This is a genomic window from Vibrio gazogenes (assembly GCF_023920225.1).
Lineage (GTDB): Bacteria > Pseudomonadota > Gammaproteobacteria > Enterobacterales > Vibrionaceae > Vibrio > Vibrio gazogenes.
Window position 1 is genome coordinate 1038085 of sequence record NZ_CP092588.1, and the last position, 115343, is coordinate 1153427.

Here is a 115343-nt window from a genome sequence, read left to right on the forward strand (position 1 = left end):
TATCCATTTCAACCACACATCTGTTTTTGCACCGTCTACATTACGAACAGGCATTCCTGATTCAGTGACGTTTCTCAGTTTGACTTGTAAATCATAAACCTGTTTTTGTAACTGCTCTACTGGTAAGTTTCGATCCATATTATTCAGGCTCTGTCTCACAGCCTCAGTATAATTTGGATGGCTACCAGTATGCCTTGGAAGACCACTTACTATGCCTTCCGGTTTAGCTTTGGTTGCCGGTAAAAACAAACCATTAGAAGCATCATCTAAATCGATACCCACTTTCTTTAATATCGGATGACTTTTTAACTCCGAAGGAATTAGATGTTGAGCCTGATAACCCGCCCATGAATCAGAGCGATTCCGACCCATAGCCTCATTGAGGTTTTTCCCTAGCTTTGTCGAACTACCGCCAGTTACTTGTCCAGGTGTTCCAGAAAGCAACCGCTCAGTGTTTGGAACAACACTTCCACCCTGCGTCGTACCCTCAGCCAGCACCGTCCCCGCACCAGCTTCCGCCGAGGCTGAAGAGCCCGTACTCGCCAAACTACCATGATTATCACCAACTGTCTTCTCAATCACCCCCTGCGCACTTGACTGCCCGGCAAACTCACCCTCAACAACCGCTGACCCATTGCCTCCGGTATATTTCGGTAATGACGTATTATCAACAACCGGAAGCGCACCCTTGACTGTCTTCGTAACCTTGCCAATCGCTTCAAGGGCTTTGGTCGCGGCCGCTTCTCCGCCCAGACCTAACGCGATATTGGTCAGCATCTCACCAACATGCTTCGCTCCCACCTGCTGAGCTTCTTCATTTTTGCCCATCATCCGCAGGGCCAGCATCTCACCCGTATCCCGCTGGTTATCCGTCAGCATCTGCGTATATGCTTTTGCCATCGCTTTGCCAAATAATACCGGGTGTGAAGCCGCAAACTCTGCAACTTCCGGTAACTGTTTCACGGCATCAACCATGTCATCGAGGCTTTGGGTCGCGCCCGCTTTCATCGCGGATAACTGCTCTGCCGTCAGCTTGCCCTGATAGGTATCTGCCACCGCAACTTCAAGGTTCTTCTTGTAGAAGTTCAGATATTCTGGGTTGCGAGCCACCGGTCCGGCAGCTTCACTCTGCGGATAACCACTCGGATGATTGACCTCAACCCCACTGGTCAGGTTTTCACTGAGCAGACTGGTATCCTTGTACACATCCGACTCAGGGTCTTCGCTGAACCAGTTCGCCACCACATCATCATCTTTGAGCAGCTCTTTACCCTGCGCTTCAGCAAACCCATCCAACAGCTCGTTTGCCACCGCAACATCATCGGCAATACTGGCATCATCCAGTTTATAGACTTCAGACCATTTCTCATCCACCCGGCCTGCGGCAACTTGTGCTAAAAGTTTTTCAGCCTTGTCACTCGACATCCCGGTCTTCTGCGCCAGTTGGTCTGACAGCGACTCAACCGCTTTCATCTCCTGCGGATGTAACTGACGATACATGACCGGCGCATCACTGACCCGATTGGCAAACTGAGTCCCTTGTGCGGCTGCATGACTATTTTGCAGACTGTCGGCAAAATCCGCAGAGTAGTCCGAATAACTGCCACTGGTGTCCAGTTGTCCCAGACGCCGGGCATACTGTTCACCCATCGCTTCGTTTATCGAAGTCCGCTCCGTCTCAGACCCTGCCGTCCCCGTTTGTAAATCTTTCTGCCGTCCCAGCTCCTGACCAATTGTCGTATTAATCGACTCTTTCGTTACCTGACCGCTGACATCAACAACCGATTCCCCTTTCAGGTCGCCATCAGTAACCGTGGCTCCCTGAACATCTCTGGTGATATTGTCCTGCAACGACGCTGTCGTCGTTTCTGAACTGTTGTAGAAATGGACTTCATTCGGTTTTAAACCAAACTCCTGCTGAGCGATATTGAGCGCTTCCTGCTCTGCTACTGCAAAGGTATCACCATCGCTGCTGTTGAGCCGTTCAACCAAATCCTGATATTTAGGATTCCGCTCCAGCTCATTTTTAAATGAAGTCAGTTTCTTGTTGTTCCCGTAAACCTCAAGAAGATTACCCAGCCCAGTACCTTCTTTACTCAGGACTGTTCCGGCAGCATGAAGCGCATCTTCCCCTCGCTCGTTAACATCCGTAATATCCTCAGCAATCTCATTCTGACCCGTCTCACTCAGCAACCGATGGTCAACCGTGACATCAACGTTGCCCTGCTGACGATCCACTGAGTACAGGTCTTTGGTCGTGTTGGTGATATCCCGGTTCAGACGCTCGGTATCATCACTGTTGTGTGTGTCCTCGATACGCAGCACGCCCTGTCCGACCGTCGCCAGCGTTTTGCTCTTGTGATAACCGCTTTGATTGGTGTACTGATATCTCGATGAATTACGGGACGCGTCTATTTGAGTCGAACCGGTCTTATCCTTGCCGATACCGACACTCATGCTCACCCCGGCATTGAGGCTACTGGTATAACGGGTATTGCTCAGGTCGGTATAGCTCAGCGTACCTGTTTTCAGATGGAGCTTTCCTGCGTCGCTGCCGTCTTCATTCACCGTCGCAATCGTCGCGCCCTTGATATCGGTATTGCCACCCACGCTAATATTGGCATCACCACCGGCGGTGATGCTGGTTTGCACGGTCTCTCGGCTGTGTGAACGCCCGTTGGAGAGGTTCACGCCGCCATTCACGCCCTGTAAGCTCCCAGCATGATCAAAGCCGCTCACAGCACCACCTTTACCGACATCCCCGCCGGAGAGACTCAACCCACCGCTGACAGATCCACCGTGATTGGTGCTGCTATAGCGGTTCTGTACCGACGCCACATTCAGGTCACCGCCCACCGATATATCCAGTTGCTCATTGGCCGCAACGCTGGCACCGTTCACATCGGTATTACCGTCCGAGGTAATTTGGATATGATCGGCACTCAGCACACTGTTGGTGTGGGTCTGACTGTTAGATACAGTCTCATTGCGGCTATAGCTGGCATCAAGGTTAATCCCGCTGTTCGCCCCGAATAGCGTGACAGAAGCACCGACATGCGCCGACTCGCTGCCATTTGAGTTGCTGTTTTGCTCATCTGACGCCAGCAGATTCACCTGATTGCCACTGACAGCCAGTGTGTCTTCAGCCTGTACCACAGAGCCCTGTACCGTCGCTGATTGTCCGGCTTGGTGACCCGCCTCAATCGTGACATTCTGCCCCGACAATTGAGAGCCGACCGACGTCACCTGAAGGGACTGGCTGTTTTGTTTGTTGGCATCAATATCCAGATGCAGCCCGGCGTCAAAACCAAACGCACCGGAAGCCATGCTTTTTATCGCAGCATCACCCTGTTTGTACCAGAGTGTGATCTTTGAGGTCAGGTTCTCCGCAGCCAGCGCGACACCGGTGGCGTACCATGCTTCATCGCCTTTAAGGTCAGAGACTAAATCCTGAAGCTCTTCAATATCCTCAAAAGTAACGCCCGGTTTTTTCGCTGCATAGTCTGCTTGCAGCGTCGCCAGCGTGCCTTGCAGTGACGCCAGTTGTTTCTTGTACTGTTGATAATCCTGTTTCGCCTGTTTCAGGGCTTTAGTTGCTTCCTGAACGCCTTTGACCGCCTTCGCCACTTCAACAGACTGATGCTGAACCACGAGACTGGCTCCAGCTTTACCGTGAATTTCTTTACTCTGGGTCTGCTCGGTCTCTTTGGCTTCCTGTATCAGGATATTGTCTGCTGCCAGACTCAAATCACCGGCACCACTGCCATCTTGGTCTGCCGCGATCCGGCTGCCCGTCACCGTCAGGTCGTTGGCTGCACCGAGTGATACATCATTGTTGGCAAGAACATTCGAGCCCGTCTGCGTCGTGGCTGTTGTCTGGTTATCCACCTGATCATAGGTCGCTTTACCAATTTGCAGCCGGATTTGACCATCGGTAATTTGCAGTGCCGATTCGGGGTGACTCAGCATCTCAAAAATCGGTATATCCACACTGATTTTCTTATGCTGTGAGGTCTGGCGAATACTATTTTGTGCCGAACGAATATCCAGATCACCGGTATCGGCTTTGAGCACAGTGTTTTCACCAGCCACCACATCGGAGCCGACCAGTGCGACACTGCCGCCCTGAATGTTAACGTTGCCGTGTGAGGCGATCTGGCTGCCCTGAGCGGTACTGCTTTGCATCCCTTCGCGGTCTGAGGACATCTCCATCAGATGCCCGCCACTGAGGAAGCTGCTCTTTTCATCCCACTGCTGGGTTTGGCGCAGAATGTTATCTGCGGTCACCAGCACTTCATCCAGCGCCTGCATGTTGACATCACCACCGGCACTGACGGTACTGGCGATCACCCCGATATCGTTACCGGAGTTGATATTGATATGGCTGGCCGCGATGGTGTTGGCACCTTCGAGCAGCGTCGCATCGTCCAGATTACCGCGGTTACTGCCACTCAGGCCGCCGAAGCCTTTTTTGATGGTCTGGTTGTATTCGTATTCACGGTACTGCTGCGCAGCCAAAATCACATCGCCGTCGGCACTGAGGTTGATAGTATCCCCGGCATTGAGGTTCGAGCCGACCACCTGAATATCACTGTCGCCACCGGCCAGCTTGGCTTTGGTATATTTTTGTGCCTTGATAGTGATATCACCACCGGCGGCAATCGAGCTACCGCGGACGGTCTCATTGAGGCTTTCATGAATAGTGGTTTTCGAACGGCCGAACGATTTTTTGTGGGTTGATTTGCTGTATTCATAGCGGCTGTCATTGGCGGCCAGAATATTGACATCGCCTTTGGCATTCAGGGCAACATTACCGGATGCCTGAATACCGGAACTGACCAGCGTGGTGTCATTGCCGGATTGCAGCAATACATCATTGCCCGAGAGGTTGCTGCCTTGGTTGGTGGTGGTTCTCAGTTTATGCGTATGACCACCACCATCACTGTAACGATAGGCAGTATCGACTGCGGTATCCAACGTAATATCATGACCTGCGGTCAATATCAGATTACCCTGTGCCGAAAGATCTGCATTCGTGGCATGAAGGTTGTTGCCAGCCTGAATCGTTAAATCCCCGCCTGAGCTCACCGTTGAGCCTAAATGGACAATATCTTGAATAACCCGGCGAGTGCCCCCATCCAGAAATGATTTTTGTGTTTCACGCGCAATCGCACCAAAAGTGACATTCCCACCGGCGAGCAGAACGGTACCTTCACCCGCCCGAATAGCTGCCCCTTGGCTGACGATGTCTTGACCAGCAGAAACGCCTAACGTGGTTCGGGATTGAATCAAACTTTCCGGGCCAATGTCTGTGTTAACAAACCCATTGCCATAATCCGTTTTATTGGCGAGCGTCTCGTTGACCACGCTGCCGGAAGTCGTTTGGAGCTGAACACGACCGCCGTCAATCACCCCACTTTGGTTGACAATATCGCCGGTGGCGATCAACGCCAGATCATCATTGGCGCTGAGTGTACCGCGGGTATTACTGATGCCTCCGCGGCTGGCAATCTTCAAATCTTCACGGGCATTGACTGACCCACTGTTGGCGAAGTCCCCCGTGCCGATATCAATGTTACGTCCGGCCAGTAATGCACCGTTCGAAATATTGTTTTGCGAGGCTGAAGAGAGGTACAGTTTCGGTGCCATCACCATCTGACCATTCACTTCAATCGGCTCATACCAGATAATATCGTGGCTCAAACGGGCAATTTGCTCATCGGTCAACGCGACGCCATTTTTCAGGTTTAAGCTATTTTTTTGCTGTGCTGCCGAGTCAATCAACTGCTTCATCTGCGCCAGATCGCTGCCAATATCATCACTCAGATATCGTTTGCCGGTCTGCTCAAAAATTTCCTGCGTGATCGTTCTGGTGTCGTAATAGGCATCGCCGAGAAACTTCTCTTTCTGCTCCGGATCGTAATTTAACTGGTCTTTGAAATAGTCCGAGCCGAGGAAATTATTCAGATTGGTGACCGCAGGGTTGGTTGCGATCAGATAATCACTCTGTGGCCCGTCAGAAAAGACAAATAAACCATGCGGGCTGGTCGGCAGCCGATAGTCGGGAAATGGAATACTGTTCTGATTGGGTAAGTTCAACGTCGGTGCGGTGACAGCACTGCTATTACTGAGCGTCACTGTTGTCGCTGATTTACCGCCTTGAGGCACAGGACGGGTCATCGATGCCATATTCGGTGTGGATTGTGCTGCCAGACCGGAATCCGATTGAGCCTGTCCTGACTGAAGTGCCGTCCCCGAATCATCGGCCAGCGGCGTCAGTTGCATACTGTGTGTTGTTGCTGACTGTGATTGAACGGTGCCCGATGTATCTGACGGCCCCTGAGTCACCTGTATACTATGAGCGGTTCCTGTGCCTTGAGCGGTTTGGAGTGATGGCATGGTGCCTGATGTATCTGACGGCCCCTGAGTCACCTGGACACTCTGAGCAGTTCCCGCACCTTGTGCGGTTTGCAGTGATGGAGTGGTGCCTGATGTATCTGACGGCCCCTGAGTCACCTGTATGCCCTGAGCTGTTCCTGCACCTTGTGCGGTTTGCAGTGATGGTATGGTGCCTGATGTATCTGACGGCCCCTGAGTCACCGGTACGCTCTGAGCCGCTCCTGCGCCTTGTGCGGTTTGGAGTGATGGAGTGGTGCCGGATGCATCTGACGGCCCCTGAGTCACCTGTATGCCCTGAACTGTTCCTGAACCTTGTGCGGTTTGAAATGATGGTGTGGTGCCTGATGTATCTGATGACCCCTGAGTCACCGGTACGCTCTGAGCCGTTCCTGCGCCTTGTGCGGTTTGGAGTGATGGAGTGGTGCCGGATGCATCTGACGGCCCCTGAGTCACCTGTATGCCCTGAACTGTTCCTGAACCTTGTGCAGTTTGGAATGATGGTGTGGTGCCGGATGTATCTGATGACCCCGGAGTCACCTGGACACTCTGAGCCGTTCCTGCACCTTGTGCGGTTTGAAGTGACTGTGCGGAATCTGATATAGCTTGCGTTGACGCCACCCCCTGACCTGAGTTCGGGGTATGTTGCATGGTCTGTACGTCGGCTTGTGTCCCTGACGGCCCTTGCGTGGCACGGGTTGTATACGCTGATTTCGTCGGCTGCGTGCCTGCAGCATTAATCCCAATCACTGAATTATTGGTGCGGTTTTGGACTTTTAAATTCAGGGTGTTCGTGGCAGTAATCGTGGACAGCAAAATACTTGTGGTACCTGCTTCAACTTTACGGGTGTTAACCAGATTATAGTGAAAAGTGAAACCACTCTTACATCTATTACTCAGATGACAATATGTTGTCTTTGGAGTCTCATCATCAGGGAGAGCATAATCAAAATATACTTCTGTTGTATTGAATTTGTAACCTACATTACTTAAGGATTGGGAAAATATAGATATATTTCTTCCCAACAAAGAGCTGGATAAATTTTGAACATCATTCGCATTAATAATTAGACCATTAGTAGCTTTAATAATTGATGCTTGGCTTGAATCTTTTAAAACCAATCCTTCCTGATACGCTTTAAAAGATATAGTTTTTCCACTACCAAATGCTCTGATAACTAATTTAACACCGTCCGCAGGTGAAACAATCCATACACTAATTACAGGTGAGTATGGTTCAGATTCAAGAGTTGCTTTAAACCACAAATGGTCCCACAAGTAATTTATTCTTCTTGTAAAAGATGAGCTTCCTCCTCCAGGGATGCTCCCCCTCAAATCCTGAGTCTGGCTAGTAACATCCAACACCGTCCGCTTATTCAGCACACTATCTGCGTAAATACCGATATTCCCGCCCAGTGATTCAATGCTTCCTGAACTATTCGTCAGGTTACGGCTGCGGGTTTTATTGCTATCTCTGGCAATGAGCAGATCATTACCCACCACAATATCGCTGTAGTTGGTCAAGGTATCAGAGAACAGGTTTCCGTTTCGCCCGGCATAGAACAAACTGTGGTTATCGATATGACCCGTTGCATGAACCGTCATATCATTCAGGGCAACCAATGAACCGGTGTTAGTCAAAGTTCCGGTGGTCAGATGCAAATCATTGAGTCCTTGCAACTGCCCCTGATTGGTGGTTGTTCCGGCACGCAGCACAGTGTTCTGACCGGAAATAATCCCGGCGGTATAATTGGTGAGTGTTCCGTCAACGCCGATATTAGTTGTACCCTGTGAAGATAGTTCACCATCATTGGTCAGCGCGGCTGCCACAAGAGTCAGATCTTTTCCGGCAGAAATATGCTGACCGGCACCAACGGTGAAATCGCCCTGCGTCGCAATCGAAATATTGCCGTATTTGGCATCAATCTGGCCACTGTTGATCAGTGAGCTGCTTCGGGTTTGCGCGCTGTCTTTGGCGATCAGCACACTATTTCCGGCATAAACTTTATTCTGGTTATTCACCTGATCGGCCAGCAAGCTGGCATTATTGCCGGCCGAAATATTGCCCTGACTGGTCAGTGTGTGAATGATATTGAAAACTGCATTGCGTCCGGCAACCAGCGCCCCTGTGTTTGCCAACGTATCTGCGTTCAGTCCCAAATCCGTGAGTGCCTGAAGTTGGCCGTTATTAGTGACGAACTGTGTCGCCACAGTAGTGCTCTGACCGGAGATTAAACCGTGGTTGGTCAGGGCATAATTCAGTATCAGCGCCGTATTCCCTTGTGCAGACACTTCTCCGTTATTCGTCAGGCTGTTGGCTTGTAGGGTCAAGTCCTGTCCGGCGATCCAATGCTGCCCGGCACTGACCAGCACATTCGCATGTGTCGCAACGGTGAGATGCCCTGCTTTGGCATTGAGGCTGCCGTCGGTATTATCAAATGTCGTGTTACGAGTTTGGTTACTATCTTTGGCAATCAACAGGTTATTGCCAGCAAATACACGCCCCTTGTTAGTCAGATTATCAGTCAACAGACTGGCATTGTGGTTAGCTGATATCGCACCGCTGTTGCTGAGCCAGTTTGCCACATTCAGGGTCATGTCATTGAGCGCGGCCAGCGTGCCGCTGTTATCCAGTGCATCCGTCGTCAAACCGAGATCACTCAAGGACTGAAGCTGCCCGCTATTGGTCACAGACTGAGTCGTCACGGTGGTGCTCTGACCGGAGACCAAACCGTGGTTGGTCAGGTTATTGTCCAGCGCCAGTGCCGTATTACTTTGCGCAGACACTTCCCCGTCATTGGTCAGACTATTGGCTTGTAAGGTCACATCCTGTCCGGCCACCCAATGCTGTCCGGCACTGACACTCACATCATCATGTGTCGCAATAGTGAGATACCCAGCTTTCGCCGTCAGGCTGCCGTCGGTATTGTCGAAGGTGCTATTGCGGGTTTGGTCGCTATCTCTGGCAATCAGCAGATCATGACCGGCAAATACGCGGCCATGATTGCTCAGGTTATCGGTCAACAGACTGGCATTGTGGTTGGCTGATATCACGCCGCTGTTGCTGAGCTGATTTGCCACATTCAGGGTTATGTCATTGAGAGCAGCCAGTGTGCCGCTGTTTGTCAGTGCATTGACCGTTAAACCGAGGTCACTCAAAGACTGAAGCTGACCGGTATTCGTCACCGACTGCGATGTAATTGTCGCCTTCTGACCGGAGACCAAACCGTGGTTGGTCAAGACATGATTCAGTGTCAGCGAAGTATTGCCTTGCGCAGACACTTCCCCATCATTGGTCAGACTGTTGGCTTGTAAGGTTAAATTCTGCCCGGCAACCCAATGTTGCCCGATACTGACACTCACATCATCATACGTCGCAACGGTGAGATGCCCGGCTTTCGCCGTCAGGCTGCCGTTGGTATTGTCGAAGATGGTATTACGGGTTTGATTGCTATCTTTGGCAATCAGCAGATTATTGTCAGCAAATACACGCCCCTTGTTGGTCAGATTGTCAGTCAACAAACTGGCATTATGACTGGCTGATATCGCACCACTGTTGCTGAGCCGGTTTGCCACATTCAGGGTTATGTCACTGAGGGCAGCCAGTGTGCCGCTGTTGGTCAGTGCATCTGTCGTTAAACCGAGGTTACTTAAAGACTGAAGCTGGCCGGTATTGGTCACCGACTGGGCTTTCACCACCGTGGCCTGACCGGAAACTAAGCCGTGGTTAATCAAGGCATTATCCAGTGTCAGCGAGGTTTCATCTTGTGCGGAGACTTCTCCATCATTGGTCAGACTATTGGCTTGTAAGGTCACATCCTGTCCGGCCATCCAATGCTGTCCGGCACTGACCATGACATCACCATGTGTCGCAATGGTGAGATGCCCGGCTTTCGCCGTCAGGCTACCGTCGGTATTGTCGAAAGTGGTATTACGAGTTTGGTTACTATCTTTGGCAACCAACAGGTTATTGCCAGCAAACACACGCCCCTTGTTGGTCAGATTATCAGTCAACAAGCTGGCATTGTGATTGGTTGATATCGCACCGCTGTTGCTGAGCTGATTTGCCACATTCAGCGTCATATCACTAAGGGCGGCCAGTGTGCCGCTGTTATCCAGTGCATCCGCTGTTAAACCGAGAGAACTCAAAGACTGAAGTTGACCGGCATTCGTCACCGACTGGGCTTTCACCGTGGTGGCCTGACCGGAAATCAAACCCCCGATTTGATTGGTCAAATCCGTGTTGATCGTCAGTTGATTATTGCCCTGTGCCAGCAGCTCACCGCTGTTGGTCAAGGTATCGGCCGTTACAATCAGATCAGACTCTATTTGTTCAGCCGTTCGCTGTTCAGGTGTCATAATGGCCCCATCACCTGCCGACACCCGCCCTTGGTTATCAATCTGCGCTGCACTCAGCTTAATATTTTCCCCGGCAAGAACAGTCCCGCTCCCGAGGTTCAACAACCTATCTGTGACCGTCAGATCAACATCATTGAATGCGACGAGTGTGCCGCTGTTATCCAGTGCATACGCGGTTAAACCGAGGTCACTCAAAGACTGAAGCTGCCCGCTATTGGTCACAGACTGAGTCGTCACGGTGGTGCTCTGACCGGAAACTAAACCGTGGTTGGTCAAGGCATGATCCAGTGTCAGCGCCGTATTCCCTTGGGCTGATACTTCCCCGTCATTGGTCAGACTGTTGGCATGTACGGTTAAGTCCTGTCCGGCCACCCAATGCTGTCCGGCACTGACACTCACATCACCATGTGTCGCAACGGTGAGATGCCCGGCTTTCGCCATCAGGCTGCCGTCGGTATTGTCGAAGGTCGTATTGCGGGTTTGATTGGTATCTCTGGCAATCAGCAGATCATGAGCGGCAAATACGCGGCCATGATTGCTCAGGTTATCGGTCAACAGACTGGCATTGTGGTTGGCTGATATCACACCGCTGTTGCTGAGCTGATTTGCTACATTCAGGGTTATGTCATTGAGCGCGGCCAGTGTGCCGCTGTTATCCAGTGCATCTGCGGTTAAACCGAGATCACTCAAGGACTGAAGCTGACCGCTATTGGTCACAGACTGAGCCGTCACAGCGGTACTCTGACCGGAGACTAAACCGTGGTTAGTGAAGGCATTATTCAGTGTCAGCGAAGTATTGACTTGCGCAGACACTTCTCCGTCATTGGTCAGGCTGTTGGCTTGTAAGGTTAAATTCTGCCCGGCAACCCAATGTTGCCCGGTACTGACACTCACATCATCATGGGTCGCAATGGTAAGATGCCCTGCTTTCGCCGTCAGGCTGCCGTCGGTATTGTCGAAGGTGGTATTACGGGTTTGATTGGTATATTTGGCAATCAGCAGATCATTGCCGGCAAATACGCGACCATGATTGCTCAGGTTATCAGTCAACAGACTGGCATCGTGATCCGCTGATACGGTGCCACTGTTGCTGAGCTGATTTACCACATTCAGGGTTATATCGTTGAGCGCGGCCAGTGTACCGCTGTTATCCAGTGCATCTGCGGTTAAACCAAGGTCACTCAAGGACTGAAGCTGTCCGCTATTCGTCACGGACTGAGCCGTCACAGTGGTACTCTGACCGGAGACTAAACCGTGGTTAGTCAGTTCATTGTCCAGCGCCAGTAATGTGTTGTCTTGTGCGGAGACTTCCCCATCATTGGTCAGACTATTGGCTTGTAAGGTCACATCCTGCCCAGCCATCCAATGCTGTCCGGCACTGACCATGACATCACCATGGGTCGCAATCGTAAGATGCCCGGCTTTCGCCGTCAGGCTACCGTCGGTATTGTCGAAGGTGGTATTACGAGTTTGGTTACTATCTTTGGCAACCAACAGGTTATTGCCAGCAAACACACGCCCCTTGTTGGTCAGATTATCAGTCAACAAGCTGGCATTGTGATTGGTTGATATCGCACCGCTGTTGCTGAGCTGATTTGCCACATTCAGCGTCATATCACTAAGGGCGGCCAGTGTGCCGCTGTTATCCAGTGCATCCGCTGTTAAACCGAGAGCACTCAAAGACTGAAGTTGACCGGCATTCGTCACCGACTGGGCTTTCACCGTGGTGGCCTGACCGGAAATTAAACCCCCGGTCTGATTGGTCAAATCCGTGTTGATCGTCAGTTGATTATGACCCTGTGCCAACAGCTCACCACTGTTGGTCAAGGTATCGGCCGTTACATCTAGGTTAGCATCTGCCTGCCTATCGGCCCGCTGTTCAGGTGTCATAATGGCCCCATCACCAGCCGACAGCCGTCCTCGGTTATCAATCTGCGCTGCACTCAGCTTAATATTTTCCCCTGCAAGAACAGTCCCGCTCCCGAGATTCAGCAACCTATCTGTGACCGTCAGATCGATATTATTGAATGCGACGAGTGTCCCGCTGTTATTCAGTGCATCCGTCGTCAAACCGAGATCACTCAAGGACTGAAGCTGCCCGCTATTGGTCATAGACTGAGCCGTCACAGAGGTACTCTGACCGGAGACTAAACCGTGGTTGGTCAAGGCATTATCCAGTGTCAGCGAGGTTTCATCTTGTGCGGAGACTTCCCCATCATTAGTCAGACTGTTGGCATGTAAGGTCATATCCTGTCCGGCCATCCAATGCTGTCCGGCACTGACCATCACATCACCATGAGTCGCAACAGTGAGATGCCCGGCTTTCGCCGTCAGGCTGCCGTCGGTATTGTCAAAGGTGGTATTGCGGGTTTGATCGCTATCTTTGGCGATCAACAGATCATGACCGGCAAGCACAGTTCCATGATTGGTCAGATTATCAGTCAACAGGCTGGCATTGTGGTTGGCTGATACCACACCGCTGTTGCTGAGCTGATTTGCTACATTCAGGGTTATGTCATTGAGAGCAGCCAGTGTGCCGCTGTTATCCAGTGCATCTGCGGTTAAACCGAGATCACTCAAGGACTGAAGCTGACCGCTATTCGTCACGGACTGAGCCGTCACAGTGGTACTCTGACCAGAGACTAAACCGTGGTTAGTCAGGTCATTGTCCAGCGCCAGTGATGTGTTGTCTTGTGCAGAGACTTCTCCGTCATTATGCAATGCTGCCGCTGTCACTGTCAGATCGGTTCCGGCGGAAATATGTTGACCATGACTGACTTGGAGAGTGTCCTGTGTGGCAATGATAAGATGCCCGACTTTCGCCGTCAGGCTGCCGTCGGTATTGTCGAAGGTGGTATTACGGGTTTGATTGATATCTTTGGCAATCAGCAGATTATTGTCGGCAAATACACGCCCCTTGTTGGTCAGATTGTCAGTCAACAAACTAGCATCGTGATTGGCTGATATCGCACCGCTGTTGCTGAGCCGGTTTGCCACATTCAGGGTTATGTCATTGAGAGCAGCCAGTGTGCCGCTGTTATCCAGTGCATCCGCCGTTAAACCGAGATCGTTCAAGGACTGAAGTTGGCCGGTATTGATGACGGACTGAGATTTGACCGTGGTATTCTGACCGGAGACTAAACCGTGGTTAGTCAAGGCATTATCCAGTGTCAGCGAGGTCTCATCTTGTGCGGAGACTTCCCCATCATTGGTCAGACTATTGGCATATACGGTCACATCTTGTCCGGCCATCCAATGCTGTCCGGCACTGACCATGACATCACCATGTGTCGCAATCGTAAGATGTCCCGCTTTGGCATTCAGGCTACCGTCGGTATTGTCGAAGGTGCGATTACGGGTTTGATCGCTATCTTTGGCAATCAGCAGATTATCGCCGGCAAACACGCCGCCATGATTGCTTAGGTTATCAGTCAACAAACTAACATTATGATTGGCTGATATCGCACCGCTGTTGCTGAGCTGATTTGCCACATTCAGCGTCATATCACTAAGAGCAGCCAGTGTGCCGCTGTTTGTCAGTGCATCTGCCGTTAAACCGAGAGCACTCAAAGACTGAAGCTGACCGGCATTCGTCACCGATTGGGCTTTCACCGTGGTGGCCTGACCGGAAATTAAACCCCCGGTTTGATTGGTCAAATCCGTGTTGATCGTCAGTTGATTATGACCCTGTGCCAACAGCTCACCACTGTTGGTCAAGGTATCGGCCGTTACATCTAGGTTAGCATCTGCCTGCCTATCGGCCCGCTGCTCAGGTGTCATAATGGCCCCATCACCTGCCGACACCCGCCCTCGGTTATCAATCTGCGCTGCACTCAGCTTAATATTTTCCCCTGCAAGAACAGTCCCGCTCCCGAGGTTCAACAACCTATCTGTGACCGTCAGATCGGCATCATTGAATGCGACGAGTGTCCCGCCGTTATCCAGTGCATCCGTCGTCAAACCGAGATCACTCAAGGACTGAAGCTGCCCGCTATTGGTCATAGACTGAGCCGTCACAGAGGTACTCTGACCGGAGACTAAACCGTGGTTGGTCAAGGCATTATCCAGTGTCAGCGAGGTCTCATCTTGTGCGGAGACTTCCCCGTCATTGGTCAGACTGTTGGCATGTACGGTCACATCCTGTCCGGCCATCCAATGCTGTCCGGCACTGACCATCACATCACCATGTGTTGCAACGGTGAGATGCCCGGCTTTCGCCGTCAGGCTACCGTCGGTATTGTCGAAGGTGGTATTACGGGTTTGATTGGTATCTTTGGCAATCAGCAGATCATGACCGGCAAGCACAGTTCCATGATTGGTCAGATTGTCAGTCAACAGGCTGGTATTGTGGTTGGCTGATATCGCACCACTGTTGCTAAGCTGATTTACCACATTCAGAGTTATGTCATTGAGAGCAGCCAGTGTGCCGCTGTTATCCAGTGCATCTGCGGTTAAACCAAGATCACTCAAAGACTGAAGCTGACCGCTATTCGTCACGGACTGAGCCGTCACAATGGTACTCTGACCAGAGACTAAACCGTGGTTGGTCAGGTCATTGTCCAGCGCCAGTGATGTGTTGTCTTGTGCAGAGACTTCCCCGTCATTAGTCAGACTGTTGGCATGTACGGTCACATCCTGTCCGGCAACCCAATGTTGCCCGGTACTGACACTCACATCACCATGTGTCGCAATCGTAAGATGTCCCGCTTTGGCATTCAGGCTACCGTCAGTATTGTCGAAGGTGGTATTGCGGGTTTGATTGGTATCTTTGGCAATCAGCAGATTATCGCCGGCAAACACGCCGCCATGATTGCTCAGGTTATCAGTCAACAGACTGGCATTGTGACTGGCTGATATCGCACCGCTGTTGCTGAGCTGATTTGCTACATTCAGCGCCATATCACTAAGGGCGGCCAGTGTGCCGCTGTTATCCAGAGCATCCGCCGTTAAACCAAGAGCACTCAGAGACTGAAGTTGGCCGGTATTGGATACCGACTGAGATTTGACCGTTGTATTCTGACCGGAAACTAAACCGTGGTTAATCAAAGCATTATCCAGCGTCAGCGAGGTTTCATCTTGTGCGGAGACTTCCCCATCATTGGTCAGACTGTTGGCATGTACGGTCACATCCTGTCCGGCCATCCAATGCTGTCCGGCGCTGACCATGACATCACCATGTGTCGCAATGGTCAGATGCCCGGCTTTCGCCGTCAGGCTGCCGCCGGTATTGTCGAAGGTGCTATTGCGGGTTTGGTTACTATCTTTGGCAACCAACAGATTATCGCCGGCAAACACGCCGCCATGATTGCTCAGGTTATCAGTCAACAAACTGGCATTGTGATTGGCTGATATCGCACCGCTATTGCTAAGCTGATTTGCTACATTCAGCGTCATATCACTAAGGGCGGCCAGTGTACCGCTGTTATCCAGCGCATCCGCCGTTAAACCGAGAGCACTCAAAGACTGAAGCTGACCGGCATTCGTCACCGACTGGGCTTTCACCGTGGTGGCCTGACCGGAAATCAAACCCTCGGTCTGATTGGTCAAATCCGTGTTGATCGTCAGTTGATTATGACCCTGTGCCAACAGCTCACCGCTGTTGGTCAATGTATCGGCCGTTACAATCAGATCAGACTCTGTTTGTTCAGCCGTTCGCTGTTCAGGTGTCATTATGGCCCCATCACCTGCCGACACCCGCCCTTGGTTATCAATCTGCGCTGCACTCAGCTTAATATTTTCCCCTGCAAGAACAGTCCCGCTCCCACGATTTAGCAACCTATCTGTGACCGTCAGATCAACATCATTGAATGCGACGAGTGTCCCGCTGTTATCCAGTGCATCCGCTGTTAAACCGAGGTCACTCAAAGACTGAAGTTGACTAGTATTCGTCACAGACTGAGTCGTCACGGTGGTGCTCTGACCGGAGACCAAACCGTGGTTGGTCAAGGCATGATCCAGTATCAGCGAGGTTTCGTCTTGTGCGGAGACTTCCCCATCATTGGTCAGACTATTGGCATGTAAGATTAAGTCCTGTCCGGCCATCCAACGTTTTCCTGCACTGACCATCACATCACCATGCGTCGCAACGGTGAGATGCCCGGCTTTCGCCATCAGGCTACCATCGGTATTGTCGAAGGTGCGATTGCGGGTTTGATCGCTATCTTTGGCAATCAACAGGTTATTGCCAGCAAATACACGCCCATTGTTGGTCAGATTGTCAGTCAGCAGACTGGCATTGTGATTCGCTGATACGGTGCCGCTGTTACTGAGCCGGTTTACCACATTCAGCGTCATATCACTAAGGGCAGCCAGTGTGCCGCTGTTATCCAGTGCATCCGCTGTTAAACCGAGAGCACTCAAAGACTGAAGCTGCCCGAGGTTGATTACCGAAAGAGCTTTCACAGTGGTGAGCTGGCCGGAAATCAAACCCTCGGTCTGATTGGTCAAATTCGTGTTGAGCGTCAGTTGATTATTGCCCTGTGCAAACAGCTCACCGCTGTTGGTCAAGGTATCGGCCGTTACAATCAGATCAGACTCGGTTTGTTCAGCCGTTTGCTGTTCAGGTGTCATTATGGCTCCATCACCTGCCGACACCCGCCCTCGGTTATCAATCAGCGCTGCACTCAGCTTAACATTTTCCCCTGCAAGAACAGTCCCACTCCCGAGGTTCAGCAACCTATCTGTGACCGTCAGATCGACATCATTGAATGCGACGAGTGTCCCGCTGTTATTCAGTGCATCCGTCGTCAAACCGAAATCGGTCAGCGACTGCATCTGCCCGGTATTGGTGACTGACTGCGCTGCGAGCGTCGTCTTCTGACCGGAGACTAAACCATGGTTGGTCAAAGCATTATCCAGCGTCAGTGCCGTATTGTTTTGCGCAGACACCTTTCCGTCGTTAGTCAGACTGTTGGCATGTACGGTCAGATCCTGCCCGGCAACCCAATGCTGCCCGGCGCTGACCATCACATCACCATGTGTCGCAATGGTGAGATGACCACCTTTGGCATCGAGACGACCATCCGTATTATCGAAGGTGCGATTACGGGTTTGATCGCTATCTTTGGCGATCAGCAGGTCATTGCCGGCAAACACGCGGCCATGATTGCTCAGGTTATCGGTCAACAGACTGGCATCGTGATCCGCTGATACGGTGCCACTGTTGCTGAGCCGATCTGCCACATTCAGCGTCATATCACTGAGGGCAGCCAGTGTGCCGCTGTTATCTAGTGCATCCGCTGTTAAACCGAGGTCACTCAAAGACTGAAACTGACCGGCATTCGTCACCGACTGGGCTTTCACGATCGTAGCCTGACCGGAAATCAAACCACCGGTTTGATTGGTCAAATCTGCGTTGATCGTCAGTTGATTGTTGCCTTGTGCCAGCAATTGACCGCTGTTGGTCAACGTATCGGCTGTCACGGTCAAATCGGCATCGAATCCGGTTGCCGATTGCTTCGCTGTCATAATCGCCTGATCGCCTGCCGAAACTCGCCCTTGGTTATCAATACGCCCTGCATTCAATACAATATGGTTGCCGGCAAGAATCGCATTGCGATTAGTCAGGTCGTGCGTGATATGCAGCGTGACATGATCGAATGCAGCCAAGACACCACTGTTCTCGAACGATTCAGCCGTTAACCCCAAATCACTTAAAGACTGCAACTGTCCCTGATTGTCCACAGTGTGAGCATTGAGGGTCGTTGCCTGACCGGAAATCAAACCTGTGTCCCGGTTCAACACATGTTGATCCAGCGTGAGGTCGGTTCGATGGGTCGCAGCCAGCTCTCCGCCATTATCCAGTTGATTGCCGTCCAGCCGGAGATCATGCCCCGCAATGATATGACCGCTGTCTTGTTGGATGACGGTGTCTGCGGCGATGTCAATATCACCATTGCGAGCTTCAAACCGACCCGCATTGTTCAGGCTGTCACTACGGTTTTGCTGTTGATCGGCAGCGACCAACAGATGCTCACCGGCATAGACGGTGCCCTGATTATCCACCTGACTCGCCAGCAGGCTGGTATCACGAACAGCCGATATCATTCCTGTATTGGATAGCTGATCGTTGACGCTCAACGTGGTGTTCAGCGCGGTTAACGTCCCGCTGTTTTCCAGCGATGAGACGCTCAACCCTAAATTCCCCAGCGCCTGAAGTTGCCCGTAATTGTTCACAGATTGGGTGTCAATGCTGGTGGTCTGACCGGAAATCAGTGCATCCGTTTGGTTCGTCAGTCCGGCATGTGCGGTTGTGACACCGTCGAGTATCAGACGGGTATTGTCTTGAGCGGTAATTTCCCCGCGATTGTTTAGTGTTGCCGCAGTGACCGTGAGATTTTTACCGGCAAAGAGATGTTGACCGGCGCTGACTTGGAGATCCCCATGGGTTGCAATGGTGAGATTGCCTGACTCAGCATTGAGGCTACCGTCGGTATTGTCGAACGTGGTATTGCGGGTTTGATTGATATCTTTAGCAATCAGCAGGTTATCGCTGGCAACAACGTGGCCGCTATTGGTCAAGTTGTCCGTGAGTAAACGGACATCATGTGCTGCCGAAACTATGCCGCGATTGGTTAAATGATTGGTAACGTTCAGCGTTGCATCATGACGTGCCGCGAGTGTCCCGCTATTACTGAGTGCATCCGCGGTCATCCCTAAATCGGTCAGCGCCTGTAACTGCCCGGCATTATTCACCGAACCTGCCTGTACGGTGGTCACCTGTCCGGAAATCAGACCGTTGGCCTGATTATCCAGTTGACCGGCCACAGTCACGTTTGTGTCCTGCTGCGCCGACAGCTCACCGCTGTTGGTCACCGCTCCGCCATCAATAACGAGCTGCTGACCGGATGTCAACGTGCCACGGTTGGTGAGCTGAGTTTGTGCCGTCAAATGAGTATTGCCGACAGACGATACATGCCCCTCGTTATTGAGCGTGTGTCCCGTTAACGTAACATCCTGACCGGACTGCATCTTGCCACGCTGAGTCAACGTCCCGACCGTCGCCTGTAATGAGCCTTGCGTGACCAACTGACTTTGCTCACGGGTCTGCATGTCGTTAACAACGGTCAGGCCGGTATCACCGCCTGACTGGAGTGTGCCGTTCAGGGTCAATTGATCAGCATGAATCCCGACACTCGTATTCGCAGCACTGTCCCCTGACAAGGTGACTGACCCACCAGTGATATCCAGTGCCTGTCCTGCCTGTAACGTGCCACTTTCCTGTGTCAGCCGTTGGGCCTTCACGTGTAGATTTTGCGCTGCAACGTGACCTTTTAAGGTCGCATCCGTCGCATCGATGTTCATGTCACCGCCCGTCGTCAACTTGCCTTGCTGGTTAAGCGTGCCCGCCGTCACAGTCAGTTGCTCTGCTGCACTCACCTCACTGTGCTCACCAGTGGTCAGCGCCTGATCGGCCTGCACCGCCAGCGTTTGGGCGGTGAGATGCGTATCCAATGCCAGACGATCACTATCCATTGTGATAGCGGAGGCCGTCATATGACCATCACCGACCAGACTCGCGTCTGTTCCCTTCACGCTCAGTTGATGCGTGGCAGCAACCGTACCGCGGTTATCGAGTTTGCGAAGCTGATTCAGCGTCATATCCTGACCATACATCAGGCTGTCTTGGTCTACGGTGGCATGACGCACCGCCGTTGTCAGTTGCTGATTGGCGATCAGGTTGCTCGCGTTGATGTTCAAATCATTACTCTGCACATCAACCATGCCGCCCGTCAGCCGGTTACCGTCAGCATCAACACCGGCTTCAACCAAACTCTGATTGAGTGTCACCGCATCGGCGGCAGTCACCGAGATGCTTTGACCGGCGGCTAATGTGTCACTCTCGGCATGCACGGTCTGTCCTGCGACTGTAACCGTCTGCCCGGCATACTGACTCCCTTTCAATGTCACATCAGACTGACTGCTGACTGTCAGGTCGGTGTGGGCACTGGATTTGCCAAGCGTAATCTGTCCGTCTGCGCTAATCTGGATCTCGCCCTGACTTGCCGACAGGTTGCCGACATTCACCCCGACTCCGGCATCGGTTGCTACCAGTGCAATCCGCCCGGCATACATACCTCCCAGATTGGAAGAATCGATAGCTAACTCAGGCGCAGTGTCTTTATCTTCAGGTGTGGTGGCCGTGACTTGATTACTCTGATAACTGACCCGGTTCTTCCCGGTAACGACACTCAGGTCATTGGCATGGATTTCTGCATTGAGCTCTGCCGTGCGGCTGATAATGTCAAAATAGCTTTGATGGGTGGCATCAAGCCCGAGCCCTTCAATGCTGACACTACCCTGAGACACATCAAACCCGGTGACATTACCATTGTCGATCAACGGGTTACCGGTCGATAAGGTCACCCGAGGCGTATTGATAAAACCACAACCATTACAGGTGATCCCGTACGGGTTGGTTAAAATGACATTGGCACTCTGACCGAACACTTCGGTATAGCCCTGTAACTGACTGCGGCTCGCCCCCGTGACTTCGTTAAGGATTACCGTTGCGGCCTGACCATGCAGATTGGGGTTATTTTGCAGATAACCACCCAGCTGTGACTGCGCCACTTGTTGGGTTGAGTTGTTAAGAATCAAACCCGACGGATCCACATTAAACTGCTGGTACTGGTTGTGTGATAAACCGTTGGCATTGGGCGTGGCGATATTCACCACTTCAACCCCATTACCAGTATGATTCACCGAGGTATTGTGCTGACTATTGTCCACAATCACATTGGCCAACAACGGCTGAATATTGAATGTCCAGCAGATAAAGTAGACCAGCGAGCGCTGCCAGAAAGTGACGGGTTTTATCATGTTTTTTGACCTTAACCTAGCTTTATACCTGAGCGGCTTAAATTGCGATATTCAAACGGTAATTAACGATATAGTGATCCGCATCCAGCGCACCGGGAGCATCCAGTGGCATGCCGATAGCAAGACTGCTACTGACCCGGCGGCTACGGGTCTGAATCCCGAGACTGCTACCCATCAGCGAGCCGCGCTCCAGCGCATCATTTTTATCCCGGACAATTGAACCGGTATCGACCGCCCACAGCGCACTGACCTGACCGATATACGGGAGTGTGCCCAGCGGATAACTGAGATCATTGCGCCAGTAATATCCTTCATCTCCGCTGATCGAGACATCTTTAAACCCACGCACCGAATACTCCCCCCCGATGCTCAACCGCTGGCTGCTATAAAGTGTGTCATTGCTCCACTGGGCAAACAGGGTACTGGTGAACACCGGTCCGGACTGAAACGGCTGGGTATAACTGGCGGTGAGTGTCCCTTTACGAAACTGAGCCTTGGGGAAACCCGGTTGATTGCGCTCACCGCCAAACAGATCAGAGCCCATGGTCAGTCGCGGTGAAACGGTTAGAAATCCTGAGCCAAGCCGGGTACTGTAATCGAGGCCCACATAAGCCGATGACAGGTTGCGTGAGCTGGAAACAATCAGGCTGTCCATCAAATAGTTCTTTTCCCGGCGGTGGTTCAGGCCCATCGTGACAAACGATTTACTCTGTGCATCGCGCGTAATCAGTCGCTTGAGGGTTACATCATGGCTGTTGGTTTTTCCTGAGGTGCCAAACACAAAGTCATTGCTGACAAAGCCGCTTTCGTAACTGCTGTAGGCGGTGCGATAGTTGGCGTTCCAGCGCCCGTAGGGAATATCCAAACTCAGGCTGAGACTTTCCGAGGCATGGCCGGTCGGCGGATCGAGACTCCGGCTACCGGATAATGACCACTGATCGAGTGCATCAATGATATTTTCGGCATTCAGGGCATAACGAAACTGGGTTTCTCCGGTAGACTTCTGACCGGAGTTTTCCACACCGAACGATGTATTTCCCCAAAATCGTGTTTCACTCCGAATATCAACAATACTGTATCCCTGTTTACTGCCCGGTCTGATTTTAATTTGGGCATTATAACGGGACAAACGGTTGATTTGATCAAGGCCTTGCTCGATCTCACGCAGGTTAAATATATGATCAATTAATCCCGGGAAAGCATTATTCAGAAATCCTTCCGTCCGACCATTAAATTTCAGTGCTTCCAGTTTACCTTCCAGAATCACAATTTTTAATTCACCGCTGGTTAAATCCTGAGGCACTAAATAAGCCCGCGAAGTGACATACCCGGCACTGATATATTGGTTGGTAATCGTCCGCAGGTATTCATTAATTTGAGGTAATCCCAGACAACCCGGTTTGAAATCAATCCAGGCCAGAATTTGTTGGTGAGAAAATAGCGTATTACCAGAAAAAACAATCTGTTGTATAGGAAAACATTGCTGAGTCCGCGTCGTCTCCGAAGGTGGCAGGGTCGGCAATTCACTTAGCTGTTGAACGGACTGTTTCGCTTGTTCTATCTCTTGCAGACGCTGTCGCTGCTCCTGCTCAATACTCGCCTGAGTCGCAGGAGAAATCGGTGCCATACCATTATGGCTATAGGCATAAAAAGAAATGAAATAACTACAGCCAGCAAGAAATAAATATTTAGACAGCGCCAAGCGCTGAAAATAACGTCTTCGCATTCAGGGAACAACCTAGCATTAAATATGATCCCAATAAGGGGATCTATTGTTTTTTTTATTGGCACGGATATTAGGTTACAAAAACATCAATAGCAATATTATTCTCAAATTTGATACATTATTTTTATTAAAAAATATTGATTATTTATCCGTAGTCAAAATTCAAAACACAATAAAGGCAATTAATTTCATATTTAAATCAAATCAATATTTGATGATTTATAATGAAATGTCATAAGCCAGATTTCAGGATATTAATGCCAATTCTTAAAGGATGACCGGATTGAGAGCGGCTCCGCGACCTGCTGACAGGTCGCGGAATAGGGTTGATAAAGAGGGAATGTTCAGATGTGGATCATAAAGAGCTAAGACGCAGAGGATGATGGAGATTGCCCAGACAACAGCCCTTCGGCAATCTCCATCGCTTCCTCGTGCGATGAAGCCGGAATCAACGGGTAACCCCAGAACTTGGCGAAAAGCACTGCAAACGCCTTGATGCCGAGGCGTTTGGCTTGACTGGGTTCGACCATAATCATGGCCTGAACCAGCGTGCGCAACTCAGCCTTGTGTTCTCTCATCCAGAATGCAGTCCGTCTCTTCTCTTCCGGTGAATGAGCATGGTCTTCAGCAGGTGGCGTATCGGTCAATAGCACAAAAGGTTCACCGCGCTTCAGATTGGCCTCGAATGCTGCGAAGTCTTTTTCGTGATCATGCCCCGGCTCATGCGAAAAACTCATCCAGACGAAGGGAAAGTTTGAGCTATTCATCGACATCATGTGCTCCTTTACTCTTGAGGTGACACCAGGTCGCCACAATGGCGAACACGCCCGGCACAGTGATAAAGAAAACCGCGGAGAAGGCAACGTACCAGCCATCACGCATCCCGTCGGAAATCCCGCCGAGGGTATTGAGGGCAACCATCAGAGTCCCGAGGATCAGCGCAACCCACTGAGACTTCCGGGTGCCGATCAGTGCGAGCAACACCGTGATGATCCAACACCCATAAAATGTCGGAAACACCCACAGAACATCGGGCTCAAACGTTATCGTCGGCGTTGCGCCCTGTGCTCTCACAAAACCGTTGACGTAAAAGAACAGCTGGAAGGTGACAAAAAGTACAGCGCCGACACCGCTAGTCAGCCAGAACAGGGCAACCCGGTTTTGTTGATGGATGGTCGCAGGGCGACGCTGGTAGAGATTTGGTTGGGATGACATAATTTTCTCTCTTATCAGGTTAGGTATGCAAAAGAACAAATGTGTTATAGGAGGACACTCACATCTTGTAGTTCAGCGTGAACATGACATTGCGCGGTGCACCATAGCTCACCGTGTCGAAGTCCCCCTTCTGTAGCGCGTACTTCTTGTCGAACACGTTGTTCAGGTTGACGGCCAGATTGATCGCCTTCGTGATGTCGTACCGTCCCATTAGGGATACCAAAGCATAGGAACCCTGTTCCCCGCCCGATGTACTCGTCCCAGTATTGGCTGCTTGGTAGAAACGGCTTTGCCACTGAATACCGCCGCCGAGCGTCAACTGGTGCCAGTCTCCGGACAACTGGTAGGTATTGAAAAGCTGGGCCGTGGTGCGCGGTAGCTTCGAATTCAGACGCACGCCATCACCATCTTCCGCCGTGAAGTGAGCGATGCCGGCATAGATGTTCCAACCCGGTATCAGCTCGCCCTGCAAGTCCAGCTCGATGCCGCGTGATTTCGTGCCATCAGCGCCCTGATAAGCTTGGGATCCACTCGGTGTATAAGTCCCTGCAATCATTTGTGCCGCGTTGTCCAGTTTGGTCTCGAACAAATCCACCGACGCATTCAGACGCCCGTCCATGTAAGCCCCTTTGAGGCCGATTTCCTTGGTTTTTCCTTTTGACGGTGTGAGCACGTTGCCGCGACTGTCCCGATAGTCGGTTTGCGGATTGAATATGTCTGTGTAGCTGACGTAAGTCGAATACGTGTTGTTGATGTCGTAGACCAAACCGGCATACGGCGTGAATTCACCGCTCTTTTTATAATGCAATGAGGTGCCATTGACGTTGTCATCAATTTCGTAGTTGCTGAAGCGGCCACCGATAATGAGTTTTAGCGGATCGGCCAGTGAAAACCGGACTGCGCTATAGATGCCGCTTTGCTTGACTCGGGTGTGGGTTGGTACCGAAGACTTGGCATCGAAGTCAGGGCGGGGATAGGCAGGCCCCAAGTCATAGACATTGACCGGTACAAGACCGGCATAGAACGGTGCAATATCCTCTTGGCTCGATGTGCGGCGCGAACTCGTCGCCCCCACCACTAAATCGTGTTGACGACCCTGCAGTTCAAAAGGACCGCTTGCCATCACATCGAAGGTATTTTGACGGCTGCGACCTCCGGACGCCAGCGCGACCGGATAAGCCCCGGAAGGATAAAAACCTAGGCCGGTCTCACGATCAGGACGCCCGACCAAACCGAGCAATTCAGCATCATATTCCGTGCGGTACTGGTTAGCCGTGGCTTTGATATTCCAGCCATTGTCGAAGAAGTGCTCGATCTCGGCAAACGCGGTCTTGAGCGTATTATCCCAGTGGCTCCAGTCCTGCGCGTAGTTCTTACCACGAGAATACTCCGCCTGTGTACCGTCGCTGAACCATAGCGGCAAACCACCCCAGGTCGCCCCCTTCGGCGTGATGTCCTGATAGTCATAACCCAGACTCAACGTCGTGCTCTCGGTCAGATCCGCCTCGATGATGCCGTAGAACCCTTTCCGCTCCGGCTTATAGCCGTCGAGGTACGAATGGCCGTCTTGATACGTCCCCACGATACGGGCACGAATACGACCGTCTTCGGTCAACGGCGTCGAGATGTCAGCCATCCCCCGGTGAGTATCCCAGCTCCCCGCACCGATTGAAGCGGCTGCCGAGAAGTCACGGGTTGGCCGTTTGCGCACAAGGTTAATGGCAGCCGAAGGATTACCGGTGCCCGTCAGCAAGCCGGAGCCACCGCGTACGACTTCGACCCGCTCATAGAACGCGGTATCGAGAGAACCGATGCCACTGCCATTGACGACGTCGCCGACAACAGTGGGAATACCGTCGTACTGAACGTTATTGATCAAAAAGCCACGCGAATAGAAACTCGTTCGCTCGCTGTCAGACTGGTACGATGCAATGCCAGTGGTGTTGTCCAGCACACCCTGTACCGAATTCAGTTGCTGATCATCGATGCGCTGACGCGAGATCACCGTGACCGCCTGTGGTGTTTCCTGCAGTGACAGCGGCAGACGTGTCGCCGCTGCGGTCTGATCGATGGTATAAGCGTCAGTCCCTTCGCCCATAACCGTCATGGCCGGCAAGTTCACCGTTTCCTGAGCTGTTTTCTCCCCATCTTTGTTTTGAAGCGGCTCTGACTCGGCGGCGAATGCGCTCTGGGCGCTGATGAGAACAACCGCCGCAACAGCAGAACCAAGCACGGTGCGAGGTGTGCTTCTGATAACCCCTTTGTATGGCCCATCGGGCAGAGAGTAGACCGTCGGCTCTGTGCGCCCATCAATTGACCCACGCAACTTCCCTGTAGTTTTGATATAAACCATTAAATGATACTCATTTGCAATTAGGTGTTTTATTTAATAATAAAATTGCATGCGTGTAATGGCGAAATTAGGCCGGATTGTTATTCACTTCGGCCAAATACGTTTGCCTCATTCTTTTTGGCTGGATTGCAAAATGAATTGACTTGATTGCGCAATATGGAATCCCCTTCACACAGAGCGCTGTATAGAAATGACTGTCACAACGACTCCAGCGTAAGAACGATTCTGGTACGAAACCAAATCAGGTTAAACCATGCTCGGAAAGTATGATGGCTGGCACAGCCGTCGTCTTTCCGTCGGTCATTCGTTCCGAGATGTATCGCGCTGGGGGCTTGCCGACTGCCTTGCGGAACATGGTCACGAAACCACTGGCATTTTCGTAACCCAATTCCAACGCCACTGTCTGCACGCTTTCGCCTTTGGTCAGGCGCTGGAGTGCAAGGATCACATGCAGTTGCCGACGCCAGCGTCCGAAACTCATACCGATTTCGTTCAGCAACAGTCGACTCATATTGCGCTCACTCATGCCGATGCGGGTAGCCCAATCCCCCTTCAATGTTTTGTCTGTGGGATCGGCCAACAGCATCTCCGCGAGATGACGCAATCGCGGATCGTGCGGCATCGGCAGATGAAGGTTTTCTACCGGAGCTGCCGCCAGCTCATCCAGTAAAGTGGCGATCAACCGATCTTCCCGACTCCCGAGTTCATACAATTTGGGAAAGCCAGCCACCTTAAGCAGCAATTCACGTAGCAGCGGCGATACTGAAATCGTGCAGCAGGTTTTTGGCAGATCCGGCGCGGCATCAGGCTCGACGAACAGGCAATAACATTCCGTTTCACCCGCTCCCCGAGATGAGTGGGGCAAGTTTCCCGGTATCCATACCGCGCACTGCGGCGGCACGATCCAGACACCGTCTTCGACTTCGCAGTTGAGAATACCGCGAACGGAGTAAATCAGTTGCGCCTTGTGATGCTGATGACGGGCCTGTTCCCAGTCCTTTGTGACCGATGTAGCACTCAGAGCAACCACAGGCCGGGGGACGTTATCAACGTTTCGGGCAGTGCTCAGGTCGGTGATTGTAATGTTAGACATAGTCAGTTCTGAACCTCGGTTCGACGATGAGAAGGTGAAATATTTTGGCCGAATTGAAAAATATTATGGCGAAATGATGCAATGACGTCCAGCTATCCTACAGGTATCTTAGGCTCAACGATGCTGCCCGTTCTGCTCGCTCGGAGCTGACCACCAGCAATTTCTTGTGATGTTCTGAAGGAGTATTGGTATGCAGATTGATACCTCGCAGTTTCCTCTGGTCTGGACGCGATTCAACGCGCCGGGCACCGATCCCGACGCCTCGCCTTTTGCCGAGTTCGAGGCATTGCTCGCCCGTAAGACTGTCTTTGTTTTGCTCAACGACGAGGGACTTGATAAAGGCGATCACGAACATTCGCCGGACGAAATGAAACAAACGTCGCGTTGGATGAAACGTCATAAAAGCGAGTTGAAAGCCTTCGTGAAAGCAGCGATCTACATCGAGCCGAATATCGCCAAGCGAATGGCAACGAAAGCGTTCTCCTCGGTATATGAGAAGTTCTGGGGTTATCCCATGCTCATGGTTGCGACCAAAGACGAAGCACTGGCTCTGGCGCAGAAGTTCTTATCAGACGAGACCTGAAAGTCCTTCCGGGGATTTTTACCCTGAGTCAAATAGGCTTTCGCCCTTTTCTCTGCAAAAAAAGCCATGAAATCCGAATCATTAGGGAGAAAACCTCAGGACGAGGTTTTCAGGACAATGTTTTCAGGATTTTCCGGATAGGGACATCCGTAAAATTCGGGACCGAACAGCACATCACTTAGCTACACAACAAAGATTTTCTGGTGACGCTTGCATCTTACTCAAAGCTCATTCCTCCAGTAAGAGAAAATGCCATAAAGTCAGTATTTTGTAGAAGCATAATTACAATCTTGCTGAGTAAATTATTTCAACTCCAAATATTCTGTTTTGATCACCGTCTGTCTCCATACATATAACGCTTAGACCGGTGGCAAAAAATATATGGCACTACATTTTGAGTACCAAAATCCGTGCCATATATTTTTATCAATTGCTTCACATTAATAGGGTCTTACAACGTATGTCGTCTATTTTGTTTATCTGATATTTCTACACGGCCTGTTTTTATGGAATTAAATAGGTGTTCAAAAACCACACCAGCTTTACCATTTCCATCATCAAGGAAGTATGAATGTCCTTTGGGATTATCGTATTTATGATTGACGTTATCACAATCAATAGAAAATACATTATGTTGAGTATTATCCATATTTTCAGGACCAGAATGCCCCAGCCGTCTTGATGCTACTCTATTTTTTAAATTGGATATTTTACTGGCCCTCAAAGCCAAATCATCAGATGCATAATAAACCGATACATTTCTTGATGATTCACTTATTAAATGACCTTTTTCCCCTTTTCCAAGAGATTCGTTAACTATATCAGCCGCCATAAGAATACTATTTCTAAATAACAACGGTGTTCCATCGGATAAGTGATATTTATTCCATACGGATAATGTTTCCCGATAAACACGATTTCCCATTGAATGAGCTAGCACATTTATACGTTTTAAACACTGTTTATCATCAGGCTGTTCATCCCTCCATTTCATGAAAAATTGCAAAGCCCTTGCAAAAGAAAATGCACTCATGTCTGCTGATTCTTGATCATCCCAATAATCTACAACAATCCCTAAATCATTGTCGCATGGCCAAATTACAGGTATAACTTGGACTAAATTCTTTTCTTTTTCATCAAACAATTTTTGTAATTTTTCAGTTCTGGGGAAAATATCTGGTTCAGGCAAATTTGAAAATCCATGAATAAAAAATAATATTTGCTCTGCTGTACTCTCTTTAATCCTTTTGAGCCACTTCGTTGAACCCAATTCAATATATTTATCTTTATCGACTCTCTCGCAACAATAAATAGAGTTAGATGGTGCGTTCCTTTTTAAATCAAAATCAAACTCTCGATTTTTCTTAGTTTGGATAGAAAATTTTGGTTCCCTATTTGTAATAAATAACATGAAATTTTCCTTTAGGTCATTGATAAATTCCATACATCTATACATACAAAATTCTATTGATGTATTACCTATTCATCCTCACTAAAAAAATCCTTAATTATAATTATTTGTCATAACAGTTATCAGATAGCATCCTGCCGTATAACATCCCAGTATTGTGCTGTATAACACAACCTATAACACTAAAAATTATTGTACATATCGCTAAAAATACAAGTGAAATGATAAACCAAATGTGAAATGGGGATAGAAATTACGGCACTGTGCTGTCTAATCTACCGAATTCTCTTTTTATAAACGAACTTGAGCGATATGCTTAGGATAAGATTTTCTGGTGACGCTTGCATCTCTGAAAGATGAACTGGTGCACAGAGCATCGATGCCTCTGAAATTAGATACAAAGTCATCCTTGACAGCATCGTCGTTTATCCTACACCGTGTGCTAGACGTTGCTATTGCTCGAACTGTTGAATGAGTACATTCGAACTTCATCCCGAGCAAACCAGCCTAGCCTTTCATAAAACTGTTGGGCATTCACATTGTCGTTATACACAAATAAGTGAGTTTTGGGGACACCAATTTTAGCTAGCGAACGGACTGCTTGGTCAACTAACTCACGACCGAGCTTTCGCCCCCGAAAGTTCGGTGATACTGCTAAATGTTGCAAATAGCCTCTACGCCCATCAGTACCAACGAGCACTGCACCGACGATTTCGTGATTAATTTCCGCAACAAAACTTAACTCAGGATTACGCTTTAAATAGATTGCTATACTTTCTCTTGAGTCAGCATCTCTAATGCTCATACCTTCAGTTTGCCCCCAAAGGGCTATCACTTCGTCATAGTCCGCGATTTCCATTTCACGAATTTTTACCACGTTACTCTCCTTGCGTATACGTTTGTTATGCTACCTTTTCGCCATTGGGTGGTCTGGGTTTAATTGAAGAAGATCCCACAAGTTTCCATACAAATCTTCAAACACAGCTACCGTGCCATAGTCTTGTTCAGTTGGCTCTCGGATGAAGTGAATACCAATCGATTTCATGCGCTCAAAGTCACGCCAGAAATCATCAGTATTTAGAAACAGAAATACTCGACCACCGGCTTGATTACCAATGAAATCATGCTGTTCTGGCTTCGAGGCTTTGGCAAGTAACAATGTGACACCATGAGAATTTGGTGGCGCGACAACCACCCAGCGTTTGTCTTGTGCAGGTTGATAAGTATCTTCAATCAGTTCAAATTTGAGTTTGTTTACGTAAAAATCAATTGCTTCATCATAGTCTTTTACAACCAAAGCAATATGGACAATGTTCTGTTTCATCGTATTCCTTATTGAGGATTTTGACCGGTAGTATGATGACCGCAACACCGGACAAATTGAAGCGCAGCGAAAATTTGTTCCGAGTGCTTGTGCTTATTATACAAACTGTTACAACTTATCCGCCAATTTTTTAAGGTAAGATTTGGCGAGTTCATTTTTACCTCTGCTTAACCACTTTATACACTCTAAAAGTTCCCAGATTAAGCCTTGGTCACCATTTGTATATGCAGGAAAGTCTTCGTGCTTTGGTGCAGGAGCATCGGTTAATCGTGACGCCACAGCACCCGTTTTATCAAATAGTACTTTCAAAGGTCTGGAGATATCAAAAGGTTCGCTTAGATCGAGGCAATGAATCTCTGCACTGGTTAAATCCGTAAAAATGTATTTTGTAAAGTAAGCATTCTCGTTATGAAAGCCTTGATTACGGTAGAAAATTTCTTTACCACGCTCAAAAGCCGAGAAGCACTCTTGTGTGGATTTATGGAATTCATTTTGTGTAAGGATCAAAATGTCAACGTCAGATATTCTGTCACCCGTACCTGCAGCCAATGAGCCTAACAACACTGCGGCAACCACGTTGTCTTCGGAAATAAACGCAGAACAAGCAGATTTAACCAGCTTATTTTGAAGGGGAAGATTTTCAAGATTCAGTGCTTCTAAACTCACAGTTGCCTCCGTTTGTATAACAGTGATTAGACAGCATCTCGCTGTATAACATCCCAGCACTGTGCTGTCTAATTTGTCGCTCGTTCTTTCATAAGTGAACTTGAACGATCTGTTCAGGATAGAATTCTCTCCTTTTCTCGGCAGAGAAAATCAATGATTCAGCCAAACAATGTCCAAAACCCGACGATTCCTGTCAACTTCTGTTCAGATATGATTCACAAACCCTTCTAGCATGAATGTTCCCTTTCCTAACCTATGGACAGATTCAACATGCTAGCCACACCATCAGACAAATATGTACCCGCACCGGTCATTCGTTTTCCGCAAAGAACTTGGCCGTCAAAACAGTTAGAACACGCCCCCCGCTGGTGCTCGACCGATTTAAGAGACGGCAACCAATCGTTAGCCAACCCAATGAACATCGATAAAAAATTGAAGTTTTTTCATCATCTGGTGACATGTGGATTTAAGGAGATTGAAGTGGCATTTCCGTCTGCATCACAAACAGATTTTGACTTTGTCCGCCAACTGATCGAAAACGCATTGATTCCTGATGATGTGACCATTCAGGTGATTACTCAATCCAGACCGGACTTAATTGAAAGAACCATTGAGTCACTGCTCGGCGCTGCCAAAGCCATTGTTCACTTATACAATGCCACCGCACCGGCTTTCAGAGAAATCGTGTTTAATCAAGACAGACAAGCGACATTAGCGCTTGCAGTCAAAGGCGTGCAGCAGATCAGAGCATTATGTGAACAGCATCCTGAAACGCAATGGACACTGGAGTATTCACCGGAAACATTTAACTTTACCGAGCCGGAATTTGCCCTTGAAATCTGTCAGGCCGTCGCCGAAGTATGGCAGCCTTGTGACGCTCGCCCTCTGATTATTAACCTGCCAACGACTGTTGAGCGTAACACCCCGAATGTGTTTGCCGATCAAATCGAACACTTCATCCACAACTTGCATTCATTGGCGCATGTCACCATCAGTGTACATCCGCATAATGATCGGGGCACGGGTGTTGCCAGCGCTGAACTGGCGATGCTTGCCGGTGCGACGCGGGTCGAAGGTTGTTTGTTCGGCAATGGCGAACGCACCGGAAATGTTGATTTGGTCACGCTGGCCTTAAACCTCTATTCACAAGGGATCAACCCGCAATTACGCTTTGCCGATATGCAAAAGACGGTTGAACTGGTTGAACAGTGTAATGAACTGCCGGTACACCCGCGTCACCCATATGCGGGCAGATTGGTGTTTACCGCTTTTTCCGGTTCTCACCAAGATGCGATCAAAAAAGGATTCGCCCGCTATCATGGGCAGCCACACGGCCACTGGAATATCCCTTACTTACCTATCGACCCGATGGATCTGGGGTGCAATTATGAAGAAGTCATTCGAGTCAATAGTCAGTCAGGTAAGAGTGGTGCCGCATGGCTATTGCAAGAAAACCACGGCTTGGTGCTACCGAAGATGCTTCAGGTTGATTTAAGCAAGAGAGTGAAAAATCATACTGACAGAACCGGCAGTGAAATGAATATTGCACAGCTATGGCAACTGTTCAGAACCTCATATGGGGTAGTCAGTCAGCCTTTTATGAGCTTGCAGCACTATCACAGCCAACCGACAGCGGACGGACAAAAGATTGAGGCGCAGATTCGTTACCGCGACCAAGTAATCGCCTGTACCGGTTGTGGTATTGGGCTGATGTCGGCCTTGTTAACCGGATTAATGCAGCAGTTTGATTGCCAAGCCAATGTGGTGGATTACCACGAGCACACGCTGGGCACGCAAACCCACAGTAAAGCGGCAAGTTATGTTCAGCTTCAGTCCGCGATGTCTAATGTCAGTATTTTTGGGGTCGCAATTGAAGAGGATGCCACCAAAGCGTCGTTACAGGCATTGTTGAATGCCTATGCGCAACTCTTGTAGGCTCACGACGTCCATCGATAAGACTATCGATGATGCATTAGCGAGCCAATGGCATTACTGGCGGACAATATTCACTCGGAGACAGCCCGGTGCGGCTTTTAAACATCGCGCTAAATGCACTCGGGCTGTCATAACCAATCGCTAATGCCGTATCTAACACGCTACAGCCGCTGGCTAACAGTTCCAGTGCATGGAGTAATCGCTTCTGACGTAACCACTCGGTAAAAGTTAACCCCAGTTCTTGCTGAAATCGGCGTGATACCGTCCGCTCGCTTTGGCCGAGCGATTTAGCCGCATCTGAAGCGGTCCACGGATGCGAGAGGCGCTCGGATATGTTACGGCAAAGCATCACCAACGCTTCAGAACTCGGATGAGGAAGATAAAAATCAATCGGATCCAACCGGCGTAACTCGTCCAGAATCAATTCAAAGATGCGCTCTTCTCGTGTTCCTGCCATGCGAACATCGGGCAGAGAAACCGCCTCCACAATTAAACAGGTCAACAACGGGGAAACCGTCGATAACACACAAGTATTCGGCAGATCCGCTCTTGCCATCGGATCGACAAACAGCGTGCGAACACGAACCTCACCGGTAATTCTGAGGCTATGGGAAACACCCGCCGGGATCCACAATCCCTTATTGGCGGTCACCACCCATGATCCCGTTTGCGTATCCACGCGAATCACACCATTGAGCGCATGTAAAAACTGGGCACACTGATGCTGATGAGGCGCTTCAACATCCCCGTGCGCATAATTGTGTGCATAAGCAATAATTGGCGGCCCTAACGCTTCGTCACAAAATTTCATCCATCATCACACTCATCCAGCCCTGTCTCGCAGTATTTAAAGCCAATCATGAAAGGGTTGTCAAACTCGGCCGTGTGCATTGGACGCAACAAAAGGCATAATGCGATACGTCAAAGTCAAAGCATCAATGAACATTCCGTTAATAACCACATCTATTTTCCAGCAACATATCGCATAATTGCAAATCACCCACCTTTAAGACTGTGATTGATGAACAATTACAGATAAAATTCTCATTTGAGATATTTACTTAAGTTCATATGAATACGAAAAATTGTAACACGATACCTGTGGAAAAGAAGGGGAATTTTGGAGATGTATCAGTGAAGCCACGTTATAGCCTTTTTTATATATTCATGATGCTGCTGAGTGGTTGTACAAATCGAGTCAATAGTGTTCAAGCCCTCACCCAATGGGACAAAGCTTATGGTCAGTGTCTCGCTCAGGAGCAAAACAGTTCTGTCAGATTTCCTGAAGATAATGCTTGGTTTAATTCACTCAGCTCAATCCAGAAGAAGCATGTTGTGCTGTATATTTATCAGGAAAAGATGTATCAGTGCTCGGCTCGACAACAGGCCCAGCTTAAGCAAGCACTCACTGCTGAAAATAACCAAACCCTATTGAAACTCTTTCGTGACATGAGGTTCTTGAGTACACCGGATAAAACACTGGTTGAGAATATTGATCCTGTCCAACTGCACAGGCTGAGCCAAAGTATCTCCATTTTCAATTTGGGTAAGGTTGCCGCCCAGCTTCATTTCCGTGGACGATGAAAGCTGCGATGGTGAAAAGTTCTAATCGGCTGATCTAGGAAAATTCTCCTAATAATGAATATTCCGTTAGTCATGCTGTGCCGAAAATCATTCGCTATAAAATCCGCTCTGTTGCAGAACCCATGAGTTGGTATACAGGTGGAAAAAGTTCTTCCGTCTAATCCAACTTCGCCTGAAATTTCCCCGGTGTTTCACCGAAACGCTGACGGAATACCTCAATATAGGCGCTGACGTTGTGATAGCCGCTCCGCTCGGCAACATCGCTGATCGGTAAACCCGCCAGCAGCCACTTCAACGAGATGACAATCTTGGACTGTTGACGCCATTGGCTAAAGGTAAGCCCTGTTTGTTGCGTAAAGATACGGCTCAGCGTACGGACACTCATTCCCGCCCGAGTTGCCAATTGTGTTTGCGTTAAATCGGTTGCAGGGCAATGAAGCAGTTCATCAGCGATATGACGGGCACGCCGGTCTGAAGGTAATGGCAAGCCAATCGGCAGCATATTCAACATCGTGATTTCATGACCGAGTAATGCCACCAAATGCGAAATATAACTCGGTGAATAATCATCACTATCATTTAAGCAAGTGGCCCTTTGCATCAGAGCACTCAGAAAAGCGTTCACCCCGTAAATTCCCGGAGATTGGGGAAATACAACCCCATCAGCATTATCCAAATACAGCATATACCCTTGCACCGAGGCTAATATCTTTGCCTTGTGAGCACAATTTTCGGGGATCCACCCCACGGAACCGGGCGTTATCGGCCATTGGGCAAAGCTGGTTTCAATGATGATAATACCGCGTTGTAACCAATAGAGCTGACCGGCTTGGTGCGCATGCCAAGGTGTCTCATGCATTTGCACATGATTGAGCGTTTTTACATCCATCACTTTTGATCCCCACACAATGACCGATTAGCCGTATAATATGGCAAAGTAACGATAATCATACAAATAACGAAGCATGTATAGTGTCTTGACCAACCAGCACAGAGGTCAATATCGATGCACATTTGTCAATTTGTTGTTCATGCTTTAGCAGAGGTCATCACGAGCCCAACACATGAAGAAAACGTCATTAGAAAATATTTTTCTCCGAATTATCATCAGGTTGTGAATGGCAATCATCTGGATTTCAACCACTTTCTTAACCATATGGCATTACTCAAACAAGAAGCGCAACATATCGCTCTCACTCTGATTGCTGCCGCTTCAGAAGGCGATACGGTTTTGACTCACCATCAGGTGAGTGCTGAAAAAGTGGATGGTACGACGGTGTCATTTGACGTGATGGCACACTTTACCGTCACTGATGGTCAGATCATTCGCTGCGAGGAATTAACCCGCATGCTCAAAGGTGCCGAGAGTGATCAGGACTTAAGTTGCAGACATTAATACGTCGTCAGTCAAATAAATGAAAGGGAGCAATTTCGCTCCCTTCTCTTTTATCTCCTGCACCCATTAACGTGATCAGGATTCTGTTGGGGATCACCCAGCGTTTTTACGCTGCCCTACCAGAAGTACACCGCAATCAGGGTGAGTAGAATAATACAGGCAATATTCAAATAAATACCGACCCGCATCATCTCAGACTGCTGGATATGACCTGAGGCAAACACAATGGCATTCGGCGGCGTGGCGACCGGTAGCATGAATGCACAAGATGCAGCGACCGCGATTAATACCGAGAGCAACACAGGTGAAATACCAAACGCTTCCGCAACACTGGCAAAAACCGGAATCAATAACGCTGCACTGGCGGTATTACTGGCAAACTCCGTCAGAAAGACCACAAATGTCGCGATGATGACCACGATCCAGAGGATCCCGAGCGTTGAGATCATTCTGCTCAACTCATGGGCAATGAAGACACTGGTTCCGGTCTGCTTGAGGACATTACTGAGGCAAATACCGCCACCGAACAGCAATAACACCCCCCAGTCTGCGGTTTTTTCAATTTCTTTCCAGTGTACCACCCGGGCGAAACTCACCAGAATAATCGCACTAAGTGCAATGATGGTATCAAACGATTTGAATCCGCCCAGCATGGCGTTGATTGGTTTACTGAATATCCAGAAAAACACCACCAGCGCAAAAATACCGAGCGTGACAACTTTACCTTTATCCCAATTCACCAGTTCATGGTTCAGTTCAAAATGACCGGACAAATCAGGCTTAAGCAACAGATAGAGAATCCCAATCATTACCGGCAGCATTACCACTGTCGTTGGCAAGCCAAATTTCATCCAGTCGGTAAAGGTTAACCCGACTTGGGCAGCGGCTATCGCATTAGGTGGGCTACCGACGACAGTCGCAATCCCGCCGATACTGGCACTATATGCAATACCTAATAAGACGAACACATAAGTCTTGTGGCCTTTGTCTGCATCGACTTTACTCAGGATACCCAGCACCAGCGGCAACATCATCGCAGTTGTCGCGGTATTACTAATCCACATCGAGATGACCGCGGTGACGATAAACAGCATGAAAACCGCGACACTCATTCTGCCTTTCGCCAGCAACAGCACTTTGTCTGCAACCACTTTATCCAACCCTTGCTGGTGCATGGCTGCGGCTAACGCAAAGCCCCCCAGAAACAGATAAATAATCGGGTTGGAAAAGTAGCTCAGCGCGGTGGTGGTATCAAAGACACCGAACAATACCGAGAGAACCGGCACCAGAACGGCGGTCACCGTCACATGGAGTGCTTCGGTTAACCATAACACAGCAATGAAGGCGAGCAGACTGATCCCCAACACCACTTCAGGCTGAAACGGTAAGTTAAAATAAAGCAGCAGAAACAGCACGATATCGGCCAAGATAATGATACTATTACGGTTTAAAAACCATTCTCGGGTGTTCACGGGGAGAGGGACATTATCGTTTTTATTCATTAGACTTCCTTTTTATTTGGGCTATGTTAAACCTCAGCAATCCGGGAGGAAAAGGTCCGTGAGATGACCATCCAGTGCAAGCGGTTGTGAGTCATTATTCAATGAAGTACGTAATATGCAACAGAAATAATTAATGACATAAGACATACCTTGGTTCTGTTACGCGAGTCAATAAAAGCAGTTGTCCCCGTAAAAATGATAATGAATTGATTCATCGGTCAACAATTTAGTGGCCATGATGCAGAGATGAACCAATCATTGCTTTACATACCAATCAGGAACGTTATGGATTTACTACTACAACAACTGCAATTTTCACTGTCGGTTACCGGCCCGATCTGTCTGATGCTCTTTTTAGGGATTTACTTTCGTCGCAGCCAGCTTATCGATGACCATTTTATTGAAATCGCATCACGCCTTGTATTTAAAGCCACCCTACCGACACTACTCTTTCTGAGTATTGTCAATTCCCCACATGATGTGACCAGCGGTGGCTCATTGGTTCTCTATGGCGTCATCTCTAATTTTGCGTTTTTCCTGTTGATCACACTGGTGGTCAAATATTATTTCAAGCGCGAGGCCGATCAAGGGGTGATTATTCAAGGCGCCTTTCGCAGCAATAGCGGCATTATCGGGCTGGCTTTAATTGCCAATGCATACGGATCTGACGGTTTGGCACAGGCCGCATTGTATGTCGCAGCGATCACGCTACTCTTTAACGTGCAGGCGGTTATCACGCTCACTCCAAAAGGCAGCCAGTCAGGGATGAAGGTTCTGGTGATGGTGGGTAAAACACTGACCAAGAACCCGCTGATTATCGCGATATTATTAGGGCTCGGCTTCTCTCAACTCAATTTGACCCTGCCGGATGTTGCCAGCACAGCCGGACAATATTTCGCCAACATGACGCTACCATTGGCACTGATTTGCGGTGGTGGCTCGCTGGATATTCATCAACTCAATCATGATAAAGCACCGGCCTGGTCAGCGACCGCGTTCAAACTACTCGCCTGCCCGATTCTGATCACCTTCGGCGCGTGGCTCTGGGGGTTCCGAGGCGCAGAGCTAGGGATTATCTATTTATGCAGTTCCGCACCGTCCGCTGCTGCCAGCTATGTGATGGCACGCGCAATGGGCGGTAATGCAACTCTGGCCGCCAACATCATTGTACTGACCACGTTATTGTCGCTGTTAACCACTACGCTTGGTGTGTTTGTATTGTCATCACTGGCGCTGATCTGATCTGCAAAGTTGAGCTAACCGACGAAAAGGCAGTCTTGAACAGACTGCCTCAAAAATATTTGGCGATAACAAACGATTACAACAGATTTGCCGGAGAATATTGATCGGTTAAAGGCCGGGCGGATCGATCCCAGTCTGCTTTGGTGGACATCAATGACGGGAACCGTTCGATCAAGACATTATAAGGCGCTAATAACTTTGCCAATGGCTTCGCACGCTCTCGCATAACTTGCAGGGAAGGCAGCGGCTGTTTGCCATTACCGACAATGATAATCCGGTTACCGTAGTTTTGTTCCTGTTTCATTTTAAAATTAAAGAACGGGCCAAACACCTGACGATAGGTCTCGGATTCATGCGCATAAAGCTGACTGGACGACCAAGTGTTTGCCACCAATACGCCATCCTCAGTCATCAGTCGTTGCACTTCTTGTAGATATTCCCGAGTCATTAAATGCTCCGGAATATAATCACCGGTAAACGCATCGAGAATAATAAAGTCATATTTTTTCTTGCGGAGAATAGCACGTTTGACAAACACACGCCCATCCGCAACGGCCACCGAGGTGTGCGGGGTTTCTTTAAAGTGAAAGTAATCCCGCGCCACTTTCACCACGCCCGGATCCAACTCCACCACATCCAATTCAGCGTCTGGGTAGAGCTGGGTTAACACATTCGGAATCGAAGCCCCGCCCAGCCCAATCAGCAGTATCCGCTGCGGATGAGGATTCATGAGTAACCCGCCCATCACCATCTGACTATATGAATACACCAGCCGGTGATCGTGCTCGTCTTGATACTGACAAGTCTGCACACTGTCGCCTTTCACCAACGCAAAGACCAGACAACGCAAACCATTTTTCTCAACCACCGCAATATCCCGATAAAGCGACTTCTGGGTATAGATCACTTCACTCTGAGCGGAAAAGCCAATTACGAACAGCAAGACTGGTAGCCAGATACGTACCGATAACATCTTCTTCAACATCACTTTAAGCCTCTGCAACCACTCGGGGAAAACGGACATAGAATGCAACCATGCCTCCGGCACATAATACCCCGATCAAACTCAATAGAATCGTATTCACTTCAAGCCACAACACCAGATAGAACGACGTTGCGAGCGTCCCCAATGCACTGCCCAATGTCGAGACAAAATAAAGCTTTCCGGCAACCTGCCCACTACGCCCGGAGTCACTAACAAGCAAACGGATCGAATAAGGCGAGATCATCCCTAAAATCAAAGTCGGTAGGAAAAACAGCAGCATAGACGCAACTAGTGAGCCATAACGCGGGTCTTCTATCCGGATGAAAACCTGCTCCATGACCGTTTCACCCCAGAACACCAACGGGAGTAAAGTCACGGCACCACACAGATAAAGTAAGCTAAATTTACGCAAAGAAGGGCAATGCATCGACCACTGTCCGCCCAGCAGATAACCGGCCGACAATGCCACCATAAAAATGGTGATAATACTGCCCCACACATAAATACTGCTGCCAAAGTAAGGCGCCAGAATCCGCCCGCCCATCAGCTCGACCGACATGATGCAAAAACCGCTTAGAAAAGCGAGTAAAAAAATAAACCGATTCTTCAACAATCCATTGTCAAACGTCATATGATTCCTATTGTCTATTACACAATTAAAACATCCGCTACTCTCATAATATTCGCAGGAATCATTCATATAGCAAGTCGAATCATCAATAATCGCTACGCGAAAGACCCGCATTCCAGAATGACATTGAATAAACCAGAATGATATTTAATAGCATTTAATAAAAATAGTAACCAATCTTGAGATAACTGGCGCGGATATGCTCGATCAACAGCCGAATCTTATTCGGTGGCTGACGGGTAAACGGATAGATCGCATAGACCCCAAGCTTTTTGCCGACTTGCATTGGGAATAAATCAATTAATGTCCCATCCTGTAAATCCGGGTACACCAGACAACGTGGCAGATAGGCAATCCCGTAGCCGCTCAACGCCGCCTTTCTCAGTGCAACCGCATTGTCACTGGAAAAACTCCCCGACACTTTCAACAAATAGTTACCATCCGGACCTTTAAATTCCCAGTCACTGGCACCGGTAGACTGATATACATATTGCAGGCAATTGTGATGGATCAGATCTTCAGGCCGATACGGCATACCCGCCCGGGCAATATAACTGGCCGTTGCACACACCACCCACTGTGAATCAATAATGTGTCGGGCAATTAAACTGGAATCATTCAGTAACCCGGTCCTAATCACCAGATCATAGCCTTCGCCAATCGGATCAACAAAGCGATTATCCAGCGACATATCTACCGTCAGCCCTGGATGCATCTGACAAAACTCGGCAATCGCCTCTGCCAGTAGCAATTCACCGGAAATCGTCGGTACTGACATGCGGATGTGCCCACTGAGGTTTTCACCATATCCGGCGACCGCGTCAAATGCCTCCTGAGTGGCTTGCTTCACATTTTTAGCACCTTGTAGCAAGGCTTTTCCCGCTTCGGTCAGGGTGAGTTTACGGGTTGTCCGATACAAAAGTTGTGCCCCGAGTTCTTTTTCCAAACGCGCAATGCGTTTGCTAACCACTGAATTAGTAAGGTTATTTTTCTCAGCAACCAGACTAAAACTACCCAGTTCAACCACAGAAGAAAATAAAATCAGGTCGTCAGCTCTCATTTAATTATGTCAATTTTGGAATCAATCATTTTCATTATTTCCATATATCCATAAAAAATAAAGCGCTAAATTCACACCGACTTAACAAAAACATCATAAATAAAAACAAATTGTAGCCCCTGCCCATGTGGCCCACGGTTGCGATACATGAAACAGGGCTCATGCTACAAATAAGGAAGTAACCCAATGCATGAAACATTATTAGCCTTACTTGCGTTTTCTCCGATTGTTGTCGCGGCAATCTTGCTCGTCGGTTTAAACTGGCCGGCAAAAAAAGCGATGCCAATTGCATTCGGTCTGACTGTGGTGATTGCTTTATTCGGCTGGGATATGTCCGCCAATCGAGTGCTCGCCTCCGTATTACAGGGATTAGGGATCACCGTCTCTGTCCTCTGGATCGTCTTCGGTGCTATTTTTCTGCTCAACACCCTCAAACACAGCGGTGCTATTACGGTGATTCGCAATGGCTTTACCGATATCTCGCCGGATCGACGTATTCAGGCCATCATTATTGCTTGGTGTTTCGGGTCTTTTATTGAAGGCGCTTCCGGTTTCGGCACCCCTGCAGCCATTGCAGCACCGTTACTGGTTGCGATTGGTTTTCCGGCACTGGCAGCGGTGTTGATGGGGATGATGATTCAATCGACGCCGGTGTCTTTCGGCGCGGTCGGCACCCCGATTCTGGTCGGTGTCAGTAAAGGGCTCGATAATCACCATATCAGCCAGCTACTGGCGGAACACGGGTCTAGTTGGGAGAACTACCTACAACAGATCACCACCAGCGTTGCACTCATCCATGCCACCGTCGGCACCCTGATGCCGGTTCTGATGGCCATGATGCTGACGCGCTTTTTCGGCAAAAATAAAAGCTGGACCGAAGGATTAGATATTCTGCCATTCGCTCTGTTTGCCGGACTGGCCTTCACCATTCCTTACGCGCTGACCGGCGCACTGCTCGGCCCGGAATTCCCTTCACTGATCGGTGGATTAGTCGGACTTGCGGTAGTCGTCACTGCGGCGAAAAAAGGATTCCTCGTTCCCCGTTCTGTCTGGGATTTCCGTCCTGAGCACGAATGGTCAAGCCAATGGCTCGGCTCGCTGAAAATGAATCTGAACACTATCCGCGCCAACCCGATGAGCCTTACATTAGCCTGGACGCCTTACCTGCTCCTTGCCGTGATCCTCGTCGCAAGCCGCGTCAGCCCTGACTTTAAGGCACTATTACAGAGTCTCAACCTCTCATTTGCCAACATTCTCGGAGAAGTCGGTGTCAGTACCTCATTCCAGCCATTGTACTTACCCGGAGGGATTCTGGTGTTTGTGGCACTGATTGCCGTTCTGATTCAGGCCAGAAACCCGGCGCCGATGATCCGCGCACTTGGTGAATCAAGTAAAACCCTGATCGGTGCCGGATTTGTGTTGGTCTTTACGATCCCGATGGTCCGGATCTTTATCAACTCCGGTGTCAACGGTGCTGAACTGTCCAGTATGCCGGTGACCACCGCTGATTTCGCCGCCGGACTGGTTGGCAATGCGTTTCCGGCTTTAAGCGCAACGGTCGGTGCGCTCGGTGCCTTTATTGCCGGTTCAAATACCGTTTCCAATATGATGTTCAGCCAATTTCAGTTTGAAGTGGCCCACACGCTTTCGGTTTCAAGCGTGATTGTCATCGCCTTGCAAGCCGTCGGTGCCGCTGCCGGTAACATGATTGCCATTCACAATGTCGTCGCAGCATCAGCCACCGTCGGCCTGTTGGGCAGAGAAGGCGCAACCCTGCGTAAAACCATTATCCCCACGGCATATTATCTGGTGGCAACCGGATTGATCGGATTACTGGTGATTTATGGATTTCATGCCACAGACGCCCTGATGAACTCAGTCTGACCCCTGAGAATTCACCACAAGAATTACGAATCGGCCATCACTCTTCTTTCCAACCGACATTCCCCCAACGTCGTGTTTCTTTTGAGTGTGATGGCCTTATCTACTCATGCATTCACTGGAGAGCCTTATGAGAATTTACCCAGCGAAACCAGACAAAGTCTATTTCTACGCGACTTGTCTGGTGGATCTATTCGACCCCGATGCGGGGCTCGATGCCATCACCCTGCTCAAGCAGCAAAATATCGAGGTGATTTACGTTGAAAAACAGACCTGCTGCGGCCAACCGGCCTACACATCGGGCTATGATGATGAAGCCAAATCCGTCGCGCTGAGCCAAATCGCGCTGTTTCCCGAACCTTATCCCGTGATTGTGTTATCCGGCTCTTGCGGCGGAATGATGCATCACCATTATCGCCGCCTCTTCGCAGGCAGCGCGCAGGAAACCATGGTCAATGCCTTCTGTGATCGGGTGTTTGAATTTACCGAGTTTCTGGTCCATGTCTGTCGCGCCAAACTGCAAGATCACGGCCCGGACACATCAGTGGTAATGCATACCTCGTGTGCCGCCCGACGAGAAATGAATGTGCATGTCACCGCCACTCAACTGCTCAATCAACTTGAGCACGTCGAACTGAAAATACAAGACTATGAAAGCGAATGTTGTGGCTTCGGCGGCACGTTCTCTGTGCGTCACCCGAACATTTCTCAAGCCATAGTGGAGGATAAAACCCATCATCTCAAAGCGACACAGGCCGATCATCTGGTGAGCGCCGACTGGGGTTGCTTACTCAATATCAACGGTGCGCTGGAGTTTCAGCATCAGCAGGGCGAGACGACCACCATGCAAGGGCGTCATTTAGCCAGTTTCTTACGCGAAAGAACGTTACCTAAGCCAACGCAGGAGCAATCATCATGAATGACTCTCCGCAACAATTTCATGCACAGGCCAAAGCAGCGCTTGATGATGCCCAGCTCCGCGCCAATTTTCGCGGAGCGATGGACTATCTGCAAAGCAAACGCAAAGCCGCATTCGCCGACCCGCAAGAAGAAAAACAGACCCGGGATCTGGCACAAGCGATCCGTCAGCGCTGCCTGAGTAAACTGCCGCAACTCTTAGAACAACTGGAAGCCAACTGTCAGAAAAATGGGATTCAGGTGCATTGGGCCGACAATGCCGCACAGGCCAACACCATGATTGCCGAAATTGCGGAACACCATCGGGCGTCCTTGATGGTCAAGGGTAAGTCGATGGTCAGTGAAGAGATAGAACTCAATCATGAAATGGCTAAGCACGGAGTGACCTGTCTGGAAAGTGACATGGGCGAGTACATTATTCAGCTCGACGGTGACAAACCTTCACATATCATCATGCCGGCTATTCATAAAAATAAGCAGGAGGTCAGCAACACGTTCCGCGATAACCTGCCGGACTTCCAGCCCACCACCGATGTCGATCGCCTAATTGAGACCGGACGCGCCCAGCTCAGGGAGAAATTTCGCACCGCAGATATGGGTTTATCCGGAGTCAATTTTGCCGTGGCAGAGACCGGTACGCTGTGTCTGGTCGAAAATGAAGGTAACGGCCGGATGTCCACCACCGTGCCGAACGTCCATATCGCCATCACTGGCATCGAAAAAGTGGTGGAATTCCTCACCGATGTGCCCCCGTTATTCAGTGCTCTGACCCGTTCCGCCACCGGTCAGACGATCAGTACCTATTTCAATATGATCACATCCCCCCGTCGGGCCGGTGAGAAAGACGGCCCGCAAGAAGTCCATCTGGTGCTGCTCGACAACGGGCGCAGCCAAGCCTATCGCGATGAAGAGTTACGCAAAACGCTGCAATGTATCCGCTGTGGCGCCTGTATGAATCACTGTCCGGTTTACACCCGAATCGGCGGTCACGCATACGGAACCGTCTATCCCGGTCCGATTGGCAAAATTATTTCACCACACCTGATGGGGCTCGAAGCGACCCAAGATCTGGTCACAGCATCGAGCTTGTGCGGCGCTTGCGGCGAAGTCTGCCCGGTTCGGATTCCGATTCCCGACATGTTATTGCGCCTGCGCCGTGAAGCAAAACATGCACCGAAGCCCGGCCTCGAAACCATGCGCGGTCAGAAGTCTGCTTATAAACCCACCGAGAAACTCGCGATGCGTAGTTTTGCGTATTCTGCCACCCACCCGACCATTTACCGGATCGGGACGCGCCTTGCCGGACAGATGAGGCATTTAATCCCGGCCAAGCTGGGTCCGTGGACGCAATGCCGAACCGCGCCGAAACCGGCTGCCAAAACTTTGCATCAATTGATGAAAGAACGCGCTCGCCAGCCACAAAAACAAGGGGAATCGTCATGAACCATGCCAGACAGCAGATTTTCAGCCGCCTCAAGGCTGCCCAACCAGAGCCTCTGGAGAATGGTTCGGCTGAGCTTGCCCGCGATTTTGCTCATCACCACTTCAGTACGGATGAAAAATTAACGCACTTCACGACCGCACTAACAGCAAACCATGCGCAGGTATTACCGATTGAACGGCTGCAATTGATGAGTACCCTTCATCAATTATGCCAAGACCACGGTTGGCAACACGCAGCGATCGGTACCAGTAGCCAGTGGCATCATGATTTTCGCCAAGGGCTGGAACGCATTCAGATCACCGAATATCAACAAACCATCGAGCAGTGGAAAGATGATTTATTCACCACCGTTGATGTGGGCCTGACCGACACGCGTGCCGGTATTGCCGACAGCGGTGCACTGGTGCTGTGGCCGGATATCCACCAGCCACGCACCTTGTCACTGGTCCCCCCTTGCCATGTGGCCGTAATCCGTCAATCGACGCTGTTTAACAGTTTTACCGAACTGATGATCGCGCAACAGTGGCATCAGCAGATGCCAACCAACGTAGTTTTAGTCTCCGGCCCGTCCAAAACGGCTGACATTCAGCAGACGTTAGCTTATGGGGCACATGGGCCACGGGAATTAATTGTGATTGTGTTGGTGGATGAGTAAATTTTCGGGGGGCTGAGGTTTGGGGCGTGGTTACTTTTGTCGATTTCAATGGCATTTTCGACAGCGCCCCTATTCCTTTTGATAGATGCTTTTGATAGGTATCAATGGAACCAAAAGCATCTTTTTGGGTTCAGTGCGCGTTATCAGGGGCGGATTGATTTACATCCTGCTCAGGCAATCCGGAGCTAAGCGTAGTATTCAAGTACACTACCGAATTATGAGATAACGCTAAGCTACAGCTAAGCGGCTACTGCACTCAAGCAAACCCACCGTAATCACTGAAGCTAACCGAATCAAAAACACCAAAGGTTAGCTATCACACTTAAGCAATTGTTAAGTTTATCTTTGCAACGCTACTCGTTCTAACCCACTGGCCACAACGTAAGGTTTACCATTTTGCGATGTGTTCTTTTCACCAAGGATTAAAAGATATGCTCCAGCGAAATCTTCAACATCATCAATATTGTGTCGTTGATAAAATGCATCTACATTTTCTGCTCGAATTAAACAACTGATATTGCCCCGACCACCAGAATTTAGCCACAAATTTCCGTTATTTCCCAATCGAGCGTCAGCTAGTAGCCCCCAATAACCATGGAATTGATAGTCATGCTGATCATCTACGTCGGCAAAGTTAACGAAAAAGTTAGCTACTGTGGTTGGCTCATTTTCACCGAGTGTAATTTGTTGTTGAGAGTTTCTAAATTCTTCTGAGTTAATTAGGTTACGTAAAAGTGTACTCAAGCGCCTTTGCATATTTGCATTAGGACGAGGTCTGTTGCCAACATGACGACCACGCCCCTCGTTGCCACCTTCCTGATTATTTGGCTCAACATCTACATTTACTCTTGGTGCAGCACCATAATTTAAGTCAATGACAATGTTCTGACCTGGATTTCTGAGACGGTCTTCATCTCCACCCTCATTTTCCACTCGTTGAGTTTCTGCTGAAGCAAAAGAGCAATCTACTTCATGCGGTCTCGCTCCAAAACAAGCCGCTTGACCTGTCCGAGATGCCTTTCGGAAAAATGCATCTTTTTCACACTCAGTACAAACTAAATTTTGCCGTTTCTCAGACATTTCGTTTGGAGGCAACTGTGAAAAATCTACCGCGTTATACGTGTTACCATCTAACGTACATTTTGCTATATCCATTTTTTACTCCATAAACTTAACAGTTATTAAACAGCACCCTGCCGTATAACATCCTTCATTGTTCTATATAAATCACCATCAGGCAGAAACTACATAACTGCGCTGTCTAACCTGCGCACAAATGATTCGCCTACGCTCCCTTCTCGGATAGGCTTCATTGGTTCTCGGATAAGCACTTAAACACTGTACATATCATTGAATAAGTTACAGAAAACATCCAGAAAAAATTGACATAGACATGACATTCTTTGATGCAGGTAGGGTTTACAAGAAATTGCAGTGTTTTAACAATCATTAAGGTGATGTAACGGTTGGTGCGCTCAGACTTCATCGAACAAATTAGCCTGAAAAATATTTCACCCAACTCAAATCAACCACCCAACAAAGAAAACCATTCAAGGAAGAATGGTTAGGCTTTTCCGGGCAGGACGCCCGTAAAAGCCGGTTCTGGACAACGTGCGACGCCGTCAAACAAAAAAGATTTTCTGGTTCGTCTTTCATCTCTGAAAGATGAACTGACGCACAGAGTACCGATGTCTCTGAAACTGAGGGATGCAATTGTGCGTCATATTTCGGAGCCGGAGGCAAAATAGACAAAGAAACAAACTATTATCACCCCACAAGGGAAATGAATCCCATTGAATATGTTACAAATAACTCTATGATAATGGCTCTTATTATGAAACATGGGGGATCTATGTTCAAAAGAATTACTTTATTTGCAGTTGCATTACTTTCATTCAATGTGTTCGCAACATCCACACCTGCCGAACTTTTTTCAACCATTAATCTCCGATTAAGTTATATGGAAGATGTTGCCCTGTACAAAGCAATCCACAGAAAACCGATAGAAGATCTTGAGCGAGAAGCTGTCGTTATTGAAAAGGCCAGTCTGTCCGCAGAAAAAGAAGGTCTGGATAAGCGCAGTGTGATTGGCTTTTTTAAAGCTCAGATTGCAGCCGCTAAAGCAATACAATATAGGTATCGGGCTGATTTATTAAGCCAGCCAGAAACTGGCACGCCCAGAGACTTAAAAACAGTCATTCGGCCAGAATTAATCAAACTCGGCAAACAAATAAATACGGATATTGCTCATTATCTGCATGACGGTGGTGTTTTTTCGGCAAACGATCTGGCAACCTTTAAAGCAGCATTAAATTCAAAATACTTAACTGACGCTGATAAAAAATCCTTATTTGATGCATTGACCCAGATACGACTCCAGTGAGTTTCACTGGGGAATGTAAGAGAACATCAATTCCGAAACAGATTAAATGAATTACAGATAAAGATATCTGCCGCTCAGAGGAGGAAATCCACGGATGGATTTCTAGGTTTTTCTGAGTCCATCGATCAATTTGTCTTTAAAAAAGTTTCACCCAATTCAAACAAACCACCAAATAAAGAAAACCATTCAAGGATGAATGGTTAGGCTTTTCCGGGCAGGACGCCCGTAAAAGCCGGTTCTGGACAACGTGCGACCAAGTCAAACAAAAAAGATCTTCTGGTTACTCTTACATCTCGGCAAGAGTAACTGGCGCACTGAGTACCAGTGCCTCTGAAATTGAGAAACGTAATTGTGCGTCATATTTCAATGTCGGAGGCTGGGAGGATTAAAAGTTGAGGCGCCGTGATTTGGGACGCAATAATATTCATCAATTTCAATGGCATCTTCGACAGCGCCCCAGAGACTTTTGTTCAGCACACGTAATCAGGGACGCTTTTATTCGCTCCTGCTCACGAAAAGCTTAAAATTCGTCCCTGAATTTTACCCTGAGATCATCGATCAAGTTAGCTTTAAAAATGTTCCTCTCAACTCTAATTAACCACCCAACCAAGAAAACCATTCAAGGAAGAATGGTTAGGCTTTTCCGGGCAGGACGCCCGTAAAAGCTGGTTCTGGACAACGTGTAACCAAGCCAAACAAAAAAGATCTTCTGGTTACTCTTGCATCTTGGCAAGAGTAACTGGCGCACAGAGCACCGATGTTTCTGAAATTGAGGAACGCAATTGTGCGTCAAATTTCGGAGCCGGAGACTGGTAAAATCAAAGTAAAGATACAGCCCTCAGGGGCGCTCAGCCCCGATCCTCCCCCGACAAACCTGTTCGGTTAATCCCCGTGCATACGGGGAACACAAAAAAGATTGATGGGGTTATTCTTGAAAAATCGGTTCATCCCCGTGCATACGGGGAACACAAGGACGTGTCTGTGGATGTGTCTGCGGAGTTCGGTTCATCCCCGTGCATACGGGGAACACATCAACATTGCACTCAATGAAGTATTCAAAATCGGTTCATCCCCGTGCATACGGGGAACACGGGTGGAGGTCTGATCACGAAAGGCCGGATTGCGGTTCATCCCCGTGCATACGGGGAACACGGGTTCAGTGGTCGGGTGATGTTTAATTGGGCCGGTTCATCCCCGTGCATACGGGGAACACATTTCCTGAAATGGCAGGTTCTCGATCTGCACCGGTTCATCCCCGTGCATACGGGGAACACACTAAAGAGCAAAACGAAGCGATTGCAAAAGACGGTTCATCCCCGTGCATACGGGGAACACTGATGTAGCTCCGAAAACTCGACGCTCACCCGCGGTTCATCCCCGTGCATACGGGGAACACTCTAAATATAGATGATTGATCTATAAAAAGAAAAATCGTCGTTAACAATCTACCAACATTTTCTGTCTTTGAACCCAGACATTGATATCTTCTAACGGGCATCTCCTTGCGTAAAGAGCCTCCCACCCAAAAGGTGATCTCTACAGGCTATTTTCATTGCCAATCCTTATCTCATAAAACAAACACATTGCGGGCAATGTACCGAAGCCGAACACGGGGAAACTGAATATCGTAGGTGAATCAGTCTCATTTATGGAACGAAAATCACATAAATATTCTCTCTCAGAAATGTGAAATCATTCAGGTTTTGTTAAATCAGTGTCAGCAAACAACCATAATTTCACTGTCGGAATATATGAAACCCGCAAAATACGACATAAGATGAATAACTCTCAGTTGATTAGACACGGAGTGTGCATCTATGGAGCAACCTTGCTTTCTTAAGGTCGAGGCCGTCAATATTTATAATACGATCCTCGACACGACCCAACTCAGCGTTATTCGCGGTGGCAGTTATTTACTTAAAGACACCATTGAAAAAATCCACGCATCATTTCACAGCACTTTTACGGATGAAAAAGAATATATTCCCCTAACGATTGGCGGATCCATCGGTATTTTTGCAATTGCATCAGACAAACTGGCACAAGCTCAGGACATCATCAAAAAATGTCTCAATAAAGAATGTCCGACAACAGAAAGTGCAAAAGACCCCAATTTAACTCTTTCAGATATCTTCACTTTTACTGTCGATGAAGTTAAAGCAGATAATTACCTGATAGCCAAAGAGCTTCTGACAGCCAGAGGGCGTCAGCAACAAGCCCGACAACTGAGTTTTGGCATTCCGCAAACGCTTGCTGACACGAAGAGCAATAACAAAAAGGACAAAACCGGAATTGTCTGTGCACTAAATGGTGTCTTACCGGCAGATAATAACAGTATCACGATCCCGGCAGCAGGGAATAATAAAGTCTCTCAAAGTGTCGCCAGCCGGTTTTTACAGGGGCGGCAGATGAAATTTTCACTCTATGTCGATGAACTCAATAAATTACTCAACTCAGAAAATAAACTTCTTCAGGACAGAATCCCATCCTGCTGGCACGAATTCTGGCCAAAAGAATTTAAGAGTGCTGAGGAATATAAGCGGTATATCCAGAAACATTCCTTCGCCGGTGATCTTGAAACCTTGGCAGGACAACATCCGAAAACGGCCCTCAGCGGTAAAGTTGCCGTGATTTACACCGATGGTAACGGTTTCGGTAAAGCGCAGAAGGAATATATAAAAACGGCTTCGAATCAAGAAAAAGCACAGCAAGAATTCGATTTAGCACTACGCCTCTGGCGGTCAAAATATCTGGTGGAACTGGTTCAGCTCTTAATTGATAATAAAGCGATCATCGATTGTCAGACCGATCCCGCCACCACAACGAAAGATGATAATAATGAAACAAAAGGAATCGTTCAGCTCGAAACCCTGTTATGGGGCGGTGACGAGATGACCATTGTGGTTCCCGCATGGATCGGGATGCGGGTGCTGGCACACTTCTTCGATTTCTTCAAAAACTTCAACCCCGGCAATGCAGACAAACCACTTACGTTTGCGGCGGGCATTGTCTTTTGCAGCCACAAAACACCAATCCAGAAAGCACAGGACGCAGCCCGGAATCTGGCAGATGCGATCAAAGATCAACCGGACAAACGGGGCCGTAAATATAACCTGTTTGACTATATGGTGCTGGAATCAATCGACTATCCGACTCAAACACTGAAAGACTTCTGGGACTCACAATACGGCTCACTGGCACAGTACCGTCAGCCAATGACGTTTACTGATCCGGCGAATTTTCAGCAACCGAAGCCAGAATTGAAAGAGATAGAACTCAATGACTGCCTGAAAGCGCTGCCTCGCTCTTCCATCTACAAACTGGTTGAACTGGCGATACAGTTGCGACAAGACTGCATCCCAAGTCATAATGACAACGCCACACGCCTCGACAAGTGGGAACAAAAAGGGAGTGCTGCACAACTCGCTCAGCATCTGCACCGGATCCAGAATTATCAGCAACCCAAATCTGAACAGGCAATCACACAACTGACCAACCTGTTGCAAACCTTCATCGATCCCAACCCACAAGAGCAGCAGTTCAGCGAAAACCTGACAACCATGGATCAACAGAACCCCATGTTCTGGCTTCACCTGTTGGAGTTGTATGACTTTCTGGATCCGGAAGCACCAAAAGAATCCGTACAGAACAGTCCGCAACAACCAGATTCATCCGCAACACAGGAGATCCCGGCATGAACGCTTATCAAATGACGCTTTCTCTGACGCTCCAATCTCCGTTTCTGACACATGGTACCGGTGCGATGAAATTCGGGCTGGACAGTTTCGGTCAGAGCCATAACGGCAAACTCACACTCAACGGTAGCCTGCTTAAAGGCAACCTCCGGCATAAGCTTGAGCAATGGCGCGACTTGCTTGGTGAGGATTCGGAACTCTCCGGCGAACTCTCAACCGTGCTGGATGTTGCTTTTGGCTCCCGGACCGACAAACTTGTTCCGACACCGGACAACCCAGTTCCGACACCATCTCACATGCCCGAGCCGGCGACACTGGTCTTTCCCTGGCACCTGACGGAAGACAGAGACGATGATCCGGACAATCATTCGGATGGCTCACACAACCATCAAGATCACAAACACTACCGGATCAAAATCGATCAGGCGTCCGGTGCCGTGGAAGAAGGCCAGATTCAGGTGATTGATATCCGCTATCCGCCGGGAACCGCTGTCACTTTCACCGGAAGCGGATCTTTTTATGAAACCGCAACACTGACGAAAGATGTTGTTGAAAAATGGCTGCTTAAAGCACTCTCTGATCTCAGGGCTATCGGTGCGATGAAAAATATCGGCTTCGGCCAGCTGGCAAATCAAGACGCTCAACACCCTGTCAGCTATCAGCTTGAGTTTACCAAGCAAGAACTGGCCGAGCAGTCCGACCAACATCCGTCATTGACTGAAACGCCTCTGCAAGTCAGCTTTACCACGGATCAACCGATCTGTTTTGCCCAGCCGCGCAGTAAAACCAGCAACCTGTTTGTCGGCTGTGACTACATTCCCGGCAGTGCCATCAAAGCCACCATTGCCGCCAGCCGGTATTACCAGAACTTAGCCGAAGACGAGCCGCTGAAAACCTATCTCGATCAACTGGTGATCCGCCATGCGCTGCCCGTGGTATCCACACAGGAAGAACAACAGAGCGTATCCACGCCGATCCGTCTGAAAACCCGGCCACTGGCCCTGATGCAATTTGCTATCAAAGGACAAGATGACATTTACGTCAACGCTGCAACCTGCGCGCAGGCCCATATTTTGAAAAGTATTGAGCCAACAGATAATCCGGTCATTGCCGGTGCCTACCCGACCGACTATAAAGATCAGCCGGAAAAACCGGTACTCAGCCAGTTCGGTGCGGTATCACCCGAGTTATCCCGGCACCTCACGGTCAGAACAGCCATCGATAAAGAGAGTGGCACAGCAGACGACGGGAAACTGTTTGCCTATGAATCGGTCGGCCCTACGGACACTCAGAAAAATCAGATCCACTGGACCACCGTCATGAGTCTGCCCCCGTCAACCGCATTAACTCCGACCATCACAGAACGCTTTGGTCAGCAACTGGCAGCCGTTCTCAAACACGGACTGACAAGAGTCGGCAAAACCAAAGCTACGCTGACAGTCAGTCATATCGAGCCACTTCAGACGAACACCGTTACATCCGATGTCATCACGCCTGATGAATTGGTTGTCATCAAACTGGAATCGGATGCCATGCTGTTCACGCTGGCGCAATATCACGACAAGCAGCAAACTCAGGTTGAACCGCTGGCAGCTCTGTATCAGGACTATTTCGCGCAGCATTTCACCGATGCACATCAACAACCACTAGTGACGCTCCATGCCTTCCATACCGATCAGACGATGGTTGGCGGAGAATATCTCTATCACCGTTTTCAAAAATCCCACGGGCAGCCTTATCAGCCCTATATCCTGACCACAGCAGGCAGTACCTTTACCTTCAGAATCAACCATCACGCACAGCGTGAGCAAGTGCTCGAAAGGCTGAGAACATGGTGCCACACCGGGTTACCGTTACTCGACTCACAACTGACATGGCAGACCTGCCCTTATTTACCACAGAACGGTTTCGGCGAGATCAGTGTGATGACGGTAAAACAAGCCACTTATAACCAGAATTCCAACGCACTGACTGATTTGGGTTATCGGTTTGTTCCCGCAGATCCGGCAGAATTATAAGGAGATTTCATGAGCGATTATTATCACATCACCCTCACCGCCACGCTGGAGAACACCACCGCGCTGACAATCGGCAATGGTGAATTCGGGGCACGTAACACCCCAGAGTCAGCAGAGAATAGCAACAAATCCCAAAATTACATTCAGATCTGTATCGATGCATCTGATCAGCTCTATATTCCCGGTTCAACACTCAAAGGGAATGCACTGGCTTTCAGCCGACGGTTACAGGATGAACACCACCAGACACCAGATTTGAGCTGGCTATTCGGTAAAGAAGTAGCAGAAACCCTTGAGAAAAACGCAAATAATCACCGAGGGCAAGAGACTCGAAAGGCCAGCACCGGCGGTCAGGTGCGCTTTCTCAACGCCACGGCACCCAGCCGAACTATATCGTCCGTCACCCGCAACAGTATTGACCCCGTCACCGGAGCCGCCCAAGACAAACATCTGTTCAATCAGGAATATGCACCTCCCGGTACTCAATTTACCCTTCAACTCCAGATTGATAGCGCGACAGACGTACAACTCCGGCAACTGGCTGGTTTTCTCACCATATGGGGCGATGAAAAGGCACGGCTGGGGCGCAACACCAATAACAACGCCGGTTTGTTCAAGATTGACAATCTCCGGTTTACCGGGCTGACCAAAACCGCCTACCTTGACTGGCTCCGGACCCCGGGTACTCATGCGCCAGAGCCGACATCATTCGACACCCCAGCAGCAACATTCAGCGTTGCAGATGATTACCTGACGCTTGATTTGAATCTGATGCCGCTGTCCCCGATTTTTGTCGGTTGCGATCACATTGAATACCATGATGACCAAGGCAAGAAAATCGCCGATAAGCGCGAAGGTAAGCCAAAACCGCAAGGTACACACGAAGTCATCGTCGCGGTAAAAAACAAACAGGGGCATCCGGTCATTCCGGCCACCAGTATGCGGGGGGTATTGCGTCATCAGGCCCAGCGCATTCTCAACACCTTCAGTGACCTGCACGGCGAACAGGCTGCGAAAGATGCCACAGCGCGGCTCAGACAACTGCTTGGCGGCACGGAACAGGCTGCCAATTTTCAGTTGACCGATTTTATCGCAGCCCAAAATAACCGCATGGATCAACCTTTTATTGCCATTGACCGTTTTACCGGTGGCGTCAAAGGCGGGACCCAAAGCGATACCGTTGCCGGGGGCAATTACTGGGTCGAAAAACATGCGGTCACGCACTATGCGGGCCAAATCCGCCTGCATCCGCGGCTTTTGGATCAAGCGCATCATGCCGAACTGGCGGTACTATTACTGCTGCTGCGAGATCTGCTGGACGGTGAGCTGCGTTTTGGCGCTTATCAGGCCAAAGGATTCGGCAAAGCCGCCGCCTCTATACAGTTTCAGCCATTCAGCCAACCAGGTCTGACCAGCACGGCCAGCAACATGCTCACCGACTGGGAAGCATTCCGCACATTCTGGCAATCTCAGCCATTCCCTGATTTCAACCAACTCACCACAGCACTTCATCACAAACTTGATGAAAACACTCATTCAACAACATCCGGCACGGAGGCCAACTGACATGAGCGATCAATTCTATAACCCATATCATTTTATTCCGTTTGCCGGCACCGCCAAGGAAAACCCTGCCACAGATAAAGCCTATCAAGAGATTGCTAACGGAGAGGGAGAACACATTACCCATGACCGCTGGGAGAAAAACACCCTCAGCGGTGCGATTTATGTCGCACTGACCAATAAAAGTGATTTAATTGTCGGTGGGGACAGGCAAGGAGACGAGCAGAATAGATATGTTGAATTCTATCGCAGTCATCCGGCCGGACGGCTCGACAGCCCCCGGCAGCTCGGCATTCCCGGTAATAGTCTGCGCGGCATGATCGCCAGCACAGCAGAAATTATCAGTGATTCTGCGATGCGAGTGTTAGGAGATGAGTATTATTCGGTGCGGGCTGCGGCAAATATATCTACATTCTCTACTTTGGGTCTCATTGTAAAAGAAGACAATGAGCTAAAATTGAAACCATTGAATATTGGAACGCTACGAGCTTATAACCAACCAACTTTTTATCAATGTAATAAAAATGATATACCATATGATGAATGCTTTTATCAGAGAACAGATGACTGGGAGGACTTTTTAGTTAATTATGTATCAGTCTATAGAAAAGAAAACGTTCTAATCAATGGAAAAATAGTAAAAGCTGTAACACCCAGAAAAGATAATTTCTTTCAAAAAATGCAAATTCCTATTTCATGCTTCCATGGAAAAGATCCAGACCCTAAATACATTTACCTTAGAGAGAATTTGCCTTTCACTGATATAGACGAGCCACTATCTACTGAAGGTAAATCATACAAAGTAGACCAAATAACACATAACTGTTACCTTCTAAAAGGTCGCTTAGTAACACCTGAAATGTCCAAGGATGCATTTTATGGAACACCAAAAGAATTCAAAGAATTCTTAAATAAAAACAACTTAAATGGAAAATATTTTTCTCAGAACATTATGTATTGCAAAGGTGATATTACTGATCGAGAAAAACGATTAGCAAGCACCAAAGAATATGAATTCCTAATTCCATTTAATGAAAAAAAACTAAACGAAACTACTTCATTTTCAATTAAAGAAGATGCAATTAAAGAATTAGAATCGTTATTAGAGCAGCAGAAAAATTCCACCTTACTTCCCGAGAATTGGAAAAAACATAAGAAAGAGAAAGAATGGTATAAGGTAACTGAAGGCGATATTTATTATTTTAAAATTGATAGGCAGAACGCTCTAGTCACCGAACTATCCTTCTCTCAAATTTGGCGAAAAGAAGTGGCTCACACCATTAGCCAAGAAATTGATGATGAAGGAAAGGAAAAGCGTTCGTCAACTTATGAAATCATGCGGCAGGGGAATCAATCCCGTTACCTACCATGGGGTGTTTCTCCCCGGGATGGAGAGCAAGCAAAACTCACTCCCGCAGAGCAATTATTTGGTGTCATTGAAACTCAAACCAAAACTTCAGGCAACAATGAACAGAGCTCCGATAATCTCGCTTCCCGAGTACGTTTTTATGATGCCATCCCATTAAAAGATTTAAAATGCCAGACTTTCCAGCCAATCAAAAAAGAGGATCGCACATCACTAACACTATCAACACCTAATCCTCCCAGTGCTTCCATGTATATGGTGTCTGGCGATGAAACTGAGTTAAAAAAAACGGATCTATACAATCCTGCCAAGAAGTTTCAACTCAATGGTCGTAAACGTTATCTGCAACATAAAAATGCCCACGCAGAGAACCATGGTTCTCAAGATATGATCACCATGGCTGAGGCACTGTCTGTGGATTCAGAAACGCCGGATCAACCCCCGTTTGGTTTTTGTATCGAGTTCGATAATCTGACCCATGAAGAACTGGATTTACTGATCACCTCAACCGGAGCCGGCAAACACCGTACCGATCAGCATGTTTTCAATCAGCAACTCGGGATGGGCAAACCTTATGGCTTCGGTAAAGTTCAACTTGATGTGCTTGGCGTTTTTCTTAAAGACCCGCACCAACGCTATCGCAGTTTAGATTCACAGCCGGTGTACAGTCAGGTATTGAAAGATTATCAACCCACTCAAACTCAGCTCAATTATCTGACGAACTATCTGCAAAAAGTACCCAACCCAGCATTACAACAGTTGATCAACAAGCTAAACGAGGATAATAGCTTGGTTGAACAAACTTCACTCCAAATAGAAAACTCTTTCATTGACTCCACAGCCCTGAACCAAGTCATGGCATTGGCCGATGAAAACAATTTCGAGTATTCAATTCACTACCCATTAGAACAGGGGAATCAAGACGAAGCCTTTAAATGGTTTGCCAACAACGATGACAAAAACAATCGGAACTATCAGGCGTTAGGACGGTTATCTGAAGACGGAAAAATTCAGCCGTTGAATCGAAATCGTCCGGCTAAAGGAGCAAATAATAGGTAAAAACGATGACCAACCCACCCCTCAACACCATTGAGCCTATTGCTGCGCTGCTCCCGCTGCGCAGCATTTGCGTCTGTCTGCGGCTGACCGAGACAATCAACCTGACCTTTATGCATCATGTACCGCTGCATGCATGGGTGCGCAATCTGTGCGGCAGCCCGCAAGGCTTCAGCGATTTTATTGCCGTTCAGCCGCTGGAAAACGGCCACATTCATTATCAGCCCGGGGACTTTTACCGCTTTCAGATCACGGCACTGGCCAATGGCGGCGCACTATTGCAAACCCTGATCGAGCGCCTATCTGCGCTACCGGACAGTGCAGAACGATTACCGCAGGATGCCCTCTTCCACCATAATCTGACACTGCACAGTATCCATTGTTGCTTGTCCGGTCACCCGGTTGCTCATCTGCTCGACTGTACACCATATCAACTTGAACAACTGGCAGAAGCCACCGAATGGTGGCAACAACAACCGGGCTGCATTTTGCGCAGTATGGCACCGATGCGACTGAAAACCGCGGATAAAGATGCCACCGGGAAGCATCGTTACTGTCGGGATAAAGCCGATTTCACCCCACAACGACTGCTTCAGCGCCTGCAAGATACCTTTATTCAGCTCATTCAGCATCAGTCCGGTATCCGTTATAGTCGTGATGAAGCGCATTCACTGCAACTCACACCACAGCTCAGTATCTGGGTCGGCCATCAGTATGGCCGTCAGCCGTCGGCAACAAAAGCCAGCGGACGTAAAGATATGAGTGGTGCCCTGTTTCAGGCCCGATTGGGAGAACATCAAACCTTACCACGCTGGCTGATGGCGTTACTGATTCTCGGTCAGTGGATCGGGATCGGTCAGAGCCGGGCCTTCGGGCTGGGGCGTTACCGCCTGTTCACACCAGATGGCATGACAGACAGCCGCTTCAGCACCGCAGCTCATGCACTACTGCCTCAATATCTGACCGAGCCGGATCTCAGACAAGCACTGGAAGACAGCTGCGAGACCTCCGTCACCGCAGAACAACAGGCCGGACATCTGGAACAGATCCGAGCCAAAGCCGATCTGATCATCGAAGGTCGCTATCAGGCTCCGCCACTCCAACCGGTCGAGATAGACAAACCAGATGGTGGCATCCGTAAGCTTTCGATTCCGCCCTGGCAGGATCGGGTACTACAAAAAGCGGTCTGTCAGCGTTTCAGTGAAACGCTCGACCAATTGTGGAAACCGCACAGTTACGGCTATCGTCGTGGCATGTCACGCTTTCAGGCCCGCGATGAAATCAACCGCCATATTCAGGCCGGATATTGTTGGGTACTGGAAAGCGACGTCGATAGCTTCTTTGACAGTGTCGACTGGGAAAACCTTGCCACCCGGTTACAACTGCTGTTCCCTCACGAACCATTAACCGAACTGCTGATGCAATGGGTCACGGCTCCGGCTTATACCGAAAGCGGTGACACCCAACAGCGTCGGCAGGGTTTACCACAGGGAGCACCCGTCAGCCCGCTGCTGGCCAACCTGATTTTAGATGATTTCGACGGTGATATGCTGGCGCTCGATTACCGTCTGGTACGCTATGCTGATGATTTTGTGTTGCTGTTTAAAACCCGTCAGGCTGCTGAACAGGCGTTGCCTCAGGTCACCGCTTCGTTACAGGAACACGGGCTCACCATTAAAGCCAGCAAAACCCGTATTGTGGAAGCAACTCAGGGGTTTCGCTATCTCGGCTTTCTGTTTATCGATGGCTATGCCATTGAGACCGCTACGGCCTACCGGGATGAACAGCAGGCAGTTGAGGAAGCCAGCCCCGGACATATCCACCAGCTCCGCCAACAGCAACAACGCACGGCAGCAGTCATCGGTGAGCGTCAGCAGTTCGGCACCTTTCTGATCATTGCCGGTGATGTGGCTTACCTGAACTGTGAACATCAGCGTTTAAAAGTCACTCAGGAAGAAAATGACAACTATTACAGTTGGCATGAACTGGAAGGTATTCTGCTGATCGGCCCACACCACATCACAACACCAGCCTTACGGGAAGCCATGCGTCATACGATTCCCGTTCATTTTGCATCTCGTTTCGGCAGTTACGAAGGCGTCAGTTGTGCAGGAAAACCGCATCAGGGACATCAATCATGGTTACATCAAATCGCCCAGTTTCAACAGCCGGAATTTGTCCTCAGCATGACTCGGAATCTGGTACTGGCAAAAATCAGCGGCCATCTGAGTCTCATCCACAACCGTCAACCAGACTGGCCGGGGTTGGAACGTCTCAAGCGAATCAAAGCCAGAATTCACCGCTGCGAAGCAATTGATACCATTCGGGGCTATGAAGGTGAAGCCGCCAAACATTTGTGGGCGTTTTTCCGCCAGCATTTAGATCCGCAATGGCAATTTGACGGGCGCAACAAACGCCCGCCGAAAGATCCGGTGAACGCGCTGCTCTCTCTCGGCTATACGCATTTGTATCATTTAACCGATGCGCTTATCCAGAGCTGTGGTCTGTGTCCGTGGGTTGGTTTTTATCACCAAAATCACGGCGCGCACAAAACGCTGGCTTCCGATCTGATGGAGCCGTTTCGGGTGATTGTTGAACGGACTGTGCTGACACTGATTAACAAAGGGCAAATCACACCGGATGATTTCACCATCACCCCACAAGGCTGTGAAATGTCCCGTCAAACCCGTAAAACACTGCTGACGGCGCTGATGTCTGCCCTGACTCAGCCCAATCCGAAAACCAATCAACGGCTATTGGATGCGATCTTGCAACAATCCCGCGAGGTGCAGATCGCCATTAAATTGAATACCCCGTTCCACCCTTGGACACCGACATAACCAGACGAGGAGCTGCACGATGAAAGTTTATCTGGCATGTTTTGACATCGAAGATGATAAGAAACGCCGTCGGCTGAGTAACTTATTACTCAGCTATAGCGAACGGGTGCAATATTCCGTTTTTGAAATCACTCTGCGCCACGACAAAGCGCTGGACGAATTGAAAAAACGGTGTCAAAAATATGTAGAACCAACCGACAGCCTGCGTTTTTACTGGCTCCCCTATGATGCCAGAAAAGGCTCATTTGACATTCATGGTAACTCAATCGCAACTTTTCCACAGGCTGAAATTCTATAATCAAACTGCTCACGGCTCTTTAACAATTCAGTTCACAAAAACGGTTCACAATCATTGTGTTAAGCAGCGATTTCCGATAACCTGAAAATTCTACTGACATTGTCCTGACAGGTGAATCTGTGGATAACTTGAGGCCATCCAAAACCGCATTGCAAGTGATTGATTTTAAACTTTCATTACGGGGGTGAGTTTCAGTAGGTCTGGCCGTTTAGGCCGTTGAGACTTTGTTGTTGCAACAACAATTCGTCAACTTGTCGTTGTTTCAGTAGGTCTGGCCGTTTAGGCCGTTGAGACCACTTGCACAAGCAAGTATGTCGAAGTCGCTAAACGTTTCAGTAGGTCTGGCCGTTTAGGCCGTCGTGGCGGGGTTCAACTGACTGAACCCCGTGATACTGAGCAGCCATCAGATAAAACACACGGCTAAATACACCATCCATCGCAAACCCCGGCACCCGCGAACCAGAGCCCTTGCTATTTGCCACAACCTTTCGTAACTTGACCGCATCATCACACCATCACGAGACATACCGCATGAGAATCTTCTTAGACACAGAATTCACCGGCCTGACCCAACACACCGAATTACTGAGTCTGGCGCTCCTTGATGAGAACGGGCGGGAGTTTTACGCTGAATTTACCGAACGGCATGGTCAAAGCGTTGACCCATGGCTTGAAAAACATGTGATTCGCCACATGCACTGGCTGAATCACCCGGAAAGTCAGCCTGAAGTGATTATCTCAGCCGAGAAAACATGGCTGTTTGCGCCAGCGGCTAACATTGTTGCCGCGCTACGTGAATGGCTGATGGCATATGATCACATCGAAATGTGGGCCGATTGTCCGGCCTATGACTGGGTGCTGTTCTGTCAACTATTCGGTGGCTCTATGCATCTGCCGCAACCGCTTAGCTATATCGTTCATGATCTGGCAACGCTACTGACCTGTCACGATATCGACCCTCTCATCTCTCGGGCGACATTACTTCCTGCTGACCAGCATCCTCAGGGACATCAGCACAATGCAATGTATGATGCCTACCTGCTGCGGGCTTGTGTGCAGCGCTTTCGGCCACAGCAACAATTGTGACGGATATCAGATAATCCTCCCGGACCTTTTACCCAGAGTACATCGGTCAAGTTGGCTTTTCAGTGTCACGCAATTCAAATCAACCGTTGAATCATTTCGCTCACAAAAATGCTATGCAATCATTGTGTTAGCCGAAAATTTCCGATATGTTAAAAATTCTACTGACATTGTTCTGACAGGTGAATCTGTGGATAACTTGAGGCCATCCAAAACCGCATTGCAAGTGATTGATTTTAAACTTTCATTACGGGGGTGAGTTTCAGTAGGTCTGGCCGTTTAGGCCGTTGAGACCATAAGGTAATCTTTTGCTAATGACCACTCCTGTAGTTTCAGTAGGTCTGGCCGTTTAGGCCGTTGAATATACAAAATCCCCTCAATGAATACTCATTGAGGGGATTTTTGGTCAACACCGTATTAATGTAAAATGATCACTGTAATAGCTGCCAAAGGCATAATAACCACGTATGAAGCTGCTGTCTGAATGGTGGAGAAAGTAAAATCCCCAACCCCAGAAAACCCACAATAATTTGGCTGATACCTTTAGTCGTAAAACAACGAGACTTTCTTAACCCCACATAACCCTTTTTCAACAGCGAACAGGTTTTCTTCCAGCAGGTTTCCCAATGTGGGAGCAACATCCGCCATGATATCCACTCATACATGCCATAGATAAAAATACCAGTCCACAGCAGGTAGCCAAACAGCTGGTAATGCGCTGATAAGGAAGTGGAATCCATCGATGCCTTCATCCCCTCCAACATGAGCTTACCACCTTCGGAAATAAACAGTCCGACAGTTAACACTCCTGCAATGCGAGTAAAACGCAACCCGGCTTCGGTCTGCCGACTTTCATGACGAGCCAGCACAAACTGGTCCGTCGTCTCAATCTCCTGCTCGATCAACTGATACTCTTTTTTCAGTTGCAGCCCGTTCACCTGGAGGGCAAAAATCTCTTTTCCCTGAATCTGCTCGGTCAGCTTCTCAAACCAAAAGTAGTTGGTGAACTGGATAAAATCCCGTTTGATCGACTGAAATTTATCCAGATGCTGAGCATTCAGTCCACTGCCGTTTTTTTCTAATAACAGATGCGAGGCTTCACTTATCTTCCGACTATAGTGATGTAAGGACATATGATAGAACAGTGCAAATACCAGCATCCGTTCATAGTTATAAAAGACATGTTCGGGGCCGATAACATCACTGAAATAAAAACCATGACCGACGTACACATTGGAATAATCGGTATAGACATAGAGCGACCCGAAATCACCCCAACGCGTATAAGTCTGTGCTGCCAATAGCTTGTCCGTAAATTTCTGGTCATAGGCCCGAGTTTCATGGGGATCAATTGTCTGTGTTTTACTATCAACATAGGCTGCCAGCGCAAGAAAATCGCGGAGTCTCTGTTCTCCTTGCCGGTGAAGGTTCGGCTGCCCGGCTTGCGCATAACTGACATTGACGAACATCCGGTTATCAATCAAGGGATGCCGTTTTTCTCTCTGTTTATCCGTCTCAAAAAAACTGTTAAATAACGCTTCAATATCATCCGGAAGCTTGTTCTGCCCCTGCTCATAAAGCTCATGATATAGTGCAACGCGCTTACACAACGTTTTTTTATCTTTGGCATCTCGCTCACACCCACCATCATCGGCTGCAACCAGCCGGTACTGAAAATGAGCTTTATCATCTTTGATATCGTGTCCACGTAAAGCAAAACCGGGATGAATTTCGCGGATTTTCTGCGTATATTCGAGCCAGCGCCCGGCAAATGTGTTTTGAATATGAGCAAACGTTTCGTCATCGGAAAATATCAGTGATAACCACCAATGATCGTCATCGGTAAAACAACTGATGCCTTTGTTTTTGCCTTCATCTTCTTTTTTCAGTTCTGAAAAATCATTGAATACGGTAACACCCAGCAACAACACATCATTGTAAAATTTATAGAGCCGGACTTTCTTAATTTCACCACGTAACTGCCATAATGTTTCATCTGCATGAATGGCGGCATCTTTCCGCTCTATTCGTTGATTTAATGTGTCATAGTTACGGACTTTGGTTAACGCCCAATACTGCCACTGGGATACATCGTATTCCTCTAGCAATAGGGCTTTATCTGTTGGTGGATTGGCGGAGAAATTATAGATTCGTTCCCGAATCTCAGGGTCAAAGTAAAGATAGGCCGTCCGCTCGATGTCGGTCAACTCATCCACTTTTTCGTCACTTTCACGGAGAATAGACTGATAGTCTCTCAACTTCAGCGCAGAGCGTAACGTCACTTCAGATTCCGACTTCATCTCAAACGGCAAAAAGAAAGTACAGCCATAATGTCGCAGCGGGCGACCATAGAGCAGTTGCATGGTCAGCAGATGATTGACCAGTTTTTCGACAGCCGGACCATTGACGGTATCACGCTGTTTCAGTGTTGCTTTGAAATAGGTCGTGTACTTACCGCGATTCAGTGTGAAGGTGAATAAATGACGCCACTGATCATCGTGGATAATGGTATCTAACTGGGCAGACTGTTCTCTATGACAGACAAACTCGATCGTGGTGATTTGAGCGGCACTCCGGTGACCCTTTTCAATAAAATCACTGGCATGAAGATACGTGGTTAATGCGGCTTCTCCCTGAAAATACAGCACTAATTTCGGTTTAATTGACAATGGCTCGAATGAGCTTGCTTTCTTCTGATAATCTCCACCGTCATCAGTTTGACAGAAGAAGGGTTCATTCAGGAATGACATTAAGACCGGGCGGTATTTTTCCGGCGCCAGCACCAAATCAAGATCAATCAAATCCCGGATACAAATCTCCCATAACTCTTTATCCTCACCCGGTTCTGTGAGTTCTGACCATAATTCAGTCGTTCCTTCAAGATTGTTTTCCTGCTCGCGAATAGCATGGTAGCTGATTGTCAACACATCTGCTGCGTCGCCTGATCCGCTATTTTTTTGTCCGTAAGCAATGCCATTCGCAGTCAGCCCCGGCAGATAATCCCGGTGATAGATTGCCCGAGCCTGCTGTGCAGGATTCAGTGTCACACCAAACCGCTCGGCAAAGCTTTCCAGTTCCGCTTCCTGCAACTCAATCACGGTTTTCCCGGCTTGTCTGAGTTGCTGGCGGAACACCTCACCGGGCAGGTTGGCAATATAAACCGTTTCAGCCAGTTGGCTGATATCAAACTGACTGGCAGGCTGAGGATTTAAATGAGCAAATTTAGCAAAGTCTTTCCCTCCCCCCGGCCAGCCCTTTTGCCGAATCTCTTTTAACTTCGTAACTGTCTCGGCTTCAACCGGATAAAGGTTGCAATGATTCAGAGAGGCATGCCAGCCATCGAATACGCCGAAACACTGAATCGGCCATGCTTGCGTTAATGCAATATCAAATAAATCGACTCCGGTGAGTGTGTCCATCGGAGCAATCAGGGTATAGCGAGGGTTCATTAGCTATCCTTAGCAAGAGCAGAAGATTATTTTCTATCATGCAAAGAAACATCACCGGGATCCAACGGTGATATATGCAATTGTGAATTAAATCAACCAATCGCATATTCAAAATGACAAAAATAACGTTGTCCACAAGCAATCATCCTGTCACCAAGACCCCCACACCGCCTGCGCCATGCTGCTCACAAAAACGCTATACAATCATTGTATTAGCCAGAAATTCCCGATATCTTATAAATTCTACTGACATTGTTCTGACAGGTGAATCTGTGGATAACTCGAGGCCATCCAAAACCGCATTGCAAGTGATTGATTTTAAACTTTCATTACGGGGGTGGGTTTCAGTAGGTCTGGCCGTTTAGGCCGTTGAGACGGCTAACTCTTCAGATGTATCACGAACTAGATCAGTTTCAGTAGGTCTGGCCGTTTAGGCCGTTGAGACTTACTTTTACTCCCTACACCATTAGGCCAAAGCTTCGTTTCAGTAGGTCTGGCCGTTTAGGCCGTTGAGACCTTACTTCTTCAATTGGGGTTCGTGCATCTTTGTTTCAGTAGGTTAGGCCGTTGAGACGGTAAACCTGCTAGATTTTTAGATAACAAAGCTTCCTGTTTCAGTAGGTCTGGCCGTTTAGGCTCGCATGAAAAATTTGGCAACCGCTTCTCCGTCCGGTTGTTTCACCCAATTCAAATCAACCACCCAACCAAGAAAACCATTCAAGGATGAATGGTTAGGCTTTTCCGGGCAGGACGCCCGTAAAAGCTGGTTCTGGACACCGTGCGACCAAGTCAAACAAAAAAGATTTTCTGGTTCGTCTTTCATCTCTGAAAGATGAACTGGCGCACAGAGCACCGCAGTTTCTGAAATTGAGAAACCTGATTGTGCGTCAAATTTCGGGGCCGAAGGCTGGGGAGATGAATATTGTGTCGCTGTTGTTTGGTGCGCAATGAGTTTATTAATTTCTGCGGCATCTGATGCACGCGCCCCAGATACTTTTGGCGTTCCAAAAGTACCCAAAAGAACGGTTTAGTTCGTGGGCGCTGGCCGGGTCGGATTGATTCGCATCCTGCTCAAGCAATCCTGAAAAATCGTCCATGATTTTTCACCCTGAGATCATCGATCAATTTGGCTTTAAAAATATTTCCCCCAACTCAAATCAACCACCCAACTAAGAAAACCATTCAAGGAAGAATGGTTAGGCTTTTCCGGGCAGGACGCCCGTAAAAGCTGGTTCTGGACACCGTGCGACCAAGTCAAACAAAAAAGATTTTCTGGTTCGTCTTTCATCTCTGAAAGATGAACTGGCGCACAGAGCACCGCAGTTTCTGAAATTGAGGAATCTGGTTGTGCGTCAAATTTCGGAGCCGGAGGCTGGAAAAATCAAAGTAAAGATACAGCCCTCAGGGGTGCTCAGCCCCGATCCTCCCCCGACAAACCTGTTCGGTTAATCCCTGTAACCGCTGCACCTCTGCCACCAAATAATTCAACTCTTCTTCGGTGATTTCGTAATGGGCGGAATAGCGCGCATCAATATAGGCTCGTTGCAGGCGGCGAAAACTGCGGCGGTGGAACTTATTGTCCATCGGGAAAATATCAGCAAAAGCCGGATCTATCTGTGCACACAAGTTGCCGAGCTTCTCGATATTGTGGGATTTCGGCAGGTAGTTAGTACAAGTCAGCAATGTACAGGCCAAAAGACGCTCTGTTGCCTGATGAAGATCGAAAGAAGCTTCACTCAAAGTCAGCTCCTTTAAGGAAAAATAGAATTTCTTCAGTGAATGGGAAGCACTGCTGAACCACTGCTCATAATGCTTGCGGGCAATTTCCCGTTTTTCTTCCTCACTCAGATCACCCGGCTCCGCCAGTGGTTTCGGCGTGGCGGCAAACAGTTCAATACCCTCTTCGCGGATATCCTTAAAAAAATAGTGACCCTGTTGCAAGCGCCCATTCACTTCGTTCAAATCGTGGACAATCAACCCCAGCGGTGCGGATTTCACTTTGCGATCAATCTGCTCTTCGGCCCGCTGCCAGACCACATAATCCTCGACCAAAGCCGCTTTATTGACGATCACCAGAATATCGTAATCACTGATATAGCCGTTAACCGGATCCTTGACCCAACGCCCTTTGGCATGGCTGCCAAACAAGATGATTTTCAGAATGCGAAACTCACTTTTACTGCCCGTTTTGCCTTGCAAGTAATCGTCTAACGTGTCACGCAGAATGGTTGAGATGTCCGCCAGCTCACGCTGTTTATATTCGGGCAGATGGTCGAGGGATGTTTTCATAATCGCAGCATTGAGGCTCGTTGTGGATGAATAGCGCTAGCATAAAAGAAGCTCTCAGCAAAAAACACCGTTTATCATGGTTTTAGCACGGCTCAAAGGTAAAATGCGACGCGGTTCTTTTTTATTCTTCGCCTCTATGATTCTCTCCGCTTCCAGCTTCGAGGCATGACACAAAGAATGAACAGCCTCCGCAAGCTGACTAGGTCTAGAAATCCAATTGAACAGAGACCGCTTGAGAGTTGTCAGAACCACTGTTTTTTTCAATTGTCAGGGCATTAAAAAAATCATCAGCATGATCAAATAATTTAAACCTTGTCATATCAATACCATTCGTGAACAAATAAATGGCATTGTCATCCGTTGATACACAAATATGATTACTTCCAGAACTACCACCAATTGAGTAAAGGTCACTCTCTGCTTCTAAATTTTTCAAACTTTGGTTGGCTTTCTCGATGTTAAAAGGACTATCTTCTATTCCCCACAGAACCTCTAATGACAGATCTCCATTCCTGCCTTCTAAACTCGTTTTGTACTGCGGTTTAAAAATCACATTTTCAGAAAAAAGAACTGATCTCTTGTAGTGGCGAACAATATGACTCGCACTAGATGGCATAGGTGGAAGCGCGGTATTTACCTCTTCAATAGCTAGTATCACATTGAGTTCTTGAAGTTTTTTCTCTATGTTGATCATTTGTTATGTGACCTCATGTCTGATGCTGAACCAATATGTGGAATATTACTATGTAAGTCCGTCGGAATAAGCTGTATTTCAGTTAAAGTATGATGATGAGGTGTTAATCCTTTATCTCTCAAAAGGTTTTTTGCTGCATGACTACTGGAAAGATTTTTAGCGTTTGCTATTTCATCATAAACTCTAGTGAAATCGTCTTTCGTCCCGTCTAACACGCCATTTTCAAAGATAAGACGACCTTTTGACCATTTATCAAAAATCGGTCTCCCATTTTTAAAGGGGATTGCCTCACCGTTGGTTACTCTGTTAACTACATCTAAATCAGACTGCCATAGCCCATTACCGGGCACACCTTGAATCCACCGTCCATTCGTTCGTGGTAATCGCGTTTTAGGTGTCAAATTATACACCACATACAACGGTGGTAATCCAGTCTCTGCCGGAAAGGTCAAAATATAGTCTTGCAGAACCGCATCAGCAATTGGGGTAATATAGGTATTATCAAATTCTTGGCCTTGCTCCGCTTCTGGATGGATCCAGATATCGTACTTTTCCATCTCCGGAATGGGATTAACTAAGATTGGTTTACCGCCAAAATCGCCACTGATCGGCACCCATTCAATGGTGACATCCGGCTCTAACTCGACGACAAACCGCTCACCGACCCGTTTGACCTCACGCTTAGGGATATTCGTCCCATTGACGTGATAGCCATAAATTTGCCCTGCCGCATTGAACCCTAAGCGTATATTGGTTTCAACCATATCTCTATTGCGAATATCGGCTGCACTGTAGAGCGTACTGTCCGCTAATTTGTTAGGCACAAATACCGCTAGAATGCCAGCTTGCCCGACGATTTTCATCGCCATTCCCGGCAACTCTGCCAATGCCGTACCACCAATACGCGTTAAAAAAACTTCTTCAGAAGCAGCACTAATCCCCTGCCCGACAGCAAGTGTATAAGCCGCATAATCCCCCAGCGCAGAAAGCGGCTCTCTTCGTGTACCGATGTCACACGTACCACTCGGCACCAGAGCAGATTTGGCAAAACGGGAAGGACTGACGGGCGGCTTATTAAAAGCATCCTGCCATGCGGATGAAGGCAATGGGATTTTATCCAGCGCCTGTAATCGCTCCTGACGCTGGCGGAGCAACCGCTGTTGTAAACTCAGCTTCACAGGTTCACGTTCAACATAAGGCTCGGTATACACAGAAGCATTCACATTGCCGGGATAAGTCGAACCAATACCATGATTGACCAGTTCAACTCTGGCGGTATAAGCCTTGTTAGCCAGCCCGTCGAGCTGAGGCTCAATATCGGGATTGACTCGCCAGTATTGATTGCCCCACTCATCCCGATCTCGAATCAGCAAAGGAATCGATGGCACATCAGTCAGCAATACCTGATGACCGCTACGCAGCTGTTCAAGAAAATCGGCAAAGCGCATTCCGGCAGGGATAACGGATTTCACATCTGACTCACGTAAGGCGGCAAAATCCCCTTCAACTTGAGCAAACTCATAACGCATCAGGTTGTGTATTTGAATGGTTTGATAGTTCATTGACGTTGTTGGCTGAGCCGTGATTGTTTTTATTGGTGAATGCTGGTTGATGCTCGTTTATTGATAGAAACATTCTCATATAAGCCAACAATTATATTCAAACGAATTTATAAAGCATACTCAAATTTAAGGGAAAGGTGATTTTTGGAATGGGGGCAACAGGGAGTCTCGCTTGAGGTGATTAAATTGTATTTTAGTATGTGAAATGGTAGTGCTGTGGTTTGGGACGCAGTTACGTTTCTCTGTTTCATTAGCATCTTCGACTGCGCCCCAGAGACTTTTGCCCAGCAGCAAAAGTCCCCAAAAGTGCCTTGAGTTTGAGTTCAGCGCACATAATCAGGGTCGGATTGATTCGCATCCTGCTCAGGCAATCCTGAAAAATCGTCCATGATTTTTCCCCCTGAGTTCAGTGATCAAATTGACTTTTTAAGAATGTTTCACCGCACGCAAATCAACCACCCAACCAAGAAAATCATTCATGGAAGAATGATTAAGCTTTTCCGGGCAGGACGCCCGTAAAAGCTGGTTCTGGACAACGTGCGACGCCGCCAAACAAAAAAGATTTTCTGGTTCGTCTTTAACCCTTGTTCCCACGGTCCTCCGTGGGAATACATACCGAACCAAAAATCACCATGATTGGCAGATATCAATTCGTCCTGTTTCGCCTTCATAATGACGAGCACTGAAATAACGCCAGTGAGTCACTTTATCAACATAGCGTTTTGGTGAATCGATTCAACCTTCTGATGCATCATTCCATCACTTTGTATTCATTCAGGGTGTACGCCTTCCTGCCAAAACTGATCGCTTATTGCGGATGATGCACTGGATGATAACCGGGGTGGTACAAGCGTTGAACTTTGCTTGCCACTTCTAAGCCAGGTATGCATTCCCACGCGGAGCGTGGGAACGAGGTGCAAAGAAACATCACCGGGATCCAACGGTGATATATGCAATTGTGAATTAAATCAACCAATCGCATATTCAAAATGACAAAAATAACGTTGTCCACAAGCAATCATCCTGTCACCAAGCCCCCCACACCGCCTGCGCCATGCTGCTCACAAAAACGCTATACAATCATTGTATTAGCCAGAAATTCCCGATATCTTATAAATTCTACTGACATTGTTCTGACAGGTGAATCTGTGGATAACTCGAGGCCATCCAAAACCGCATTGCAAGTGATTGATTTTAAACTTTCATTACGGGGGTGAGTTTCAGTAGGTCTGGCCGTTTAGGCCGTTGAGACAATGTAGGACATTATGAGCCATACAATCAACACTGTTTCAGTAGGTCTGGCCGTTTAGGCCGTTGAGACAATGTAGGACATTATGAGCCATACAATCAACACTGTTTCAGTAGGTCTGGCCGTTTAGGCCGTTGAGACGCCCGCACGCGGGCTTTTTTTTCTGCTACACTCAGTTTCAGTAGGTCTGGCCGTTTAGGCCGTTGAGACCATGCCTGCAGCATGCATGTACTTTTCTTCTCTGGGTTTCAGTAGGTCTGGCCGTTTAGGCCGTTGAGACTTTTTCTAAATAAGCAGCACCTAAAGTATTACCTGTGTTTCAGTAGGTCTGGCCGTTGAGACTCACATGAAAAATTTGGCAAACGCTTCTCCGTCCGGTTGTTTCACCAACTCAAATCAACCACCCAACCAAGAAAATCATTCATGGAAGAATGATTAGGCTTTTCCGGGCAGGACGCCCGTAAAAGCTGGTTCTGGACAACGTGCGACCAAGCCAAACAAAGAAGATTTTCTGGTTCGTCTTTCATCTCTGAAAGATGAACTGGCGCACAGAGTACCGATGTTTCTGAAATTGAGGAACCTGATTGTGCGTCAAAATTGGGAGCCGGAGGCTGGAAAGGTTGAAAATCGAGGTGTGGTGATTTGGTGCGCAATTACTCTTGCCGATTTCAATGGCATCTTCGAAAGCGCCCCAGAGACTTTTGCCCAGCAGCAAAAGTCCCCAAAAGTGCCTTGAGTTTGAGTTCAGCGCACATAATCAGGGTCGGATTGATTCGCATCCTGCTCAGGCAATCCTGAAAAATCGTCCATGATTTTTCACCCTGAGTTCAGTGATCAAATTGACTTTTTAAGAATATTCCCCCCAACTCAAATCAACCACCCAACCAAGAAAATCATTCATGGAAGAATGATTAAGCTTTTCCGGGCAGGACGCCCGTAAAAGCTGGTTCTGGACAACGTGCGACTCCGTCAAACAAAAAAGATTTTCTGGTTCGTCTTTAACCCTTGTTCCCACGGTCCTCCGTGGGAATACATACAGAACCAAAAATCACCATGATTGGCAGATATCAATTCGTCCTGTTTCGCCTTCATAATGACGAGCACTGAAATAACGCCAGTGAGTCACTTTATCAACATAACGTTTTGGTGAATCGATTCAACCTTCTGATGCATCATTTCACCACTTTGTATTCATTCAGGGTGTACGCCTTCCTGCCAAAACTGATCGCTTATTGCGGATGATGCACTGGATGATAGCCGGGGGTGGTACAAGCGTTGAACTTTGCTTGCCACTTCTAAGTCAGGTATGCATTCCCACGCGGAGCGTGGGAACGAGGTGTAAAGAAACATCACCGGGATCCAACGGTGATATATGCAATTGTGAATCAAATCAACCAATCGCATATTCAAAATGACAAAAATAACGTTGTCCACAAGCAATCATCCTATCACCAAGCCCCCCACTCCGCTTGCGTCATGCTGCTCACAAAAACGCTATACAATCATTGTATTAGCCAGAAATCCCCGATATCTTATAAATTCTACTGACATTGTTCTGACAGGTGAATCTGTGGATAACTCGAGGCCATCCAAAACCGCATTGCAAGTGATTGATTTTAAACTTTCATTACGGGGGTGAGTTTCAGTAGGTCTGGCCGTTTAGGCCGTTGAGACTCAAAGTTTTGCCGGTGATGACCACCACTTGGCGTTTCAGTAGGTCTGGCCGTTTAGGCTCGCATGAAAAATTTGGCAACCGCTTCTCCGTCCGGTTGTTTCACCCAACTCAAATCAACCACCCAACCAAGAAAATCATTCATGGAAGAATGATTAAGCTTTTCCGGGCAGGACGCCCGTAAAAGCTGGTTCTGGACACCGTGCGACGCCGTCAAACAAAAAAGATTTTCTGGTTCGTCTTTCATCTCTGAAAGATGAACTGGCACACAGGACACCGATGCTTCTGAAATTGAGGAACGCAATTGTGTGTCAAATCTGGGAGCCAATTGCTGGGGAATATAAAAATTGAGGTGCAGCGGTTTGGTGCGCGATTACTTTTACCAATTTCAATGGCATCTTCGAAAGCGCCCCAGAGACTTTTGCCCAGCAGCAAAAGTCCCCAAAAGTGCCTTAAGTTTGAGTTCAGCGCGTGTAATCAGGGTCGGATTGATTCGCATCCTGCTCAAGCAATCCTGAAAAATCGTCCATGATTTTTCACCCTGAGTTCAGTGATCAAATTGACTTTTTAAGAATATTCCCCCCAACTCAAATCAACCACCCAACCAAGAAAACCATTCAAGGATGAATGGTTAGGCTTTTCCGGGCAGGACGCCCGTAAAAGCAGGTTCTGGACAACGTGCGACGCCGTCAAACAAAAAAAGATTTTCTGGTTACTCTTGCATCTTGGCAAGAGTAACTGGCGCACAGAGCACCAATGCCTCTGAAACCGAAAAACGTAATTGTGCGTCATATTCCAATGCCGGAGCCGGAGGCTGGAAAGATAACAATTCAGCAACCACAGTTCACTGCACCAACACAATACGCCCGACTGCTGACTTCGACTGCCAAAAATTGTCTAGGTCAGTTTTGATAAATGGGTATTGAACATCCAAACGTTCAGTCTGTAAATCAATACCATACCCTTTCTCCGTGATCGTGACAAAGATAATGTGAGGCTTAAGTTGGCTTCTAGCCTAGGTGTGATGACAGCTAGGTATAGCGTTATCTGCTCGTTGTGTCGATTAGCCCGACTATTTCTTACTGTTATACATCTGGAATGTGTGATCACAACGATAAAACTGTACAGACCAATTATTGGTTTATTGGCTTTTCAATATTGATCACAAAAACAACCAATTTTTAACGGTTAAATAGACTTAGTAACATTCTTAGCGTCAGGAGACCTCAATGAACATTACCAGCGCCAAAGTTATCGTCTGTAGCCCCGGGCGAAATTTTGTCACACTCAAGATCGAAACAGATGCAGGTATTTATGGTTTAGGTGATGCAACCGTGAATGGCCGTGAGCTCGTGGTTGCTCAATACTTGGAGGAGTATGTGATTCCTTCATTAATTGGTCGTGATGCTGGTCAAATCGAGGATATATGGCAGTTTTTCTACCGTGGCTACTATTGGAAGAAAGGCGTGATTGATATGGCTGCGATTGCCGCTGTCGATATGGCGCTGTGGGATATCAAAGCCAAAGCAGCGGGAATGCCGTTATATCAACTCTTGGGCGGTAAAAGTCGTGAATACATTAACGTCTATACCCATGTCAATGGCGAGACGATAGCAGATGTATTGGCCGATTTTGAAGTCGCTTTAAGTAAAGGTTACAAGTTTATTCGCGTGCAATGTGGTGTGCCCGGATTAGCGAAAACCTACGGTGTCACCAAGAAAGGCGTTGCGTACGAGCCAGCCAATGCCAACCTACCGGAAGAACAGGTGTGGAATACCACAAAGTACCTCAATAGTGTAGAAACCGTCTTTAAGGCGGTACGAGAAAAATTCGGTTACGGCGTTGAGTTACTAACGGATGTGCATCATCGGCTCACACCGATTGAGGCCGCCCGTTTGGGCAAAATGTTGGAACCATACCGCTTGTTTTGGATGGAAGATCCCACGCCGACCGACAATCAGGAATCATTCAAACTGATTCGTCAGCACACCACCACGAAGATTGCCGTGGGTGAAGTGACCAGTTCAATCTATGACATTAAAGATCTGATCACCAACCAGTTGGTTGATTATATTCGAACCACGATTGTTCATGGGGGTGGTATTACCCACATTCGTCAAATTGCCAACCTTGCCGCGTTGTATCAGATAAAAACGGGCTTCCATGGCGCAACAGATTTATCACCAATCACGATGGGATGTGCCCTGCATGTGGGGACGGCCATTAATAACTTCGGTATCCAAGAACATATGCCTCATTGTCAGGTGACCGAGTCCGTATTTACCCATGCTTATCAGTTTGATCACGGAACCTTCCTGGTTGGTGAGGCTCCCGGACATGGCGTAGACATCAATGAGGAACTTGCCGCACAATATCCTTACAAAAGAGCGAGTTTACCTGTAAACCGCTTAGAGGATGGAACGTTACATCCGTGGTAAGCAAATAAGAGAGGCGTATGTGTCGGTAAGCGAACGTTTATATATCAAAGTGGCTACAGATATTCTGCAGCAGATTCAAAATGGTTCGATTCAAGTGGGTAAAAGAATTCCTCCTGAACGAAAACTGTCTGACGATATGGGTGTGAGCCGCACCGTCATTCGTGAAGCCATGGTTTACCTCGAACTGCTCGGGGTCGCCGAAATCCGTAAAGGATCGGGCGTATATGTCATCCGTGATGAACCGCTGCATCTACCGACGGATTTGCCGGACATCACCCCTTATGAAGTGACGGAAGCGCGTCGGGCGGTTGAGTCTCAGTTAGCTGCTATCGCTGCTGAAAAAGCGAGTGATCAACTGATTGATGAATTGGAACAGTGTTTAATTTTGATGGAAGCAGCCAAACGTTTCTCCCGTCCCGATTTACGTAAAAGTGCCTCGGTCGATGCGGATATGCAGTTTCACGCGTTGGTTGCTCAGGCCAGTGGTAACCCGATGCTGATTAAGTTCCATAAAGAGCTGATGCAGAATCATATGGGCGGCAAGATGTGGGAGCGTCTGAATATTATGGCAGGCGAACCGGCAGAACGAGGTATCTGGGCCGATGACCACCGACGGGTATTTGAAGCGATCAAGGCAAGAGATCCACAGCGTGCATTTAAAGCAATGGAACAGCACCTTGATAACGTTATATGTGAAATTACTTAGGATAATGTATGAAAGCCCTTGTTGTTCAAGAACCGAATCAATTTATGATGGCGGAGAAAACCATCCCTCAATGTGGTGACAATGATGTTTTAGTGAAAGTCGCGTATGCGGGGATTTGTGGTTCCGATATGCATATTCTGCACGGCCACAACCCTTTTGTCGTTTATCCCCGCACGAGCGGTCATGAGTTTTCAGGGACGGTTGCCGCTGTTGGCTCAAAAGTCAGCGAATTTGCGCTCGATGATCATGTGGTGGTTGACCCGGTGATTAGCTGCGGACATTGCCGGCCCTGCCGTCATGGTCGAGTAAATACGTGCCTCAATCTACAAGTGATTGGGGTACATCGAGATGGTGGTTTTTCACAATACCAAGTCGTACCCGCGAGCAATGTGTACAAAATTTCAAAACAGGTGCCACTGAAACAGGCCGCATTAGTCGAACCCTATACCATTGCTGCGAATGTATTTGACCGACTCCGTCCATGTGATGGGGATACCATCCTCATCTATGGCGCAGGAGTGATTGGACTGACGTTAGTACAAGTTGCCAAAGTGCTCGGCATTCCATCGATTGTGGTTGATATTGTGGATGAGAAACTTGCCATCGCGAAGCAGCTTGGCGCAGCCCATACTCTCAATTCTAAACAACAAGATGTTGAAGCGGTGATCATGGAAATGACTCAGGGCGAGGGCGTTCCGTTAATTGCCGATGCAGCATGTATTCCATCTTTAGTTCCCCAAATTTTACGCCTGGCAGCCCCTGCCGGGGCGGTTTGTCTACTCGGATTCTTGTCCGAACCGAGTGAACTGGCACAGATCGAAGTGATTAAGAAAGAACTGACGATTGTGGGCTCTCGGCTGAATAACAAGATGTTTTCGAAAGTAATTCCATGGATTGAAGCCGGTCAACTGAATACGGAAGCCATTGTCAGCCATGAATTTGCATTTGAAAATTTCTCTGCTGCGGTTCATCAACTTGAAACCTCACCAGAGTCGTCTCGAAAAATCATATTAGCTTTTTAACGAAGTACCACCCTACAAATAAACACAACCCTACAAAAACATAAGAATACTGATAAGAGGCAATAACGATGAAACGACTTACGCAAGCGTCACTACTCGCGCTTTCCATACTATCCACTGCTGCCATGGCGGCAGACTACACCTTAAAACTCGGTCATGTTGCGAATGAAGCGCATGTCTGGAACAAAGCATTTATACACTTTGCAGACATGGTGGATCAAAAATCAAACGGTCGCCTGAATATTGATATTTATCCCAACTCGCAATTGGGCTCTGAGCGTGACGTGATTAGCGGCATCCAACTGGGCATCGTTGATATGACGATGAGTGGTGAAACCTTACAAAACTGGGCACCGGAAGCGGCATTGCTTGCTGTACCTTATGCGATTCGTGATAGCGAGCATATGGCAAAAGTCGCGAATGGCAAAATCGGGAAAGAGATTGAAAAACAAATTACTGAACGGACAGGTTTAGTTCCGATTGCCTGGTTTGAGCGCGGCGCCCGGAACCTGACATCGAATAAACCGGTGAAAGAGCCTGCTGATCTCAAAGGACTGACGATTCGTGTCCCTAATGTGCCAATTTTTGTCTCGACATGGAGTGCTTTGGGAGCAAAACCAACACCGATGGCATTTAGTGAAGTGTTTACGGCACTCCAACAAGGCACCGTTGACGGCCAAGAAAATCCGTTGTCTTTAATTAAGAGTGCTTCCTTCTTTGAAGTGCAAAAATACGTGAACAAAACGGAGCACGTTCGTAGCTGGATATACGTATTAATCGGTAAACGACAGCTCGAAAAACTACCGGCTGATTTACAAAAAATCCTGCTAGACAGCGCAGTGGAAATGCAAGCATACGAGCACAAATTAGCGACGGAAGCAGAAACAAAACTGGTGGATGAACTCAAAGCGAAAGGCATGAAGTTCATCGATGTCGATCAGGATAAATTCCGTGCCATTGCGATTCCTGCCGTGAAGAAAAACTTGAAAGGCGATGTCCTCGATCTGTTTGAACAAATTCAACAGCTTTAATCCCTAGGGGGAAGAATCATCTTCCCCCTATCTGTGCAACCGGAGCAGAGTATGGAAGTTATGAATGTGAGTAAAATCAATCAGAAACAAGGGTGCTCGTCAGCGTTAGCCGTGGTTGTTCGTATTGAATCAATCGCCGATAAGTTATTAGGTTATCTTGCGGCATTAGGCTTAGTCGCATTGAGCAGTGTTGTCCTGTTACAAATCTTTGCCCGATTATTTTTAGATACGCCCCCGGCATGGACAGAAGAACTGTCTCGCTATCTGTTTATCGGTACGGTCGCAATATCCGTAGGCATTGCTTATAAGCGAGGAGAATTAGTCTCGGTTGAACTACTTGTGAATGCATTAAGCAACCGTCATGCACATCTATTTAGTGCGTTGGTGGCTGCCATCATCTTTATATTTAGTTGGGTGCTTTATCCTGCTGCGGTTCAGTTCGCACAAATCGGAGCGTTTCAACTCTCACCAACCCTGTTTATCCCAATGAGTTATGTTTTTTACTCGACTGTCCTGATACTGGTCAATTTAATGTTTTTCTCAGCGCTAGGATTTATCCGACATCTCTTGCACTTCTTCAATGCGGAGGCAATGTAAATGGAAGTAATCATTCTCTTCGCGACCTTTTTCATTTTACTCTTCGTTGGCTTACCGATCGCAATCACCTTGGCACTGGCATCGATGAGTTACCTTTTCTTAATGGACATCCCATATACCGTCATTCCGCAAAAGATGTATGCGGGGATGGATAGCTTCGTCTTATTGTGTGTTCCGGGATTCATTCTCGCGGGTAACCTGATGAATCGCGGTAATATTACGGAACAGATTATTAATCTGAGTAATGCCATGGTTGGCCATATACGAGGTGGTTTGGGGTTGGCCAATGTAGCCGGTTCGATGCTATTTGGCGGAGTCTCGGGTACGGCGGTGGCGGATACGGCCAGCATTGGTGGCGTGATGATTCCCGGCATGTCAAAAGCCGGCTATGACACGCCATTCTCTGCGGCGGTAACGGCAGCGTCATCAACAATTGGCCCCATCATTCCGCCGAGCGTACCGATGATTATTGTGGGTACTCTAACGGGGATCTCTGTCGGGCAGATGTTTTTAGCAGGCGCGATTCCGGGGCTGTTGCTTGGCTTTGGCATGATGATTACGGTCTATATTCTGGCGGTGAAGCGTCACTATCCAAAAGAAGAAAAAGTAACGTTCAAACAGCTACTGATTGAAATGAAAAGAAGTAGTTGGGCCGTGTCATTAACGATGCTCATTCTGGTTGGGATTATTGGGGGGTTCTTTACCCCGACCGAAGCTTCGATTGTGGCTGCCTTTTATGCATTGATCATCGGGTTATACATCTATCGCGGCCTCAAATGGCGTGATGTACCCAGTGTATTGGTTGCAACAGCGGTGACCAGTGCTTCGCTGTTAATTCTGGTTGGTTTTGCCAATGTATTCGGCTGGATTCTGACTTCAGAGCGCATCCCGCAAATGATCGCCAGCGCGATTCTTAATTTGAGTGAAAATAAGTTCGTCGTGTTGTTGATTATCAACCTACTGTTGTTACTGGTTGGCTCCTTTATGGAGACCATTGCCGCTTTGATCATCCTGTTCCCGACACTATTGGGCGTCGCAACATCAGTGGGCGTCAACCCGGTTCATTTTGGCATTATTGCCGTCCTCAATCTCATGATTGGCCTCTCCACACCACCCGTCGGCGTCTGCTTGTTTGTTGCATCTTCGATTGGCGGAATATCAATGGAGAAAGTCGCGAAAGCGATTGTGCCATTCTTGATTTGTAACATCATTATTTTGCTGATTGTGACTTATGTCCCCGCAGTGGCTCTATGGTTACCGGGTATGTTCTACCAATAACCCATGGACATGGAGTTTACACTGTAAAACGAGAAAAGCCCCTTTCATCAGGGGCTTTCAATCATTCTAACTGATGCCTTTAAAAAGCCATTCAATTGCCAAGTGTCTGCAATAGCCACCAGTACACACCACCACCGGCCAGAGCGCCCCCTAACACAAACATCAGCGCCAGTTTCCACCAACTGGTGCCCGGTTTGGTAACCTGCACAACCGCCGCAGGGCGGCCGTTTTCGGTAAACTCCCGACGTTTTAAAGCCACCTGATAACAGGTTTCCAGTCGGTCAATCTGTTCAAAAATAATATAACCGATCGACTCAAAGTCAGCTTTCACACCCGGCCTTTCCGACTGAAGCAAATAACTGATGCGATCACAAAGCTGTTCACAACGATAAAGCTCACGCAATATTTCATAACTGGCGCGCAGGTTTTGCAGTTCAATCAACGCTTGTGCATTGGCCCAATGAAATAACCGCTCAATATATTTATCGCTCTCTTTGATCTCGTCTTTCAGGCTGACCAGACAGCCATACATCAGCTCCAGCCCGTTGGTGTAGCCGCGTAATCCATCCAGCTTGAGACAAGCAATGCTATAATACACACACATCGCCAAATCCAGTCCGGTGACTTGTGCCAATTGCTCACTGTTCTGTTTGACCAGTTCCCAATCCGTACCACCGGCAAAGGGAGAACGCTCGCGATAAATCTCTTTCTTGACCGCCTGATACAGGGTGTGATTGTGTAGTTCTTCTTGTTCGGCTGTGAGTATGAAAGGTGTGTTTTCAATCAATAATCGTGGGGACATGGCGTTCAATTGCCCTAATTCATGCAGGGAGTGCCCGCAGGCACTCCACAATGTGTTGAATATTAATACAGGTTACCTGAGAGTTTGAATGATTTAAACAAACGCTGGGTAAACGGATTCATATCGGCTTCAGAGTTAATTCGGTACACCATATCACCGCCATCAACCGTAAACTTATAGTCTACCGAGGTGGTACTTGCGGCCAGCACATCACCCGCATCAAGTAAGCGGAAGAATGCCCATGGTCCCTGAATAATAATACTCCGTGGCGACAGATTCGATTTGGTCGGAATCAGCGTAATTTTCGAGATTGCAGAATCACGCAGTGTATTCGGCCAAATCAACTCCACGTTTTCTCTTGAACCATGACTATACGACAAGAACTGTCCGTCAACATTCAGCACACTGCGCCGCTTATTCCCCGTCAAGCGTATCGGTTCAATCGAGAAGCTCACATCCAGCACACCTTTACGATTGAAGAACGCATCCTGAATTTGTCGTGCCCGTTCAATCTGCTCCAATACTTCAGATTTCACCACACTCTGACCGCTTTCTGAGTCAGATAAGCCGACTTTCTCATCAATGAAAATCTTCAACTGATTCTGGTAGAAACTATCCAAAATACCATTCGGGGCAAAGAATTCTTCAAAGTCAGTCAATGATGCATCTTTGTTCGAGTTTGGATTGAACGGATAGCGATCCGCCAGTTTCTCGCGGAAGACACGGTAAACATCATCATGCCAACGCACTTCCAGATATTTCACCGCTTCTTGCTTGATCACATACCAGCTTTCATCCGCCAGTTTGGTCAAGATGCGATCCAACGGTGCCGGTAATCCTGATGCAACCCGTCTGAGGGTATAAATCGGATCGCCATTGACCAGCTTCATTCTCGCCTTGGTCGCGTTAAGCGCTGCCATCCCCATATCAGGTGATGCCTGAATTCCTTTCAGGTAGAGCTTCAGTTCATCAATCGAACCCATCACTTCGTTGATATAAGCCGGTTTGTCACCAACCGCGTCCAGCATACCGTTCAGATCGGCGAACGGAGTATCAATCATCGACGCCACACGATACTTCGGTGATTTGAGCAGCTCGCTCTGTGCCGCAGAATCATCCGGAATACCGGCGATCATTTTGGTGTTGGCTTCCAGCGTTCTCAGCAGACGCTGGATTGGCTCAACACTACTGGTGATATTATCCAGTACCGTGACCGCATCGTTGATGTCTTTGAAGTATTTGATATCCACTTCTGCCAATGCTGCACGCCAAGTCTTGGTATAGTCCGCCACATAAAGTCCGCGGATTTTATCCCGTAGATCTTGCTTGTCAGCTTCACTGAACTCAGCAGAACGGTTCTGTCCCAAAACCCAGCCATCGATCAAGGCCAGCTTAGAAACCGATTCAACCTGCGGAATGAAATAGTCTTCAAAACCGCGTTTGGTCAGCATTTGCGGAATGTATAACCCATCACCGTTCATCACGCGCTCATCAAAGACGAGGTCAAAGATCGGCCCGACCAGATTACGCAGGTTCAGTGACGGGCCAAGTACCGTCGGTGCATTCAGTTTAAGGTTACGATAGACACGCTGCTTGTTCGGCATCGCATTCAGTTCAGTCTGAACTTTGGCAATGGTCTGATCGTATGCACCCATAATTTTATCCGCGTTCGGATCACCGTTTTTCCGGGCTGTCGTCAGATCTGTATGATCCATCGCATAGTCTAAATGCCCCATCAGTTCTTCCTGAACGGCACGGCGAGCCGGGAACTCTTGCTGCCAGTATTTACCGAAGTAATCCAGCACGATGTCTTTATAACGCCCTTCTTTATCGGTCATCATGCGATAAACCCGCAGCGCATCCAGTTTTTCAACTTCGGTGTCCGCTTCATTCATTTTCACGATCACATCAGACAGCAGGATCGGCAGAAAACGGGTTTCCAACAGGTTCAGGTAGGTCTTTTCAACCATCGGCCCGATGGTGTGACCTTGATACAGCCCCATATCTGAAAAATATTTCGATTTGTTGCGGAAGAAACCGAATTCCAGCGTGGCCTGACGAATTTTATTCAGTGAGTCGAGCATATCGCGTTGCGATGCCTGATAGATATTTTTCGGCAACTCATTCTTAAACTGATTCACCTTGGTCAGTACCGCATCCGCATGTTCTACGTTGACCGCATAGTAGCGTTGCCATGCCCCAAACAGTAATAACGATGCGATGGTACAAGTCACACCCGACAACATCATCAGACGCCGTTTTCGTTTGGCAACCCGACGGTTATCGGATGCCAGACCTGATTCGGCATAAATAATGTTGCTGAATAACTGCGACGCAAAATAGACCGTCGAATTTTTTGCAATTTGCGCCCGGTTGATCGCGTGATCTAAGCCGTAACGACGCGAGGCGGCATCATCAAACGCATTGGTCGGGACGCCTTGCTGATAGACCGAGGTAAAGTAAGCCCCCCGAACCACGGCAGATAGCGAATATTGGTCATTGCCCAATGTTTCGCGGAAGAACTGCGTCAGAATGTCTTTCAGCCCGGAAATTTGTCGGCTGAAACTATAAACGCCATGGCGTTCATCGGCTTCCATCGGAATAGAAACCGCTTTTGGCAACATGTCATTAATCGTTGACATGAATTGGAGATAGTCATTTTCGAACTCTTGTAACCAAGCATCTTGGTCATCATTCGGATTGAGCTGGAACGTAAATCCTAATGCTTCTTCTCGTTCTGCTTTGGAATAGTGTCTGAAAAAAGGTTCAAAGCCATAGAGCAAATCCAGTTTGGTCAGTGCAATATAGACCGGTAACTGAATCGACATGGTTTCCATCAACTCACGTAGTCGCGCACGCAGGATACTCGCATAAGCTTTTCGCTCGGATGCTTTAGCTGTCGCCAAATGCGATACGTCCAGCGCCAGTACAATCCCATTCAGCGGACGACGGCTGCGGGTACGCTCTAACCATTCAACAAAGTGCTTCCACAAGCGGCGTTCCATTTCACCGTCATTGTCTTCATCACGATTACCTTGCGTCAGCAACTCACCGTCGGGGTCAATGACGACCGCCTTATCGCCGATCCACCAGTCGAATGAATAAGGGTTTTCGCTGCGTTGCCCGGAAGCCCGCATGACCGAAGACAAAGTAAAGTTCTGTCCGGAGCGGTTAATCAGGCTGGTTTTGCCCGCATTTTCTAACCCGAGCACCAGATACCAGGGGGAAGAATACAGAAAATCGCGCTTATTCTTCAGGCTCTTACGCATATTGGTAATCACCTGATTCAGCTCAACTTCTTGCCGTTCTTCCATCAGTTTGACCGGGTCTTGACGGAAAATTTCTTCTTTTTGTTGTTCAGCTTCGTAATTCTGGAGTTTCCGCCACTGCCAGAAACCCCATACCGCGGCCGCCAGCAAGAACACGAGCACACTGGCAAAGATCCGTGCCGTAATACTCGCTAATGGTTTCGTGTCATAAATCGTGAGCCATGGACCAGCCCACCAAATGGCAATATTAATTAAAATAAAGCTAATGAGCAGTAATGCCGGTACCAGTGCTACCATACTCGGCATTAATTTTTTTAGCAGCCCGAAAATCTTTTTCAACATGGACGATATCCTTCGCTTACTCTGACGTTGAATATTTCTCTAATCGTTGCATGAGTGAGGGTTCCCACTCTGAAACACTTGCTGAACCCGCCTGACGATACAATGTCTGATACTGCTCTTCGGCCATGGCTGAAAAACCATGATCATTGAGCAGATCAGCAGACATCATCCGCCAATAAAATTTATCTCGGGGTTCGACCGCCTTTTCAAGGCCGCCATTAATCATGGAGAGAGCGACAGCAATTCCGGCTTCTTTTGCCAAAGTAAATGCTTCCTTACGTTTTTCCTGCCAGCTTCCGACCACCGAAGCCTGCGTGGTCGCCTGCTCCTGCTCTCCCAGCCATGTATTCACTTCTTCTGAAACAAACGGTTGCCCGCCTTTAAACTTCAGTTCTTTTAACTTGGGTAAACGCTCAAGAAAATAAGCCGCTTCTTCCCGAATGGCCCGACACCAATCTTTTTTATCCAAAGCCTGAGCAATTTGATAACTCATCATCTGCCCTTCAAACCAATAAGGGGCCATCGTCAGACTCTGTTCAATCTTGCGCCATAGGGACAAGTCAGGGCTACGCATCAGATCTTGGTAATCTTTGACGCGATCTTGCTGCATCGGCCGCAGCATCGTTTCTCCGTCCGAATTATGATCCGGCTCGGAAAGAATGCCTGACCACACCGCATGACGCCGCAAGCGAATCGCAAGTCCGATGCCTTGTTCTTGTTCAGCGAGAAACTCAGACACTTTCAACAATGTCTGTCTGGCCGCCTTATCACTGGAACTGTCAACCGATAAGGGACTGCTGGTTGTTGTGGTTTCCTGCTGTTGTGCTTTCGGCTTCTGCGCTTTCTGCTCAGCACGCTGACGCTCTTCAGCCAAGCGCATTTTTGAGCGAATGGTGTTTTGAAGACCGGTGAAGTCTTCGGTCACCAGCCCTTTGGTTTCCACCGCCTGATTGAGGCTATCCAGCGCACTTTCCAGATCGCTCATTAACTCACCGGAAAAACGATTGAAATCCTGTTTTTCGATGACGATGCCAAAGCGCTGAATGATCTGGCCGAAAAATTTACGCCGTGGTAATGCGCCTCGCGGCCCCGGTGCCGGATAACTCTCTTCCCAGAATAACGAGATAAAATCAGCCCAGATAAACAGAGACAAATTAAACCGAGCCGGTGTCACTTGATGATGCAAACACTGTAAGAGATAAACCAACAGCTTGATATCTTTCGATTTTTCTTTGAGTAGTTTTAAAACACTGTGCTCAACTTCATCCCATTGCACACTGGCATGAGAAAGAGAACCGACTTTCATCATCTGATCTTCGACAAAATCAAATAATGAATCGTCAATCAACCGTTCACCGACTGGGTTCTCTCCCTCAATCGGTGTGGTAATGCACGGGCGATATTCAGATAGTTCCATAATTTCAGTTACCAATCACAACGTGTTCTTAATGGCTTGAGTGCGTCGCTCAAACCCGAGGTATCGAAAGTCAGACCATCAATCACCTTTGAATTAGAACGCAACACCGTATTGTCTTTGTTGGCCATAATCCGCATCAGGCTAATCGCCGGCATACCGCGTCCTGAGGAGAGTAACAATCCTGCATCATCGCTACGCCAGTATTGCGTTTCACGCTGAATCGTCACTTTGGCTCTGGCATCGGGGATCTCACTTGGCAGTGCCAATTCCACCCGACTGATACGGTGAATACAGCTCATCATCAACACTGGTTTTTGATCATTCGCGAACCGTGATGCGGGATTCGATGCCAACAGAATCAACCACGCATCATCCCCTTGTTCGGTCAGGTGCATCATTTGGCCCTCACCGAGTTTTGCCAATGAATCCATCGCATGTAGCCACGACTCTGATGCACCGATCTTCTGCGCTTTGACTGGCGTCAGATGCAACGGGGTTTCAAACACGCGATCAAAACAACGTAATCGTTCCAGACGCTCCGAGACACTCCGACACTGATTTGCCTGCTCAACCAACTGCTCCGGTTTGGTTAAAACCTCCGGCTTCGGCATTTGGGGGTCGGTTGCGGCCATCGCTGCAACCGCGGGAAATAACATCAGTGTCGCCAAGCTCATGACTGAGCGAGAAATTCTTAATTTCATGGCGCTTTAATCTCCAGTTTCTGGCATTTGTAAGCCAGTGTCCGTTTGGGAATGCCTAAGCTTTCTGCCGCTTTGGCTCGGTCACCGGAAAACAATCGCAGACGTTCTCTGATAATTTTTGATTCAAAATCCTGGATCGCCTGTTTGAGATCTTTAATCACAGTACACGACTCCGGCTCTTCAACCTGAAACAGGTTGACCTCCTCCCGAGGCAGGATCCGATGAATAAAACTATTCACCTGAACTTCATGGCCGTCTTGTGTCTGTGCACATCCAAACTCGATTAAATGCTTGAGCTCACGCACATTGCCGTTGAAATTGTGCTGTTTCAGGCAATCAATCGCTTTGTAATTCAACCCACGGATCTGAGTGCCGTGCGAGTCATTGAATAGCTGAACAAAATGCTGACTCAATAACGCAATATCATCGATTCGCTCGGTCAAACATGGCACGGTAATCGGGTATTGAAACAGCCGATAATAGAGATCTTGGCGAAATGCTTTCTGACGAACTTGACTCAATAGATTGACGTGCGTGGCAGAAACCAGCCGAAAATCGGAAGTCAGTTCTTCTTTACCGCCAACCGGACGGAATGTTCGCGTTTCAAGCACTCGCAACAACTTGGCTTGCAGGACCAAAGGCATATCACCGATTTCATCAAGAAAGAGCGTGCCGCCATTTGCCTGTGCGATCAGTCCCTGTTTATCGGCTTCGGCCCCGGAGAAAGCGCCTTTGCTATACCCGAACAACTCACTCTCAAGTAAGTTTTCCGGAATCGCGGCACAGTTAATCGCAATAAAGGCTTGATCGGCCCGTTCGGACAAGTCATGCACCGCCTGAGCCACCAGCTCTTTCCCTGTTCCCGTATCGCCCTGAATCATCACCGATAACTGAGAACCGGCGGCACTGACAATCTGCTCTCTGAGTTTGATCATCGGTGCACTCTGGCCCACCAACGTCTGGGACAAAGAGTCACTCAGACGTTGCTGCTCACGGGCTCGCTCAACATCGAACAGAGATTCGCGGAGATCGCGTTGATGCTGCTCTTCACGTTCAATATCGGTTAACAGCGTCCACTGTTGGCTGAATACATCCACATAACGGCAAAAATCGTCATCAGAAAATATCTGCTGAAGATGTTCCGTCTCACCAATCAGAAATAGCAGGGTCTTCACGACATCCTGATGAAGGGGTAACGGAACAATGCGGACAACGTCAAACATACCGACGGATTCAGTCAACTGGGCAAATGCACGATTAGATTGCCAAAAAACCAAACTCTCTAATGACAATGCCATCGGTTTTGAGGACTGGAGAACATGGGCGAACGGACAGTCAAAATCACTCACCGACCACACCATCTCCAGATCAGGCCGATGAGGGACTAATGTCCGCCCATCAGCACTGGGTACCAGCAATAAGCAAGTGTCGAGATCCAACTCACGTGAAACCGTATCGATAAAAAGCGTCGCTAATTGCTGCGCTTTTCTGATACCGACGAGATCGGTCGCGTAAGTTAACCAGCGGTTCATCCTTATTCAACCTCACCGATGAATTCACCATCAACCGCAGCCAGATAGACCCGGTTAATCGATTCACGCTGCGCAAGCTTGTTCAACAGTGCCAGCGAGACCGGTGGTAACAGTTGGCCTTCGATAATCGCTTCCAGCATCCGCGCACCATTTTCAGAACGGGTCGCCCGGGTCAGGATTTCCTCAATCAATGAATCGGCAATCTCAACTTCTGCGGCATAACGCTCTTGGAATATTTTTTCCAAACGAGTCAGTTTCGCCTGAACAATTTCAGCCAAGACTTCTTTCTTGAGCGGTAAGTAAGGAATCACTTCCATCCGAGCCAACAGCGCTGGTTTAAAGAAGTCAGCCAGTTCAGGATATAATCGGTCTGCAATGATTTTCGGTTCGTCAGCATAATCAACAATGGTCTGATAACCGAGATTCGATGTCAGGAAGAACACGATGTTCTTACAGTCGATAACTCGCCCTTCACCATCGGCAAGCTCACCTTTATCAAACGCCTGATAGAAAATATTCAGCACTTCAGGATGCGCTTTTTCAACTTCATCCAGCAGTACCACCGAATAAGGCATTTTGCGGATCGCTTCCGTCAACACTCCCCCTTCACCGTAACCGACATAACCCGGAGGTGAACCGATCAAACGTGAAACGGTATGTTTTTCTTGGTATTCAGACATGTTGATGGTGGTCAGGAATTGTTGTCCGCCATAAAGTTGTTCAGCTAACTGAATCACCGTTTCGGTTTTACCGACACCACTTGGTCCCACCAACAGGAAAGCCCCTTTCGGACGGCCGGGACGACGTAAGTCGGCACGGGCTGTCAATAAATGACGGTGAACCCGTTCGATAGCCGTGTCCTGACCTTTGATGGTTTCCCCTAAAATAGACGTCAGATGGGTAATTTTGTGCAATTCATCAGTATTCATTTGATCGACAGGCACGCCCGTCCAGTCTGCAATCACTTCTGCAATCTGGTCTGAATCGACTTGCGGATAAATCAGACGCTCACGATGCGGAATCGCTTCAAGCGTGGCATACTTCTCTTGCAGTTCACGCTTCAGCGTTTCCATCACCTCTTGTGGCGATTGCTCTGCGGATGCTTCCTGCCCTTCAACCAACTCATCCAAGACTTCAAATGAAGTGGCTTCAGCCGGTTGTGCATCGCCCTCAGCGTGTTGCAACGAAAGCGCAATCAACTGTGAACGGAGCTCAATAATGGATTCAACCAGCGTTTTCTGACTTTCCCAGCTTTCAAGCAGCGTTAATTTTTCCGCTTCGTCTTGCGCTTCCTGAGCACGCAGCTCATCCAGACGTTTGACATCATTTTCACTGCCGAGGAACTGTGCCCTTTCGAGCATGTCGATTTCTAACTGGCGCTGATAGCAATTGGTTTCCAACTGAGCAAGGCGCTTCGGTGGCGTGGTCAGGTGAATCGCAATTCTGGCACAAGCGGTATCTAAAACATCAATGGCTTTATCCGGCAGTTGGCGTCCTGAAATATAGCGAGCCGATAGTTCAGCAGCCGCTTTCAATGCTTCATCGGTGATCAAAACGTGGTGGGCTTTTTCATACACACTATTCAGACCACGCAGGATATCAACCGCCTGACCGATGCTTGGCTCTTCCAGTTTCACCAGTTGGAAACGACGGGTCAGCGCCGGATCTTTTTCAAAATATTTTTTGTACTCTTTCCAAGTCGTCGCAGCAACGGTACTCAGCTCACCACGGGCAAGTGCCGGTTTGAGCAAGTTGGCCGCATCGGCGCCACCTTCCTGATTACCGGCACCGATCAAGGTGTGCGCTTCATCGATAAACAGAATAATTGGCGTCGGTGACGTTTTAATCGCATCAATCACACCTTTAAGGCGTTTCTCGAATTCACCTTTGACTGACGCTCCGGCCTGAAGCAAACCTAAATCGAGCGCCATGATATCGACATTTTTCAGTTGGTCAGGCACGTTGCCAGCAACGATTCGCAGCGCAAGGCCTTCAATCATGGCACTTTTACCGACCCCGGCATCACCGACGACAATCGGGTTGTTCTTGCGGCGACGACACAGGATATCAATCATCAGATTGATTTCATTTTCACGGCATAAGACCGGATCCAGCTCACCACGACGGGCCTGCTCACTGACATTCGAACAGTATTTCTGTAACGGTGTGCTTGCTTCTGTCAGGGGAGATTTCGCGCTACTTTTTTCTGCCGTTTTATCGACTGCCGTTTCAGAGGAATCGGCGACAACAGCCGCGAAGTTTTTCTTCAGCGTTTCCCGGTTAATACTTTCTAACAGGGCGATTAGTCGTACGGGCAGATAGCGATCAACCCGAGTCAGTGCCGCCAGAAAAATCGCACCGGAGCGTAATTCATTTTGATCCAGCTCGGTAGTGGACAATAACCAGGCTTCCTGCAATAACTCAACCAGTAATGGCGAAAAAGCAGGATAAGTGTCCAGTGCATGTTCACGCGTATACGAGCTGGCAATAGCTTGTCTGACATTTTCAAAATCGATATTGGCCTGCTTGAGGATGACACGGATATCTGACAGCGGGTTGTCCAGCAGAACATCGAGATAGTGTTCTAGCGTCACTTCAGGATGTTGACGTTCAATACATAAAGAAGCCGCCTGCTCAAGCGCCAGCTTACTTTGTTGGTTTAACTTTGAAATAAGAGTGGGTAATTCAATTCGGATCACAGCGATCACCTAGCCTAAAAAATTAATTAAGAAGTTGACTTAACTGGTTCACAACGTCAGCCGATTTCTCGTGCAATAACCATGTGTAACCCAGAAAGATCCCGCTCCACAGCAGGAAGAATCCAAGAAAAACGGACCAAACCGGCAGTTGACGATTCAGACGGTACTTGGCATCGACGATATGTTGATTGGCTTGATTGAGTGGTTGAATCTTTTTCTCTTCAAGCGCGGCCAGCATATCGTATAAGTGACTGATCACTCTTTCGCGCTCATTGTGACCATTTTCCATCACGCGATACTTGCCTTCGAAGCCGAGGATCAGGCAGTGATAGATAAATTCCAACAGAAGCTTGTAGCGTTGCGGTTCGCCTTCAAGACGAGCAAGAATGGTGTAGACCTTTTCTCCACCCCAAGTTTCATTATGAAAACGAGAAAGCATTGAGTGGGATGCCCAGATACTGGAAGAGCCCCATTCCGTGCCCATGACGGCTTCATCGAGAAACGTACACAAGATGTATCGATAAGCCATCAATACGGCATTATCAAAACCTTTCTCGGTCAGTTCGATTTCAATCGCTTTGATCTCTTCAACCGTTTGATGATAGATCTGTTCGATATTCGGACAACTGGTCATACTCCGAACCCGGAGTGACAGACCAAATAACGGGGTCGCTGCATCAATCAGGACATTGGGGTTATCCCCCCGTAATTGGAACCAATAGTCTTGGTCCCGGTTGATATTTTCCACATTATCAAACAATAAATTGTCAATGTGTTCACCCGTATTCTGCACCACAATTAACTCCTTATCGCCCAGAATTGTAAGTCAAGGTCTTCAAATGCCGCTGCCACATGGAAAGCAAAGCCGCTGGCTTGTCTGATCATTGACCAAGCTGAACTGGATTTATCAAGTTGATAGTAGGTATAGCCCGCATGGTAAGGGAGCTGACGCGGCGCAACAGGTAGCGGCGTCAATGGGATACCCGGCAGTTGGAGAGAAATCAGCTCTCTGATCTTCTCAACAGAAGCGACTTTGGTCTGTTGTACGAACACACGACGCAGCTCATCCAGCGGCATTCTTGCTTTAACAGCAATAATAAAGTCGGCATCTTCCATAAGGTTGGTGTCATGGATTGGCGCAACCATGAGGCCATATTTGCGTTTATCCAACTGGATAGAAACCGCACGCGGTTCAAGCACGACACTCAGGCTCTGTCTCATGTGACGAATCAGCGTCATGAAACAGTCCGTCGGCATGTCATGGTTATAAACCGGAATGGTTGGCGGTAGACGACTTTCATCGGTAAACGTTGCCAACTCACCACAAATCGACGCTAAACATTCAAACAGCCGTTCTGGATGAAGCGTCCGGAGTTTGGATAAATGCTCAATCAGCGGCTGCAAGCGGTTCAGCGCCTGTAATAACATAAAGTCAGACACATCAGCCACCGCGCCCTGACCGGGAGAACTGATCCGTTCTGCGATACTTTTCGCGCGTTCATTCATCAGTCCGGCGATTTCAGTCACCACCCGATGCAGCGTCACGTTGACAGATGAATTGAGATGACACGGGATAAATTCAGGATCCAACACCAAACTCCCATCCGGGCGTTTTTCGAGAATCCGGGCAATGGCAAATGATGCATAGGAGCTGCGGTCTTCTTTTTCCAGCATCAGATGCATGCGCACCGGAGACACATCGATCGTGGTGGTATCGCCCTGCATACTTTGGACATCGCGGACATCCATCCGGCGACTTTCATAACGCCCGGTGCCGCGTTCCTCCGGCCAACTCACTTCGAGCAGCGATTCGGTCCGCAATGGCAGTGCCAGATAGACCAATTGCCCGGCCAGTGAAGCATCTTCGATTTCCAGCGGCTCAGGGAGTGAGTCTTCCTGCGGAATGTTAAAAACAGTACCGTCAGGCATCACGCCTGATAAACGTTCAATTGCAATCCGGCCGAATGCCAGATATTCCGGATTTAATGCCAGCTCAGAGATGCCGTACAGATAGCCACTGACAGAATTCATCCGTGCATCAACATAGTATTCTGTATATCGTTGTTGTTGTTGGAAATGCTGAGGCTTGATAAACAATCCTTCGTTCCAGATAACACGGTTACGTGCAAACATCTCGATTATTCCACTTTTTCTAATTTAACATCGTAGTCTTTGAACAGCATCAGCAGGTGATACTCACGGCCTTTATTCAAGACCTTGACAGCTTTCTTCCATTCACTCAGTTCGGGTTCGGCAAAATGGGCCATGACACCGATATAATGCGTATCCGGAGAAATTTTGAATGCATTCACAAACTTAAACTGACCGGGCATCATCATATAATCGTAATCTCTGACAAAGTTACTCCGGAGCGCTTTCTTATAGTTGGCTTTGATCGTGTCATAGTCGGCTGACATGAACATGGAATCATCTTCCAGTTCAAAGACCTGTACTTCAATCGGTGATGCTTCGCCCCAGATATTGGGGTTTACACCAGCATCCGTCACCATACTGAATGTCACTGTTGTCGGAGCTTCTGCCGGATTATATTCATCTGCTGCCGTGCTACTGCTACTGCTGCACGCAGTAAGCATTAGCAAAGCGAATAAAACACAAGCAAACTTTTTCACAATCAGAACTCCAGTTGCTTCTCACGGATTTTCTTGTCGTAAGCCTGTTCGAAAATTTCCCAAAACAGCTTTTCAAATCCTTTTTGACGGTTAGACGTCAGTTCTTGGTAGTAGCTGCTATACATATTCCAAGCCCATTCGTCCTCAGAGTTGCTGCGTTGCTCATTCGGGCGCTTATAATTATTGAAGCGACGCAAGAGTACCTGAGGAGAGAATGCTGCCAGTATCTGACTCAATGCTTCTGTCGTCGCATACTGAACGGCTTCGTTATGATCTTGAATGCTTTTCAAACTTTCAGTAATGGCTGCCGGTGCCGACAAATGCACCAGACTCTTTTGCGAGTCATACATGGTTCTCATGGTCTCTTCATAAGACAGACCCAACCGCAACGGATTATCTTCAATTGGCTGAAGATTGCGGTTCATCATATCGAAACGACCGTGATTCACTTGTTTGTGCAGCTCCAGTAATCCTTTGACACATGCCTGCAACGACAGACCCAGCTCTTCGGAAAGGAAGTGCATTTTTTCCATATCATGGCTATCGGTCAGATCCACACCCAAGCCATCCAGCATCGGACCGGTCAGCAGATGTTTTCCATGATGATTTGTTTCAACAGACTGTTCTGATGTCGATGACATGCTTTTTGCGACTTCTTCTTCGAGTAGATCGAGTACGTTCTCATCCATCCCATAGCCCTCTGATTCGTTGTTCACTGATTGATAATCGACTGATCCATGACTCACAGATCGGTTGTGCACAGATTGATTGTCTGTCGCATTAGTGTGGTTACTGCGCGTATTGGCAGGCGCCGCCTGCCGTACGTCTGCTTTGGGCTTTCTGCCCAACTTGAGTGCCCCGAATCTGAAGATTTTCTTCAGACTAATCGACGCGGTCATATCGTATTCACCGTTTTCCTGCTGCGTTTCCTGCAATGGCTGCTGGTAATATTCTTCAGCAGCGAGCAAAGGTTGTTCTTGGTTTTCATCTTCTGCCCGGACTTCATCTTCATCACCATCAATCAGCACATAACTGTCATCTTTGTTCTGGGGAGAGAGTTCATCCAGTGCCATTAATGGGTCCGTCACGCTGTGATCGACTTTATCGGTACGGTGTAAAGTCTCGGCTTCACCGTTATCGTCCGCTAAAAGACTGTGACGATCGTCATCAAATAACTGCTCCAGTACATTGCTTGAAGCAATATCATCATCACCCGTATTGCCTAAATGAACACGGAGAGAGTAAGGACCGACTTGAATTTCATCTTTGTTTTCCAACCGGGCTAAGTTGTTGCGGCCCAACGGCATCGACGAACCATTCACATAAGTTGCACCGCAGTTATCACGAACGCAAAAAGCGCCGTCAACGACCACAATTTCACAATGATTCGGGTAAATGGCGCCATTCTTATCCGAGAGGTGCCAGAAACTATCTGCCGCCGTTCCGATTGTTCCACCGGCAGGCGTCCAAGACGTCCGCGAGATCAAGCCGGACTCCAACACCTGAACATTGGTGACAATGATGTTGAGGGAAGGCTGTTTACTTTGAACCATCACTATTGCCTCACCTGAATTAACACATTTTTCTCGCGCTCACCTGAGCCAAGAAACGAATACCACCCCAAGGCCACACTATCCTGAGAGTCCAATCGAAGTACGGGGACTTCTTTCTCATCCATAGAGAGCTCCAAGTCATAAGCCATCTGCTCTCGCAAGACGAATTCCACCAACTTACACAGGGGTTGAAACTCCTTCCCGATCGGCAGAAAATCTGCAAATCGCTCGCGTGACAGTCCTTTAATACAAATCACAAATTTACCGTTACAATCCATCACCGATTCACCGATGACGGTGTTCATCCCTAAGTTGCCATTTTGCTGACCAAGGGAAAGTTGCTGCGACGGGTCAATCATCACCCTGCGCTTTTCCCACTGCCGGATGCTGACATCTTCCAAATCAAAGCAGTGGGCAATAATCCCCGCAACCACTTGCGGAGAACGACTTCGTCCCGCCAGTACACCCGCGTAAGCGAGCATTTTGCACCAGTTGATTGGTGTATCGCCCCTTAAATCAGGATCAGCCAATCCGACGAGCGCAAATAATTGTTGTGAAAACAGGTCCTGCGCGTCGTCCTGAAAACGCACGTAATAACGATATTTACGCCAGATTCGATAGACCAAATTAATCAGGCGGTTATTGAAAAAATCCAGAAAAGGACGTTTGAATCCGCCCGGATCTTCAACTGCCAACTGCTCAAGAATGAAGCCGGGTAACGGAGACTGCGATCCGGTCAAACCAAAAAAGTTGGTTTGTAAAATCAAATGTTCGTCATCAAACTGGGTCAAATCCTTCACATCAGCAGGCGAGAACCCCAAGCTGGGATTCGCACTGAATATCAGGCGACAAACTCTTTCCCAATCTTCATCTTCCGGATTTGAACACTGAAGTTTTTGTAACAATTCCACCAGTTGGAAGAAATTGTACGACCTCACCTTATCCGGTATTGGTATGAGCGCTTGCTTTTTTTGAGCTGAATCTATATCAGCGGCTGCATCCCTGTCCGGGTTCCCCATGAGTATTTCTCGTTATTACTGACGTTGACCAAAATCAGTTCATGAAATGAATTGATGTTGGCATACAAAGCAAAAAAGTGGCTCAACACCCGACCAAACAGATAAAGATCACCTTCCGAACCAAAACAGCTCTGATCAATATGAATCTCGGATTGCAAACCACGTACAGGAAGCCCTCTTAATAATTTGTCTATGGGCTTCGATTCTATTTTGATGATGCCTTCCAAACGCTTTTTCGCCACACGCTCGGCCTGACGGTCAACAAGAGCGCGGAAGTCATAAATTCTAAGTACACTGCTCAGTGCATCTTTCGAAAGCAGCGACAGATAATTCAATGATAAATTTGAAATTAACCCCCACAGCAAGCTGCCATCCAAAACCGGACGCAACGGCTGAGTCGGTGCAATAATATTTTTGAACGTCACATAGTCGGGCGAGGTGTCTGTTGATTGACAGATATCTCCGACCCCAAGCTCAATCGGTAATAATCGATTGGTACAGGTCAGTTGAATCGAAATCGCTTCATCGACATCGACCGAGAGCGTTTCATCCCCACGGATAAACGACATAAAGGTGTCGAAGCCATCATTACGCTGACTATCTTTGACGCGTGAACGGTAGTAGAGCACTTCGCGGTGTCTGGCTCTTTCAACCTGATGCTGAAAACTTTCAAATGGGTGATAAACGCGTTTTTCACCACGAATCCGTTGACTATCCTGCGTTTTATCCTGCCAGCCATAAACGCCGTCGATACTGAATACTTCATAGTGTGACGGATAACGACTCGATGGAATCACGCGATATTCAGACTGCTTACCGGTCAAGTCAATTGGATCCGCATCATGCTCGAACAGGTTAATAATCGGCACACAGTAAAGTTGGAAACTGCTCTGATTAATCCGCACATCTGTCGGGAGTGTTTTCGAAAAATGAATGCGGAGCGTCATTTTGCCACGCACTGATTTCGGCAACACTTTATCCAGTGCATGAATATCAAAGAAGTGGAAAGCCTCCGGAAATGACAGATACTCCTGTAAAATCCGATATCCTTCATACACATTTTTCGGGTACGGCAACAGTGCATCTTCACCGGCAAAACCAACCGACTGAAGGGCATCCCGCGGAATACTGAACTCAGTCCCATTGACGTCGATGACCATTTTATCCAGATGGTGATGAAGCCACAGGTACAGCATTTGTGCGCTATACAGCTCGCCACCAAGATAAAAGCGTAAACTGTCAACCAACGCTTCTCCGACAGACATCTCGCCTTTCATCGCTAAATTGATATCAACGGTACTCGATTCTCGCGTGTGGTGAGAGGTAATATCCTCAATCACCAAAGGGTAAACTGCGACGTCACGACATGTCCGGAAATGACATACCGTGCCTAAGACTTTCTCTGCACTATCAAGTTGAATACCTGCGCGGACAATCTGCTTCTCACTGACTTTCGATTCCGGCTGGAATGCAACAATACTCATGCTCGGAACAGGCCGAAGATAGTTCGGCCATAGCATGTTAATAATCGAATGCGTCAGCTCAGGAAACTCATCTTCAACTTTTTCACGCAGGCGTGCTGTCAGGAATGCAAAACCTTCCAGTAGGCGTTCAACATCCGGGTCGGTCACCTGACCGTGAAGAAAACGAGAAAGCTGGGGATGGATTTCAGTGAAACGCTTCCCCTGCTCTTTCAAAAATGAAAGTTCTTCTCGAAAGTACTTATCTTGTGCCATGTATCAATACACTCGATATTGACGGTTTTGATCCAATAACAGATTCAGTTTTACCGTGTCATGAACAGCACTGCTATTCACTTCTGCGGTGATCCGAAATCTCAGTGATAATGGGTTCAAATCGTCTCTTTCTGACGTCACCACAATATCTTTCAATCGTGGCTCATATTTTCTCAAACAGTCCTTAATCGCCATGCGGATTCTGACAGCCAGATCAAGTGTTTCCAGTGTCGCATCGTTAAAATCGACGAGACCCAGCTCAGGGGCGCTCTGCGCTTCCCCCAGCCGAGTATTCAGAACATTGGAAACGTTCCGCTTGATCGAATTAAGCACATCGTTTGCATCTGGGCCCTGAGTCAAAGACCGGGGTCTTTCGCCGGCTTCCAAACGTTCAAAGAAGCCGACGCCAAATGCAACCTCTTCAGGCGCAATATAAGACATATTACTGATCTAAACGGCCAACGAGTGACAGTTCAAAGTTCGCACCCATGTACTTGAAGTGTGGGCGAACTGCCAGCGATACCTGATACCAGCCTGGGTTACCTTCTACATCGGACACTTCAATGCGTGCAGCACGAAGTGGACGACGACTACGAACGTCTGCCGGTGGGTTTTCCTGATCAGCAACATACTGTTTGATCCAACCATTCAGTTCACGCTCAAGATCTTGTCTCTCTTTCCATGAACCGATCTGTTCGCGTTGCAATACTTTGATGTAGTGCGCGAGACGGTTGATGATCATCATGTAAGGGAGCTGAGTACCCAGCTTGTAGTTGGTTTCTGCTTCTTTACCTTCTTTCGTATTCGGGAAGATTTTTGGCTTCTGAATCGAGTTGGCAGAGAAGAATGCTGCATTGTCGCTGCCTTTACGCATCGTCAGTGCAATGAAACCTTCTTCTGCAAGTTCAAATTCTTTACGGTCAGTGATCAGCACTTCCGTTGGAATCTTCGCTTGTAAAGCACCCATTGTTTCAAAAACGTGGACCGGTAGATCTTCAACCGCACCACCACTTTGAGGACCAATGATGTTCGGACACCATCTGTATTTTGCAAAGCTATCGGTCAAACGCGTTGCAAATGCAAAGGCGGTGTTACCCCACAGATAATGTTCGTGAGATTCACGGACACTTTCCTGATAGTTAAAGGTTTTGATTGGGTTTTCGATTGGATCGTAAGGTACACGCAACAAGAAACGTGGTGCAGTCAGACCCAGATAGCGTGCATCTTCAGATTCACGCAGAGAACGCCACTTGGTATATTTCGGACTTTCGAAGATCGATTTCACATCTTTGATATTAGGAAGTTCTTCAAAAGAGTCGATACCAAAGAATTCAGGACCTACACTCGAAATGAACGGTGCATGAGCCATTGCGCCAAGCGCGCCCATGTACTGAAGTAGTTTCATATCCGGTGTAGATGGTGTGAACGCATAGTTGCCGATCATCGCGCCTGTTGGTTCACCACCAAACTGGCCATAACCAGAAGAATAAACCTGCTTATACAAACCCGATTGAGAGATTTCCGGTGCAAACTCAAAATCTTCCAGCAGTTCTTCTTTAGTGACATGGATGATGTCAACTTTGTTGTTTTCCCTGAAATCGGTACGGTCGACGAAAAGCTTCAGTCCACGCCATGCCGATTCCATTTGTTGGAATTTTTCATGGTGAAGGATCTCATCCATTTGCGCACTGATTTTTTTATCCAGCTCAACCAGCATTTGGTCAACCAGTGATTTATTGACTGGTTCTGATTCTTGGCTCGAACCAATCAGGTTTTCGATAAACGCGGCAACACCTTTTTTCGCGATATCATAACCTTCTTCATTCGGCGCAAGACGTGTTTGAGCCATAATTTCATCTAACAGGCTGAGTTCACCAGCCTGGGGACTTTCTAGTACCGTTTCTTCTGTAGCAGACATTAATCAAGTTCCTATGACAATAAGTTAAAAAACACCAAAAGTATTGCGTCTATCGTTACTCTTGAGGTTCTTTTTCTTCAGACCCGCCGACAATATCCAGTTCAGCAAGGAGCTTTTCACGAGACTCTTCAGATGCGATCAGGGCTTGTAAGCGCTCTCTGAATGCGGGGATATTTCCTAAAGGACCTTTTAAAGCAACCAAGGCTTCACGAAGTTCGATCAGCTTATTCAATTCCGGAACCTGAGCCGCAACTGAATCTGGGGCAAAATCTTGCAACGACTTAAAGCTCAGTTCGACTGGTAACTCAGCATCAGGGTCATCACCCAATTTATTTTTTACAGTTGCGCTGATTGAGAGGTTACTCTCACGCATCACTGACTCGAAGTTGTTCTTGTCAACAGAAACAGATTGACGATCCTCAACCGGTGTTTCTTCCGTATGACCTTTAAAATCACCAACTACTAATGTTTTGAGTGGTAATTCAATTTCGGCCTGTTGATCCCCTGTCGCAGGAACATATTTAATATTAATGCGCTCTTTCGGAGCGACACTACCTTCTTTAGACATATCAAGTCTCCAATACCTATGCCAATAGTCGTTGCTTGCGTATATTCATTTCACCAGCAAAACGGTATCTGAGCAGAAATAATATTCTGGCTCAGACATGAGAACACGAATCACATTCGCATCAATTAAATAAGTAAAAACATCTACTTATTTAATAATGTTTTCAAATCGATAATATTACATTTGAATTCAACCAATTATTAACTCCCCCTTATTTTATTTAAGGGAATAAATAAAATACTGTGTCTTATTTATAAATCCCAATAAGTGTCGTGATTATAAAAGGTTACCTTTTCTTTATAAGTGTCTGTAATCTTTTGGGCACGCTCAATATCCGGGGGCGTCATCTCATTGGTAATATCAACAAAAAATTGTTCCATTGATTTATGTAAACTGGTCAGCCGATCGCTGCCGGCATAATCCAGATAAAGCTCAGAATAAGCACGGGCTTTAATCAAGTCTTCATCGACAAACCGATAAGATGATGCTTCACCTGCATATATTTTCGCGACCACGGCCAGAGATGTCAGATCACCGGCATCCAATGCCCGCTTGCGCCATTCAAACGCTTTCTTAAAATCGCCGCGACCTTCATATAGTTCAACACATGCTTTCATCGCCGGGATAAAATGATGTTCCGCTGCATTACGATAGTTGGTATAAATCCCAGTCGAAAATCTTGTTTCCGTATATAACTGATTAATATCATCAAGTGATCTTCTGGAATTATCCATCCATGCCAGCGGATAACTGTAATCCATCGCACGTTGTAAATAGTATTCAGACTGATCCGGGTCAGTTTTTTCATAGTAAAGCGACAGATAATAAACAGCTTTTGCAGGTTGTGTCGCTGCGAGTCTGACCAAACCATCATGGTAGCGTTTATGCCATGACTGTCGAATCGTGGTCCGTAACCAAGTGCCATGTTGGTACAGATAATTCATCGCGTGCAAATTACCCTGATTTGCCGCCTGCTCAACATACTCTCTGACAAGCCGAGGCGTCCGGATGGTCGGATTATATTCCGACAACTCTATCGCATATAAATAAGCAGCATCCGCATCGCCTTTGTCAGCAGCATATTGTAGATAATGCCGTGCTTCTTCATTTTTAAACTGTGCACGCAGCAAACGTCCCTTCTCATAAGCCTGAGTCGGCGTCAAAAAATTAATATCATAATCATACTTTTGCTGATTTGCCTGCTGGTCGGATTCCGGCATCTGAATCGAAACACGATTCAAGTCGTCATTATCTATATTCTCATGACCTAAACGCTCATGACCTAATCTGTCACGACCCAAGTTTTTATGACCGGTGGCATATGGATTTTCATCAATTGTCACCGCCGCCTCAGGATTCACAACGTCGTCTGCCATAACAGCGTTGCTGCAAAAACCGAGCACAAAAGTACTGAGCAAAAATACCTTATTTTTAGCCGATATTAACACTGCTACCACCTTGTAAAGCACCACCACAACTGATCGGGTCACCAGCACGAGCAGCGGGCTTCCCATCAACCATTACCGTTCCTGAACCTGCTGCAATAGAGCGTCCATGAGGTGGATGTTTCGGCTTATCATGTGGCACAAGAGGGTCGCCTTGCCGAGCCGCAGGAATACCATCATATTTAACGGTTCCTGACCCTGCAGTGACAGGAGTAGGAGGAAAGCCATCATGATCAGAACCTGTATTACCAACGACGATTCCGTTTCCCATTATTATGCCTCTGTTGTTAGCTGATAAACGTGTAAATTAATGCAAAACCAGTTGAATGATCACCATATTTTGCCGGCAACTACTTAGAATCTATCTATTTTATTTATTCTTGCCGATTATTTTTTATTCAGTCGGGCAATATCTTGCCTATCTCAAGCAATATCTTGCCTAATTGGTTAAATAATTTTCTCTTATATTGACAAAATAATCTAGTGCAGGATATCTAAAAACATTTTTATTATTTAATAATTTTTCATTTACCGCAGAAGATCACAAAACAACCTAAGGCTAGATGTCAGACAGATTACATTCATGATAGAGACCAATAATTTGCATAGAATTTTCACAAAAAAGTTTGCACTCTGACAACAAAAACGTATAATAATCGGTTTTTCTACAAAAAATACCCAAGTTTTCTTGAATTAGAGAAATAAAATAAGTCACACCACATATAATCAGATCATAAAAATATGATATCGATTCCATTTTTAATACAAGTTGAATGAGTCAAATATTTATTTTACTCATGCAAAAATATCCAAAACTCATATTTTCATGAGTGATATTCCAAATTTTTAATCAATAATATATTAAAAGTGCTCAAATTATATTCACCCACTCTATAACTGGTCATATCAGTTCTATTGATATAAAAAAAATGAATAACACAACGTATAAAAATATTGCGTGTAGCGATAAAGTTCAGAGCACTCGATCCACCAAGTTTAATGATCCTCAGGCCGCTTCTTAGAAATGTCGAGCAACATGGATAAACTGACTGAACAGTCCTCTGACCTTTAAAATAAGTGATGATGAGCTTGTTTTTATACCATGAACTTATCCATATTTTTTGTATTGTTTTTTATGCATCATATTGATAATGTTTCGACGATTTACCCATAATAAAAACTGAACTGATATGCATGAAATAATTCATATTTTTCCGGAATCCTAACAGGCGGAGTGGCTTTATGTTCAATCGAACTTGGCGAAATACCTCAAAAAAACAATCCCTGAATCACGAACCCCCAGTCAAAGTAAAAGCAATCTCAAGCCATGAGATTGGTGTCAATCAATTAAAAGAAATGAGCTTCCATGCCAGTGCCACAACACTTGTTCTCGCCTATGTGTCACCACACCTTCCTTTCGAAGCGATTTCAAGAAAATTAAAAGAGGCGATGCCTTTTGCAAAACATGTCGTGTCGATCATGAGTGCAGGAGAGCTGGGCGGGCGGGATAAGAAAGGGCTCTACCATGCCACACCGCAAAGCTGGGATAATATTGTCATCCAAAGCTTCAGTGAGCAGGTATTCCAAGCCATTTCTATCGCTGAAGTGCCTCTTTATTGCGAAGATATCAAAAGTGGTCAAATCAAGTTTACCCGCCAAGACCGGATCGCACGAATTCAGAATGAAATCAAAAAAGTTAACCTTGATTTTCCCGTCAGCTACCTTGATACCGTGGCACTGACGTTCTTTGATGGTCTCTCTTCTTCTGAAAATTTCTTTGTACAAGCCCTCTACCAGTCTGATTGTTTTCCCTGCTACTTTATTGGTAGCTCAGCCGGCGGCAAACTGGATTTTGGTCAGGCCGATGTTGCCTTAGACGGAAAAATCCTGACCAACAAAGTCTGTTTGGTGTTTGTGAAACTGGCACCCGCCATTCGCTATGGCATCTTAAAAACACACAACTTTGAAGCGACGTCAACTCACTTTACGATTGCAGAAACAAACGCCGCCACGCGCACTGTGCAAACATTCCTTGATGAATCGACGATGACACTCCAGTCCCCCCTATCGATGTTATGCCGACATTTTGCTTGTCCCCCATCCGAACTGGAGTCCGTGCTTGAACAATATAGTTTCGGGGTAAAAATTGGCAACGAAACGTATATCCGCTCAATTGCCAATATTAACGATGAAGATGAAACCATCAATTTCTTCTGCGACTTTTCATTCGGTGACAAATTATATCTGATGAAAGCAAAAGATTTCTCAGAATCAATCCAGCGTGATTATGCCGCATTTCAGCGTGGTAAGCCGCGAGACCCCATTGCGATGCTCGCAAACGACTGTATCCTGCGTCGCTTACATAATGGCCCTTCGCTCTCTGCCGTGCATAATTTTGACCATATTCCTGCGGTTGCCGGATTCAGTACATTCGGTGAATTTTTGGGGCTGCATCAAAATGAGACGCTTACCGCGCTTTATCTGTATCAAGTGCACGAAGGGGAATCATTTCACGACGAATACACCAATAACTTTCCCATTTACTACAGCCACTTCAAAGCCTATTTCTTACAGAATGAATTGCATAGTTTGAAGAAAGTCGCTTCACTGCAACAGACCACGATCCGGGACTTATTCCGCTACAAGGAACTATTGGAACGGATGCTTCAAAGCTTACAGAACGTCGCATCTTACGCCAAAGACACCTCAGACGTACTCCAAGATGTTCAGACACAGTTTTCCGGACTCTCCAGTGAAATGAGAAAACAAGCTGAGCATAGTCAGGAACTCCAGCAGTATGTTGAAACCTTGAAAACCAATTCAAGCAAGATTCAGGATATTCTGGATGTCATTGATGGGATAGCCGAAAGAACCAACTTACTGGCACTCAATGCTGCGATTGAGGCCGCCCGAGCCGGAGAACAAGGACGAGGATTTGCCGTCGTTGCCGATGAAGTGAGAAACTTATCCCAAAGTACCCAAAAAAGCCTCAGTTCTACCGGAGAGACGGTGAACAATCTCTATTCTTCAATCGATGCCATCAAAGATGTCATTGAAACAACCGTTGCCCTGATGGAACATGTCAATAACGCTTCACTCGACCTGAATGAAGAAATGAGCAAGATGTTAACCCTGTCCAACGAAGCTTCTTCCAGCATTGAAGAAAGCATCAACGATATCAATGAAGTTCAGTCTGAACTGGCTCAAATTGATCAGAACGTTCTGACCATCACACGGTTGACCGAATCTCAAGCCCAGTAATGCAAGTATGTGGCATCATTTCTCCTCTGCAGATAAATGGTGCCAGCCCATGGACCCGGAAAAATATCATTCCCCCGCCCGAGGGAATCCGGTAAAATTGCGCTTTGTGCATGAAAATGATCCATTGAGGAAATAAGGGAATAGATGGCGACAATCATTGATGTCTGTAAAGCGGCCGGTGTATCAAAAGCGACCGTCTCCCGAGTGATCAACGGTAGCCCGCAAGTCAAAGAGAAAACCCGGATACGGGTACTTGATGCGATGAAATCATTGGGATTTCAACCAAACGTTCTGGCACAAGCCTTAGCAACTAACACCTCAAACACGATTGGGCTTATCCTGCCTCACTTTGATAGTTATTACTTCGGTTCAATCTTGAAACAGACCGCGCAAACGCTCCAAAAATCCCAAAAAAAACTGTTTGTCATGGAAAGTCATAACAGTGAAGCCGGAGAAATTGAAGCGCTGAATACACTCGCGCTTCAACGCTGTGATGCCATCATGATCTACAGTCGTTATCTCAGCGAAACTCAGCTCGTCCACTATCAAGAACAGACACAACGACCGCTGGTTGTCTTAAACCGCAGTTTATCCACACAGCAGTTGGTCAGTTTCAGCTTTGACCAATACCAACTCGGTTCGCTTGCGGTAGAACATCTGTTGCAACTCGGCCATCGTAACATTGTTTGTCTGACCACACCGTTGAACAATCAAACTGGCCAGCTTCGATTACAGGCTTATCGCGATCACCTCGCTCAACACAATATTCCAGTGAATGAAGCCTTGATCATCGAGGGGAAAAGCACCCATATCTGGGGATACTCCGCCGTTATGCAGTTGTTGGATCAGGGGCAAACATTCAGTGCCATCTTTTCTTGTAATGACGACATGGCTCTCGGAGCGATCCGGGCGTTACATGAACGAGGGCTTTCGGTGCCTCAGGATATCTCCGTGATGGGTATCGATAATGAGCCAGCGGCATTTTATTCTATCCCGAGCCTATCTACTGTCTCTCTGCCTATCGAACAACTCACCATTGATGCAACCAATCTGGCGATTAACATGGCCAATAAGATCACCAGTACGCCGCAGCATTTCGAATATTTCGGCGCACTGGAACGACGGGAATCAACACTCCCCCTCTCATAATCCATGACTTGTGATTACTCATCCGTATACCGCCCCCACCGTCGCTCATATCTGATGCAGGCGCACTCGTTAATGCCCCGCAGCCACACAAACATATATTGATGACACTGACATGGTCTTAACCCAAAATTAACCTTTATATGATAAGCAGATATAAGTCAATAGAATGATTCCTCTATCTCACATATCAAGTGTGACTAAGTTCAAAAAACTTGAAAGTAACGAACGAAATTATGTTATCGAAGTCACACTTATTTCGGCTCATAATCACTCCCGACATAACGAAATAATAAATGAACCAACAACGAATATGGGTGAGATTATGAAAAACCAACTATCACTAGCTGCCGTTACTGCAATTGCAACGCTACTTTCAGCCAATGTATTTGCATCTGAATCACAATACGACATGAATATCTATACGCTACCGGATCAAGCGATTGTCAAAGTGACTGAAAACGGCCAACCTGTCAGCCAGGTTCCTGTTGAAGTTGATGGTGGCAGTCAGCACCAAACATTAATGACTTCTGCGCACGGTACTGTCATTGTAGAAAACAATGAAAACCATTCCCGTAGCTTCAAGATTAGTGTCAATGAACCAAACGGTGAACAAATCGTTACTCATCGTTTTATTTCAGTACAACACTAATCCAAATCGATACTGTCCATAGGGCTTTCGAGCCCAACCTAAGCAACAGGGGAGCGCCGCTCCCCTGTTTTATATTTACAAAGTAAGTGAATACCAGATTGATGGCGTTTGTCACTCAATCGCCATTGCCAGCAAACTGATCGGGTGAATCGCTTCAAGCCGGGTGTTCTCTTCGATCTGCCATTTACAGGTTTCACAATCCGTGATCACCATATCCGCACCCGATTGATCAATCGATTCAAACAAGTGTGCCCCGATCTTCATCGATACCGAATAGTTCTCGGTCTTAAAACCATATGTTCCGGAAAGGCCACAACATTCACTATCGAGGACCGTCACCGTGACTCCCGGAATCATTTTCAGTAATTCAATGGTAAAAATCGCCTGTCCGCTGCGTTCCAAATGGCAAGGCGTGTGATAAACCACATGCAGATTCAATGGTTTCATTGCCGGTTGCTGTCCATTCATAAATGATCGCAGTAAAAATCGTGTCACATATTCGATTTTGTCGGCGACCTGAGAATTATCGACCCCGAGTACATGCGGGTATTCCTGCTGCAATGTAAAAGAGCAGGTCGACGACGTGGCAAGAATCGGGGTTTGATAATCCTGCACAGCCGATATCATCGATTGAACATTTGCCTCAGCGTTCTGACGTGCTTTGTGATGAAATCCGTTCGCCATCAAAGGCACACCACAACATTTTTCACGCTCCAGCAAGCGAACTCCGATGTTCATCGCATTCATAACTTTGATGAAGTCTTTACCCAGTTGCGGATGGTTGTAGTTCACATAACAGCCGTGAAAATAAGTCACCTGATGCTGATACAACGGCTGACGGGTGCAGTTTTGTTTGAACCACCGTCTGAATGTCCCGTGGGAATACTTGGGTAATGATTTATGCTGGTGAACCCCAATCACCTGATGCATGGCTTTTTTGACTATCGGTAGAGCGGTCGTTGCATTGATAAGCGGTGCCAACGGTGATGCCAGTGTACCGAATAGATCGGTATGACTGAGGATATAATCCCGGATGCGTTTCGGATTAAGCGGCTCCTTGCCATATTTACCACGGGCCACAGCAATCATATCGCCAATTTTGACCCCGGAAGGACACGCAGTTTCACACCGTTTGCAATTGGTGCAATATTTCAACGCTTCATCGTAATAAGCCGGATTTTTGATACGTAAACGCTCACCATCCGGACCACACTGTTTCGGGCCCGGGTAGTCAGGATTTGCCTTCGAAACCGGACAATAAGCGGTACATACCGTACACTTGATACACTGTTCAAACGAGGTACTCTGAGGGGCAAGCTGAGTAAAACGACGATTCATGAAAGAGCCTCCTGACAAGTTGCCGGACAAACATTATCGGTGATGCATTGCTCGACGGCATGATACGCAGTTGCAATGGCAACACCGCCACCACTGCCTTCAAACACGGGGTCATAGCCGGCCAGCATTGCCCCACAACAATAAAGGTTAGTAATCGTTTCCCCGCAATAACTCGGATGCAGCTGATCGTTGGTTGATACCCCAAAAGTCATGAACGGATGCGGCTGATGCTGCGCGACAAAATCATGCCCGCCCCATTGTGTTCTCGGCGTGATTTGCGCGACGTCCAAACCGAAAACTGGCTCTTTGATCGCCTGTCGTGATGCCTGTAACCCCTGACTGAAATAACTGCCGGTTGCCATAATATAATGCTCGGCCCGAACCGGGATATCGGTCAGATTCCGGGTATACACTTCTGTCAGACGGTGTCCTTCAAAGTGGCCGCCGAGCACTTGATCCCCCTTGAGATGAACGCCCCCCGCCTGAATAAAAATCCGGTGTAACGCGGCTTCGAGGCGCATGCCCATCAACGACGGTGGCATGGTCGGGACCTCATGAAAGTGACGCTGCGTTTCCTGCTGTAAGCGATCTAAGATTGCCATCCCATCACCATGACCGACGACCGCAGGCAAAATCACCAAATCATCGGACTGGGTCATCTCGGTCAGTTGTTCACAAAATGCCGACCAAATCGGCGCCTGTTGCAGCAGATGAGCAATATCAAGCGAACGTCGTTCACACGGATGACGCTGATCATGTTCAACACTGGGGAGATGAATCGTAGCAATCCGGATCGGCAACCCGGAAAAATCAGCAATACGGGCTAAATTATCCTTCAGGATCTGTGGCTGAAAATCGCGGTATCCTGCCAGCGCAATAATCACAATTTCACGAAAAGGGGCGTTCGTACGATGCTGATAGACATGTGGTTGAGATAACCAAGTTGCTTTCAGGGTCCCAAACGGTGTAATACGCCAATGGTTGGCATGATCCGGCTGATGAGAAAGCGCAACCTCTGCGGCCAGCATCTCTTTAAACCACAACAAACTCTGCTTGACGCCTGTCCGGCCAACTTTCACATAGGGATGTTGCACCGTCTGACGGATGGTCTGTTGCCGTGAGTCGGCCTCTTCCGGTAACGCCGCTTCCTGCAATACAGCGGACGCAAGTTCATCATTTTCTAACTGAGCGCTTTCTAACTGAGAAATGGCCGCGAAAGGATCCACGACTGGCTCACCCGTCGGCAGGCGACCCAACACATCAATAGAGCCTGAAGAAAAATGCAGCGCACTCTGCCCCTGACTGATCAGCACGGTTTTCCGACCAGCCTGCTGACTGCGGATCGCAGCACAATAACCGGCAATTCCGCCGCCGATCACGGCGATATCATAATTCATCATTGGCGTTCCTCCTGCTGCGGATCTGTGTCCATCACCGGTTGCTCTCCCACGCCAAGCAATCCCTGATAGATCCAGTAACTGAACTCCGCTTCCCGTAACGCATTGCCCCAGAAGATCGGTTTAATGCCTTTCCAGCGTTCTTCCAGAAAGTCGGTCAACAAGGCACCGGATTCACAACCATCCATCTCAGTGTATTCTGAAAACAGCGCCGCAGCCCGATAACTACACAATTCACCCTGACAGGGGCCCATCCCTAAACGAGTCCGACGCCTGAGATCAATCAGGTTTTTGACATCCAACTGTGAAATCGCATATTCGATTTCACCGGCTGTCACCATTTCACACTCACAGATCACCGCCTGACTTTCAGGGTTGTCGGCTAAAAATTGTTCCGCGCGTTCACCGTGACGGTAAATTGCCGATTCATAAACGGGTTTGGCGAGACTGGCTGTTTTTTTCGCCTGCTTCGGCATGCCGTTGGCTCCCGGCAGCGGTTTGATATGGGTTTCACACGGTGCGGAATGACCCAGTTTTTGCGCGACCATATCAGTTGCCCACTCCGCCATGAGACGATAAGTCATAAGCTTACCACCGGTAATCGTCGTTAGCCCTTTCAGGCCATCCCGCGCTTCATGATCCAGTAAAACGATCCCCCGGCTGATATTGCGGCCGCTACCATCATCATCAACAGAAACTAACGGCCGGACACCGGCATATGCCCGGAGGACCCGCGTATTGGCCATAATCGGGGCGAGCTTTTCCCCTTCTTTGAGCAGTAAGTCAACTTCACGTTCAGTCACTTGCAAATTGTCTATCTGGTCATAATCCACATGTTCAGAGGTCGTACCGATTAAAGATATGGTATCTCCGGGCACCAGAATATCGGCATCGGCCGGTTTGCGGCAGCGATTAATCACCAGGTTATTAATCCGGTAATCCAGAATCAGCAAAGACCCTTTGGCAGGAAACATGCGAATCTTCAGATCCGCATACTCACAAATGTTTTGCCCCCAGATACCAGCGGCATTGATCACCTCTTTGGCATAGATTTCAAGATGTTCACGGGTATCTGAACGCCAGGCCCGAACGCCAAGCACAGTATCCCCCTGACGAATCAGGCCTTGTACCCATGTACGATTTAATACACGCGCACCATGTTCTTTCGCGTCCAGAATGTTCGCACTACACAACCGAAAAGGATCTAATGTGCCGTCAGGCACTTTGACGGCACCAAGCAACTGTGGGTTAACATGCGGCTCTAAAACCAGCGCTTCTTTGGCACTTAAACGCGTCGTTTCAATACCGGCAACGCCACAAGCCTTAATGAATGTATCCTGATAAGCCAAATCGTCTTCCGGTAATGTGACAAACAAACCGTTGGTCGGTTCGACACAGTGTTTGGCGATCCGCCTGAGGATTCGATTTTCCTGAATACATTCTTTTGCGGATTCAGGGTCAGTCACCGCATAACGCGCGCCCGAATGTAATAAACCATGATTTCGCCCCGTCGTCCCGGAAGCAATATCATCCCGTTCGAGTAAAATACAGTCGATACCACGTAACGCGCAATCACGCACGATGCCAGTGCCTGTCGCACCACCACCGATAATAACGACATCTGTTTCCAACCTTCGGGCAACCACCATCTATATGAACCTTCTGATATCAATGCACTGACAAATAGTGTGTCATTTATTATCTAAAATGTTCGATATATTGCTCACAAAAGAGCGAACGAACATTTTTAACCAATCCAGAGTCCAATGAGAGATCGTCATATTACGTGGTTTGTCACAATTATGATGGGTGCGGAACGACGTGGCAGAGGCAAGTAGACTCTGGAGTGAATCGCCCTCCCTTCCCCTGCATACGCTGATGCACAGTCGTCATCCGTCAACGATAACACCACAACTATCAATGCTTTTATCAATAAAGATAGGAAATACAAGCGATTTTTTGGCTCAAAACTGACATTTTAGCATCCATATTGTTCCATTAAACAGGATGTCATCCTGTAAAATTATGCTCCAATTAACAAAAATAGAAATAGAAGGGACACAATTGTGCTCGAACACTCATTAATTATGTTTGTTTGTTTTCGCGCAAAGAATTCTATGCAGAATGAGCCGTGCATCCGTGCATATACGTGAGTAAAACAAGGACTCTTACCTATGGCTCGAACAAAACAACATACCCTACTAGGGGAATGCATCGCTGAATTTATCGGAACAGGGTTACTGATATTTTTTGGTGTTGGCTGTGTGGCAGCGCTGGTTCTCACCGGAGCGTCATATGGGCAATGGGAAATCAGTATCATTTGGGGGCTCGGCGTGTCGATTGCAATCTATTGCACGGCAGGTGTCTCCGGCGCACATATCAACCCTGCAGTAACGATTGCTCTGGCAGCATTCCACGGTTTTAACAAAGCAAAAGTACTGCCTTACATCGCATCACAAATCCTCGGTGCATTTTGCGCTGCGGCATTAATTTACGCGTTGTATAGCAACCTATTCGCCAACTATGAAGTCACCCATGACATGCTGCGCAGCAGTCAGGCGGCACTCGCAACAGCCGGTATTTTCTCAACTTACCCGAATGCATCATTATCCTTCTTTGGTGCCGTGGCCGTTGAATTTACCATCACTGCGGTACTGATGTTTGGGATTCTGGCGCTCGGTGATGAAAATAACGGCGCACACAGAAACGCGATGAACCCACTGTTGATCGGGATACTCATTGCCGTCATCGGGAGCTCATTAGGGCCATTGACCGGTTTTGCCATGAACCCCGCCCGGGATTTCGGCCCCAAACTGTTCGCTTATCTGGCTGGTTGGGACTTTGCCTTGACTGGCGGTAAGGATATCCCCTATTTTATTGTGCCGATCGTCGGACCGATTGCCGGTGCGTGCTTCGGTGCCTGGGCTTATCCTAAATTCATCGCGACATACTTGCCGACCGTCGGCGTCGGTTGCACCATCCCGAACCAATGTGACACCAAAGACAATACAGAGGCGCATATTTAACCGCGCTCAATCACAAATTGGATAAAAGTAAAAATAATTTAAGCAGCAACTAAAACACGAAACAATAAAAGATAAAGGAATGAACCATGACTGAGCAAAAATACGTAGTCGCCCTTGATCAAGGGACAACAAGCTCAAGGGCCGTCGTACTTGACCATGATGCCAATATCGTCAGTGTATCTCAGCGTGAATTTACTCAAATTTATCCCGAAGCCGGTTGGGTCGAGCATGACCCGATGGAAATCTATGCAACCCAGAGCTCAACATTAATCGAAGCCATTAGTAAGGCTGGGATTCGTAGTGATGAAGTGGCAGCAATCGGGATTACCAACCAACGTGAAACAACGATCGTCTGGAATAAAGAAACCGGTAAACCGGTCTACAATGCCATTGTCTGGCAATGTCGCCGTACCGCAGAGATCTGTGAAACCCTCAAGGCACGCGGACTGGAATCATACATTCGGGAAAACACCGGGCTATTATTAGACCCTTATTTCTCCGGAACAAAAATCAAATGGATTCTGGATAATGTCGAAGGTGCCCGTGAAGATGCCGAAGCCGGCAAATTGTTGTTCGGGACCGTGGATACTTGGCTGGTGTGGAAAATGACACAAGGTCGCGTCCATGTCACAGACTACACCAACGCCTCACGGACGATGCTGTTCAACATCAATACCTTGCAATGGGATGAGAAAATTCTGCAAGAATTCGGCATTCCGCTTTCCATGATGCCGGAAGTTAAAAAATCTTCGGAAGTCTACGGTCAAACCAACATTGGTGGTAAAGGGGGAACGCGTATTCCAATCGCCGGGATTGCCGGAGACCAGCAAGCCGCGCTGTACGGGCAAATGTGTGTTCAGGCAGGACAGGCAAAAAATACCTATGGTACCGGCTGCTTCCTGTTGATGAACACCGGACAGGAAAAAGTCACCTCCAGTAATGGTCTGCTGACCACACTGGCCTGTGGCCCGAATGGCGAACCGGCTTACGCACTCGAAGGTGCCGTCTTTATGGGTGGTGCGGCAATTCAGTGGCTCAGAGATGAACTGAAACTGATCTCCGATGCGAGAGATTCCGAATATTTTGCGACCAAAGAAGATACCGCAAACGGGGTTTACGTGGTGCCGGCATTTACCGGTTTAGGCGCGCCATATTGGGATGCTTATGCACGCGGTACCATTGTCGGCCTGACCCGGGGCGTCAATTCAAACCATATCATTCGTGCAACACTTGAAAGTGTCGCCTATCAGACTCGGGACGTGCTGGATGCCATGCAAGCGGACTCCGGTATTCAACTGGCAGGGCTAAGAGTTGATGGCGGCGCGGTTGCCAATAACTTCCTGATGCAGTTCCAGTCTGATGTGCTGGATACGCAGGTACTTCGTCCGAAAGTCACCGAAGTGACCGCTTTGGGCGCGGCCTA

73 protein-coding genes and 2 CRISPR repeat arrays (3 of these 75 cut by a window edge) are annotated in these 115343 nt (G+C 47.9%); of the genes, 28 read left to right on the forward strand and 45 right to left on the reverse strand.

What is annotated here, in order from left to right; all coding sequences use genetic code 11:
* Window positions 1-7 carry the 5' portion of a hypothetical protein gene (locus tag MKS89_RS20305; protein ID WP_021021564.1) on the reverse strand. Its footprint begins 503 nt before the window's first position, so 7 of the gene's 510 nt are visible here — the first part of the coding sequence; the start codon lies at window positions 5-7; the stop codon falls past the left edge of the window.
* A protein-coding gene (locus tag MKS89_RS20310) for a two-partner secretion domain-containing protein (RefSeq protein ID WP_252518344.1) crosses the window boundary here: on the reverse strand, window positions 1-21576 show its 5' portion. 9 nt of this gene lie to the left of the window's left edge; 21576 of the gene's 21585 nt are visible here — the first part of the coding sequence; its start codon is at window positions 21574-21576; the stop codon falls past the left edge of the window. Before MKS89_RS20310 ends, MKS89_RS20305 begins: the two co-directional genes overlap by 16 nt.
* Window positions 21577-21613: 37 nt before the next feature.
* Window positions 21614-23302 (reverse strand): ShlB/FhaC/HecB family hemolysin secretion/activation protein, encoded by a 1689-nt coding sequence (locus MKS89_RS20315; RefSeq protein WP_077316152.1) that lies wholly within the window; start codon window positions 23300-23302, stop codon window positions 21614-21616.
* 365 nt (window positions 23303-23667) lie between these two features.
* On the reverse strand, window positions 23668-24078 hold the full coding sequence (locus MKS89_RS20320) for a hypothetical protein (RefSeq protein WP_205409068.1): 411 nt from the start codon (window positions 24076-24078) through the stop codon (window positions 23668-23670).
* Window positions 24062-24517, reverse strand: coding sequence for a hypothetical protein (locus tag MKS89_RS20325; protein ID WP_072955197.1), 456 nt, complete (start codon window positions 24515-24517; stop codon window positions 24062-24064). The genes MKS89_RS20320 and MKS89_RS20325 overlap by 17 nt, the downstream gene beginning before the upstream one ends.
* Window positions 24518-24575: 58 nt before the next feature.
* Window positions 24576-26870, reverse strand: coding sequence for a TonB-dependent siderophore receptor (locus tag MKS89_RS20330; RefSeq protein WP_077316153.1), 2295 nt, complete (start codon window positions 26868-26870; stop codon window positions 24576-24578).
* Window positions 26871-27111: 241 nt separating this feature from the next.
* Window positions 27112-27963, reverse strand: coding sequence for an AraC family transcriptional regulator (locus MKS89_RS20335; RefSeq protein WP_072955194.1), 852 nt, complete (start codon window positions 27961-27963; stop codon window positions 27112-27114).
* Between the two features lie 190 nt (window positions 27964-28153).
* On the opposite strand from MKS89_RS20335, the gene MKS89_RS20340 reads away from it, so the two are divergent.
* Window positions 28154-28546, forward strand: coding sequence for a hypothetical protein (locus MKS89_RS20340; protein ID WP_072955193.1), 393 nt, complete (start codon window positions 28154-28156; stop codon window positions 28544-28546).
* A 451-nt stretch (window positions 28547-28997) separates the two neighbouring features.
* Here MKS89_RS20340 and MKS89_RS20345 read toward each other — a convergent pair whose 3' ends face one another.
* From MKS89_RS20345 to MKS89_RS20360, 4 genes are all read right to left on the reverse strand, one after another.
* A complete protein-coding gene (locus MKS89_RS20345) occupies window positions 28998-29957 on the reverse strand; it encodes an alpha/beta hydrolase (protein ID WP_072955190.1) in 960 nt (319 codons plus the stop codon).
* 442 nt (window positions 29958-30399) lie between these two features.
* Window positions 30400-30834, reverse strand: coding sequence for a GNAT family N-acetyltransferase (locus tag MKS89_RS20350; protein WP_072955189.1), 435 nt, complete (start codon window positions 30832-30834; stop codon window positions 30400-30402).
* A gap of 30 nt (window positions 30835-30864) precedes the next feature.
* Window positions 30865-31281, reverse strand: coding sequence for a VOC family protein (locus tag MKS89_RS20355; RefSeq protein ID WP_072955186.1), 417 nt, complete (start codon window positions 31279-31281; stop codon window positions 30865-30867).
* Between the two features lie 108 nt (window positions 31282-31389).
* On the reverse strand, window positions 31390-31947 hold the full coding sequence (locus MKS89_RS20360; protein WP_072955184.1) for a nucleotidyltransferase domain-containing protein: 558 nt from the start codon (window positions 31945-31947) through the stop codon (window positions 31390-31392).
* Between the two features lie 270 nt (window positions 31948-32217).
* On the opposite strand from MKS89_RS20360, the gene leuA reads away from it, so the two are divergent.
* Window positions 32218-33882: a 2-isopropylmalate synthase gene (gene leuA, locus MKS89_RS20365; RefSeq protein WP_072955182.1), complete on the forward strand. Its 1665-nt coding sequence runs from the start codon at window positions 32218-32220 to the stop codon at window positions 33880-33882.
* A gap of 37 nt (window positions 33883-33919) precedes the next feature.
* Here leuA and MKS89_RS20370 read toward each other — a convergent pair whose 3' ends face one another.
* A complete protein-coding gene (locus tag MKS89_RS20370) occupies window positions 33920-34693 on the reverse strand; it encodes an AraC family transcriptional regulator (RefSeq protein WP_072955180.1) in 774 nt (257 codons plus the stop codon).
* A gap of 323 nt (window positions 34694-35016) precedes the next feature.
* Here MKS89_RS20370 and MKS89_RS20375 point away from each other — a divergent pair, with 323 nt between their 5' ends.
* On the forward strand, window positions 35017-35466 hold the full coding sequence (locus MKS89_RS20375) for a hypothetical protein (protein ID WP_131814853.1): 450 nt from the start codon (window positions 35017-35019) through the stop codon (window positions 35464-35466).
* 157 nt (window positions 35467-35623) lie between these two features.
* Here MKS89_RS20375 and MKS89_RS20380 read toward each other — a convergent pair whose 3' ends face one another.
* Window positions 35624-36355, reverse strand: coding sequence for an AraC family transcriptional regulator (locus MKS89_RS20380; protein WP_072955176.1), 732 nt, complete (start codon window positions 36353-36355; stop codon window positions 35624-35626).
* Window positions 36356-36472: 117 nt separating this feature from the next.
* Between MKS89_RS20380 and MKS89_RS20385 the strand changes: the two genes are divergently transcribed.
* Window positions 36473-36862 (forward strand): nuclear transport factor 2 family protein, encoded by a 390-nt coding sequence (locus MKS89_RS20385; RefSeq protein WP_072955174.1) that lies wholly within the window; start codon window positions 36473-36475, stop codon window positions 36860-36862.
* 116 nt (window positions 36863-36978) lie between these two features.
* On the opposite strand, the gene MKS89_RS20390 is transcribed toward MKS89_RS20385, so the two are convergent.
* Window positions 36979-38364: an SLC13 family permease gene (locus MKS89_RS20390; RefSeq protein ID WP_072955172.1), complete on the reverse strand. Its 1386-nt coding sequence runs from the start codon at window positions 38362-38364 to the stop codon at window positions 36979-36981.
* A 285-nt stretch (window positions 38365-38649) separates the two neighbouring features.
* Between MKS89_RS20390 and MKS89_RS20395 the strand changes: the two genes are divergently transcribed.
* On the forward strand, window positions 38650-39606 hold the full coding sequence (locus tag MKS89_RS20395) for an AEC family transporter (protein WP_072955170.1): 957 nt from the start codon (window positions 38650-38652) through the stop codon (window positions 39604-39606).
* 76 nt (window positions 39607-39682) lie between these two features.
* Here MKS89_RS20395 and MKS89_RS20400 read toward each other — a convergent pair whose 3' ends face one another.
* The 3 genes from MKS89_RS20400 to MKS89_RS20410 all read right to left on the reverse strand — a co-directional run bounded on the left by MKS89_RS20400 (window position 39683) and on the right by MKS89_RS20410 (window position 42282).
* Entirely contained in the window at window positions 39683-40591 is a 909-nt protein-coding gene (locus MKS89_RS20400) for a spermidine synthase (protein ID WP_072955692.1), read from the reverse strand.
* 4 nt (window positions 40592-40595) lie between these two features.
* A complete protein-coding gene (locus MKS89_RS20405; RefSeq protein WP_072955169.1) occupies window positions 40596-41222 on the reverse strand; it encodes a fused MFS/spermidine synthase in 627 nt (208 codons plus the stop codon).
* Between the two features lie 157 nt (window positions 41223-41379).
* Window positions 41380-42282, reverse strand: a complete 903-nt coding sequence (locus MKS89_RS20410) for a LysR family transcriptional regulator (RefSeq protein WP_072955168.1) — start codon at window positions 42280-42282, stop codon at window positions 41380-41382.
* A 186-nt stretch (window positions 42283-42468) separates the two neighbouring features.
* Here MKS89_RS20410 and MKS89_RS20415 point away from each other — a divergent pair, with 186 nt between their 5' ends.
* The 4 genes from MKS89_RS20415 (at window position 42469) to MKS89_RS20430 (ending at window position 47180) form a co-directional block, all read left to right on the forward strand.
* Entirely contained in the window at window positions 42469-44166 is a 1698-nt protein-coding gene (locus MKS89_RS20415) for an L-lactate permease (RefSeq protein ID WP_072955165.1), read from the forward strand.
* Between the two features lie 127 nt (window positions 44167-44293).
* Window positions 44294-45082 carry a (Fe-S)-binding protein gene (locus tag MKS89_RS20420; RefSeq protein WP_072955164.1) on the forward strand — a complete coding sequence of 263 codons (789 nt, stop codon included), beginning with the start codon at window positions 44294-44296 and terminating at the stop codon, window positions 45080-45082.
* Complete coding sequence (locus MKS89_RS20425; RefSeq protein WP_072955162.1) at window positions 45079-46524, forward strand: LutB/LldF family L-lactate oxidation iron-sulfur protein; 1446 nt, start codon at window positions 45079-45081, stop codon at window positions 46522-46524. The genes MKS89_RS20420 and MKS89_RS20425 overlap by 4 nt, the downstream gene beginning before the upstream one ends.
* Window positions 46521-47180, forward strand: a complete 660-nt coding sequence (locus MKS89_RS20430) for a LutC/YkgG family protein (RefSeq protein WP_072955159.1) — start codon at window positions 46521-46523, stop codon at window positions 47178-47180. Before MKS89_RS20425 ends, MKS89_RS20430 begins: the two co-directional genes overlap by 4 nt.
* Window positions 47181-47519: 339 nt before the next feature.
* Here MKS89_RS20430 and MKS89_RS20435 read toward each other — a convergent pair whose 3' ends face one another.
* Complete coding sequence (locus tag MKS89_RS20435; RefSeq protein WP_072955156.1) at window positions 47520-48335, reverse strand: hypothetical protein; 816 nt, start codon at window positions 48333-48335, stop codon at window positions 47520-47522.
* Between the two features lie 628 nt (window positions 48336-48963).
* Between MKS89_RS20435 and MKS89_RS20440 the strand changes: the two genes are divergently transcribed.
* The 7 genes from MKS89_RS20440 to cas2 all read left to right on the forward strand — a co-directional run bounded on the left by MKS89_RS20440 (window position 48964) and on the right by cas2 (window position 62399).
* Window positions 48964-49563 carry a chorismate mutase gene (locus MKS89_RS20440; protein WP_235862435.1) on the forward strand — a complete coding sequence of 200 codons (600 nt, stop codon included), beginning with the start codon at window positions 48964-48966 and terminating at the stop codon, window positions 49561-49563.
* 879 nt (window positions 49564-50442) lie between these two features.
* A CRISPR array of direct repeats spans window positions 50443-50959; the repeat unit is 29 nt; unit sequence CGGTTCATCCCCGTGCATACGGGGAACAC.
* 421 nt (window positions 50960-51380) lie between these two features.
* Window positions 51381-53261: a Cas10/Cmr2 second palm domain-containing protein gene (locus tag MKS89_RS20445; protein ID WP_072955153.1), complete on the forward strand. Its 1881-nt coding sequence runs from the start codon at window positions 51381-51383 to the stop codon at window positions 53259-53261.
* Window positions 53258-55276, forward strand: a complete 2019-nt coding sequence (locus MKS89_RS20450) for an RAMP superfamily CRISPR-associated protein (RefSeq protein ID WP_072955150.1) — start codon at window positions 53258-53260, stop codon at window positions 55274-55276. Before MKS89_RS20445 ends, MKS89_RS20450 begins: the two co-directional genes overlap by 4 nt.
* Window positions 55277-55285: 9 nt before the next feature.
* On the forward strand, window positions 55286-56842 hold the full coding sequence (locus MKS89_RS20455) for an RAMP superfamily CRISPR-associated protein (protein ID WP_072955147.1): 1557 nt from the start codon (window positions 55286-55288) through the stop codon (window positions 56840-56842).
* Window position 56843: 1 nt separating this feature from the next.
* Window positions 56844-59264 (forward strand): TIGR03986 family type III CRISPR-associated RAMP protein, encoded by a 2421-nt coding sequence (locus MKS89_RS20460; RefSeq protein ID WP_072955144.1) that lies wholly within the window; start codon window positions 56844-56846, stop codon window positions 59262-59264.
* A 5-nt stretch (window positions 59265-59269) separates the two neighbouring features.
* On the forward strand, window positions 59270-62101 hold the full coding sequence (cas1, locus tag MKS89_RS20465; RefSeq protein WP_072955141.1) for a CRISPR-associated endonuclease Cas1: 2832 nt from the start codon (window positions 59270-59272) through the stop codon (window positions 62099-62101).
* Window positions 62102-62120: 19 nt separating this feature from the next.
* Window positions 62121-62399: a CRISPR-associated endonuclease Cas2 gene (gene cas2, locus MKS89_RS20470; RefSeq protein ID WP_072955139.1), complete on the forward strand. Its 279-nt coding sequence runs from the start codon at window positions 62121-62123 to the stop codon at window positions 62397-62399.
* Window positions 62400-62731: 332 nt separating this feature from the next.
* On the opposite strand, the gene MKS89_RS20475 is transcribed toward cas2, so the two are convergent.
* Window positions 62732-62881, reverse strand: a complete 150-nt coding sequence (locus MKS89_RS20475) for a hypothetical protein (protein ID WP_159439550.1) — start codon at window positions 62879-62881, stop codon at window positions 62732-62734.
* Between the two features lie 49 nt (window positions 62882-62930).
* Between MKS89_RS20475 and MKS89_RS20480 the strand changes: the two genes are divergently transcribed.
* Window positions 62931-63485 carry a 3'-5' exoribonuclease domain-containing protein gene (locus tag MKS89_RS20480; protein WP_072955136.1) on the forward strand — a complete coding sequence of 185 codons (555 nt, stop codon included), beginning with the start codon at window positions 62931-62933 and terminating at the stop codon, window positions 63483-63485.
* A gap of 428 nt (window positions 63486-63913) precedes the next feature.
* On the opposite strand, the gene MKS89_RS20485 is transcribed toward MKS89_RS20480, so the two are convergent.
* The 6 genes from MKS89_RS20485 to MKS89_RS20505 all read right to left on the reverse strand — a co-directional run bounded on the left by MKS89_RS20485 (window position 63914) and on the right by MKS89_RS20505 (window position 74665).
* Window positions 63914-66931: a hypothetical protein gene (locus MKS89_RS20485; protein WP_072955133.1), complete on the reverse strand. Its 3018-nt coding sequence runs from the start codon at window positions 66929-66931 to the stop codon at window positions 63914-63916.
* Window positions 66932-67562: 631 nt separating this feature from the next.
* Complete coding sequence (locus MKS89_RS21055; protein WP_423229167.1) at window positions 67563-67949, reverse strand: hypothetical protein; 387 nt, start codon at window positions 67947-67949, stop codon at window positions 67563-67565.
* A gap of 383 nt (window positions 67950-68332) precedes the next feature.
* Window positions 68333-69220: a HEPN domain-containing protein gene (locus MKS89_RS20490; protein ID WP_072955127.1), complete on the reverse strand. Its 888-nt coding sequence runs from the start codon at window positions 69218-69220 to the stop codon at window positions 68333-68335.
* 205 nt (window positions 69221-69425) lie between these two features.
* Window positions 69426-69914 carry a hypothetical protein gene (locus tag MKS89_RS20495; protein ID WP_072955125.1) on the reverse strand — a complete coding sequence of 163 codons (489 nt, stop codon included), beginning with the start codon at window positions 69912-69914 and terminating at the stop codon, window positions 69426-69428.
* Window positions 69911-71476: an S-type pyocin domain-containing protein gene (locus MKS89_RS20500; RefSeq protein ID WP_077316156.1), complete on the reverse strand. Its 1566-nt coding sequence runs from the start codon at window positions 71474-71476 to the stop codon at window positions 69911-69913. The genes MKS89_RS20495 and MKS89_RS20500 overlap by 4 nt, the downstream gene beginning before the upstream one ends.
* 1217 nt (window positions 71477-72693) lie before the next feature.
* Window positions 72694-73006: a CRISPR direct-repeat array (repeat unit 35 nt; unit sequence GTTTCAGTAGGTCTGGCCGTTTAGGCCGTTGAGAC).
* Window positions 73007-74452: 1446 nt separating this feature from the next.
* Complete coding sequence (locus tag MKS89_RS20505) at window positions 74453-74665, reverse strand: hypothetical protein (RefSeq protein WP_252518345.1); 213 nt, start codon at window positions 74663-74665, stop codon at window positions 74453-74455.
* Window positions 74666-75626: 961 nt separating this feature from the next.
* Here MKS89_RS20505 and manD point away from each other — a divergent pair.
* From manD to MKS89_RS20535, 6 genes are all read left to right on the forward strand, one after another.
* Window positions 75627-76835 (forward strand): D-mannonate dehydratase ManD, encoded by a 1209-nt coding sequence (manD, locus tag MKS89_RS20510; protein WP_072963242.1) that lies wholly within the window; start codon window positions 75627-75629, stop codon window positions 76833-76835.
* A gap of 19 nt (window positions 76836-76854) precedes the next feature.
* Window positions 76855-77541 carry a FadR/GntR family transcriptional regulator gene (locus MKS89_RS20515; RefSeq protein ID WP_159439551.1) on the forward strand — a complete coding sequence of 229 codons (687 nt, stop codon included), beginning with the start codon at window positions 76855-76857 and terminating at the stop codon, window positions 77539-77541.
* Window positions 77542-77549: 8 nt separating this feature from the next.
* Window positions 77550-78563 carry a Zn-dependent oxidoreductase gene (locus MKS89_RS20520; protein ID WP_072963238.1) on the forward strand — a complete coding sequence of 338 codons (1014 nt, stop codon included), beginning with the start codon at window positions 77550-77552 and terminating at the stop codon, window positions 78561-78563.
* Between the two features lie 68 nt (window positions 78564-78631).
* Window positions 78632-79594 (forward strand): TRAP transporter substrate-binding protein, encoded by a 963-nt coding sequence (locus MKS89_RS20525; RefSeq protein WP_072963235.1) that lies wholly within the window; start codon window positions 78632-78634, stop codon window positions 79592-79594.
* 51 nt (window positions 79595-79645) lie between these two features.
* The gene (locus tag MKS89_RS20530; protein WP_077316158.1) at window positions 79646-80191 is read left to right on the forward strand and encodes a TRAP transporter small permease; all 546 of its coding nucleotides are present in this window, start codon (window positions 79646-79648) and stop codon (window positions 80189-80191) included.
* A complete protein-coding gene (locus MKS89_RS20535) occupies window positions 80192-81469 on the forward strand; it encodes a TRAP transporter large permease (RefSeq protein ID WP_072963233.1) in 1278 nt (425 codons plus the stop codon).
* A gap of 91 nt (window positions 81470-81560) precedes the next feature.
* Here the strand turns inward: MKS89_RS20535 and MKS89_RS20540 are convergent, their stop codons facing one another.
* The 17 genes from MKS89_RS20540 to MKS89_RS20620 form a co-directional block, all read right to left on the reverse strand.
* Window positions 81561-82271, reverse strand: a complete 711-nt coding sequence (locus tag MKS89_RS20540; RefSeq protein ID WP_072963231.1) for a type VI secretion system ImpA family N-terminal domain-containing protein — start codon at window positions 82269-82271, stop codon at window positions 81561-81563.
* Between the two features lie 62 nt (window positions 82272-82333).
* Window positions 82334-85882 (reverse strand): type VI secretion system membrane subunit TssM, encoded by a 3549-nt coding sequence (tssM, locus tag MKS89_RS20545; RefSeq protein ID WP_072963228.1) that lies wholly within the window; start codon window positions 85880-85882, stop codon window positions 82334-82336.
* Between the two features lie 16 nt (window positions 85883-85898).
* Entirely contained in the window at window positions 85899-87299 is a 1401-nt protein-coding gene (tssA, locus tag MKS89_RS20550; RefSeq protein ID WP_072963225.1) for a type VI secretion system protein TssA, read from the reverse strand.
* Window positions 87300-87307: 8 nt separating this feature from the next.
* Window positions 87308-88000 carry a type VI secretion system-associated protein VasI gene (vasI, locus tag MKS89_RS20555; RefSeq protein WP_235862436.1) on the reverse strand — a complete coding sequence of 231 codons (693 nt, stop codon included), beginning with the start codon at window positions 87998-88000 and terminating at the stop codon, window positions 87308-87310.
* The gene (locus MKS89_RS20560; RefSeq protein WP_072963223.1) at window positions 87997-89532 is read right to left on the reverse strand and encodes a sigma-54 interaction domain-containing protein; all 1536 of its coding nucleotides are present in this window, start codon (window positions 89530-89532) and stop codon (window positions 87997-87999) included. The genes vasI and MKS89_RS20560 overlap by 4 nt, the downstream gene beginning before the upstream one ends.
* 2 nt (window positions 89533-89534) lie before the next feature.
* Window positions 89535-92240 (reverse strand): type VI secretion system ATPase TssH, encoded by a 2706-nt coding sequence (tssH, locus tag MKS89_RS20565; protein ID WP_370737036.1) that lies wholly within the window; start codon window positions 92238-92240, stop codon window positions 89535-89537.
* A gap of 13 nt (window positions 92241-92253) precedes the next feature.
* The gene (icmH, locus tag MKS89_RS20570; protein WP_072963217.1) at window positions 92254-93027 is read right to left on the reverse strand and encodes a type IVB secretion system protein IcmH/DotU; all 774 of its coding nucleotides are present in this window, start codon (window positions 93025-93027) and stop codon (window positions 92254-92256) included.
* Between the two features lie 2 nt (window positions 93028-93029).
* Entirely contained in the window at window positions 93030-94364 is a 1335-nt protein-coding gene (gene tssK / locus MKS89_RS20575) for a type VI secretion system baseplate subunit TssK (RefSeq protein WP_072963215.1), read from the reverse strand.
* Between the two features lie 5 nt (window positions 94365-94369).
* Window positions 94370-94867, reverse strand: a complete 498-nt coding sequence (gene tssJ / locus MKS89_RS20580; RefSeq protein WP_370737037.1) for a type VI secretion system lipoprotein TssJ — start codon at window positions 94865-94867, stop codon at window positions 94370-94372.
* Window positions 94864-96414 (reverse strand): type VI secretion system-associated FHA domain protein TagH, encoded by a 1551-nt coding sequence (gene tagH, locus MKS89_RS20585; RefSeq protein WP_072963209.1) that lies wholly within the window; start codon window positions 96412-96414, stop codon window positions 94864-94866. Before tagH ends, tssJ begins: the two co-directional genes overlap by 4 nt.
* A gap of 2 nt (window positions 96415-96416) precedes the next feature.
* Window positions 96417-97433, reverse strand: a complete 1017-nt coding sequence (tssG, locus tag MKS89_RS20590; protein ID WP_072963208.1) for a type VI secretion system baseplate subunit TssG — start codon at window positions 97431-97433, stop codon at window positions 96417-96419.
* Window positions 97397-99169, reverse strand: a complete 1773-nt coding sequence (gene tssF, locus MKS89_RS20595) for a type VI secretion system baseplate subunit TssF (protein ID WP_072963205.1) — start codon at window positions 99167-99169, stop codon at window positions 97397-97399. Before tssF ends, tssG begins: the two co-directional genes overlap by 37 nt.
* 3 nt (window positions 99170-99172) lie before the next feature.
* The gene (gene tssE, locus MKS89_RS20600) at window positions 99173-99610 is read right to left on the reverse strand and encodes a type VI secretion system baseplate subunit TssE (RefSeq protein ID WP_072963202.1); all 438 of its coding nucleotides are present in this window, start codon (window positions 99608-99610) and stop codon (window positions 99173-99175) included.
* 1 nt (window position 99611) lies between these two features.
* Window positions 99612-101087, reverse strand: coding sequence for a type VI secretion system contractile sheath large subunit (gene tssC / locus MKS89_RS20605; RefSeq protein WP_072963199.1), 1476 nt, complete (start codon window positions 101085-101087; stop codon window positions 99612-99614).
* 55 nt (window positions 101088-101142) lie between these two features.
* Window positions 101143-101655, reverse strand: a complete 513-nt coding sequence (tssB, locus tag MKS89_RS20610) for a type VI secretion system contractile sheath small subunit (RefSeq protein WP_072963197.1) — start codon at window positions 101653-101655, stop codon at window positions 101143-101145.
* Window positions 101656-101906: 251 nt separating this feature from the next.
* Entirely contained in the window at window positions 101907-103031 is a 1125-nt protein-coding gene (locus tag MKS89_RS20615; protein WP_077316159.1) for an SEL1-like repeat protein, read from the reverse strand.
* Window positions 103032-103086: 55 nt separating this feature from the next.
* The gene (locus tag MKS89_RS20620) at window positions 103087-103371 is read right to left on the reverse strand and encodes a type VI secretion system PAAR protein (protein WP_072963195.1); all 285 of its coding nucleotides are present in this window, start codon (window positions 103369-103371) and stop codon (window positions 103087-103089) included.
* Between the two features lie 971 nt (window positions 103372-104342).
* Here MKS89_RS20620 and MKS89_RS20625 point away from each other — a divergent pair.
* From MKS89_RS20625 to MKS89_RS20635, 3 genes are all read left to right on the forward strand, one after another.
* Window positions 104343-106361 (forward strand): methyl-accepting chemotaxis protein, encoded by a 2019-nt coding sequence (locus MKS89_RS20625; protein ID WP_072963192.1) that lies wholly within the window; start codon window positions 104343-104345, stop codon window positions 106359-106361.
* A 144-nt stretch (window positions 106362-106505) separates the two neighbouring features.
* On the forward strand, window positions 106506-107510 hold the full coding sequence (locus MKS89_RS20630) for a LacI family DNA-binding transcriptional regulator (RefSeq protein ID WP_072963190.1): 1005 nt from the start codon (window positions 106506-106508) through the stop codon (window positions 107508-107510).
* Window positions 107511-107832: 322 nt separating this feature from the next.
* Window positions 107833-108159 (forward strand): hypothetical protein, encoded by a 327-nt coding sequence (locus MKS89_RS20635; protein ID WP_131814955.1) that lies wholly within the window; start codon window positions 107833-107835, stop codon window positions 108157-108159.
* A gap of 111 nt (window positions 108160-108270) precedes the next feature.
* Here the strand turns inward: MKS89_RS20635 and glpC are convergent, their stop codons facing one another.
* From glpC to glpA, 3 genes are read right to left on the reverse strand one after another with little or no spacing between them, the layout of a single operon-like run.
* Window positions 108271-109497 carry an anaerobic glycerol-3-phosphate dehydrogenase subunit GlpC gene (glpC, locus tag MKS89_RS20640; RefSeq protein WP_072963184.1) on the reverse strand — a complete coding sequence of 409 codons (1227 nt, stop codon included), beginning with the start codon at window positions 109495-109497 and terminating at the stop codon, window positions 108271-108273.
* Window positions 109494-110897 carry a glycerol-3-phosphate dehydrogenase subunit GlpB gene (gene glpB / locus MKS89_RS20645; protein ID WP_072963181.1) on the reverse strand — a complete coding sequence of 468 codons (1404 nt, stop codon included), beginning with the start codon at window positions 110895-110897 and terminating at the stop codon, window positions 109494-109496. Before glpB ends, glpC begins: the two co-directional genes overlap by 4 nt.
* Window positions 110894-112543, reverse strand: coding sequence for an anaerobic glycerol-3-phosphate dehydrogenase subunit A (gene glpA, locus MKS89_RS20650; RefSeq protein ID WP_072963179.1), 1650 nt, complete (start codon window positions 112541-112543; stop codon window positions 110894-110896). The genes glpB and glpA overlap by 4 nt, the downstream gene beginning before the upstream one ends.
* 525 nt (window positions 112544-113068) lie before the next feature.
* Between glpA and MKS89_RS20655 the strand changes: the two genes are divergently transcribed.
* Window positions 113069-113920, forward strand: coding sequence for an MIP/aquaporin family protein (locus tag MKS89_RS20655; RefSeq protein ID WP_072963176.1), 852 nt, complete (start codon window positions 113069-113071; stop codon window positions 113918-113920).
* An 86-nt stretch (window positions 113921-114006) separates the two neighbouring features.
* Window positions 114007-115343 carry the 5' portion of a glycerol kinase GlpK gene (glpK, locus tag MKS89_RS20660; RefSeq protein ID WP_072963173.1) on the forward strand. Its footprint extends 178 nt past the window's final position, so 1337 of the gene's 1515 nt are visible here — the first part of the coding sequence; it begins with the start codon at window positions 114007-114009; its stop codon lies beyond the right edge, outside the window.

Coding starts and splice junctions, on each gene's coding strand:
- MKS89_RS20315 (WP_077316152.1), bottom strand. CDS start 23,302: ATGCGAAGACGTTATTTTCAGCGCTTGGCGCTGTCTAAATATTTATTT.
- MKS89_RS20320 (WP_205409068.1), bottom strand. CDS start 24,078: ATGATGTCGATGAATAGCTCAAACTTTCCCTTCGTCTGGATGAGTTTT.
- MKS89_RS20325 (WP_072955197.1), bottom strand. CDS start 24,517: ATGTCATCCCAACCAAATCTCTACCAGCGTCGCCCTGCGACCATCCAT.
- MKS89_RS20330 (WP_077316153.1), bottom strand. CDS start 26,870: ATGGTTTATATCAAAACTACAGGGAAGTTGCGTGGGTCAATTGATGGG.
- MKS89_RS20335 (WP_072955194.1), bottom strand. CDS start 27,963: ATGTCTAACATTACAATCACCGACCTGAGCACTGCCCGAAACGTTGAT.
- MKS89_RS20340 (WP_072955193.1), top strand. CDS start 28,154: ATGCAGATTGATACCTCGCAGTTTCCTCTGGTCTGGACGCGATTCAAC.
- MKS89_RS20345 (WP_072955190.1), bottom strand. CDS start 29,957: ATGTTATTTATTACAAATAGGGAACCAAAATTTTCTATCCAAACTAAG.
- MKS89_RS20355 (WP_072955186.1), bottom strand. CDS start 31,281: ATGAAACAGAACATTGTCCATATTGCTTTGGTTGTAAAAGACTATGAT.
- leuA (WP_072955182.1), top strand. CDS start 32,218: ATGCTAGCCACACCATCAGACAAATATGTACCCGCACCGGTCATTCGT.
- MKS89_RS20370 (WP_072955180.1), bottom strand. CDS start 34,693: ATGAAATTTTGTGACGAAGCGTTAGGGCCGCCAATTATTGCTTATGCA.
- MKS89_RS20380 (WP_072955176.1), bottom strand. CDS start 36,355: ATGGATGTAAAAACGCTCAATCATGTGCAAATGCATGAGACACCTTGG.
- MKS89_RS20385 (WP_072955174.1), top strand. CDS start 36,473: ATGCACATTTGTCAATTTGTTGTTCATGCTTTAGCAGAGGTCATCACG.
- MKS89_RS20390 (WP_072955172.1), bottom strand. CDS start 38,364: ATGAATAAAAACGATAATGTCCCTCTCCCCGTGAACACCCGAGAATGG.
- MKS89_RS20395 (WP_072955170.1), top strand. CDS start 38,650: ATGGATTTACTACTACAACAACTGCAATTTTCACTGTCGGTTACCGGC.
- MKS89_RS20400 (WP_072955692.1), bottom strand. CDS start 40,591: ATGTTGAAGAAGATGTTATCGGTACGTATCTGGCTACCAGTCTTGCTG.
- MKS89_RS20405 (WP_072955169.1), bottom strand. CDS start 41,222: ATGACGTTTGACAATGGATTGTTGAAGAATCGGTTTATTTTTTTACTC.
- MKS89_RS20410 (WP_072955168.1), bottom strand. CDS start 42,282: ATGAGAGCTGACGACCTGATTTTATTTTCTTCTGTGGTTGAACTGGGT.
- MKS89_RS20415 (WP_072955165.1), top strand. CDS start 42,469: ATGCATGAAACATTATTAGCCTTACTTGCGTTTTCTCCGATTGTTGTC.
- MKS89_RS20420 (WP_072955164.1), top strand. CDS start 44,294: ATGAGAATTTACCCAGCGAAACCAGACAAAGTCTATTTCTACGCGACT.
- MKS89_RS20425 (WP_072955162.1), top strand. CDS start 45,079: ATGAATGACTCTCCGCAACAATTTCATGCACAGGCCAAAGCAGCGCTT.
- MKS89_RS20430 (WP_072955159.1), top strand. CDS start 46,521: ATGAACCATGCCAGACAGCAGATTTTCAGCCGCCTCAAGGCTGCCCAA.
- MKS89_RS20435 (WP_072955156.1), bottom strand. CDS start 48,335: ATGGATATAGCAAAATGTACGTTAGATGGTAACACGTATAACGCGGTA.
- MKS89_RS20440 (WP_235862435.1), top strand. CDS start 48,964: ATGAATCCCATTGAATATGTTACAAATAACTCTATGATAATGGCTCTT.
- MKS89_RS20445 (WP_072955153.1), top strand. CDS start 51,381: ATGGAGCAACCTTGCTTTCTTAAGGTCGAGGCCGTCAATATTTATAAT.
- MKS89_RS20450 (WP_072955150.1), top strand. CDS start 53,258: ATGAACGCTTATCAAATGACGCTTTCTCTGACGCTCCAATCTCCGTTT.
- MKS89_RS20455 (WP_072955147.1), top strand. CDS start 55,286: ATGAGCGATTATTATCACATCACCCTCACCGCCACGCTGGAGAACACC.
- MKS89_RS20460 (WP_072955144.1), top strand. CDS start 56,844: ATGAGCGATCAATTCTATAACCCATATCATTTTATTCCGTTTGCCGGC.
- cas1 (WP_072955141.1), top strand. CDS start 59,270: ATGACCAACCCACCCCTCAACACCATTGAGCCTATTGCTGCGCTGCTC.
- cas2 (WP_072955139.1), top strand. CDS start 62,121: ATGAAAGTTTATCTGGCATGTTTTGACATCGAAGATGATAAGAAACGC.
- MKS89_RS20480 (WP_072955136.1), top strand. CDS start 62,931: ATGAGAATCTTCTTAGACACAGAATTCACCGGCCTGACCCAACACACC.
- MKS89_RS20485 (WP_072955133.1), bottom strand. CDS start 66,931: ATGAACCCTCGCTATACCCTGATTGCTCCGATGGACACACTCACCGGA.
- MKS89_RS20490 (WP_072955127.1), bottom strand. CDS start 69,220: ATGAAAACATCCCTCGACCATCTGCCCGAATATAAACAGCGTGAGCTG.
- MKS89_RS20495 (WP_072955125.1), bottom strand. CDS start 69,914: ATGATCAACATAGAGAAAAAACTTCAAGAACTCAATGTGATACTAGCT.
- MKS89_RS20500 (WP_077316156.1), bottom strand. CDS start 71,476: ATGAACTATCAAACCATTCAAATACACAACCTGATGCGTTATGAGTTT.
- manD (WP_072963242.1), top strand. CDS start 75,627: ATGAACATTACCAGCGCCAAAGTTATCGTCTGTAGCCCCGGGCGAAAT.
- MKS89_RS20520 (WP_072963238.1), top strand. CDS start 77,550: ATGAAAGCCCTTGTTGTTCAAGAACCGAATCAATTTATGATGGCGGAG.
- MKS89_RS20525 (WP_072963235.1), top strand. CDS start 78,632: ATGAAACGACTTACGCAAGCGTCACTACTCGCGCTTTCCATACTATCC.
- MKS89_RS20530 (WP_077316158.1), top strand. CDS start 79,646: ATGGAAGTTATGAATGTGAGTAAAATCAATCAGAAACAAGGGTGCTCG.
- MKS89_RS20535 (WP_072963233.1), top strand. CDS start 80,192: ATGGAAGTAATCATTCTCTTCGCGACCTTTTTCATTTTACTCTTCGTT.
- MKS89_RS20540 (WP_072963231.1), bottom strand. CDS start 82,271: ATGTCCCCACGATTATTGATTGAAAACACACCTTTCATACTCACAGCC.
- tssM (WP_072963228.1), bottom strand. CDS start 85,882: ATGTTGAAAAAGATTTTCGGGCTGCTAAAAAAATTAATGCCGAGTATG.
- tssA (WP_072963225.1), bottom strand. CDS start 87,299: ATGGAACTATCTGAATATCGCCCGTGCATTACCACACCGATTGAGGGA.
- vasI (WP_235862436.1), bottom strand. CDS start 88,000: ATGAAATTAAGAATTTCTCGCTCAGTCATGAGCTTGGCGACACTGATG.
- MKS89_RS20560 (WP_072963223.1), bottom strand. CDS start 89,532: ATGAACCGCTGGTTAACTTACGCGACCGATCTCGTCGGTATCAGAAAA.
- tssK (WP_072963215.1), bottom strand. CDS start 94,364: ATGTTTGCACGTAACCGTGTTATCTGGAACGAAGGATTGTTTATCAAG.
- tagH (WP_072963209.1), bottom strand. CDS start 96,414: ATGGTTCAAAGTAAACAGCCTTCCCTCAACATCATTGTCACCAATGTT.
- tssG (WP_072963208.1), bottom strand. CDS start 97,433: ATGGGGAACCCGGACAGGGATGCAGCCGCTGATATAGATTCAGCTCAA.
- tssF (WP_072963205.1), bottom strand. CDS start 99,169: ATGGCACAAGATAAGTACTTTCGAGAAGAACTTTCATTTTTGAAAGAG.
- tssE (WP_072963202.1), bottom strand. CDS start 99,610: ATGTCTTATATTGCGCCTGAAGAGGTTGCATTTGGCGTCGGCTTCTTT.
- tssC (WP_072963199.1), bottom strand. CDS start 101,087: ATGTCTGCTACAGAAGAAACGGTACTAGAAAGTCCCCAGGCTGGTGAA.
- tssB (WP_072963197.1), bottom strand. CDS start 101,655: ATGTCTAAAGAAGGTAGTGTCGCTCCGAAAGAGCGCATTAATATTAAA.
- MKS89_RS20615 (WP_077316159.1), bottom strand. CDS start 103,031: ATGGCAGACGACGTTGTGAATCCTGAGGCGGCGGTGACAATTGATGAA.
- MKS89_RS20620 (WP_072963195.1), bottom strand. CDS start 103,371: ATGGGAAACGGAATCGTCGTTGGTAATACAGGTTCTGATCATGATGGC.
- MKS89_RS20625 (WP_072963192.1), top strand. CDS start 104,343: ATGTTCAATCGAACTTGGCGAAATACCTCAAAAAAACAATCCCTGAAT.
- MKS89_RS20630 (WP_072963190.1), top strand. CDS start 106,506: ATGGCGACAATCATTGATGTCTGTAAAGCGGCCGGTGTATCAAAAGCG.
- MKS89_RS20635 (WP_131814955.1), top strand. CDS start 107,833: ATGAAAAACCAACTATCACTAGCTGCCGTTACTGCAATTGCAACGCTA.
- glpC (WP_072963184.1), bottom strand. CDS start 109,497: ATGAATCGTCGTTTTACTCAGCTTGCCCCTCAGAGTACCTCGTTTGAA.
- glpB (WP_072963181.1), bottom strand. CDS start 110,897: ATGATGAATTATGATATCGCCGTGATCGGCGGCGGAATTGCCGGTTAT.
- glpA (WP_072963179.1), bottom strand. CDS start 112,543: ATGGTGGTTGCCCGAAGGTTGGAAACAGATGTCGTTATTATCGGTGGT.
- MKS89_RS20655 (WP_072963176.1), top strand. CDS start 113,069: ATGGCTCGAACAAAACAACATACCCTACTAGGGGAATGCATCGCTGAA.